General features: G+C 71.8%; 97 protein-coding genes. 47 read left to right on the plus strand and 50 right to left on the minus strand.

Annotated elements, in window-relative coordinates:
• The first annotated feature begins 141 nt into the window (after window positions 1-141).
• Window positions 142-1,089 carry an ATP-binding cassette domain-containing protein gene (locus ABT294_RS44720; protein ID WP_350812581.1) on the plus strand — a complete coding sequence of 316 codons (948 nt, stop codon included), beginning with the start codon at window positions 142-144 and terminating at the stop codon, window positions 1,087-1,089.
• The gene (locus ABT294_RS44725) at window positions 1,086-1,895 is read left to right on the plus strand and encodes an ABC transporter permease (RefSeq protein WP_350812582.1); all 810 of its coding nucleotides are present in this window, start codon (window positions 1,086-1,088) and stop codon (window positions 1,893-1,895) included. The genes ABT294_RS44720 and ABT294_RS44725 overlap by 4 nt, the downstream gene beginning before the upstream one ends.
• A gap of 32 nt (window positions 1,896-1,927) precedes the next feature.
• On the opposite strand, the gene ABT294_RS44730 is transcribed toward ABT294_RS44725, so the two are convergent.
• Complete coding sequence (locus ABT294_RS44730) at window positions 1,928-5,125, minus strand: AfsR/SARP family transcriptional regulator (protein WP_350812583.1); 3,198 nt, start codon at window positions 5,123-5,125, stop codon at window positions 1,928-1,930.
• Window positions 5,126-5,289: 164 nt separating this feature from the next.
• Window positions 5,290-6,621, minus strand: coding sequence for a serine hydrolase domain-containing protein (locus tag ABT294_RS44735; protein ID WP_350812585.1), 1,332 nt, complete (start codon window positions 6,619-6,621; stop codon window positions 5,290-5,292).
• 105 nt (window positions 6,622-6,726) lie between these two features.
• Here ABT294_RS44735 and recD2 point away from each other — a divergent pair, with 105 nt between their 5' ends.
• Complete coding sequence (gene recD2, locus ABT294_RS44740; RefSeq protein WP_350812586.1) at window positions 6,727-8,934, plus strand: SF1B family DNA helicase RecD2; 2,208 nt, start codon at window positions 6,727-6,729, stop codon at window positions 8,932-8,934.
• A gap of 214 nt (window positions 8,935-9,148) precedes the next feature.
• Window positions 9,149-10,333 carry a L,D-transpeptidase gene (locus ABT294_RS44745; RefSeq protein ID WP_350812587.1) on the plus strand — a complete coding sequence of 395 codons (1,185 nt, stop codon included), beginning with the start codon at window positions 9,149-9,151 and terminating at the stop codon, window positions 10,331-10,333.
• Here the strand turns inward: ABT294_RS44745 and ABT294_RS44750 are convergent.
• Window positions 10,330-10,830 carry a GNAT family N-acetyltransferase gene (locus ABT294_RS44750; RefSeq protein ID WP_350812588.1) on the minus strand — a complete coding sequence of 167 codons (501 nt, stop codon included), beginning with the start codon at window positions 10,828-10,830 and terminating at the stop codon, window positions 10,330-10,332. The genes ABT294_RS44745 and ABT294_RS44750 overlap by 4 nt on opposite strands.
• A gap of 95 nt (window positions 10,831-10,925) precedes the next feature.
• On the opposite strand from ABT294_RS44750, the gene ABT294_RS44755 reads away from it, so the two are divergent.
• Genes ABT294_RS44755 through ABT294_RS44770 form a run of 4 tightly spaced genes read left to right on the plus strand, consistent with a single transcriptional unit; the run spans window position 10,926 to window position 15,328 of the window.
• A complete protein-coding gene (locus ABT294_RS44755) occupies window positions 10,926-11,930 on the plus strand; it encodes a LacI family DNA-binding transcriptional regulator (RefSeq protein ID WP_350812589.1) in 1,005 nt (334 codons plus the stop codon).
• Window positions 11,927-13,429, plus strand: coding sequence for a sugar ABC transporter ATP-binding protein (locus tag ABT294_RS44760; RefSeq protein WP_350812590.1), 1,503 nt, complete (start codon window positions 11,927-11,929; stop codon window positions 13,427-13,429). The genes ABT294_RS44755 and ABT294_RS44760 overlap by 4 nt, the downstream gene beginning before the upstream one ends.
• A complete protein-coding gene (locus tag ABT294_RS44765) occupies window positions 13,419-14,387 on the plus strand; it encodes an ABC transporter permease (RefSeq protein ID WP_350812591.1) in 969 nt (322 codons plus the stop codon). Before ABT294_RS44760 ends, ABT294_RS44765 begins: the two co-directional genes overlap by 11 nt.
• Window positions 14,388-14,401: 14 nt before the next feature.
• Complete coding sequence (locus ABT294_RS44770) at window positions 14,402-15,328, plus strand: D-ribose ABC transporter substrate-binding protein (protein ID WP_350812592.1); 927 nt, start codon at window positions 14,402-14,404, stop codon at window positions 15,326-15,328.
• 64 nt (window positions 15,329-15,392) lie between these two features.
• Here ABT294_RS44770 and ABT294_RS44775 read toward each other — a convergent pair whose 3' ends face one another.
• Together ABT294_RS44775 and ABT294_RS44780 are read right to left on the minus strand one after the other, a co-directional pair.
• The gene (locus tag ABT294_RS44775) at window positions 15,393-16,367 is read right to left on the minus strand and encodes a radical SAM protein (RefSeq protein WP_350812593.1); all 975 of its coding nucleotides are present in this window, start codon (window positions 16,365-16,367) and stop codon (window positions 15,393-15,395) included.
• A gap of 49 nt (window positions 16,368-16,416) precedes the next feature.
• Window positions 16,417-16,560, minus strand: a complete 144-nt coding sequence (locus tag ABT294_RS44780; RefSeq protein ID WP_350812594.1) for a hypothetical protein — start codon at window positions 16,558-16,560, stop codon at window positions 16,417-16,419.
• Window positions 16,561-16,658: 98 nt separating this feature from the next.
• Between ABT294_RS44780 and ABT294_RS44785 the strand changes: the two genes are divergently transcribed.
• Window positions 16,659-17,213 carry a GNAT family N-acetyltransferase gene (locus tag ABT294_RS44785; RefSeq protein WP_350812595.1) on the plus strand — a complete coding sequence of 185 codons (555 nt, stop codon included), beginning with the start codon at window positions 16,659-16,661 and terminating at the stop codon, window positions 17,211-17,213.
• Window positions 17,210-17,512, plus strand: a complete 303-nt coding sequence (locus tag ABT294_RS44790) for a DUF952 domain-containing protein (protein ID WP_350812596.1) — start codon at window positions 17,210-17,212, stop codon at window positions 17,510-17,512. The genes ABT294_RS44785 and ABT294_RS44790 overlap by 4 nt, the downstream gene beginning before the upstream one ends.
• A gap of 278 nt (window positions 17,513-17,790) precedes the next feature.
• Here ABT294_RS44790 and ABT294_RS44795 read toward each other — a convergent pair whose 3' ends face one another.
• Entirely contained in the window at window positions 17,791-18,774 is a 984-nt protein-coding gene (locus tag ABT294_RS44795) for a helix-turn-helix domain-containing protein (RefSeq protein ID WP_350812597.1), read from the minus strand.
• Window positions 18,775-18,826: 52 nt separating this feature from the next.
• Here ABT294_RS44795 and ABT294_RS44800 point away from each other — a divergent pair, with 52 nt between their 5' ends.
• Window positions 18,827-19,219, plus strand: a complete 393-nt coding sequence (locus ABT294_RS44800) for a cupin domain-containing protein (protein WP_350812598.1) — start codon at window positions 18,827-18,829, stop codon at window positions 19,217-19,219.
• A gap of 150 nt (window positions 19,220-19,369) precedes the next feature.
• Here ABT294_RS44800 and clpX read toward each other — a convergent pair whose 3' ends face one another.
• Window positions 19,370-20,650 carry an ATP-dependent Clp protease ATP-binding subunit ClpX gene (gene clpX / locus ABT294_RS44805; protein ID WP_350812599.1) on the minus strand — a complete coding sequence of 427 codons (1,281 nt, stop codon included), beginning with the start codon at window positions 20,648-20,650 and terminating at the stop codon, window positions 19,370-19,372.
• A 65-nt stretch (window positions 20,651-20,715) separates the two neighbouring features.
• Entirely contained in the window at window positions 20,716-21,903 is a 1,188-nt protein-coding gene (locus ABT294_RS44810) for a cytochrome P450 family protein (protein WP_350812600.1), read from the minus strand.
• A gap of 100 nt (window positions 21,904-22,003) precedes the next feature.
• Between ABT294_RS44810 and ABT294_RS44815 the strand changes: the two genes are divergently transcribed.
• Window positions 22,004-23,089 (plus strand): TetR/AcrR family transcriptional regulator, encoded by a 1,086-nt coding sequence (locus ABT294_RS44815; RefSeq protein WP_350812601.1) that lies wholly within the window; start codon window positions 22,004-22,006, stop codon window positions 23,087-23,089.
• Between the two features lie 25 nt (window positions 23,090-23,114).
• On the opposite strand, the gene ABT294_RS44820 is transcribed toward ABT294_RS44815, so the two are convergent.
• Window positions 23,115-24,548, minus strand: coding sequence for a DHA2 family efflux MFS transporter permease subunit (locus tag ABT294_RS44820; protein ID WP_350812602.1), 1,434 nt, complete (start codon window positions 24,546-24,548; stop codon window positions 23,115-23,117).
• Between the two features lie 150 nt (window positions 24,549-24,698).
• Between ABT294_RS44820 and ABT294_RS44825 the strand changes: the two genes are divergently transcribed.
• Both ABT294_RS44825 and ABT294_RS44830 read left to right on the plus strand, forming a co-directional pair.
• Complete coding sequence (locus ABT294_RS44825) at window positions 24,699-25,112, plus strand: hypothetical protein (protein ID WP_350812603.1); 414 nt, start codon at window positions 24,699-24,701, stop codon at window positions 25,110-25,112.
• 57 nt (window positions 25,113-25,169) lie between these two features.
• Complete coding sequence (locus ABT294_RS44830) at window positions 25,170-25,949, plus strand: methylenetetrahydrofolate reductase (RefSeq protein WP_350812604.1); 780 nt, start codon at window positions 25,170-25,172, stop codon at window positions 25,947-25,949.
• A gap of 33 nt (window positions 25,950-25,982) precedes the next feature.
• On the opposite strand, the gene ABT294_RS44835 is transcribed toward ABT294_RS44830, so the two are convergent.
• The 5 genes from ABT294_RS44835 to ABT294_RS44855 form a co-directional block, all read right to left on the minus strand.
• Window positions 25,983-26,660 (minus strand): response regulator transcription factor, encoded by a 678-nt coding sequence (locus ABT294_RS44835; protein WP_350812605.1) that lies wholly within the window; start codon window positions 26,658-26,660, stop codon window positions 25,983-25,985.
• Window positions 26,648-27,841, minus strand: coding sequence for a sensor histidine kinase (locus ABT294_RS44840; protein ID WP_350812606.1), 1,194 nt, complete (start codon window positions 27,839-27,841; stop codon window positions 26,648-26,650). The genes ABT294_RS44835 and ABT294_RS44840 overlap by 13 nt, the downstream gene beginning before the upstream one ends.
• A 175-nt stretch (window positions 27,842-28,016) precedes the next feature.
• The gene (locus tag ABT294_RS44845; protein ID WP_350812607.1) at window positions 28,017-29,087 is read right to left on the minus strand and encodes an NAD(P)/FAD-dependent oxidoreductase; all 1,071 of its coding nucleotides are present in this window, start codon (window positions 29,085-29,087) and stop codon (window positions 28,017-28,019) included.
• Between the two features lie 198 nt (window positions 29,088-29,285).
• On the minus strand, window positions 29,286-29,534 hold the full coding sequence (locus ABT294_RS44850; RefSeq protein WP_350812608.1) for a hypothetical protein: 249 nt from the start codon (window positions 29,532-29,534) through the stop codon (window positions 29,286-29,288).
• Complete coding sequence (locus tag ABT294_RS44855) at window positions 29,531-29,872, minus strand: DUF6247 family protein (RefSeq protein WP_350812609.1); 342 nt, start codon at window positions 29,870-29,872, stop codon at window positions 29,531-29,533. The genes ABT294_RS44850 and ABT294_RS44855 overlap by 4 nt, the downstream gene beginning before the upstream one ends.
• A gap of 236 nt (window positions 29,873-30,108) precedes the next feature.
• Here ABT294_RS44855 and ABT294_RS44860 point away from each other — a divergent pair, with 236 nt between their 5' ends.
• Window positions 30,109-31,164 carry an AF_0692 family protein gene (locus ABT294_RS44860; protein WP_350812610.1) on the plus strand — a complete coding sequence of 352 codons (1,056 nt, stop codon included), beginning with the start codon at window positions 30,109-30,111 and terminating at the stop codon, window positions 31,162-31,164.
• A gap of 106 nt (window positions 31,165-31,270) precedes the next feature.
• Here ABT294_RS44860 and ABT294_RS44865 read toward each other — a convergent pair whose 3' ends face one another.
• Window positions 31,271-31,567, minus strand: coding sequence for a DUF6204 family protein (locus tag ABT294_RS44865; protein ID WP_350812611.1), 297 nt, complete (start codon window positions 31,565-31,567; stop codon window positions 31,271-31,273).
• Between the two features lie 2 nt (window positions 31,568-31,569).
• Entirely contained in the window at window positions 31,570-32,208 is a 639-nt protein-coding gene (locus tag ABT294_RS44870; protein ID WP_350812612.1) for a TetR/AcrR family transcriptional regulator, read from the minus strand.
• A gap of 74 nt (window positions 32,209-32,282) precedes the next feature.
• Here ABT294_RS44870 and ABT294_RS44875 point away from each other — a divergent pair, with 74 nt between their 5' ends.
• From ABT294_RS44875 to ABT294_RS44885, 3 genes are all read left to right on the plus strand, one after another.
• Window positions 32,283-33,062 (plus strand): ABC transporter ATP-binding protein, encoded by a 780-nt coding sequence (locus ABT294_RS44875; protein ID WP_350812613.1) that lies wholly within the window; start codon window positions 32,283-32,285, stop codon window positions 33,060-33,062.
• Between the two features lie 51 nt (window positions 33,063-33,113).
• Window positions 33,114-33,866 (plus strand): ABC transporter permease, encoded by a 753-nt coding sequence (locus ABT294_RS44880; RefSeq protein ID WP_350812614.1) that lies wholly within the window; start codon window positions 33,114-33,116, stop codon window positions 33,864-33,866.
• Between the two features lie 86 nt (window positions 33,867-33,952).
• The gene (locus tag ABT294_RS44885) at window positions 33,953-35,197 is read left to right on the plus strand and encodes an MFS transporter (RefSeq protein WP_350812615.1); all 1,245 of its coding nucleotides are present in this window, start codon (window positions 33,953-33,955) and stop codon (window positions 35,195-35,197) included.
• Window positions 35,198-35,252: 55 nt separating this feature from the next.
• Here the strand turns inward: ABT294_RS44885 and ABT294_RS44890 are convergent, their stop codons facing one another.
• A complete protein-coding gene (locus ABT294_RS44890) occupies window positions 35,253-35,828 on the minus strand; it encodes a TetR/AcrR family transcriptional regulator (RefSeq protein ID WP_350812616.1) in 576 nt (191 codons plus the stop codon).
• A gap of 106 nt (window positions 35,829-35,934) precedes the next feature.
• Between ABT294_RS44890 and ABT294_RS44895 the strand changes: the two genes are divergently transcribed.
• Window positions 35,935-36,855, plus strand: a complete 921-nt coding sequence (locus tag ABT294_RS44895; protein WP_350812676.1) for a zinc-binding dehydrogenase — start codon at window positions 35,935-35,937, stop codon at window positions 36,853-36,855.
• A gap of 401 nt (window positions 36,856-37,256) precedes the next feature.
• Complete coding sequence (locus ABT294_RS44900; protein ID WP_350812617.1) at window positions 37,257-38,486, plus strand: dipeptidase; 1,230 nt, start codon at window positions 37,257-37,259, stop codon at window positions 38,484-38,486.
• A gap of 197 nt (window positions 38,487-38,683) precedes the next feature.
• Here ABT294_RS44900 and ABT294_RS44905 read toward each other — a convergent pair whose 3' ends face one another.
• Complete coding sequence (locus tag ABT294_RS44905) at window positions 38,684-39,328, minus strand: LuxR C-terminal-related transcriptional regulator (RefSeq protein WP_350812618.1); 645 nt, start codon at window positions 39,326-39,328, stop codon at window positions 38,684-38,686.
• Window positions 39,329-39,339: 11 nt separating this feature from the next.
• Window positions 39,340-40,611, minus strand: a complete 1,272-nt coding sequence (locus tag ABT294_RS44910) for a sensor histidine kinase (protein ID WP_350812619.1) — start codon at window positions 40,609-40,611, stop codon at window positions 39,340-39,342.
• Window positions 40,612-41,170: 559 nt separating this feature from the next.
• Here ABT294_RS44910 and ABT294_RS44915 point away from each other — a divergent pair.
• Window positions 41,171-42,220: an alpha/beta fold hydrolase gene (locus tag ABT294_RS44915; RefSeq protein ID WP_350812620.1), complete on the plus strand. Its 1,050-nt coding sequence runs from the start codon at window positions 41,171-41,173 to the stop codon at window positions 42,218-42,220.
• Window positions 42,221-42,231: 11 nt separating this feature from the next.
• Here ABT294_RS44915 and ABT294_RS44920 read toward each other — a convergent pair whose 3' ends face one another.
• The 3 genes from ABT294_RS44920 to ABT294_RS44930 all read right to left on the minus strand — a co-directional run bounded on the left by ABT294_RS44920 (window position 42,232) and on the right by ABT294_RS44930 (window position 45,808).
• Window positions 42,232-43,371 (minus strand): sensor histidine kinase, encoded by a 1,140-nt coding sequence (locus tag ABT294_RS44920; RefSeq protein ID WP_350812621.1) that lies wholly within the window; start codon window positions 43,369-43,371, stop codon window positions 42,232-42,234.
• Between the two features lie 79 nt (window positions 43,372-43,450).
• Window positions 43,451-44,107: a response regulator gene (locus tag ABT294_RS44925; protein ID WP_350812622.1), complete on the minus strand. Its 657-nt coding sequence runs from the start codon at window positions 44,105-44,107 to the stop codon at window positions 43,451-43,453.
• Between the two features lie 75 nt (window positions 44,108-44,182).
• Complete coding sequence (locus ABT294_RS44930) at window positions 44,183-45,808, minus strand: carboxylesterase/lipase family protein (RefSeq protein WP_350812623.1); 1,626 nt, start codon at window positions 45,806-45,808, stop codon at window positions 44,183-44,185.
• Between the two features lie 434 nt (window positions 45,809-46,242).
• Between ABT294_RS44930 and ABT294_RS44935 the strand changes: the two genes are divergently transcribed.
• On the plus strand, window positions 46,243-46,533 hold the full coding sequence (locus ABT294_RS44935) for a hypothetical protein (RefSeq protein ID WP_350812624.1): 291 nt from the start codon (window positions 46,243-46,245) through the stop codon (window positions 46,531-46,533).
• The gene (locus ABT294_RS44940) at window positions 46,533-46,991 is read left to right on the plus strand and encodes a pyridoxamine 5'-phosphate oxidase family protein (protein ID WP_350812625.1); all 459 of its coding nucleotides are present in this window, start codon (window positions 46,533-46,535) and stop codon (window positions 46,989-46,991) included. Before ABT294_RS44935 ends, ABT294_RS44940 begins: the two co-directional genes overlap by 1 nt.
• A gap of 204 nt (window positions 46,992-47,195) precedes the next feature.
• Here ABT294_RS44940 and ABT294_RS44945 read toward each other — a convergent pair whose 3' ends face one another.
• From ABT294_RS44945 to ABT294_RS44965, 5 genes are all read right to left on the minus strand, one after another.
• Entirely contained in the window at window positions 47,196-47,513 is a 318-nt protein-coding gene (locus tag ABT294_RS44945) for a sulfurtransferase TusA family protein (RefSeq protein ID WP_350812626.1), read from the minus strand.
• A gap of 42 nt (window positions 47,514-47,555) precedes the next feature.
• Window positions 47,556-48,359 (minus strand): ABC transporter permease, encoded by an 804-nt coding sequence (locus ABT294_RS44950; protein ID WP_350812627.1) that lies wholly within the window; start codon window positions 48,357-48,359, stop codon window positions 47,556-47,558.
• A 2-nt stretch (window positions 48,360-48,361) separates the two neighbouring features.
• Entirely contained in the window at window positions 48,362-49,120 is a 759-nt protein-coding gene (locus tag ABT294_RS44955; protein ID WP_350812628.1) for an ABC transporter permease, read from the minus strand.
• Window positions 49,120-50,052 (minus strand): ABC transporter ATP-binding protein, encoded by a 933-nt coding sequence (locus tag ABT294_RS44960; RefSeq protein WP_350812630.1) that lies wholly within the window; start codon window positions 50,050-50,052, stop codon window positions 49,120-49,122. Before ABT294_RS44960 ends, ABT294_RS44955 begins: the two co-directional genes overlap by 1 nt.
• 334 nt (window positions 50,053-50,386) lie before the next feature.
• On the minus strand, window positions 50,387-50,737 hold the full coding sequence (locus tag ABT294_RS44965) for a helix-turn-helix domain-containing protein (RefSeq protein ID WP_350812631.1): 351 nt from the start codon (window positions 50,735-50,737) through the stop codon (window positions 50,387-50,389).
• A gap of 80 nt (window positions 50,738-50,817) precedes the next feature.
• On the opposite strand from ABT294_RS44965, the gene ABT294_RS44970 reads away from it, so the two are divergent.
• Window positions 50,818-51,198 (plus strand): nuclear transport factor 2 family protein, encoded by a 381-nt coding sequence (locus ABT294_RS44970; protein ID WP_350812632.1) that lies wholly within the window; start codon window positions 50,818-50,820, stop codon window positions 51,196-51,198.
• 543 nt (window positions 51,199-51,741) lie between these two features.
• Here ABT294_RS44970 and ABT294_RS44975 read toward each other — a convergent pair.
• Window positions 51,742-52,662, minus strand: coding sequence for a hypothetical protein (locus tag ABT294_RS44975; protein WP_350812633.1), 921 nt, complete (start codon window positions 52,660-52,662; stop codon window positions 51,742-51,744).
• A 721-nt stretch (window positions 52,663-53,383) separates the two neighbouring features.
• Here ABT294_RS44975 and ABT294_RS44980 point away from each other — a divergent pair.
• The 7 genes from ABT294_RS44980 to ABT294_RS45010 all read left to right on the plus strand — a co-directional run bounded on the left by ABT294_RS44980 (window position 53,384) and on the right by ABT294_RS45010 (window position 59,389).
• The gene (locus tag ABT294_RS44980; protein ID WP_350812634.1) at window positions 53,384-53,635 is read left to right on the plus strand and encodes a hypothetical protein; all 252 of its coding nucleotides are present in this window, start codon (window positions 53,384-53,386) and stop codon (window positions 53,633-53,635) included.
• Between the two features lie 49 nt (window positions 53,636-53,684).
• Complete coding sequence (locus ABT294_RS44985; RefSeq protein WP_350812635.1) at window positions 53,685-53,939, plus strand: hypothetical protein; 255 nt, start codon at window positions 53,685-53,687, stop codon at window positions 53,937-53,939.
• A 238-nt stretch (window positions 53,940-54,177) separates the two neighbouring features.
• A complete protein-coding gene (locus tag ABT294_RS44990; RefSeq protein ID WP_350812636.1) occupies window positions 54,178-54,495 on the plus strand; it encodes an SRPBCC family protein in 318 nt (105 codons plus the stop codon).
• On the plus strand, window positions 54,495-54,647 hold the full coding sequence (locus ABT294_RS44995; protein ID WP_350812637.1) for a hypothetical protein: 153 nt from the start codon (window positions 54,495-54,497) through the stop codon (window positions 54,645-54,647). The genes ABT294_RS44990 and ABT294_RS44995 overlap by 1 nt, the downstream gene beginning before the upstream one ends.
• Window positions 54,648-55,031: 384 nt before the next feature.
• Window positions 55,032-56,720 (plus strand): enoyl-CoA hydratase-related protein, encoded by a 1,689-nt coding sequence (locus ABT294_RS45000; protein WP_350812638.1) that lies wholly within the window; start codon window positions 55,032-55,034, stop codon window positions 56,718-56,720.
• A 33-nt stretch (window positions 56,721-56,753) separates the two neighbouring features.
• A complete protein-coding gene (locus tag ABT294_RS45005; RefSeq protein WP_350812639.1) occupies window positions 56,754-58,283 on the plus strand; it encodes a helix-turn-helix domain-containing protein in 1,530 nt (509 codons plus the stop codon).
• Between the two features lie 86 nt (window positions 58,284-58,369).
• Window positions 58,370-59,389 (plus strand): tyrosine-type recombinase/integrase, encoded by a 1,020-nt coding sequence (locus tag ABT294_RS45010; protein ID WP_350812640.1) that lies wholly within the window; start codon window positions 58,370-58,372, stop codon window positions 59,387-59,389.
• A 97-nt stretch (window positions 59,390-59,486) separates the two neighbouring features.
• On the opposite strand, the gene ABT294_RS45015 is transcribed toward ABT294_RS45010, so the two are convergent.
• Complete coding sequence (locus ABT294_RS45015; protein WP_350812641.1) at window positions 59,487-60,422, minus strand: aminoglycoside phosphotransferase family protein; 936 nt, start codon at window positions 60,420-60,422, stop codon at window positions 59,487-59,489.
• Between the two features lie 512 nt (window positions 60,423-60,934).
• On the opposite strand from ABT294_RS45015, the gene ABT294_RS45020 reads away from it, so the two are divergent.
• Window positions 60,935-62,548 carry a glycosyltransferase family 39 protein gene (locus tag ABT294_RS45020; protein ID WP_350812642.1) on the plus strand — a complete coding sequence of 538 codons (1,614 nt, stop codon included), beginning with the start codon at window positions 60,935-60,937 and terminating at the stop codon, window positions 62,546-62,548.
• A 194-nt stretch (window positions 62,549-62,742) separates the two neighbouring features.
• On the opposite strand, the gene ABT294_RS45025 is transcribed toward ABT294_RS45020, so the two are convergent.
• The gene (locus tag ABT294_RS45025) at window positions 62,743-62,997 is read right to left on the minus strand and encodes a helix-turn-helix domain-containing protein (protein WP_350812643.1); all 255 of its coding nucleotides are present in this window, start codon (window positions 62,995-62,997) and stop codon (window positions 62,743-62,745) included.
• Between the two features lie 45 nt (window positions 62,998-63,042).
• On the opposite strand from ABT294_RS45025, the gene ABT294_RS45030 reads away from it, so the two are divergent.
• Window positions 63,043-63,174, plus strand: a complete 132-nt coding sequence (locus tag ABT294_RS45030; protein WP_350812644.1) for a hypothetical protein — start codon at window positions 63,043-63,045, stop codon at window positions 63,172-63,174.
• Window positions 63,175-63,374: 200 nt separating this feature from the next.
• Window positions 63,375-64,361, plus strand: coding sequence for an alpha/beta fold hydrolase (locus ABT294_RS45035; RefSeq protein ID WP_350812645.1), 987 nt, complete (start codon window positions 63,375-63,377; stop codon window positions 64,359-64,361).
• A gap of 126 nt (window positions 64,362-64,487) precedes the next feature.
• Here the strand turns inward: ABT294_RS45035 and ABT294_RS45040 are convergent, their stop codons facing one another.
• A complete protein-coding gene (locus ABT294_RS45040) occupies window positions 64,488-65,000 on the minus strand; it encodes a hypothetical protein (RefSeq protein WP_350812646.1) in 513 nt (170 codons plus the stop codon).
• The gene (locus tag ABT294_RS45045) at window positions 64,997-65,779 is read right to left on the minus strand and encodes a MerR family transcriptional regulator (protein WP_350812647.1); all 783 of its coding nucleotides are present in this window, start codon (window positions 65,777-65,779) and stop codon (window positions 64,997-64,999) included. Before ABT294_RS45045 ends, ABT294_RS45040 begins: the two co-directional genes overlap by 4 nt.
• A gap of 156 nt (window positions 65,780-65,935) precedes the next feature.
• Between ABT294_RS45045 and ABT294_RS45050 the strand changes: the two genes are divergently transcribed.
• The 4 genes from ABT294_RS45050 (at window position 65,936) to ABT294_RS45065 (ending at window position 68,905) form a co-directional block, all read left to right on the plus strand.
• Window positions 65,936-66,352 (plus strand): YciI family protein, encoded by a 417-nt coding sequence (locus tag ABT294_RS45050; protein ID WP_350812648.1) that lies wholly within the window; start codon window positions 65,936-65,938, stop codon window positions 66,350-66,352.
• Window positions 66,353-67,675 carry an RNA polymerase sigma factor gene (locus ABT294_RS45055; RefSeq protein WP_350812649.1) on the plus strand — a complete coding sequence of 441 codons (1,323 nt, stop codon included), beginning with the start codon at window positions 66,353-66,355 and terminating at the stop codon, window positions 67,673-67,675.
• 142 nt (window positions 67,676-67,817) lie between these two features.
• Entirely contained in the window at window positions 67,818-68,123 is a 306-nt protein-coding gene (locus ABT294_RS45060; protein WP_350812650.1) for an ArsR/SmtB family transcription factor, read from the plus strand.
• A complete protein-coding gene (locus ABT294_RS45065; protein WP_350812651.1) occupies window positions 68,120-68,905 on the plus strand; it encodes an SRPBCC family protein in 786 nt (261 codons plus the stop codon). Before ABT294_RS45060 ends, ABT294_RS45065 begins: the two co-directional genes overlap by 4 nt.
• Before the next feature lie 56 nt (window positions 68,906-68,961).
• Here ABT294_RS45065 and ABT294_RS45070 read toward each other — a convergent pair whose 3' ends face one another.
• Both ABT294_RS45070 and ABT294_RS45075 read right to left on the minus strand, forming a co-directional pair.
• Window positions 68,962-69,990, minus strand: a complete 1,029-nt coding sequence (locus ABT294_RS45070; protein WP_350812652.1) for a DUF4037 domain-containing protein — start codon at window positions 69,988-69,990, stop codon at window positions 68,962-68,964.
• A 105-nt stretch (window positions 69,991-70,095) separates the two neighbouring features.
• On the minus strand, window positions 70,096-71,382 hold the full coding sequence (locus tag ABT294_RS45075; protein ID WP_350812653.1) for an alpha/beta hydrolase: 1,287 nt from the start codon (window positions 71,380-71,382) through the stop codon (window positions 70,096-70,098).
• Between the two features lie 71 nt (window positions 71,383-71,453).
• Between ABT294_RS45075 and ABT294_RS45080 the strand changes: the two genes are divergently transcribed.
• Window positions 71,454-72,014 carry a helix-turn-helix domain-containing protein gene (locus ABT294_RS45080; protein WP_350812654.1) on the plus strand — a complete coding sequence of 187 codons (561 nt, stop codon included), beginning with the start codon at window positions 71,454-71,456 and terminating at the stop codon, window positions 72,012-72,014.
• Between the two features lie 64 nt (window positions 72,015-72,078).
• On the opposite strand, the gene ABT294_RS45085 is transcribed toward ABT294_RS45080, so the two are convergent.
• The 3 genes from ABT294_RS45085 to ABT294_RS45095 form a co-directional block, all read right to left on the minus strand.
• A complete protein-coding gene (locus ABT294_RS45085; RefSeq protein ID WP_350812655.1) occupies window positions 72,079-72,858 on the minus strand; it encodes a GNAT family N-acetyltransferase in 780 nt (259 codons plus the stop codon).
• The gene (gene purB / locus ABT294_RS45090) at window positions 72,855-74,285 is read right to left on the minus strand and encodes an adenylosuccinate lyase (RefSeq protein WP_350812656.1); all 1,431 of its coding nucleotides are present in this window, start codon (window positions 74,283-74,285) and stop codon (window positions 72,855-72,857) included. The genes ABT294_RS45085 and purB overlap by 4 nt, the downstream gene beginning before the upstream one ends.
• A 127-nt stretch (window positions 74,286-74,412) precedes the next feature.
• Complete coding sequence (locus ABT294_RS45095) at window positions 74,413-77,679, minus strand: efflux RND transporter permease subunit (RefSeq protein ID WP_350812657.1); 3,267 nt, start codon at window positions 77,677-77,679, stop codon at window positions 74,413-74,415.
• A 99-nt stretch (window positions 77,680-77,778) separates the two neighbouring features.
• Between ABT294_RS45095 and ABT294_RS45100 the strand changes: the two genes are divergently transcribed.
• The gene (locus tag ABT294_RS45100; protein ID WP_350812658.1) at window positions 77,779-78,231 is read left to right on the plus strand and encodes a MarR family winged helix-turn-helix transcriptional regulator; all 453 of its coding nucleotides are present in this window, start codon (window positions 77,779-77,781) and stop codon (window positions 78,229-78,231) included.
• Between the two features lie 167 nt (window positions 78,232-78,398).
• On the opposite strand, the gene ABT294_RS45105 is transcribed toward ABT294_RS45100, so the two are convergent.
• The 5 genes from ABT294_RS45105 to ABT294_RS45125 form a co-directional block, all read right to left on the minus strand.
• On the minus strand, window positions 78,399-80,666 hold the full coding sequence (locus tag ABT294_RS45105) for a HelD family protein (protein ID WP_350812659.1): 2,268 nt from the start codon (window positions 80,664-80,666) through the stop codon (window positions 78,399-78,401).
• 488 nt (window positions 80,667-81,154) lie between these two features.
• Window positions 81,155-82,531, minus strand: coding sequence for an ABC transporter ATP-binding protein (locus ABT294_RS45110; protein ID WP_350812660.1), 1,377 nt, complete (start codon window positions 82,529-82,531; stop codon window positions 81,155-81,157).
• On the minus strand, window positions 82,528-83,319 hold the full coding sequence (locus ABT294_RS45115; RefSeq protein ID WP_350812677.1) for an ABC transporter permease: 792 nt from the start codon (window positions 83,317-83,319) through the stop codon (window positions 82,528-82,530). Before ABT294_RS45115 ends, ABT294_RS45110 begins: the two co-directional genes overlap by 4 nt.
• Window positions 83,319-84,266, minus strand: coding sequence for an ABC transporter permease (locus tag ABT294_RS45120; RefSeq protein ID WP_350812661.1), 948 nt, complete (start codon window positions 84,264-84,266; stop codon window positions 83,319-83,321). The genes ABT294_RS45115 and ABT294_RS45120 overlap by 1 nt, the downstream gene beginning before the upstream one ends.
• A complete protein-coding gene (locus tag ABT294_RS45125) occupies window positions 84,251-85,816 on the minus strand; it encodes an ABC transporter substrate-binding protein (protein ID WP_350812662.1) in 1,566 nt (521 codons plus the stop codon). Before ABT294_RS45125 ends, ABT294_RS45120 begins: the two co-directional genes overlap by 16 nt.
• 49 nt (window positions 85,817-85,865) lie before the next feature.
• Here ABT294_RS45125 and ABT294_RS45130 point away from each other — a divergent pair, with 49 nt between their 5' ends.
• From ABT294_RS45130 to ABT294_RS45150, 5 genes are all read left to right on the plus strand, one after another.
• Complete coding sequence (locus ABT294_RS45130; RefSeq protein ID WP_350812663.1) at window positions 85,866-87,188, plus strand: MATE family efflux transporter; 1,323 nt, start codon at window positions 85,866-85,868, stop codon at window positions 87,186-87,188.
• Between the two features lie 365 nt (window positions 87,189-87,553).
• On the plus strand, window positions 87,554-88,777 hold the full coding sequence (locus ABT294_RS45135; RefSeq protein ID WP_350812664.1) for a COG4705 family protein: 1,224 nt from the start codon (window positions 87,554-87,556) through the stop codon (window positions 88,775-88,777).
• A 59-nt stretch (window positions 88,778-88,836) separates the two neighbouring features.
• Window positions 88,837-89,268, plus strand: a complete 432-nt coding sequence (locus ABT294_RS45140) for a BlaI/MecI/CopY family transcriptional regulator (RefSeq protein WP_350812665.1) — start codon at window positions 88,837-88,839, stop codon at window positions 89,266-89,268.
• Between the two features lie 3 nt (window positions 89,269-89,271).
• On the plus strand, window positions 89,272-90,348 hold the full coding sequence (locus tag ABT294_RS45145; protein WP_350812666.1) for a M48 family metalloprotease: 1,077 nt from the start codon (window positions 89,272-89,274) through the stop codon (window positions 90,346-90,348).
• The gene (locus ABT294_RS45150; protein WP_350812667.1) at window positions 90,345-91,574 is read left to right on the plus strand and encodes an alpha/beta hydrolase family protein; all 1,230 of its coding nucleotides are present in this window, start codon (window positions 90,345-90,347) and stop codon (window positions 91,572-91,574) included. Before ABT294_RS45145 ends, ABT294_RS45150 begins: the two co-directional genes overlap by 4 nt.
• 31 nt (window positions 91,575-91,605) lie before the next feature.
• Here ABT294_RS45150 and ABT294_RS45155 read toward each other — a convergent pair whose 3' ends face one another.
• Together ABT294_RS45155 and ABT294_RS45160 are read right to left on the minus strand one after the other, a co-directional pair.
• Window positions 91,606-92,178 (minus strand): hypothetical protein, encoded by a 573-nt coding sequence (locus ABT294_RS45155; RefSeq protein WP_350812668.1) that lies wholly within the window; start codon window positions 92,176-92,178, stop codon window positions 91,606-91,608.
• A gap of 165 nt (window positions 92,179-92,343) precedes the next feature.
• Complete coding sequence (locus tag ABT294_RS45160) at window positions 92,344-92,691, minus strand: hypothetical protein (RefSeq protein ID WP_350812669.1); 348 nt, start codon at window positions 92,689-92,691, stop codon at window positions 92,344-92,346.
• 203 nt (window positions 92,692-92,894) lie between these two features.
• Here ABT294_RS45160 and ABT294_RS45165 point away from each other — a divergent pair, with 203 nt between their 5' ends.
• Window positions 92,895-94,703 carry a glycosyltransferase gene (locus ABT294_RS45165; RefSeq protein ID WP_350812670.1) on the plus strand — a complete coding sequence of 603 codons (1,809 nt, stop codon included), beginning with the start codon at window positions 92,895-92,897 and terminating at the stop codon, window positions 94,701-94,703.
• A gap of 4 nt (window positions 94,704-94,707) precedes the next feature.
• Here the strand turns inward: ABT294_RS45165 and ABT294_RS45170 are convergent, their stop codons facing one another.
• From ABT294_RS45170 to ABT294_RS45185, 4 genes are read right to left on the minus strand one after another with little or no spacing between them, the layout of a single operon-like run.
• Complete coding sequence (locus ABT294_RS45170; protein ID WP_350812671.1) at window positions 94,708-97,233, minus strand: FtsX-like permease family protein; 2,526 nt, start codon at window positions 97,231-97,233, stop codon at window positions 94,708-94,710.
• On the minus strand, window positions 97,227-97,904 hold the full coding sequence (locus tag ABT294_RS45175; RefSeq protein WP_350812672.1) for an ABC transporter ATP-binding protein: 678 nt from the start codon (window positions 97,902-97,904) through the stop codon (window positions 97,227-97,229). The genes ABT294_RS45170 and ABT294_RS45175 overlap by 7 nt, the downstream gene beginning before the upstream one ends.
• The gene (locus ABT294_RS45180) at window positions 97,901-98,593 is read right to left on the minus strand and encodes an ABC transporter ATP-binding protein (RefSeq protein WP_350812673.1); all 693 of its coding nucleotides are present in this window, start codon (window positions 98,591-98,593) and stop codon (window positions 97,901-97,903) included. Before ABT294_RS45180 ends, ABT294_RS45175 begins: the two co-directional genes overlap by 4 nt.
• Window positions 98,551-99,141, minus strand: a complete 591-nt coding sequence (locus ABT294_RS45185; protein WP_350812674.1) for a hypothetical protein — start codon at window positions 99,139-99,141, stop codon at window positions 98,551-98,553. The genes ABT294_RS45180 and ABT294_RS45185 overlap by 43 nt, the downstream gene beginning before the upstream one ends.
• Window positions 99,142-99,227: 86 nt before the next feature.
• On the opposite strand from ABT294_RS45185, the gene ABT294_RS45190 reads away from it, so the two are divergent.
• Window positions 99,228-100,517: a HAMP domain-containing sensor histidine kinase gene (locus ABT294_RS45190; protein ID WP_350812675.1), complete on the plus strand. Its 1,290-nt coding sequence runs from the start codon at window positions 99,228-99,230 to the stop codon at window positions 100,515-100,517.
• A gap of 15 nt (window positions 100,518-100,532) precedes the next feature.
• Here ABT294_RS45190 and ABT294_RS45195 read toward each other — a convergent pair whose 3' ends face one another.
• The gene (locus ABT294_RS45195) at window positions 100,533-101,210 is read right to left on the minus strand and encodes a response regulator transcription factor (protein WP_350812678.1); all 678 of its coding nucleotides are present in this window, start codon (window positions 101,208-101,210) and stop codon (window positions 100,533-100,535) included.
• A 949-nt stretch (window positions 101,211-102,159) separates the two neighbouring features.
• Window positions 102,160-102,255, minus strand: a 96-nt coding sequence (locus ABT294_RS50950; RefSeq protein ID WP_502912224.1) for an Lsr2 family DNA-binding protein, incomplete at its 5' end; no start/stop codon positions are given.

The raw sequence follows: 102,255 nt of genomic DNA on the forward strand, positions 1-102,255 counted from the left end.
GGCCGCGGGGCTGGCGGCGGGGCTGGCGGCGGGGCTGGCGGCGGGGCTGGCGGCGGGGCTGGCGGCGGGGCTGGCGGCGGGGCTGGCACGCTGACAGCGATCTGTGCGGGAACTGACAGCGGCCCGCCCGACGATGGGCCCATGAACGCATTCGAAGCAGAAGGGCTGGTCAAACGCTTCGGCACGACGACCGCCCTGGACGGCATCGACCTGTCGGCCGCGCAGGGCACGGTCCTCGGGGTGCTCGGCCCCAACGGCGCGGGCAAGACGACGGCGGTGCGCATCCTGGCCACGCTGCTGCGCGCCGACGAGGGCCGTGCCAGCGTGGGCGGCCTGGACGTGGCCCGCCACCCGTCGCAGGTGCGCCGCCTCATCGGCCTGACCGGCCAGTACGCCTCGGTGGACGAGGACCTGACAGGCACCGAGAACCTCGTCCTCATCGGACGGCTCCTGGACCTGCACGGCCGTGACGCCAGGGCCAGGGCGGCGCGGCTGCTGACGGACTTCGGCCTGGCCGAGGCCGCCGACCGTCGGGCGAGCACCTACTCCGGAGGCATGCGCCGCCGCCTGGACCTGGCCGCCAGCCTGGTCGGCCGCCCCGAGGTGATCTTCCTGGACGAGCCGACCACCGGCCTGGACCCGGCCAAGCGCGAGGACGTGTGGAACATCATCCGCGGCCTGGTCGCCGACGGCGTCACCGTCCTGCTGACCACCCAGTACCTGGAGGAGGCCGACGCGCTGGCCGACGAGATCTCCGTGATCGACCACGGCAGGGTCATCGCCCACGGCACTCCCGCCGAGCTGAAGCGGGTCGTCGGCGGCCAGACCGTGCTGGTGCGCCCGGCGGACGCGTCCCGCCTGGAGGAGGCGGCCGCCGTCATCGCCGCCGTGGCCGGACGTCCGGCCGAGTCGCCGGGACGCGGCGTGACCACGGTCCCGGTCGAGGGCGACGCCGCCTTCACCGAGATCGTGCGCAGGCTCGACGCGGCCGGCATCACGGTCACCGAGCTGTCGTTGCGCCTGCCCAGCCTGGACGAGGTCTTCTTCACCCTGACCGGCCACCACGCGGAACAGGAGGCGGCGGCATGACGCTGACCACGGAACGCACCTCCACTCCCGCCCGCCTGCACAAGCGCCCGTTCGGCCTGGTCAGGCACAGTCTCGCGCTGGCCGGACGCAGCGTCGTCAAGACCCTGCGCACCCCCGAGCAGCTCCTGGACGTGACGCTGCAGCCGGTCATCTTCGTCGTCATCTACGTGTTCCTGCTGGGCGGTGCCGTCTCCGGCAACACCCACGACTACCTGCAGTTCCTGCTGCCCGCGATCCTGGTGCAGACGGTGATGTTCGGCGGCATGGCCACCGGCGTCAACCTCAACACCGACATCAAGAAAGGCGTCTTCGATCGTTTCCGCAGCCTGCCCATCGCCCGCTCAGCGCCGCTGATCGGCTCGGTGCTGGGCGACCTGATCCGCTACCTGGTGGCGATCGTGGTGCTGCTGGGCTTCGGTTACGCGCTGGGGTTCCGCATCGGCACCGACCCGCTGTCGGCGCTGGGCGCCTGCCTGCTGACCGTGTACTTTGCGTTCTGCGTCAGCTGGGCGTTCGTGCTGCTCGGAGTGCTGATGCGGGAGCCGGGCGGGGTGCAGGGGACGGCCTTCCTGGTGCTCTTCCCGCTCACCTTCGGCACCAGCATGATCACGCCTAAGGGCACGCTGCCGGGCTGGCTGCAGGCGTGGCTGGACGTCAACCCGGTCAACCACGCCATGGACGCCTCGCGCGCGCTCATGCTCGGCGGCCCGGTCGGCAGCTCGGTGATCTGGACGCTGGCCTCCGGCCTGGTGTTCCTGGCCGTCTTCGCGCCCCTGGCGGTGCGCGCCTACCGGCGACGCACCTGACGGCCTGCCCGGCACGCGGGCCGGGCAGGCCGTCAGCGACGCGGGTGGCGTACCAGGGCCAGGGCCTGCTCCCGATCGGCGTCGCGGCCTTCGTCGTAGGCCTTGCCGTACTCGTCGGGCCCCAGCGTGGCCCGCAGCCGCTCGGCCAGGCGCGCGATGTCGGGGTTGAGCATGTCGGGGGCGCCGCGCAGCCCGTGGGCCATGCCCAGCAGGACGGCCGCACGGCGCGGGTCGCCGTCGGCGGCGGCCACGGCCGCGCTGGCCACCCCGATCCGGCCGACGACCGGCATGTCCATGGCCTTCAGCGCCAGCGCCACCGCGCGCGCGACCTGGGCCGCGGCGGTGGCGGGGTCGGCGAGCGCGACTGCGAGGTGCGCCCTGGCGACCAGCATCAGAGCGCGGAACTGCGGCGCGATGAACGAGGCGTCACCCATCAGCTCGTGGGCGTGCGCGTACTGGCGGGCCGCCTCGTCCAGGTCGCCTTCCAGGCGGGCCAGGTCGCCGAGCCCGAGCCGGGCGAAGGAGACGTTACGGGCGGCCATCTCGTGCTCGCCCGCCTCGACCATCCGCATCAGCTCGGCCCGCGCCTGCCGTACGTCGCCCTTGCACAGGTAGCACGTGGCCAGGCCGACGCGCTGGTGCCCCGCGTCGTCGCCGGGGTTCAGCTCCTGGATCAGCACGATCGCCCGGCGCAGCGCGCCGATCGCGCCGTCGAAGTCGCCGAACGCCGAGTGCGTCTCGGCCAGTGAGGTCAGCGCCATGCTGAGCGCCCAGCGCTCGCCCACCTGGGTGAGCTGCTCGACGGCGATGACCAGGTCGGCGCGGGAGGCCGCCATGTCGCCGTCGTTCTCCAGGATGGCGGCCCTGATCATGCGCAGCACCCCGCGCGCCCACGGGTCGGGGTGGTCCAGTCGCCCCTGGATGATGCGCAGGCCGTGCTCGGTGCTGTCGGTGAACAGCGCCAGCGAAGGTTCCAGCAGGGCCAGCACCGGACGGTCCGGATCGGTGACGGACGCGACGACGCGCATCTCCTCCAGGACGTCGTCCAGCCGGGCGAACCCGCCGGCGGTGGCGGTGTTGAGCAGGCACATGGCGGTGGCCACGGCCCTGGCGGCGAGGGGTGCGTCGCCGGGCACCCGCAGCGCCATGCGCAGCCATCCGACGGCCTCCATCCGTCTGCCGGTGCTCGTCCAGAACTGGCTGACCGCCGCGGCGAGCCTGACCGCGGTGTCGGCGTCTTCGGTGTCGACCGCGAAGTGCAGCGCGGCCAGCACGTTGTCCTCCTCGCTGGTCAGCTTCGCCATCCAGACCAGCTGCTCGCCCGTGCGCAGGAACGGCTCGGCCCGCTCGGCGAACCGCAGGAAGTAGGCGGCGTGCGCGGCCCGCACCGGCGCGGCGTGCCCGCGCTCCGACAGCCGCTCCAGCCCGTACTCCCGGATGGTCTCGAGCATCCGGTAGCGGCCCTGGCCGTCGCCGTGCAGCAACGACTTGTCGACGAGCGCGGCGAGCAGATCAAGCGTGCCGCCAGGAGGTGCGGCCCCGTGCCCGGTGGCCTCGGCGCTCTCCCCGAACGGGCCGCCTGCTCGTCCGGCGTCCAGGCTGCCCAGGTGCTCGGCGGCGGCGAGGTCGAAGGTGCCGGGGAAGACGGCCAGCCGTTCGGCGAGGCGGCGTTCCGGCTCGTCCAGGAGGTCCCAGCTCCAGGCGACCACCGCGCGCAGCGTCTGGTGGCGGGGCAGCGCGGTGCGGCTGCCCCCCGTCAGCAGGACGAACCGGTCGTCGAGGCGGGACGCGAGCTGCTCCAGCGTCAGCGCCCGCAGCCGGGCGGCGGCCAGCTCGATGGCCAGCGGCAGACCGTCCAGACGGCGGCACACCTCGCGCACGCCGGCCTCGTTCTCGCCGGTGAGCGCGAAGCCGGGCTGCACGGCGGTCACCCGGTCGGTGAACAGCTCGACGGCGGGGTCGGGCGGCAGCGGCGGCACCGGGCAGAGCGCCTCGCCCACCAGGGCCAGCGGCTCGCGGCTGGTGGCCAGGATCCGCAGCCGGGGGCATCTGCCGAGCAGCTCCTCAGCCAGGCGGGCGACCGGGTCGAGCAGGTGCTCGCAGTTGTCGAGGACGAGCAGCACCTGGCCGGTGCCGACGACGTCGACCAGCCGCCCGATGGTGTCGCGCGCGCCACCGAGCAGAGGCGCCTGCCCGAGCACGGACAGCACCGCCTGAGGGACGTCACGGGGATCGCTCACGGACGCCAGCTCGACCAGCCACACAGCCGGCCGCCCACCGCGCGAGGCGTCACCGTTCGGAGTGTCCTCGCGGGAGACGGAGACGCCTTCCTGGAGGAGGGCCGCGGCGACCGTGGTGGCCAGGCGCGTCTTGCCCGCGCCGCCCGGGCCCACCAGCGTGACGAGGCGGCCCTGACGGAGTTGGGCACGGATGCGGTCGATCTCGCCGGCCCGTCCGACGAAGCTGGTCAGCGGGGCGCGCAGGTTGGTGCGGGCGGGCCGGACGGGCTCCGGACGCAGCAGGGCCAGGTGGATGTCCCGGAGTTCGGGGCCGGGATCGGCGCCGAGCTCGTCGGCGAGCCTACGCCTGGCCTCCTCGTAGGCGGCCAGCGCCTCGGCGTCGCGCCCTGCCGCGTGCAGAGCCTTGATGCGGGTGGCGTGCAGTCGCTCCCGCAGCGGGTGGCGGGCGGTGAGCTCGCTGAGCCGCGCGATCAGCGACGCGAGCCCGCCGCGTGCGGTGGCGAGCTGGGTGATGGCGGCCAGTTCGGCTTCGGCGTGCTCTTCGACGGCCGTCAGGCGGGCTTCCTCCAGCCGGGCGGCGTAGCCGACGGCGAAGGGGGCGCCGGCCAGTTCGCCCAGGGCGGGGCCGCGCCACAGGCGAAGGGCCGCGTCCAGCAGGCGGGCCCGCTCAGCCGGGCTGCCGGCGCGGCGGGCCTGTGCGGTGAGACGGTCGAAGTCGTGGGCGTCGGTGGCGGCGTCGAGACGGTAGCCGCCGGGGGTCGAGGCGAGCGCCGAAGGGTCGGGCAGCAGGCGGCGCAGCCGGGAGACGAGCGACTGCAGGGCGTTGGCGGGGTCGCCGGGCTGGTCGTCCGGCCACAGCGCCTCAGAGAGCTGTTCGACGGTGACGGTCTGCCCGGCCGCCAGCGCCAGCCGTGCCAGCAGCCGGCGCAGCCGGGCTCCGCCGACGGCGGGTCCGTCCACCTCCAGCGGCCCCAGGATTCCGACGCGCACACGTCCATGCTGCCACCGATCGGCGGCTCGCCCTCCGCTGGAAGTCGTTCATCGGCTGCGGCAGGTCACCTCTACGACGACGTCCTGATCTCCGCGCGTTCTTCCAGCGCACCCGAACCCGTCCGCGCCGCACCCACCTCTGGGGGTGCGGCGCGGTGGCGCGTTCAGGCCTGCCACTCCTCGACGCCGCCGGGAACGGGGGCGGACGGATCGTAGGGGGTGCGGGTGAAGATGAACGTGTTGAGGTCGAGGTGGTCGGCCCCCACGCGCAGCGTCTCACCGGCGTAGTAGCCGTCGAGGCCGAGCCAGGTGCCGTCGTCCTGCGGAACGAACCGGGACGTGCGTCCCTTGCCGGACGCCGGGGTGAGCGACAGGCCGCGCTCGGGCAGCAGGCGCAGCACGTAGGGGGTCGGGCCCCAGTGCCACAGGCCGGTCAGGGCCAGCAGGTCGGGGTCGGCGGCGGCGGGCCGCCACTCGTCCGGCAGGCGGGGCTCGTGCTCGTCCAGGATGGCCAGCAGGTCGGTCAGCAGCCCGTCGGACAGGCCGGAGGTGGTGTTGGCCATGAACAGCACGCCGATCCGGTCGGCGGGGTCGGCCCAGACGGTGGCCAGGAAGCCGGGCATGGAGCCGGTGTGCCCGGCCAGGCGGCGGCCGGCGTGCCGGGCGAGTTGCAGGCCCAGCCCGTAGCCGCTGGTCCAGGCGTCGCCGTCGTTGACGGTGGCGGGTTCGCGCATCTCGGCGACGGTTTCGGGGGCCAGGACCCCGCCGGTGTCGCCGGCGATGAACGCGGCCCAGCGGGCCAGGTCGAGCGAGGTGGACCAGAGCTGCCCGGCGGGCGCCATGGCCTCGGCGTCGTGCTCGGGCTCCGGCAGCAGGACGTCGGCGAACGGGTGCACGGCGTACCCGGTGGCGTGGGGTGCGCGCGGGCGCTCGGTGGTGCCGGTCATGCCGAGCGGGCCGAGCACCTCCTCCTGGACGGCCCGCAGCCAGGGCACGCCGCGCAGCCGGGCGACGACCTCGCCGAGCAGCGCGAAGCCGGTGTTGGAGTAGTGGTAGCGGCGGCCCGGCCGGTGTTTGCGGTGGCCGGGCTCCAGCCGGGCGAGCAGGTCGGCGGTGGGCAGGCCGGGCGTGCGCTCCCACCAGTCGGTGGGCGGCTCGGCGCTGAGCCCGGCGGTGTGCGACAGCAACTGGGCCAGGGTGACGTCGCCGAACGGGGTGCCCGGCAGGTGCTTGGCGAGGGGGTCGAGCAGGTCGAGCCGTCCTTCGTCGCGCAGCCGCAGCACGACGGCGGCCACCAGGCTCTTGGTGATGGACCCGAGCCGGTACTGCGTCTCGGCCGTCGGCGGCAGGCCGCCGACGCGGCCGCGCCCGCCGAACCACGCCAGTTCGCCGTCGCGGACGATCGCGGCCGTCAGCGACGGCACCCTGCACTCGGCCTGTTCGACGGCCAGCCTGCGCAGCAGCGCCCGCGCCGTCGTCTCACCCACCTGGTTCATAGGCTCCAAGCGTAGCCGTCACGGTGGATCAGCTCGGGCCCGATCAGCTCGGGCCCGATCAGCTCGGCGGTGATCGCGGCTGCCGGTTGCGGCAGAATGCTGCCCATGGCTCAGGAGCGTCCCCCAGGCAGCGAGCTGGAGGCCGTCCTCGAGCGCATCACCTACGCCAACGAGGAGACCGGCTACACCATCGCGCGGGTGGCGACCGACCGGTCCGGCGCGGAGCTGCTGACCGTGGTGGGGCCGCTGCTGGGGGCGCAGGTCGGCGAGTCGCTGCGGCTGACCGGCCGCTGGACGTCGCATCCGCGCTACGGCAGGCAGTTCGAGGTGTGGTCGTACGCCACGGTGCTGCCGGCCACGGTGCAGGGCATCCGCCGTTACCTGGGCTCGGGCCTCATCAAGGGCATCGGCCCGAAGATGGCCGAGCGGATCGTCGACCACTTCGGCACCGGCACCCTGGAGGTGATCGAGCAGGAGCCGCAGCGCCTGGTCGAGGTGCCGGGGCTGGGTCCCAAGCGGACCAAGATGATCGCGGCCGCCTGGGAGGAACAGAAGATCATCAAAGAGGTGATGATCTTCTTGCAGGGGGTCGGGGTGTCCACCTCGATCGCGGTGCGCATCTTCAAGCAGTACGGCGAGAGCTCCGTCTCCGTCGTCAGGAGCCAGCCGTACAAGCTGGCCGACGACGTGTGGGGCATCGGCTTCAAGACCGCCGACACCATCGCCCAGGCCGTCGGCATCCCGCACGACAGCCCGGAACGCGTCAAGGCGGGGCTTCGCTACACGCTGTCGCAGGCGGCCGACGACGGCCACTGCTACCTGCCCGCCCCCAACCTGGTCGGCGACGCCGTCAAGATCCTCGACGTGCCGGCCGAGCTGGTCGCCACCTGCCTGGAGGAGCTGGTCGGCGAGGAGGGGGTGGTGCGCGAGGAGATCCCCGCGGGCGAGAACGTCGTGCCCGCCGTCTACCTGCCGCCCTTCCACCGCGCCGAGCTGTCGCTGGCCTCCGGCCTGATGTCGCTGCTGCGCTCGGGGCACGACCGGTTGAAGGCGTTCGCCGACGTCGACTGGGAGCGGGCCGAGAGCTGGCTGCACGGCCAGACGGGCGCCGAGCTGGCCGCCGAGCAGCGCCAGGCGGTCCGGCTGGCGCTGACGGAGAAAGTGGCCGTGCTGACCGGCGGCCCCGGCTGCGGCAAGAGCTTCACCGTCCGCTCCATCGTGCTGCTGGCCCGCGCCAAGCGCGCCCGGGTGATCCTGGCCGCCCCGACCGGCCGGGCCGCCAAGCGGCTGGCCGAGCTGACTGGGCACGAGGCCACCACCGTGCACCGGCTGCTGCAGCTGCGTCCCGGCGGGGAGGCCACCTTCGACCGCGACAACCCGCTCGACGCCGATCTGGTGGTGGTCGACGAGGCGTCCATGCTGGACCTGCTGCTGGCCAACAAGCTGGTCAAGGCCGTCGCGCCGGGCACGCACCTGCTGTTCGTGGGCGACGTCGACCAGCTGCCCTCGGTGGGGGCGGGCGAGGTGCTCAAGGACCTGCTCGGCGCGGCCGACGTGCCCCGGGTGCGGCTGACCCAGATCTTCCGCCAGGCCCAGGAGTCGGGGGTGGTCGTCAACGCGCACCGCGTCAACACCGGCCGCCACCCGGTCCTGGAGGGGATGACGGACTTCTTCCTGTTCCCGTGCGAGGAGCCGGAGGAGATCGCCGCGCTGACCGTGGACGTCGTGGCCCGGCGCATCCGCCGCAAGTTCGGCCTCGACCCGCGCCGCGACGTGCAGGTGCTGGCTCCGATGCACCGCGGCGCGGCGGGCGCGGGGGCGATGAACATCGCGCTGCAGGAGGCGCTGACGCCGGGCAGGGAGGACCTTCCCGAGCGCCGCTACGGCGGGCGGGTCTTCCGCGTCGGCGACAAGGTCACCCAGCTGCGCAACAACTACGACAAGGGCGCGGCCGGGGTGTTCAACGGCACGGTGGGCATCGTGGTCGACATCCGTCCGGACGAGCACAAGCTCACCGTGCTGACCGACGAGGACGAGCACGTCGACTACGCCTTCGACGAGCTGGACGAGCTGGCCCACGCCTACGCGGTGTCCATCCACCGCTCGCAGGGCAGCGAGTACCCGGCCGTGGTCGTCCCGCTGGCCACCAGCGCCTGGATGATGTTGCAGCGCAACCTGCTCTACACCGCGATCACCCGCGCCAAGAAACTGGTGGTGATCGTCGGCTCGCGGCGGGCGCTGGCGCAGGCCGTGCGCACCAAGGGCGCCGGGCGCCGCCACACCAGCCTCACCCACCGCCTGTCACAGCGCTGAGACCGATACCCGCTTTTCCGCGCCGCGGCTCCCGTTAACGCCGCCGTTCCGGCGACGGGCCGTCTGACCGGTCTTCGTTACCCCTGGTTGACCTGGGGCTGGATGCAGCAAGTGATCGAAATGTGACCGAACTCTCCCAAATGATTCTGCGTCTTACATGCAGGAGCATTAAGGTTTTTAAGGGCAGATTGCTGTAATGGGGGAGAGGACCGAGTTGAACGTTGCGCCCCGTTGGAAGAAGCCTGTTGCGGGACTGGCGCTGCTGACCGCGGCCACCCTGACGGCTTCGTGCTCGGGCGGTGGGAAGCCGGGCACTGGCGACGCGGCCGCTCCGGAGGCGTCCACGTCGCAGACGCCGCAGGCGCCGACGATCAAGATAACGCCCGCACAGGGCAGTGCGAAGGTCAGCCCGGAGAAGAAGATCGTGGTGACGGCCGCCGGCGGCACGCTGGACGAGGTCGTCGTCGAGGGTGGCGGGAGCCAGGTCCAGGGCAAGTACAACGCGGACAAGACCAGGTGGGTCTCCAAGGGCCCGCTCAAGCCGTCCAGCAGCTACAACGTCTCGGCCAAGTCGGGGCCGACCAGCGCCGCGGCCACCTTCAAGACGCAGACGCCCGAGCGGGAGCTGAAGGTCGCCGACGTCACGCCGAGCGCCAAGGGGGAGACGGTCGGCGTGGGGGCGCCGATCATCGTCACCTTCAACCAGCCGGTCTCCGACAAGGCGTCGGTGGAGCAGGCGCTGGAGGTCGAGTCGGAGAAGCCCGTGGACGGCGCCTGGCGGTGGATCAACGACACGGTCGTCATCTACCGAACCGCCAAGTACTGGCCGGCCCACCAGAAGGTCACCTTCAACGCCCGCCTGACCGGCGTCAAGGGCGGCAAGGGCCTGTACGGGGTCGAGGACTACGACACCACCCTGAAGATCGGCGCCAGGGTGATCAGCAAGGTGGACGCCAAGAAGCACATGATGTACGTCTACCGCGACAACAAGCGCGTGCAGACGATGCGCATCAGCGCCGGGATGGCCACCACCCGCGAGTACACCACCACCTCGGGCGTGCACCTGACGATGGAGCGCGGCAACCCGGTGCGGATGATCTCGCCGGGCCGCAAGAAGGGCGACCCGGGTTACTACGACGTGATGATCAACCACGCCGTGCGGATCTCCAACTCCGGCGAGTACGTCCACGCCAAGGACAACGTCTGGGCGCAGGGCGTGCGCAATGTCAGCCACGGCTGCATCAACTCCCGCCCCGACCAGGCCAAGTGGTTCTACGACAACTTCCAGCGCGGTGACGTCGTCGACATCGTCGGCACCACCCGCGAGCTGGAGTGGAACAACGGCTGGGGCTTCTGGCAGCTGCCGTTCTCCCAGTGGAAGAAGGGCAGCGCGCTCTAGCCCAGCCGCTTGTGCAGGAGCATCCCGGGCCAGGAGCCGACGGTGAACGGCTCGGCCCGGGTGAATCCGCGGCTCTCGTAGTAGGCGATCAGGCGGCCGTCGTGGCCGGCGTAGCAGTCGACGCGCAGCAGGCCCACCCCACGGGCCACGGCCTCCTGCTCGGCCCAGGCCAGCAGCGCCGCGCCCACGCCGCGCCCGGCGTGGCGGCGGTCGGTGACCAGCGCCTGGACGTACAGCTCCGGCTCGGTGGCGGGCTTGACATAGTGGTTCGCCGCGCCGACGACCACGCAGCCGGCGGGCAGGCCGTCGATCTCGGCGATGCGCATGCCGTCGCCCTCGGCCCAGCCGGTGACCTGCGCGACGCGCTTGGCGTCGCCGCTGAACGGCTCGCTGCCCCACTGCCCGTTGCGCCCCTGCGACACCAGCCAGGCCACGGCGCCGTCGAGCATGTCCAGCACGGCGGCCACGTCCCGGCCGTCCCCCTCGCGGAGCTTCATGTCCGGAAGTCTATGGCTTGAGACACTTGTGACCATGTAATCGATTACATATGCTGCCGATGTAATCGATTACATGATCGGGAGCGGAGGAGCCGATGGCGCGCATCAAGGACGTGGCCGCGCACGCGGGAGTGTCCGTCGCCACGGTCTCACGCGTCCTGAACGACCATCCGTCGGTCACCGACGACACCCGCCGCCGCGTGCACGACGCGATGACGGCGCTCAACTACGTGCCCAACGCGGTGGCCCGCTCGCTGCGCACCACCGCCACCCGCACCCTCGGCCTGATCATCGGCGACATCCTCAACCCCTTCTTCACCGAGCTGGCCAGAAGCGTGGAGGACGAGGCCCGCCGCGAGGGCTTCACCGTCGTCATGGGCAACGCCGACGAGCGCGCCGACGAGCAGGACCACTACGTGCGCACCCTGCTCGAACAGCGCGTCGACGGGCTGCTCATCTGCCCGACCGCCGAGCTGACCCCGCTGGTGCAGCAGCTGGCCGAGGCGGGCGCGCCGCTGGTCTTCCTCGACCGCACCATCGACGGCCTGGACGTGCCGTGCGTGCGCTCCGACGGCTCGGCCGCCATCACCGAGCTCGTCAAGCACCTGCACGACCAGGGCCACCGGCACCTCGCGCTCGCCTCCGGGCCGTCGACGCTGTCGACCGGACGCGAACGCACCCGCGCCTTCACCGACGCCCTGAGCGCGGCCGGCCTGAGCGCGCCCCCCGAGTACGTCCGGTACGGCGACTTCCGCGAAGGCAGCGGCCGGAGCATCACCGCCGAGCTGCTCGACCTGCCCACGCCCCCCGACGCCATCTTCTTCGGCGACAACCTGATGACGCTCGGCGGCCTGGAGGAGATCCGCGCCAGGAAGCTGCGCATCCCCCGTGACGTGGCTGTCGCCTCCTTCGACGACGTCACGTGGTTCCGGCACATCGAGCCGCCCATCACCGCCATCGCCCAGCCGACCGCCGAGATGGGGCGGCGCGCCGTGCAGCTGCTGCTTCGCCGCGTCCGCCACCAGCCGGCCCCATCAACCGTCCTACCTGCGCATCTGGTGATTCGCCAATCGTGCCAGCGGAAAGGGATCATGAGGTGACCCAGGAGATTCTCAGAGCGGAGGGCCTGCGCAAGAGCTTCCCCGGCGTGCAGGCCCTCGACGGGGTCGACCTGACACTGCGGCCCGGCGAGGTGCACGTCCTGCTCGGCGAGAACGGCGCCGGCAAGAGCACGCTGATCAAGATGCTGTCCGGCGCCTACCACCCCGACGAGGGCCGCGTCCTCATCGACGGGCAGCCGGTCGACATCCGCGACGCCGGCACCGCCCAGCGGCTCGGCATCGCCACCATCTACCAGGAGTTCAACCTCGTCCCGCAGCTCACCGTCGCCGAGAACCTGGCGCTGGGGCGGCCGCCGCGCAGGTTCGGCTTCGTCGACACCCGCGCCATGCGCCGCCAGGCCGCCGAGCTGCTGGCCCGCGTCGGCGTCGACGTCGACCCCGCCGCCCCCATCGCCAGCCTCGGCATCGCCCGCATGCAGATGGTCGAGATCGCCAAGGCGCTCGCGCTCAACGCCCGCATCCTGATCATGGACGAGCCCACCGCGGTGCTGACCACCGGCGAGGTCGACAAGCTCTTCGCCATCGTGCGCCAGCTGCGCGACGCCGGCGTGGCCGTCGTGTTCATCACCCACCACCTGGAGGAGATCGCCGAGATCGGCGACCGGGTCACGGTCCTGCGCGACGGCCGCTCGGTCGCCGAGGTCGCCGCCGACACTCCCCAGAACGAGCTCGTCCGCCTGATGGTCGGCCGCCCCATCGACCAGCACTTCCCCCGCCGGCCCGCCGAGGTGGGCGAGGCGCTGCTGACCGTGCGCAGGCTCAGCCGCAGGGGCGCCTTCGACGACGTCTCCTTCGAGGTGCGCGCCGGCGAGGTCGTCGGCGTGGCCGGGCTCGTCGGCGCCGGGCGCACCGAGGTGGCCAGAGCCGTCTTCGGGGCCGACCGCTACGACTCCGGCCAGGTCAGCGTCCGGGGCGAACCCCTCGCCCGCGCGGACGTCCACGCCGCCATGCGCGCCGGGCTCGGGCTCGTCCCGGAGGACCGCAAGGGGCAGGGGCTGGTGCTCGGCGACGACGTCGCCGCCAACCTCGGCCTGGTCACCCTGCGCCAGGCGACCCGGGCCGGCTTCGTCGACCTGCGCGCCCAGCGCCGCGAAGCCGCCAAGGTCGCCGAACAGCTCGCCATCCGCATGACCGGCCTGGACCAGGAGGTCCGCACCCTGTCAGGTGGCAACCAGCAGAAGGTCGTCATCGGCAAGTGGCTCGTCGCCGACGCCGGCGTCCTCATCCTCGACGAGCCGACGCGCGGCATCGACGTCGGCGCCAAGGTCGAGATCTACCAGCTCATCAACGCGCTGACCGACTCGGGCCGCGCGGTCCTCATGATCTCCAGTGACCTGCCGGAAATCCTCGGCATGAGCGACCGGATCCTGGTCATGGCCCGCGGGCGGCTCGTCGGTGAGCTGCCCGCCGCCGAGGCCACCCAGGACGCGGTCATGGCGCTGGCGGTCACCGACGTGGAGGCAAGTCGTGTCCAGTAACACCACCGCACTCGTCCGGCGCGCACCGGCCGCCGCCTGGCTGGCCGAGAACGGTGCCCTGGTCGCCCTCGTCGCGCTGGTCGTGGCGCTGTCGCTGCTGTCGGCGGACTTCCTCAGCCTGACCAACCTGCTCAACGTCGGCGTGCAGGCCGCCGTTACGGCCATCCTCGCCTTCGGCGCCACGTTCGTCATCGTCACCGGCGGCATCGACCTGTCGGTCGGCTCGGTGGCCGCCCTGTCGGCGATCACCCTGGCCTGGACCGCCACCCACGCCGGCCTGCCCTGGCCGCTGGCCACCGTCGTCTCCCTGGCGGTCGGCGTGGCCTGCGGGCTGGTCAACGCCGCCCTCGTCGCCTACGGCAAGCTGCCGCCGTTCATCGCCACCCTGGCCATGCTCGGCGTCGCCCGCGGCCTGGCGCTGGTCATCTCCCAGGGCAGCCCCATCGCGATGCCCGAGGCCGTCTCCCACCTCGGCGACACCCTCGGCGGCTACCTGCCGATCCCCGTCATCGTCATGATCGTCATGGGCGTGGTCGCGGCCGTCATCCTCAACCGCACCTACCCCGGACGCGCCATGTACGCCATCGGCGGCAACGAGGAGGCCGCCCGCCTGTCCGGTATCAAGGTCAACCGGCAGAAGCTCGTCACCTACGCGCTGTCGGGGGCGTTCGCCGCGGTGGCCGGTATCGTGCTGGCAAGCCGCCTGGCCTCCGCCCAGCCGCAGGCCGCGGCCGGCTACGAACTCGACGCGATCGCCGCCGTCGTCATCGGCGGCGCCAGCCTGTCGGGCGGCAAGGGCCGCGCACTGGGCACCTTCGTCGGCGCGCTCATCCTGGCCGTGCTGCGCAACGGCCTGAACCTGCTGTCGGTATCGGCGTTCTGGCAGCAGGTCGTGATCGGCGTCGTGATCGCCCTGGCGGTCCTCGTCGACACCCTGCGCCGCAGGGGAACGAACTAGAAAGGGACAACACCATGCGGATTTCCGCAATCGTCATAGCGGGTGCCGCTCTCACGCTCGGCCTGGCCGCCTGCGGCTCCGACGGCGGCGCCTCCGGCGACGTCAAGATCGGCATGTCGGTGTCGACGCTGAACAACCCGTACTTCGTCCAGCTGCGCGACGGCGCGCAGGCCGAGGCGAGCAGGCTCGGCGTCCAGCTCACCGTCACCGACGCCCAGAACGACGCCTCCCAGCAGGTGAACCAGGTCCAGAACTTCACCAGCCAGGCGATGAAGGCGATCATCATCAACCCGGTCGACTCCGACGCCGCCGCGCCCGCGGTCAAGGCGGCCGACCGCTCCAGCATCCCGGTCGTCGCCGCCGACCGCGGCATCAACGGCGCCGAGGTGACCCAGACCGTCGCCTCCGACAACGTCTCGGGCGGCAAGCAGGCCGCCCAGGAGCTGGCCAAGCAGCTCGGCGGGAAGGGCGTGGTGGTGGTGCTGCAGGGCACCCCGGGCACCTCGGCCTCCCGCGACCGCGGCCAGGGCTTCGCCGACGGCATCAAGGCCTACCCCGGCATCCAGGTCGTGGCCAAGCAGCCGGCCGACTTCGACCGCGCCAAGGGCCTGGACGTGATGACCAACCTGCTGCAGTCGCACCCGAACATCACCGGCGTGTTCGCCGAGAACGACGAGATGGCGCTCGGCGCGATCAAGGCGCTCGGCGGCAAGGCGGGCAGCCAGGTCAAGGTCGTCGGCTTCGACGGCACGCCCGACGGGCTCAAGGCCGTCGAGGCGGGCACGATGGCCGCGACCGTCGCCCAGCAGCCCAGGCTCCTGGGCCAGCAGGCGCTCGACGCCGCGGTCAGGGCCGCCAAGGGGGAGGGCGTCGACAAGACGGTGGCGGTTCCGGTGAAGGTCGCCACCAAGGAGAACGCCGCGCAGTTCCAGACGTCCTGACGTTCGCAACCCGCGGCACCGGGCCTGGGGGCGCGCCACCGCCAGGCCCGGCCGCACGAGCGGGTCAGACGAGCGCCAGCTGGGGGTAGCGGGGCTCGTGCGGCGTGGGGGCCGGAGGTCCGGCGTGCAGGCCGTAGCTCTGGCACAGCTGGGCGATCTGCCCGGTGATGCGCCGCTCGTATCCTTCGGCGGGCAGACCCGCGCGGTCGTACAGCTCCTCGTAGCGCTCCACCAGGTGCGGGTGCGCCTGCGCCAGCCACTCCAGGTACCACGCGCGCGTGGCGGGCGGCAGGCGCAGCACGACCGGCTCCACCGCGCCGGCCCCGGTCGCGGCGATCCTGCGGACGGTCGCCGCGAGCTGGTCGGCGGCGTCGCTGAGCAGCGGCAGCACCGGCGCCATCAGCACCCGGCAGTCGACCCCGGCCTCCACCAGCGCGGCGACCAACTCCAGCCGGGCCTGCGCGCCGACCGCGCCCGGCTCGACGGCCCGGCGGATGCGCTCGTCGACGAACGCGATCGACACCGCCACCTGCGCTCCCGCCTGCGCCAGCAGCGCGGCGTCACGCAGCACGAGCGGGCTCTTGGTGTAGACGGTGAACGGCACGGCGGACTCGCCGAGCGCGGCGATCAGGCCCGGCATCAGGTGGTAGGTCTGCTCCGCGGGCTGGTAGCAGTCGCCGGACACGCCGACGGCGAGCGGCTCGCCGCTCCAGCGGGCAAGCTCGGCGCGCAGCCGCTCGACCGCGTTCGGCCTGACCACGATGCGGGTGTCGAAGTCGCGCCCGGCGTCGAGGCCGAACTTGCGGTGGCCGGCGCGGGCGCCGCAACCGCGGCAGGCGTTGGCGCAGCCCCGGTAGGGGGAGATCGCCCAGCGCTGGGCGATGCCCGCCACCTGCGGCACCCGTTCGATCATCGTGCGGGCCTGCGCCTCGTAGAACCCGCCGCGCAGCACCGCCCGCCGCTCGATCAGCGGACGTTCGTCTGCGGCGTCGACAAGCGGAAGCGCGTCCCAACCCACGCGGTCCAGTGGAACACGCATTCGACTGCCTTTTCAAGCGATTCCGCCGACACCACGCCCCCGGAGGGGGTCACAAGGCGCGCAGGCCCCCCATGGTGATGCCGACGCCGCGCCGAGCCGCCTTCAGGTACTTCGGTCTCCACCAGGCCGAGCTCACGCACAACCCGTCCCCCGGAGCGAGCACCAACGCGAAGCCGCCGCCGGCTCCGGCCATTCGGCCAGGGTGCACAGCCTCCCGGTCGCCAGGGCCTGGCCGAAGGTATCGGCGAAAAACGCCTCGCGTCCGGAATGACGGTTCTCTACACTGCGTGCGTGCTCAAGCCCCACTTTCCGATCGCCACCGACCGGCTGGTCCTGCGCCCCTTCACCCCCGAGGACCTGCCCGCGCTGCACGCCTACGAGTCGCTGCCCGAGGTCGCCCGCTACCTGTACTGGGAGGCCCGCGACCTCGAGACGGTACGCACCTTCCTCGACAAGAAGATCACCAGGGTCGCGCTGCTCGACGAGGGTGACGCCATCGACGTGGCCATCACCCTGCGCGACAGCGGCGAGCTGATCGGGAACTGCCTCCTCATCTGGACCAGCAAGGAGCACCGTCAGGGTGAGATCGGCTACGTCCTGAACCCCGCCCACCACGGCCACGGCTACGCCCCCGAAGCCGCCCGCGAGATGCTCCGCCTCGGCTTCGAGGGGCTCGCCCTGCACCGCGTCGTCGGCCGGCTCGACGCCCGCAACGGCGCCTCCGCCCGCGTCCTGGAGAAGCTCGGCATGCGCCGCGAGGCGCACCTCGTCGACAGCGAGCGGGTCAAGGGCGAATGGGCCTCCGAGGTCGTCTACGCCATGCTCGAGTCCGAGTGGACCCCGTGAGCATCCTGCATCTGGCCGTGGCCGCCGACTGGGCCGCCGCCCAGCCGACGGGGGAGTACCGGGTCTCCACCCTCGGCCACACCGTCGACCAGGTCGGCTTCATCCACTGCAGCCGCGACGCCGACCAGTTGCACACCGTGCACGCCGACTTCTACTGCCACGTCACCGAGCCGCTCGTCGTCCTGCGCATCGACCCCGCCGGCCTGGACGTGCGCGTCGAGGGCGGCTTCCCCCACCTGTACGGGCCGCTGCCGCTCACCTCGGTCATCGCGGTCACCCCGTACGGGGAGTTCCGCTAGCACGGGGTCCCGGGACGCCTGTCGACGGTGACCCCGCCGACCAGCCGCGACGAACTCACCGGAACACGCGCTGGCCGGCGCGCGTCACCTGAACGCCGCTCTCTTCCACGCGCCCTACCCCTTCAACGGGGAGGATTTCGCGCACTTCCTGGAGCGGGCGCCGGGAGCGATTTTGTCCTCTGATGCGTAAGTCCTGATGTAAGACCGTGCCTTGATGGCGATCTTTCATTGCGTGATCTCGCGGCGGGGGTGGGCTTCCGGCCTGTCGCCCGTGCCGGTCAGACCGGCCGGGCGGTTAGCGGCGCCGGTCCGAACCGGCGACGGTAGGCGGAGGGGGTCAGGCCGGTACGCCGCAGCATCTGGGTCCGCAGGTTGGAGGCGGTGCCGAGCCCGCTGGCCCGGGCCACCGCGTCGAGCCGGACCTCTCCACGCTCGATCAGCCGGCAGGCGTGCGCGACCCGCTCGGCGGTCAGCCACGCCAGCGGTGTGGTGCCGAGCTCGGCGCGGAAGCGGCGGTGCAGCGTCGCCGGGCTGGCCGCTGTGCGTGCCGCCAGGTCGGCCACGGTCAGCGGCTCGTGCAGCCGCTCCTGGGCCCAGGCGAGCACGGGTGACAGGGACGCGTCGGGGATCGCGGGTATCGGCCGTTCGATGAACTGGCGCTGGCCGCCGTCCCGGTGCGCGGCGAAGACCAGGCGGCGGCTGACGGCGTTCGCCACCTCGGCGCCGTGGTCGAGGCGGATCAGGTGCAGTCCGAGGTCGAGCGCCGCCGCGCTGCCCGCGGCGGTGAGCACGTCACCGTCGTCCACGAACAGCACGTCGGGTTCGAGGCGGACCGCCGGGTGGCGGGCGGCGAACAGTTCCGCCCACCGCCAGTGCGTGGTGGCGCGGCGGCCGTCCAGCACTCCGGCGGCGGCCAGGGTGAACGTGCCGGTGCAGAAGCTGACCAGCCGGGCGCCGCGCCCGGCGGCCCGCCGTACGGCCTCGAGCACCTCCGGGGCCGGTTCGACCTCGGGATCGGGCCGGTTGGGCACGATCACCGTGTCGGCGTCGTCGACGGCGTCGAGCCCGGCGATGCCCGCCATCGTGAAGATGCCGCGGTGCATCCGCACGCCTGACGTGGGGGAGCACAGCGTGAAGTCGTACCACGGCCGGCCCAGCTCGGGGCGGCGCAGCCCGAACAGCTCGGTGGCGACTCCCAGCTCGAACAGGTTGGACCCCTCGTCGACGATCGCGACGACCCGGTGCGAGGATTCACGCGACATATGCAATTCCTAGCACTCGCGGTGCCCGGCCGCGAACGGCGACCATGGCAGGGTGAACGAGAACCCGATCGACATCGACTCCGCGCTGGCCACCTTCTCCGAGCTGTGGAGCCCCCGGATCCTGGCCCGCGTCAACGACTACGACGTCCGCGTCGCCAAGGTCGCCGGCGAGCATGTCTGGCACGCCCACGACCACACCGACGAGTTCTTCCTGGTCCTGTCCGGCGAGCTGACCATCGCCCTGCGGGAGGCCGCCGGGGAACGGGTGGTCACCCTGCCCGCCGGCTCGGTTCATGTCGTCCCGCGCGGCGTCGAGCACAAACCGTCGTCCGCCGCCGGGGCCTCGATCCTCATGTTCGAGCCGACCGGCACCCTGAGCGTGGGCGACCGCCACGACGAGGTCCCGGGCCACGTCGACGCCACCACCGGGCACGCCCTCACCTGAGCGCCGTCCGCGAGGCGGCGCTCCATCAGGGCCGTGAACGGATCGCGAGCCGGGCAGGGGAATCGCAGCCGAGCAGGTTCGCGACCGGTCGGCACGTTCGCCGCCGGCGACGTGGTGATGTCGGCTCCGGCGGCGATTCCCCTGCCCGCGTCAGGCGGACCTGTCGCGGCGCTGCCGCGCGCGGCCGGGCAGCTCGCGCGGCACCAGCGTCGGGTTGACGTTGTCGAGCACGCTGGCGCGGTCGACCACCACGCGGGCCACGTCGTCGCGGCTGGGAACCTCGTACATCACGTTGAGCAGGACCTCCTCGACGATGGCGCGGGCCGCTCGGGCGCCGGTGCGGCGCAGCAGCGCCAGTTCGGCGATCGCGTCGATCGCGTCGTCGGTGAACTCCAGCCCGACGCCGTCGAGCTCGAAGAGCCTCTGGTACTGCCTGACGAGCGCGTTGCGCGGCTCGGTGAGGATGCGCGTCAGCGCCCGGCGGTCCAGCGGCCGCAGGCTCGCCACCACCGGCAGGCGGCCGACGAACTCCGGGATCAGCCCGAACTTCAGCAGGTCCTCCGGCATGGCGTGGGCCAGGACGTCCTCCTCGTCCTGGCCGGTGCCGATGGTGGCGCCGAAACCGGCGCCCCTGTGGCCGATGCGCTGCTCGACGATCTGCTCCAGGCCGGCGAACGCCCCGCCGACGACGAACAGCACGTTGGTGGTGTCGATCTGGATGAACTCCTGCTGCGGGTGCTTGCGGCCGCCCTGCGGCGCCACGCTGGCGGTCGTGCCCTCCAGGATCTTCAGCAGCGCCTGCTGGACCCCCTCGCCGGAGACGTCGCGGGTGATCGACGGGTTCTCACCCTTTCGGGCGATCTTGTCGATCTCGTCGATGTAGACGATGCCGCTCTCGGCCTTGGCGACGTCGTAGTCGGCCGCCTGGATCAGCTTGAGCAGGATGTTCTCGACGTCCTCGCCGACGTAGCCGGCCTCGGTGAGGGTGGTGGCGTCGGCGATGGCGAACGGGACGTCGAGCATCCGGGCCAGGGTCTGGGCCAGGTAGGTCTTGCCGGAGCCTGTCGGGCCGATCAGCAGGATGTTGGACGTGCCGAGCTCGACCGCCTCCTCCTGCGCCGGGTGCCGCGCCCTGCCGTACCGGACGCGCTTGTAGTGGTTGTAGACCGCCACCGACAGCGCCTTCTTGGCGCGTTCCTGCCCGACGACGTACTGCTCGAGGAACTCATGCATCTGGCGCGGCCTGGGCAGCTCCCGCTTCTCCTCCGCGGCGGATGCGCCGCGTTCCTCCTCGATGAGCTCGTTGCACAGGCCGACGCACTCGTCGCAGATGCAGATGCGGCCGGGTCCGGCGATGAGCTTGTTGACCTGCGCCTGGCTCTTGCCGCAGAACGTGCACGTCAGCTGGTTCGCGCCACCGGTGCGTGCCACTCGGAAACGTCTCCTTCAAGGGTTGCTCGGGCCGCTCGGCGGCGCGATGGGGTCGGGTCCGGCTGTCAGAGGGTGACGGGCAGCGCGGCCAGGCGCCAGGTGCCCGGGTCGGGGATGCGTGCCGCATCCCCGGAGGCGGGCTTCAGGGCGGGGAAGCGGCTCAGCAGCGCCGTGAGCGCCACCTCGGTCTGCACGCGGGCCAGCGAGGCGCCGGGGCAGAAGTGCGGCCCGTGCGCGAAGCCGAGGTGCCCCGCCGGCCCCGGAGCGCGGCCGACGTCGAGCCGGTCGGGGTCGGCGAACACGCGCGGGTCGCGGTTGGCCGAGCCGATCGCGGCCGTGACGGCCTCACCCTTGGGGATCGGCACGCCGCCGATCTCGACGTCCTCGCGCGGGTAGCGGGGGATGGTCAGCAGTTGCGGCCCGCACCAGCGCATCAGCTCCTCCACGGCGCGCGGCATCAGGCCCGGCCGCTCGCGCAGGACGGCGAGCTGCCCGGGGTGGGCGAGCAGGGTCTGCACGGCGTTGGCGACGAGGTTCGTCGGCGTCTGCCCGGCCAGGACGAGGTTCCAGACGAGGGTGACCATCTCGGTGTCGCTGAGCCGGTCGCCGTCTTCCGCCTGGACGCGGATGAGGCCGGAGAGCAGGTCGTCGCCGGGCTCGTCCGTGCGGCGCGCGACGGCCGCCCTGGCGCCGGCCACGATGCCCGGGATGGCGTCGGCGAGGGCCTGGCCGTGGCCCGCCGCGACGGCCGCGCCGTACTCGCGCCAGCGGGGCCGGTCGGAGGCGGGGATGCCGACCAGCTCGCAGATCACCTCGATGGGCAGCGGCCGGGCGAAGTGCGCCAGCAGGTCAACCGCGCCGTCCTCGACATGGCCGGGCAGCTCGTCGAGCAGGGCGTCCACGATCGGCTCGATCCGCGGCCGGAACTCGGCGGCACGCCGCGCGGTGAAGGCGGGCGAGACCAGCCTGCGCAGCCGCATGTGCTCGGGCCCCTCCATCTCCTGCATGGTGCGCATGTAGGCCTGGCAGTCGTCGGGGACGTCGGGCCGCATCATGAAGCTGGCCGCGTTGAGCTCGAAGCGCGGGTCGCTCAGCATCGCCCGCGCGTCCTCGTGGCGCGTCACGGCCCACATCGAGAAGCCGGGGGCCCGCAGCCGCGCCAGCGGCGCCTGCTCACGGGCGCGCCCGTAGACGGCGAAGGGGTCGTGCAGCAGCTCGGGGCTGGTCAGGTCGATCTCGGGGACGGTGTCCATCGCGCCTCTCCCACTTCAAATGTTGAAACCAGATGCTCTAATCATGTGAATGGCGACGGTATCTTGTATCGGGACCGACGGCAACGCGGCGAGGAGGACGATGGCCCGGCTCACCAGGGCGCAGACCCAGGAGCGCAACCGCGCCAAGGTGCTGGCCGCGGCCAGGGACGAGTTCACCACGCGAGGCTTTCGCGACGCCAGGATCGACGACATCGCCGACCGCGCCGAACTCACCCGCGGCGCGGTCTACTCCAACTTCCCCGGCAAACGCGCCCTGTACTTCGCCGTCCTGGCCCAGGACGCCGAGCGCGCCGCCGACCCGCCGCACCCGGAGCCGGGCCGCACCGCCCGCCAGGCGCTCGGCGCGTTCGCCCGCGCCTGGGTCGCCCGGCTGCCCCTGGCCACCGACCAGCAGTACGGCCCGGCCCGGCTCGGCGTGGACCTGATGCCGGAGGTCCTCGCCGACGAACGCACCCGGCGGCCCTTCGCGCAGCTGACCAAGCTCCAGGCGATCCTGCTCGGCCTGGCCCTTGAGCGGCTGAGCCCCGGCGGCCGCCTGGTACGGGTCGCCGAGACCGCGCTGACGACCCTGCACGGCGCGAGCCGGCTGGCCGCCGCCGCGCCCGGCTTCCTCGAACCCTTCAACGTCGTCAGGGCCTGCGAGCAGCTGGCCGAACTCGACCTCGGCGACGTGTGGCAGCCCGCGCACCTGCCGCACGTCCCCCGGGCGCGACCCGCCGCCGAGCCGTGGTCGCCGCCGCCCGCGCTCGACGCCGTCCGCGGCGAGCCCGCGCGGCTCATCGGCGACGGCGTGGTCGCGATCCTCGGGCTGCACCGGCTGGGCGCCGTGGAGGAAGCGGTGCGCGCCTCGCCCCCCGGCGCCGCCGTCACCGCCGTCCTGGTCACCAGCGCGCCCGACGAGCTGGCGCCGCTGACCCGGCTGCTGCTCGCCGAACTGCGCGCCTTCCTGCGCCAGGCCTTCCCGCCGGCGGCCTTCCCGCAGCTGCAGGTGGTCTGCGACGAGCCGGGCGTGCTCGCCGCCGCGGCCGGCGTTCCAGCCGTCAGCGACGAGACCGAGACCGCCGTCCGCGTCGAAGGCCGGCGGATCGTCGCCCGCGCCGACGGCTACGGCGCCTGCCACGCGGCCGCGTCCAGCCAGAGCGCGCCGGTCAGACGCCAGGCGTAGGCGGTGATCACGATGGTCTTCTGCATCAGGACGCCTCCCCGGACATGACGGGTTCGTGGTGGACGGCCGGCGCCTGGTGGCGTCCTGGCAGCAACGGGACGGCGGCGAGAACGACCGCGATCACGGCGACGACGAGCCAGAAGACGCCGTGGAAGCCGGCGATCGGATCGCCGGAGGTCTGCAGGACGAGGGTGACCAGGGCGACGCCGAGCGCCGCGCCGAGCTGGTTGAGCATGTAGAGCACGGAGCTGCCCTGCGCCACCATGGGGGGCGGCAGCGTGCGGTAGAGCGACCCCATCGTCGGTGCGCTGAAACAGCCCATGCCCAGGCCGATGGTCAACGCCGCCAGCGCGGGCCACTGCTCGGGGGTTTCGGCTCCGATCCAGGTGAAGGCCAGTGCGCTGAGCCCGGCCAGGACCGCGCCGCCGACGGCCAGGCCGCGGGCGCCGAGCCGGTCCGACAGCCGTCCCGCCACGGGCATGGCGATCGCGCCGCCCAGGCCCGCCGGCGCCATCAGCAGGCCGGCGGCGAGCACGCCGTGCCCGTGCGCCTGCTGGTAGTACAGCGGCAGCGCGAACAGGGTCGCGAAGTTGGCCAGGCCGCCCAGCCCCATGATGGTGACGCTCGCGGTGAACCCTCGGCCGGCGAACAGCCGCACATCGATCAGCGGCGGCGTGCGCCGGGAACCGAGCGCGCGGACGGCGTAGCCGATGAGCAGCACGACGCCTCCGGCCAGCGGAACAAGCGCCTGAAAGGCGGTGAACGTCCCTTGCTCGGCTGTCTGTGACAGGGCCAGGATCAGCGCGGCGAAACCGGGCGCGAGCAGGGCCAGCCCCAGGACGTCCAGCCGTGCCCGCGGCTCGCGCCCGGCTGGGGGGCCGGCGGGCACCACGCGCAGGGCGGACAGGTAGGCGATCAGGCCGACGGGCACGCTGAGCAGGAACATCCAGCGCCACGACAGGCCGTTGAGGACGGCTCCGCCCGCGATCGGCCCCAGCACCGGCCCCAGGGACAGCACCACGCCCATCAGTCCCATGACGCGTCCGGCGCGCTCCGGCCCGGCGGCGCGGGCCAGCAGGATCAGCACGAGCGGGTCGAGGATTCCGGCGCCGGCGCCCTGCAGGGTGCGGAAGGCGATCAGGCTGCCGACGTTCCAGGCCAGCCCGGCGGCGAGGGAGCCCGCGACGAACAGCGCCAGGCCGGCCAGCCACAGCCGCCTGCCGCCGAATCTGTCGACCGCCCAGGTGGTGAAGGGGATGGTGGCGGTGACGGCCAGCAGGAAGCCGGTGGAGGCCCAGCCGACCGTGCTGAGCGAGGTGTCGAACGCCGCGGCCAGGGTGTCGGTGGCGACGGCGGCCATCGTGCTGTTGAGGATGCCCAGCAGCCCGCCGAGCAGGACCACGCCGATCATCCCGAGCAGTCGGGGATCCAGCCGGTCGTCCGGCTTCATTGAACTCATGGGTTCAACATAACGTACTGGTTTATATAGTTGAACTCGTCGGTAAAGTACTCCGGTTTGTTACCAAGCAAGCGCTACGATCGTGCGATGCGATGGTCGGTGTCAGCCGCCAGGTGGAGGTCGAAGCCATCGGGCCGGAACTGGCCGTGGATGGCCGGCCAGATAGCCGGGGCGGGGATCGCGGGCTCGTTCATCGGTCCCTGCATCTACGTCGTCCTCGTCTTCATCCTCGGACTGGGCCCGATCGTCCTGGTCTTCGCCGCACCCGCCGGGATCGCCGTCCTGTACGCGGTGGCGCGCGTGACAGCGCGCGGTTCGCCGATGACGGCGACCCACGGTGGCAGTGTGCTGTGGGCGGCCGCGGTCCTGGTTCTCGGCGTGATCGGCTGGGCCGCCGGGGCGTCGGCCCTGTCCAAACTGGGGTGGGCGGTGGGTTCGTCCCTGGTGTCGTCGCTGCTCAGCGCGGTTCCGTTCGCGCTGGCGGCGGCGCTGTGCGCGGGAGGGTGGACGTCGATCGTCTCCATCGTCCTGACCATCGCGCTGATCCTTACGGGCTGCTCCTGAAGGGTCGTGCGGGGGCGACTCCAGGATGGCTCGATCGCGTGCCGGTAGGGTCACGGCATGCCTGATCACCGTTTCGAGCTGGTCTGCGAGATCGAGCCGCCCACCCGTCCCGACCTGACGCGGGTACGCCACCAGATCGGCGTGCTGAGCCCGGTGGCCGACTCCTTCCTCATCCCCGACAACCACATCGGGCGGGCGACCGTGTCGAGCGTGGCGGTCGCGCACGAGGTGCAGGCGATGGGCGCCCGCGGCATCGCGTGCCTGAACTCGCGCGACCGCAACCTGCTCGGGCTGCGCAGGGACCTGCTGACGGCCGCCGCCTACGGGGTGGAACGGTTCCTGTTCGTCTACGGCGACAAACCCACCGCGGGCGGACGCACCAGCGAGCTGACGGTGCGAAGCATGATCGAAGAAGCGCGCGGCACGGCCGGTGACCCGGCCTTCGCCGGCAGCCCGTCCTTCCAGGTCGGGGTCACGTCCGGGCTGCGTCCGGTGCCCGCCTGGAAGCGCGCGGCGGACTTCGTGTTCGTCCAGGTCAGCTACTCGATGGAGGCGCTGCTTCGCTGGCGCGAGAGCGTCAGCCTGGACGTCCCCGTCTACGCCGGGGTGATGGTGCTGGCCAGCGCGGGCATGGCCCGCAATCTGGCGGCCGCCATCCCCGACATCGACATCCCCGATCACCTGGTCGAACGGGTGGAGCGTGAGCGCGACGCCGGGGTGGAGGCGGCGTGCGAGCAGGTCCTGGCCATCCGCGACAGCGGCGCCTTCGACGGCGTGCACCTGGTGCCGGTCAGCCGGTACCGGCAGGTCGCGGCCCGTCTCGAACACGCCTGGTGAACCGTTGCGGCCCGGGGCGGACCGGCCGGCCTGTCAGTCCGGCTGGGCGTCGTGGACGACGAGGGCCAGCTGGACGCGGTTGTCGAGCGACGCCTTGGTGAGGATGCGCGAGATGTAACCCTTGACCGTCCCGACGCTCATGTGCAGCTCCGCGGCGATGACCGCGTTGGCCTTGCCCTGGCCGACCGCCAGGGCGACCTCGCGCTCGCGCTCGCTGAGCCGGGCGAGCACCCGCCGGGCGTCGGCGCGGCGGCGGTCGTCCTCCTCGGGAAGCAGGTGAGCGATCAGCCGCCGGGTGACGCTGGGCGACAGGATGGGCTCCCCGGCCACGACCCGGCGGACGGCGTCCACGATGCCCTCCGGCGGGGTGTCCTTGAGGAGGAAGCCGCTCGCTCCGGCGCGCAGCGCCCGGAAGACATGGTCGTCGGCGTCGAAGGTGGTCAGAATGATGACCTCGGGCGGATCGGGACGCAGGCGGAGCCGGCGGGTGGCCTCGATGCCGTCCAGACCGGACATGCGGATGTCCATGAGCACCACGTCGGGGCCGTGGGCGTCGATCGCCGCCGGGACGTCGCCACCGTCGGCCACCCCGGCGACCACCTGGAGGTCGGCCGCGCCCTTGAGCATCAGCGTCAGGCCCGCGCGCACGAGGGCGTCGTCGTCGGCGATCAGCACGCGGATCGGCATGCGCGGCTCGCTCACGAGGGCCATGGTAGCCACACGGCCAGCAGGAAGTCCTCGCCGGCCGCGCCGCCGTGCTCCAGCCGCCCGCCCGCCAGCGCGGCCCGCTCGGCCAGCCCGACCAGCCCCGCCCCTGCCGCTTGCGCGCCTGCTTCCGGCCCGCCCATCCCTGACAGGTCCGTGCCGGGTGCGAACGTGGCGGGAAGCGGGTTGCGGACCTCGATCGTCAGGCCGGCGCCGGACGTCCCGGACAGCCCCACGGTGACCGGGCTGCCCGGGGCGTGCTTGCGCGCGTTCGTCAGGCCCTCCTGGACGATGCGGAAGGCGGCGCGGGCGGTGGCGTCCGGCAGGGCGGAGAGCCGCACGCCGTGATCGTCCAGTTCGACGCGCATCCCGGCCCGCCGGCACTCCCGCACGAGAGATGTCAGATCGCCGCCGTGCAGCACCGGCGCCTCGCGGAGCACCGAGATGACGGCGCGCAGCTCCTGCAAGGCCAGGTGCGCGCTCGACCTGATCACCTGTGCGGCCTCGGCGACCTCGGCCGGGTCGGCCCGCGCGTTGAACTCCAGCGCGCCGGCGTGCAGCGCCAGCAGCGACAGCCGGTGCGCGAGCACGTCGTGCATCTCGCGGGCGATGGCCAGCCGCTCGGCATGGCGGGCCTGCTCGGCGCGCTGCCGCTGGTCGGCCTCGGCGCGGCGGGCGCGCTCGGCCAGCGTCAGCACCAGGTGACGGCGGGTGCGCGCCAGCATGCCCCAACCGGTCAGCGCCCCGCCGAACAGCACCCCGACCAGCGCCCAGACCGGATACGGGGCCAGGCCGGGAGGCCGCCAGGCGAACCTGGCCAGCGTCGCGGCCACGTCCGCCGCGCCCACGGCGATCGCCACGGCCGGCCGCCGGTAAAGGGCCGTGATCAGCGTGGCGATCCCGGCCGCCACCGAGGCCGACGCGGCGGGCACCGACAGCACGATGATCGCCAAGGCCGCGGTGGCCGGCCACCTGCGGCACAGCCACAGCGCCGCGCACGCCAGAGCGCCACCGACCACGTCGGCGACCAGGTACCAGCCCGGCGGCGGGACGCTCGCGGTGAGATCGCCCCCGACGACGGCGACCGCTGCCACGAGCGCGCAGGTGAAACCGCCCGCCGCCACCATCCGGTCCCGCCGCGACCGCATCGGCCCGGGACGCAGGTCCTCCGCGCTGGCCAGGAACATAGCCGCAGAGCGTACCCGGCCGGCGCGTCACCCGGCAGCAACCCTGGTCGCCACCGCGACCGACCAAAGTTGCCACGCCTCCGGAATCCAGACCCTGGCGTGCCTGGAGTCCGGGGCGTCCCAGGACCGGGGCGTCCCAGGACCGGGGCCGCGCAGACCGGTGGGCTGGGGCAGGTCACACTCCGGGCCGGCGATCGTCGAGGACCCGGTTGCCGTCCTCGTGCTCCATGGCGGCGGAGGACGGGGCGCGACGGCCGGCCACGGCTTGCCGGGTCTCCTCGGCGACCAGGTCGGCGTTGATCGCCGCCGCCGCGCGCATACCGGCGTTGGCGGACCCGATGACGGTCTCCGCGGGGTTGGCGACGTTGCCCGCCGCCCACACGCCGGGCACCGCCGTGGCACCGGCCGCGTCGGTGGGAACGTAGGTGCCGATCACGTGTCCGTTCATCTCGAACTCGCTCGCCGCCAGCCCCAGACCGGACAGGGCGGCAGTGCGCGCAGTGACCTGCGGGGCCGCCACCAGGGCGCGGACGGGGACGGTGCGCCCGCCGGCGAGGACGACGCCGGTCAACCGGTCCCCGTCCACCCGAAGGGCTCGGACCGCACCGTCGACCACCGCGACCTCGCGGGCGGCCAGCTGCTCGCGGGCGTCCTCGCCCGGCTCCGGCCCGGTGTGGAGGAACAGGGTCACGTCCACGCTCCACTGCCGCCACAGCAGCGCCTGCTCCACGCCCGCCGGCCCGGTGGCCAGCACACCGATCGCCTGGTCGCGTACCTCCCAGCCGTGGCAGTACGGGCAGTGCAGCACCTCGCGCCCCCACCGTTCGGCCAGCCCGGCGATCCCGGGCAGCTCGTCGGCCAGCCCGGTGGCCACCAGCAGACGCCGGCCGCGCGCCGAACGGCCGCCCTCGAGGTCTACCCGGAAGTCGCCGTCAGCCAGGCGCCGAGCCGCCACCACGGCGCCTTCGACGAGGTGACCGCCGTACCCGGCCATCTCGCGGCGGCCCATGGCGAGCAGCTCTCCAGGGGGTCTGCCCTCGCCGCCCAGGTAGTTGTGCACTCCTGCCGCCGGGGCGTTGCGCGGCTGCCCGGAGTCGACGACCAGCGCCGAGCGCCGCGCACGCCCCAGGGTGAGCGCCGCGCTCAGCCCCGCGGCGCCTCCTCCGATCACCACGACGTCATACCGCTGCTCCCCGTCGTCGGACGTGCCGGCCGAACTGAATCGCCGTTGCTGCTGCTCGGTCATGCCGTATGCCTCACTGTTCGGGTACTCGCTTCCGGCGGGCAGCATCGGCCGGGACGAGACGGTTCGGCAAGATTCCTTGCCGAACCAGCAAATGATCTGACCCCTGCGGGTTTGCGGCCGAAAGCGCGAGAAGGGCCTCCCCGGCGATGACGACCGACACCATGGGGACGTCAGGCCTCGTGGGCGTCGAACTGACGGTCAACCCGCCCAGACGATCTCGTAGACCGCCACGGTACGGCGAGGCCGGTCGACGTAGAAGGCGGCGAGGCCGTAGTCGCCGAACATCACCTCGCGGTAGTTCAGATCGTCCCGCTGTCCGGTGCCGGAGTTCTTCCAGGGGTCCTCGCCCACCTTGGCCAAGGCCTCGACGAGCGTGAGGAAGGCCGCTTCGGGAAGTCCGGGGATCTGGGCCGATCCGCTCGCGTGGAAGATCACGCGATAGTTCACCCGGCCTGGCCTCCGGCGCGCCGGGTCATGGCGTCGGCGAGTGTCATGCCGGGAAGGGGCGTGGCGACGTCCTCGGCCGGGGCCCACGGGCCGCCGGCACCGGTACGGGCCTCTTCGGCGCGCCGGTCGTGACCTGGGCGGGAGTACATCACCGCGCGCAGGTGCCAGCGCTTCAAGACCTGCTGAAGCTCGCGGTAGCGCCACGTTTCGTGCGCGGCCGCGACCATCGCGGCGCGGTAGTCGTTCATGAACTGCTCGTGGTGACGCTCGGGCAGGCGGCCCAGGATGTCGTCGGGGTCGTACCCGACGCCGTGCGGCTCGGCGGGCTGAGCTGACACGGGGGGCCTCCTGTCTGATCGCCTGGCGTGTGCGGTTTCAGCGTACTGCCACCGGGGGCGGTCGGCAGGGTCCGCGCCTTCACCGTCTCCACCGGGGGCGGTCGGCGGGGTCCGCGCCGCCGCCACCGAGGAGACTGCCGGCGCCAACCGTCGTCGCGGTCGAAGGTGACGGAGGTTGTCACGGACTGGTCTTCCGGCAGCAGCGGCGGATCGCGTCCCCGCGCGACCGTGGGCCCATGACGACAACCGACTCCAAGGCGCGCGGCCGGTGGGCCGCGTTGCTGCTCGCGGTGATCACTCCGGTCGTCGCCGAGCTGACGCTGGGCAACCCGCCGCTCAGCCAGGTCTGGCTGATGCTGGTGTGGGTGCCGATCTACGGCGCGGGCACCGTGCTGATCCGCGAGCTGGTACGCCGACGTGGCCGGGGCTGGCCGGCGATCCTGCTGCTCGGTGCCGCCTACGGCATCGTCGAGGAGGGCCTGGTGCTGCAGGCGCTCAGCAGCCCGACCCTGTACGGCGCGGCGGGCTGGGCGCCCAGGATTCTCGGCCTGAACAGCGCCTACACCGAGCTCAACATCCCCTATCACGCGGTTTTCAGCGTGACGTTGCCGATCCTGCTGGCCGATCTGCTCTTCCCGGGGCTGCGGCAGCGGCCCTACCTGGGCAGAACCGGGCTGGTGGTCGCCGGCGCGGTGTTCGGGCTGGGCGGGGTGCTGGTGCGGTCGAGTGTGACGGCGTTCATCGACCCCGGTTACCAGGCGCCGCCCGCGGTGGTGGCGGGCTGCTCGGTGGCCGTCGCGCTGCTCGCGGTGACGGCGCTGGCGCTGACGCCGCGGCTGCGTCCAGCGACGCCGGAACAGGCTGCGCGGGAGCAGGCCGCGCGGGAACGGCTCGCATCGGGACGAGCCGCGCCTCGCCTGTGGATCGTGGGCGCCCTCGGCGGCGTGGCCGGTTTCGGCTATCTCGCGCTGCTGTTCCCGTTCGGCGGGTCCACCCAGTCCGCCTTCACGCACGGCGGCTGGGTGGCCGTGCCGATGCTGGCCGCGGCGGCGCTCGCGGCGGCCGCGTTCTGGCTGGTACGCCGCTGGACGTCCGCGGACGGGTGGAGCGACCGGCACAGCCTCGCCCTGGCCGCGGGCGCCCTGCTGGCGCACACCGCGTTCGGGCTGGTCGCCAACGCCGAGACCGTCGCCGACCGGGCCGGCCTGGCCGCCCTCGGCGTGGTCATGGCCGCTGCGCTGGCACTGCTCGGCCGCCGACTCCGCCCAGCCGGCCACGCACACAGGCTCTGACAGCCGTCGGCTCCGCCTGGCCGGGCACGCGCGCGAGCTCTGACGGCCGCCGGCCCGGTGGAGCTTCGGGAAGGCGTCCCGCGATACGGGCCAGGCGTGGAGCGGCTCACCGGCGCCGGCCCTTCTGGCGGATCTTGATCTGCCGCATGTCCGTGACCGCGACCCGCAGGAGGTGGTAGGCGTGGCCGTGCGCCTCCAGCGCCGCGACGGCCTTACGGGTGGCCTCGGGCTCGCCGTCGTCGGGGCCGGCGGGCGCCTGGCAGCGGAAGGTGAACGCCGAGAAGCTCCCGTCGTGGGTGAAGGTTCCCTCCTCGGTGAACGCGGCACCGCCGGCGACCTGGACGGCGGCGCGCCCGGCGTCGTCCAATCCGTCGAACTTGCCCCAGATCATCACTCGGAACACGGTCAGTCCTTTCGTATGGCGTAGGTGAGCATGCGCTCGCCGAGCATGTCCTCGACGGCGTCGAGCAGTTCCAGCACGGCCTCGGCGATCGCGTCGGAGCGCTGGCCCGCCGAGGTGCGCCGGCCGATCTCCTGCAGCACCAGGGAGTGCAGCGAGCCGAGTTGCCAGGCCACCACGCGGGGCAGCGGGTCGCCCGGCGCGGCGCCGGTCTCCTCGGCGAGCGTGGCGGCGAGCGCGTCGGTCATCTGGTAGCTGAGCTCTTCCAGCCGGGCGGTCAGCGTGGGGGCGGCCCGCATCATCTCCAGGAAGCGGCCGAACCCTTCGGTCAGCCCGAGCCTGCGGTCGCGGCGGCGCGCCTCCTCGCGCAGGTGCTCCAGCACCGCCCGCGCGGCGGGCATACCGGGCGGGCGGGCGCGCACGATGTCGGCGAGCCGCTGAGGGGAGGCCTCGTCCGGCGGCAGGACGAGGTCCTCCTTGGCTTCGAAGTAGTTGTAGAGCGTGTTGACCGACACCTCCGCCGCCGCGGCGACCTCGGCGATGGTGACGTGGTCGAAGCCGCGCTCCACGAACAGGCCGGTGGCCACCTCGGAGATGCGCTGGCGCGTCTGCCGCTTCTTGCGTTCCCGCAGCCCCTCTGTCATGGCCAGAAGTCTAACCGCACTGCAAACATTAAGTCGATTGCAAGTTTGCTATGGACTGTGTTTTTATCGTCGCCATGTCCACACCCGTCATCCACGCCCAGGGCCTGACCCGGACGTTCCACCTCAAAACCGGCCCCGTGCACGCCGTCCGCGGGATCGACCTGACCGTCGAGCGCGGCGAGATCCTCGGCTTCCTCGGCCCCAACGGGGCGGGCAAGACCACCACCCTGCGCATGCTCACCACCCTGCTGCCGCCCAGCGGCGGGCAGGTCGAGATCGCCGGGCACGACCTGCTGCGCGACCCCATGGGCGTGCGCCGCCGGATCGGCTACGTGGCCCAGTCGGGCGGCCTGGACCCGGCCTGCGACGTCCGCGAAGAGCTGATCACCCAGGGCCGTCTGCACCGCCTGCCGAAGGGCGCGGCACGCGAGCGCGCCGAGGAGCTCGCCCGCGACCTCACCCTGCTCGACCTCATGGACCGCCCCACCGCCGCCCTGTCCGGCGGCCAGCGCCGCCGCCTGGAGATCGCGCTCGGCCTGGTCAACCACCCCGAAGTGGTCTTCCTGGACGAGCCCACCACCGGGCTCGACCCCGGCAGCCGCGCCGAACTGTGGGACCTGATCCGCCGCATCCGCGCCGAACGCGGCACCACGATCTTCCTCACCACCCACTACCTGGACGAGGCCGACGCGCTCGCCGACCGCATCGTGGTCGTCGACGCCGGGACGATCGTCGCCGAAGGCTCACCCAGCGACCTCAAGACCCGCTTCACCGGCGACCCCGCCGCCAGCCTCCAGGACGCCTTCCTGTCCATCACCGGCCGCACCACGGCCGACGACCCCATCGCCATCTGACCCGCCGACCACCCCGCCGACCACCCCCCGCCGACCACTCAAGGCAGAGCCATGACCCTTCTCACCGACACCGGCGTCATCTTCGGCCGCTACCTGCGTGCCACGATCCGCTCCACGACCAACCTGCTGTTCGGCATGCTCCAGCCGCTGCTCTTCCTGGCGCTGTTCGGCCCGCTGCTGACCAGGCTCGACCTCGGCGTCAGCGGCTCGTCCTGGCAGAACCTGGTGCCAGGCGTGCTCGTCCAGCTCGCCCTGCTCGGCGGCTCCTTCGTGGGGCTCGGCCTGCTGATGGACCGCAACCTCGGCGTGATCGACCGCATGCGGGTCACGCCGGTCAGCCCGCTGGCGCTGCTGCTGGGCCGCGTCCTGCGCGACGTCGTCCAGCTCGTCGTGCAGTCGGTCCTGCTCGTCCTGCTGGGCCTGGCCTTCGGGCTGCGCGCCCCGCTGCCCGGCGTGCTGATCGGGCTGACGTTCATCGCCGTGCTCGCCGCGGCCCTGTCGGCGCTGTCGTACGGGCTGGCCATGAACGTCTCGACGCCGCCGGAGTTCGCCGCCATCGCCAACACGGCCGGCATGCCGCTCATGCTGCTGTCGGGCCTGCTGCTGCCGATGAGCCTCGCCCCCGGCTGGCTGGACGCCGCCTCCCGCGTCGTCCCGTTCCGCTACACCGTCGACGCCGTACGCCAGGTGTTCCTCGGCCACTACGCCAACGGCACCGTCGCCGCCGGGGCCGCCGTCACCCTGGCGCTGGCGCTGGTCTGCCTGCTGGGCGGCGCCCGCCTCTTCCACCGGCCGCGCGCCTGACCCGCCCGCCGGCTGGCACCCGGCGTGGATTCGGCTCCGGCCGAATCTGTCGCGCGCTCCCGTCGCCCGGCCGCACCGTGGTCGGCATGACCACGCTCTCTCGCGGCGCGAGCGCCCTGTTCGGCGGGCTTCCCACCGTCTTCTGGCTGCTGTTCTGCGGCCAGCTCGTCAACAGGTTCGGCGGCGTGGTGCTGCCCTTCCTCGTCTTCTACCTCGGCGGACGCGGCTACGCCCCCACCGAGATCGCCACCGTGATGGCGGTCTACGGCCTGAGCGGGCTCGCCGGGCAGGCCCTGGGCGGCTACCTCGCCGACCGGTTCGGCCGCCGGATCACGCTGGTCGGCGGGCTGCTGTCCACGGCGGCCTGCCTGACGATGATCGGGCTGGCGGGCAACCTGGCCTGGCTCGTCGCGTCCGCGGCCGCGCTCGGGCTGGCCGGCGACGTGTACCGGCCCGCCGCCTCCGCGCTGGTGGCCGAGATGACCCCGGCCGAGCAGCGGCCCAAGGCGTTCGGGCTCATGCACTGGGCGTTCAACGTCGGCGCCGCCCTGTCGGGCGCGGTCGCCGGGCTGCTGCTGGCCCACGGCTACTGGATCCTGGTCGTCCTGGACGCCGCCACCAGCGTGACCTTCGCCGTCATCGTGGCCGTCGGGGTGCCACGCGACCGCCCGAGCCCCAGGCGGCGCCGCGAGCGGATCGGCTACGCCGGCGCGGTGCGCGACCGCCTGCTGCTCGGCGTGGTGGCGCTGATCGCGCTCGGCTTGACCCTTTACACCCAGGTCCGGATCGGCCTGCCGCTCGAGCTGACCGCCGACGGCCTGCCGCCGTCGCTGTTCGGGCTGCTCATCACGCTCAACGCGGCCCTCGTCGTGATCTTCCAGCCGATCGCGGTGGCGTGGCTGTCGCGCTTTCGCCGCCTTCCCGTCCTCGGCCTGTCGATGGCGCTGCTGGGCGCGGGCCTGGCGCTGAGCGGCCCGGCCACCGAGCCCTGGCAGTACGTCGTGACCGTGGCGCTGTGGTCGGCGGGCGAGATCGGCATGGCCGCCTTCGAGGTCACCGTCATCGCCGACATCACCCCGGACGGCTCACACGGCACCTACCAGGCCATGTTCGGGTGGGCTGATGCGATCTCCAGGTTCGGCGGGCCGATCGCCGGGGCCGCGCTCTTCGGGGTCTCGGCCCTGTGGGCGGCCTGCGCGGCGGGCGGGGTGCTGTGCGCCGTGCTCGCCTTCGCGCTGCTGCCCGCCTTCACCCGGCGCACCACGTCTCCATCGCCGCCCCCGGCTACCGTGGTCGCCGCGACCGAGGAGGCCGTCCACCGCTCCTCCTGACCGGCCAGGGCCCGCCCGCCGACCTGGCGGGGGCGGCCACCTCCGGTTCCCGCGATCAGTCGCCTCCGAGCAGCGCCGTGGCCATCTGCTGGACGGAACGGGTGAAGCGGCGGGGATCGCCGGGCGATGTCAGGTGGCGTATCAGGTCGCCGTCGAAGACGGCGAGCACGGCGTGGGCCAGGAAGCCGGCGTCGAGGTCGGGGCGACCGTCGGCGAACAGGTCGCTGAGATGGCGGTGCCAGAACCGGTAGCTGGGGTCCGCGTACTTGTCCTCGGCGCAGGCCTGCTCGTGCGCGGCCAGCAGGACGGCGTTGCGTTCGGCGATCGCGCCGAGCCCGTCGAGGAAGGCGAGCAGCCGCTGCCGGGCGGGCGCTCCGGGCCCGAGGGGCGGGGGGCCGTGCGTGACGGCGTCACGCAGTTCGCGGGACCTGTCCTCCAGCAGCGCCTGCAGCAGTCCGGCGCGGCTGCCGAAGCGGCGGAACACGGTGCCCTTCCCGACCCCGGCCAGGGCGGCGACGCGGTCGAGTGACACGTGCTCGCCGCCGCCTTCGTCCAGGAGCCGCTCGGTCGCGCGCAGCACCGCCCGGCGGTTGCGGACGGCGTCGGCGCGTTCGGTGCGCTGTTCGGCCATCGTGAGCACCCTTTCTGCGGACTGTCGGTCCGGATATGTTACCGTGCATCAACCGGACCGGCAGTCCGGATTTTTCGTCCCTCCAGCAGAGGAGTTCTCCGTGGACATGCGCGCGCTCGTCGTCGATCCCGGCGCCCCCGGCTCGCTGCGTCTCGGCACCGCCCCCGAACCCCGGCCGGCCCCGCACCAGCTCGTACTGGACGTCCGGCACATCTCGCTCAACCGCGGCGAGGTGGCCTTCGCCGGCCGGCGACCGCCCGGGACCGTGCACGGCTACGACGCCGCCGGCGTCGTCGTGCGTGCCGCCCAGGACGGCACCGGCCCAGCCGTGGGCACCACAGTCGCGGCGTTCGGCGCCGGCGCGTGGGCACAGCGGATGGCCGTCGACACCGGCGCGGTGGCCGAAGTCCCCGGCAAGGTCGACCTGGCCGACGCCGCCGCGCTGCCGATGGCCGGCATCACCGCGCTGCGCACGCTGCGCTCCCGCTCCATCCTCGGCCGGCGGGTGCTGATCACCGGCGCGGCCGGGGGAGTCGGACGTTACGCGGTCCAGCTGGCGGCCCTGGGCGGCGCCCACGTCATCGCCTCGGTGGGGTCGGCGGCCCGCGCCGACGGCCTGACCGAGCTGGGCGCCCACGAGGTGGTCATCGGCCTGGAGGGCGTCGATCAGCCGGTCGACCTCATCCTCGACAACGTCGGCGGACCGCAGCTGGCCGCCGCCTGGCAGCTGCTGGCACCCGGCGGGGGAGTGCAGAACATCGGCTGGGCCTCCGACGAGCCGGCGGTCTTCGAGCCGTACTCGCTGTTCTTCGTCGGCCCGGCCAAGACGATGAGCACCTTCGGCGACGTCCACGAGGTCGGGCCCGACCTCGCCACCCTGCTCACGTTCACCGCGGACGGCAGGCTCTCACCGGAGGTCGACTGGCGCGGCTCCTGGGAGCGCGTCACCGAGGCCGCCCAGGCGCTGCTCGAGCGACGCATCGCGGGCAAGGCGGTCCTGGACGTGGAACCGGCGAAGGCCGCCTGACCCGCCCCCGGGCAGGCACGGCGCCCGGCACGACCAGAAGCTCTGCACGCTGTTCGACATCCGGTCCTCCTGGGACGGATGGAGGGGACCGGTGGAGGCGTGCGCCGCCACCCGGTATCCGAGCCGGTGCGCCTCCTCGACCAGCGCGGCCACCTCCCTTTCCGTCAGCTGCCCGTCCGCACATCAAGGGCGCTCCACCGCCCGGTTCGCCGGGCCTGACACGCTCACCTGCCCCGCGCTGCCGGGACGCGCCTGATCGCGTCCCGGCAGCCTCACCCGGGCCGTTCCGGATCAGCACGAGGAGTCCCGCCCGCGTGAGTCTGCGCATCTCCAAGCGTTGCCACGGAAGTTCGTCCAGGCCCACAATCGCCGCCCCTGTCACGTGTGGTTGGCTCATCGGCATGGAAAGAACCGCCGACACCGCTTTGCCCGAGTCGCCGCACCGCGCTGCCGCCATCACCCGGTTGCTCCGCGAGCACCCCTTGATCGACGGGCACAACGACCTGCCCTGGACGGCCCGCACCCTCGTCGACTACGACTTCGATCGGCTCGACATCAGCGGGGACACCTCCGGGCACACCCACACCGACCTGCCCCGGCTGGCGGCCGGGCTGGTCGGCGGGCAGTTCTGGTCGGTGTTCGTCCCCTCCTCCCTGCCTGCGGGGCACGCGGTCACGGCCACCTTGGAGCAGATCGACTGCGTGCTCGCCATGGTTCGCCGCTACTCCGACCACCTGGCCCTGGCGACCACCGCCGAGGAGGTGGAACGCATCTTCGCCTCCGGGCGGATCGCCTCGTTGATGGGCGCCGAGGGCGGCCATTCGATCGACTGCTCGATGGGGGCGCTGCGCATGCTGTACGCCCTGGGCGTGCGCTACATGACCTTGACCCACAACGACAACACCCCCTGGGCGGACTCCGCCACCGACGAGCCGGTCAACCATGGCCTGTCCGCGTTCGGCGAGGAAGTCGTCAGGGAGATGAACCGGCTCGGCATGCTGGTCGACCTGTCGCACGTCTCGGCCGACACCATGCGCGACGCCCTGCGGGTCACCCAGGCGCCGGTGATCTTCTCGCACTCCTCGGCGCGCGCGATCTGTTCCGCGCCGCGCAATGTCCCCGACGACGTCCTGCAGACCCTGGCGGCCAACGGCGGGGTGTGCATGGCCATCTTCGCGCCCGACTTCGTCTCCCAGGACTACTGGGAGTGGCGTCTGGCCGCCGTCGACGCCGCTCGCTCGATCGGCGTCGAGACCGCTGACTTCGACGCACTCCATGAGTTCCTGGCCAGCTGGGCGACGACGCACCCGAGGCCCGTCGTCACCATCGAGCATGTGGTGACCCACCTGGAGCACATGCGCGACGTGTCCGGCATCGACCATCTGGGAATCGGCGGCGACTACGACGGGTGCGACATGCTGACCCGCGGGCTGGAAGACGTGAGCGGCTATCCGCGGCTGTTCGCCGCCCTGGCTGAGCGCGGCTGGTCCGAGGCGGACCTGGCCAAGCTGGCCGGCCGGAACGTGCTGCGAGTGCTGCGCGACGCCGAGGCCACCGCCAGGGACCTGCGGCAACAGCGTGGGCCCAGCCTCGCGCGCATCGACGCCCCGTCCCGGCCGCCCGGCAAGTAGACGGACTGGAGGCGCCGGCAGGCCGGTCGGCGAGCTTGAGGTCAACGCCTCTACGCCGCGTCGCCGGGCGTCCCGATCGGCCTGGTCACGGGGAACGACCTGCTCGGCGCGGCCGCGGAGAAGGCGTTGTCGTACTGGGTGAACGACTGACTCGGCCCGCGGGGGATCGTCAGGCCGACGGGCGCCTGCAGACCGCTTCAGCCCTGCAGGTAGCGCAGGACGGCGAGGACCCGGCGATGGTCGTGCTCCGACGGAGACAGGCCGAGTTTGGTGAAGATCTGGGTCACGTGCTTCTCCACCGAGCCGTACGACAGGAACAGCGCGCCTGCGATGGCGTTGTTGGAACGCCCCTCCGCCATCATGGCCAGCACCTCGCGTTCCCTCGGGGTGAGCGCGCCCAGGGCCTCCGTGCGGTGGCTGGCGCCCATGATCTGGGTGACGACCTCCGGGTCCAGGACGGTCTGCCCGGCCGCGATCCGCTCGAGCGCGGTCAGGAAATCCTTGACGTCGGCGACACGCTCCTTCAGCAGGTATCCCACCCCGTGGGCGCCCCCGGCGAGCAACTGGGCGGCGTAACTCGTCTCGATGCACTGAGAGAACATCAACACGCCCGTACCCGGATGGTCACGGCGGATCCGGATCGCGGCCCGCAGGCCCTCGTCGGTGTGAGAAGGCGGCATGCGCACGTCGACCACGGCGATGTCAGGACCGTGCTCCGCCACGGCCGCCCGCAGCGCGTCGCCGTCGCCCACGGCGGCGACCACCTCCTGGCCGCGGGAGGCGAGCAGCATGCACAGGCCCTCCCGGAGCACCACGGCGTCCTCGGCGATCACGATGCGCATGCGCGGTCCGTTCACAGGTGCAGGGGAAGTTCGACAGTGATCACCGTAGGCCCTCCTGCCGGGCTGCGGATGCCGATCGTGCCGTCCAACGTCCCGACCCGGGCGGCCAGCCCGCGCAGGCCGGATCCGGTGTCCATCGCCGCGCCGCCGCCGCCGTCGTCTCCGACGAGCAGCGTCAGCAGGCCGCCTGTCGCCCGGACGTCGACCGCGGCATGTCGGGCGCCGCTGTGCTTGGCCACGTTGGCGAGCAGTTCCGCCGTGCAGAAGTAGGCGATGGCCTCGACGGCCGGAGCCGGCCGCTCGGGCAGATCGGCTTGCAGCCGGACCGGGATCGGGCTCCGTGCGGCGAGCGTGGCCAGGGCGGTCTCCAGCCCTTTGTCGAGCGCGGCAGGGTGGATGCCGTGGATCAGGTCACGCAGTTCGGCCACCGTCTCCTTGGCGCTGCGGTGAGCGCCGTCGACGAGCGCACGGGCACGCTCCAGCCGGTCAGGATCGCCGGCGTGCTCGAGTTCCTCCTGCGCCATGCCCAGGCTCAGGGCCAGCGTCACCAGCCGTGCCGCGGTCCCGTCGTGCAGGTCCCGCTCGATCTGGCGGAGTCTGGCGACCGCGTCGTCCATGGCCGACGCCCGCGCCTGCTCCAGCCGGCGGATCCGCGTGTCGCCCGGACCCGGCCCGAGCAGGGCCCGGGCGATCACGCGTTCAGGGGCCAGGACGAGGCGGACGCCCCACGGAGCCAGGAGCAGCAGCGCCAGTCCTGCCGCGCTCATCAGCAGCGCACCCGGCCAGTTGCCGGGAGACAGGTCGGCCCAGGCGAAGGACTGCCACCACAGGGGGCAGCCGAGCAGGAGCAGGCCACCTCCCCACAACCCGGCGGCGACGGCGACGGCGGCGACGGCCGCCGGGAGCCGGATCAGCCCATGCAGGACGGCGCGCCATCCCGTCACGTCGCCGAGCGCCGCGCCGAGCCAGTTCAGCCAGCCCGGCGCGGAGCGGAACGGGGCAGGATCGGGCACCCGCACCCCGGCCAGCACCCGCGCCAGCCACCGGTTGGCCGCGCCCAGCCCTCTGCCCGCCCGCACGCTCAGGGCCAGCATCGGCACTCCGACGAGATTCGCCGTCATGAGGACGCTCACCCACACGAGAACGACATGGGCCAGGCCGATTCCGGCCATCAACGGCATCATCAGCGCATAGGCGAGCTCGCGCCGCGCCCGTGCCCGCGCAGGAGCGGCGATCAGCGCGCGCCACGGGCCGAAGCCGTCGTCCTCTGCCTGCCTGCTCACGTTCCTCCTCGCCCGATGACATCGATCACGACCGTACGCCGTACAACCTGACGGACGGCCCGTGGGGGACATCCCGAAGCCGGAACGGAGGATGTCCCGGTGGTGGCCCGCCATCCGGCGTCGGCACAGTGATCATCATGATGGAGACCAAACAGCGGCACCGGCGTGCCAGGACCACGTGGCTGGTCATCGGTGTGACGGCGGCGACACTCACGGGAACGGCCCCGGCGGCGTCCGCCACCCGGGACGTGCAGCCGACCTGGCGGGACTGCGCAGGCCAGGGCGCACTCGCAGGCATGCGGTGCGCCGAGATCGAGGTGCCCGTCGACTGGGCCGAACCGGACGGCACGAAGATCAAACTGGACCTGGCCCGGCTACCGGCCACCGAACCTGCGCGCCGCATCGGCAGCGTCCTGGGCATCCCCGGCGGTCCCGGCGCCGACGGGATCGAGGACCTGAAGCGCGCCGCGGCGACCTCACCGACCTGGGCCGCAGGTTCGACATCGTCGCCTACAAACCCCGCACCAGGGTATGGCTCGATCAGGTGCCGCCCTCCTGCATGCAACCGGCGACGTCACTGTCCGACCCCCGCAACCGCAAGGAGTACACGACGCAGGCCACGGCGATGACCAAAGCCTTCGAAGCGTGCCAGAAAGCGGACAGAACCGGTCTGTTCGCCCACATGGATTCCCTGTCGGTCGCCAAGGACATGGAAGCGGTCCGCCAGGCCCTGGGCGAGGAGCGGCTGAGCTTCATGGCCAACTCCTACGGAGGAGTGGCCGCCGGCGCCTATGCCCGCCTGTTCCCGCACCGCATCCGCGCCATGTACCTCGACGGGGTGATCAATCAGGTCCTCGGATGGCCCGACCAGCAACTGCGGACCTATCCCGCCCGGGAACGAGGGTTCACCACGTTCACCACCTGGTGCGCGGCCACCCCTGCCTGCGCCCTGCACGGACAGGACGCCGCGGCGGAATGGCGCAAGCTCACCCAGGATGCCGACCGCCACCCGATCCCGGTCACGTCCTCCCAGTTCGGCAAGGGCAAGCTCACCGGATGGCACCTGAGGGCGATCGGCTTCATGAACGACCCGGGGCCGGACAACTCAGGCTGGCTGGCCTTCGCCGAGGCGGTCGCCAAGGCCAGGCGCGGGGACGGTTCCGGATTCGCCGACTTCGTCCTCGGCAACACCCGAACGTGGGCCCTGCCCGGGGTCATGGCGATGAGCTGCGGGGACGAGCGGGGCTACACCGGCTACGCCCAGCTGCGGAAGGCCCGTCGTCAGTCGATGAAGATCTCGCCGAACTTCGGCGGAGGAGCCGGGATGGACGCGCTGGCATGCGCGGGCTGGCCGCTGAAGGTCGCCAACCCGTCCCGCCCGCTACCGGCCCGCGGCCTGCCGCCAGTCCTGGGCATCGGCAGTACATGGGGTGACTACGCATGGACCGAGAGCTTCACCGAGATGATCCCAGGATCGGTGGCCGTCGCCTACGAAGGGCCCGGCCACGCCCTGTACCTGACGAAGAAGAAGTGCCCGATCCGACACGCCACCGCGTATCTGACCGACCTGACCCTGCCCAAGCCGGGCACCACCTGCCCCGCCGAATGACCCTCGGTGTTCTATGGGGCGGGGGCGGGGATGCTCGCGGTGACCGTGAAGCCTCCCTCACCGTCGTCTCCCGCGCTGAAGGTGCCGCCGAGCAGGGTCACCCGGCGGTTGAGCCCGGTCAGACCCATCCCTGAGCCGGCGCCGGTCAGCGTGGGGTCGCCACTGCGCCGGGGCGGCGCGTTACGCACCTCGACGTCGGCCCGGTCGCCGGGATAGACGACGGTGACGGTAACCGGCGCCCCGGGGGCGTGCTTGCGGGCGTTGGTCAGCGACTCCTGCACCACCCGGTAGAGGGCGCGGGCCACGACTGCGGGCACCGTACCGGGATCGCCCTCGACGTTCAGGGCCGCGTGGTCGGCCGCCGCCAGCGCGGCCAGGTCACCGCCGGTGTCGTCGTCGGAACGCCCGGCGGGCACAGGCCGGGCCCCTGTGGTGACGACACGCATGAGGTCGCGCAACTCGGTGAGAGCGCGCGTGCCGACCCGCCGGATCTGCTCCGCCGCCTCGCGCGCGCCGTCGTCACCCGTGGTGACACGCAGCGCGTCAGCGTGCAGGACGATCTCGGTCACGTGGTGAGTGACGATGTCGTGCAGCTCCGCGGCCAGGCGCTGCCGCTCGGCGGTCTCGGCCCGCTCGGCGAGCAGCCGGCGCTCGGAGTCGGCCAGCTCGGCCCGCTTGCGCAGCTCGCGCACCAGCTCATACCGGGCCCTCAGATAGAGGGCGATCAGCGCGGGCAGGGCGGTGGCCGACAGCGCCGTGGAGAGCTTGCCCCACGAGGGCGACCAGACCGGGATCGCCGGCAGCGCCAGGACCGCGGCGAAGGCGAACGCCTGCCGCCAGGGCAGCAGGGCGACCAGGAACGACACCACGAGCGAGGCCGCCCCAGGCGTCACCATCGGGTCGATCCGCGGTAAGACCAGACTGGCGCCGACAGCGAGCACCGTCGTGACCGCGATGGCCAGCCCTCCCACCATCCGAGGGAAGCGGACCACCGCCGGCAAGGACGCGTCAAGCAGGAGGTTCAGGGCCAGCTCGACGGGAAAGCCGGCGCCGCCGGCGTACACCCCCGCAGCGTGCAGCACGATCTGAAGGACGGCGAGCAGCGCGGCCGCGCCGACGGCGGCCATGAACATCATCCTTCGATCGCTCACGAGGAGCTCCGGCCGGGACAAACGTGACGGTATACGCACAGCGGGCACCTTCAGCAGGCCTGACGTCGCGGGGTCGTGGTCAGCCGGGCCCGTCAAGGAGCCCGGCCTGGTGGGCGAGCAGCGCGGCCTGCGTGCGGTGGGTGAGGTCGAGCTTGACCAGAAGACGGGAGACATAACTGCGGACGGTCGTCTCCGACAGGAACAACCGCCCCGCGATCTCGGGATTGGTGAGCCCCTCGCCCAGACAGGCCAGCACCTCCCGTTCCCGCTCGGCCAGCTTGCCCACCAGCGCCCGCGCGCTGTCGCGCCGCTCATCGCCCCTGGACGACCGCGTGATCAGCCTCCGCGCCGCGCCCGGCGACATCACAACGTTGCCGTCCGCCGCCACCTTGACCAGGTTGAGCAGGTCCTCGGCCGGGGTGCTCTTCACCAGGAAGCCCCCCGCCCCGGCCTCCAGAGCGCGCAGCACGTACTCGTCGGACTCGAACGTCGTCAACGCGACGACCGCGGGCGGCGCGGCCAGCGCCGCGATCTCCCTCGTCGCGGTGATCCCGTCCACGCCCGGCATCCGCAGGTCCATCAGCACCACGTCGGGCTGGTTACGCAGGACCTCCTCGACCGCTTCCGCCCCGTCGCGCGCCTCGCCGACCACCTCCACCTCCGCGCTGGAGCCGAGGATCGTCTTCAGATGCCGGCGCACCATCGGGTCGTCGTCGGCCAGCAGAACCCTGATCACGTCTGCACAGTCTGCCATCCGTCATCGCCCGCCGTGGCGCCCAGCCCGTGCCCGGGCCGGGCGCCATCGCGGTGATCAGCCGGCGAGCCCGCGCCAGAAGGCGCATCGGTGCTCACCGCTGAGGTCGACCGGACCGATGCCGCCCTGGCTTGCGGGCTTCAGGCTGAGGACGGTCTGACCGGACGGCGTGAACGCGGGCCAGGCGGGTGCGCCGGCGGCCTGGGGCTTGCCGGTGTGGGCGAAGGACGTCCAGTAGCCGATCATCTGCTCCGCCAGGCGCCACTGCTCGGGCGTGAGCCCGTCCCATGGTTTGCCGTCCAGGTCGAACAGGTAGGGCAGGTCGCTGGCGTGCTGGGCGCCCAGCGGGAAGTCGGAGGGGTGGCCGGAGATGTTCGGGGCCTTGGCGTCGGCGAACTCGTAGGCGTACACCGTGGTGCGGGCGGCCATCGCCTCATCGCCCTCCAAGGTCGGGCAGGACCATCCGCGGTCACTGCTCACCGTCGCCCAGGCCAGGCCGGGGGAGGAGAAGTCGCTCAGCGGATATTCCTTCAGCACCTTGTCGGCATGCTCGCCGAACGCGTTCTTCATCAACGTCGGGTAGTTCTCGGCGGTCACCGGGATCCCGGCCTGCGCGGTGCCGGCGACGAATCCGGTGCTCTCGCTCTTGGTGGCGCCGGAGATCACCGGCACGCGCAGGAATTTGCCCGTGCGTACCGCTCGCGCCGGGTCGAGCGGCAGCAGCGGCGTGCCGTGGGCGAGGTTGAGGCCGAAACTCTTGCTCACCTTCATCAGCTCGGCGACCGGCTTGGCCCGCAGGCACTCCAGCTCCTTGCCCGCCGCGCAGCCGAGCTGCTTGGCCGCGGCCAAGCTGAAGTCCTGGCTGGTCTTCAGCGAAGGGTACGGCGTCATCGACGGCATGTCCGGAACCGGGACGTAGGTGCCGGCCGGCCAGTCGAGCAGGCACGACCCCGACTGCACGACGGCCTTGTCGATCAGGCCGCGCGCGGCCGGAGAAGTCAGCAGCGCGCAGGTGCTGATCCCTCCGGCGGACTGACCGACCAGGGTCACGTTGTCCTTGTCGCCGCCGAAGGCCGCGGCGTTGCGCTGCACCCACTTCAGGGCTTCGAGCTGGTCGGCCAGCCCGAACGTGCCCGAGCCCGGCAGCCCCGGAAGCGCGAGGTAACCGAGCGCCCCGAGCCGATAGTTGGGCGTCACCACCACCACGTCGCCCTGGTCGGCCATCCGCCGGGCGTTGTACATGCTGCCGGAGCCGGTGAGGAAGCCGCCCCCGTGCAACCACACCATCACCGGCAGCCGCTTGCGCGACGACTTGGCCGGCGCGGTGACATCGAGGAACAGGCAGTCCTCCCCACCGAGCTGCTTACCCTCCTCCACCTGCAGGCACGGCCCGCCGGGCTTGGTGGCGTCGGCCACCCCCCGCCACGGTGCGACCCGCACCGGTTCCTTCCACCGCAGCCTTCCCACCGGCGGCTGCGCGAAGCGGATCCCCGAGTACGTCCTGACCGTGCCGTCATCCGAGCCCTGGATCCGACCCGAATCCAGCTTCACGACCGACGGCCGCGGCTTCGGTGCTGCTTGTGGCTGCGCGGCGGCCTGCGCGACGCACAGGGTCATGGTGAGACAGCCGCCGGCGGCCAGAGCGAGCAGCCGCCGAATCGACGATGATCTTCTATCAAGCATGCGACCAGCTTCGTACCGGCCCCGCACCCGCCGTGAGATGTGAATGTTGCAGGCTTCCGACAGGTTGTTGCACAGCCGCATGGCCGAAAGGCGAGGCGGAACTACTTCTCAGGTACAGGGGTGCCGTCACAGCCGCGGTCAATGCGGCCCGTGTCGAAGTACGACACGAGCTTGGTGGCGCAGCCCGGCACGCGCAGAACGGAGCCGTGCACGTCGTCGCCGACGGTGAAGACCCATGCCGCTGACAGCGGCGTGCATCTGCCTGGTCCACTCAAACAGGGAGACCGCTTCGTAGCGGTGCCCGGACAGCACCAGCGACCCACCGGTGCGGCGCACCTTCGTCTCCTGCACCGGCAGCGGCCAGCCGGCTCACTGGGCGGTGTCGCCCCCTTCCCGCATCTCCTTGAACGCCTGGGCGACCTGCGGCCAGTCCGGTGCCGCTGGGCCCCGCCCCCGGGCCACCACGGCCGCTCACCTCCTGGTTCCTGGCCGCCGAGTTCACCACCGGCACCGTGACCACGCACCGGCCAGACCAGACGTTCTCCGGCCCGGCGGTCGCGCTCACCGACGGCGGCTACCCGTCCTGGACCTCTGACGAACCGCTCAGCAAGAACGTCTCAGCGCGCCCGCGTAGGACGACCAGGCCGGCGCAGTGGAAGGATCTGTGGGACGCCGGCTCGACCGGCCCGCACCACACACTCGAACGCCAAGGACAGGCCCTGTGATGACACCGCCGCCACGTACCGCGCACCAGCGCAAGATCGACGCCCTCGACCGGCTCGCACACGACGTCGACGCCTGGGTGGCCACAGCCGGCCCGGACGGCGGCGCGCCCTACCTGGTGCCCCTGTCCTTCCTGTGGGACGGCGCCACACTGCTGATCTCCACCCCGGCCGCCAGCCCCACCAGCCGCAACCTCCAGGCCACCGGCAAGATCCGGCTCGGCATCGGCCCTACCCGCGACCTGCTCCTCATCGAGGGAACCGTCCAGGCGTTCGAAGCCGGCGAGATCTCCGACGAGACCGGCGACGCCTTCGCCACCAAAACCGGCTTCGACCCGCGCCGGCTCAGCAGCCCCTACCTGTACTTCCGCATCCACCCCCAACGCCTGCAGGCCTGGCGCGAAGCCAACGAGCTCGAAGGCCGCGACCTCATGCGCGACGGCCGCTGGACCGTCCCCTGACGCGACGAAAGGCCCTCACCGGCGGCCGCCCGGCAACGGAGGAAGGGCGGCGGTGCAGCAACCCGAACTTCGTCGCTTACCCACCAACCACGAGTTCCGCCTGCGCGGCGAGGTACAACAAACCGCTGAAAGCGCTACACGCCGCCGACCTGCTCGGCATGAGCGGCCAGATCGACCCTCACCACCCCCTGAACCGGGCCGACGTCAGCCGTGAGCCGACCGCCAAGGGGAGTCATGCTGGGTGGCACGGGCCGTGGCGCTGATCCGCACAGCGTAGACGGGCGTGCCCCCGCCGGGCACCGGCCCCAGATAGTCGTGCCCGGTCAGATGACACCAAGCGGGCAGATCGATCGGCGCCGCCGGATCCCCGGCGATCAGATGGACGACGCTGCCAGGAGCCAACCCGTCAGCCAGGCGGCGCAACTCGATCAGCAACTGGACGCAACGGCGCTCACCGCCGTCCAGCACCACCGGCCCGCCGGCAAACTCGCCGGGCAGGCCGTCATCCCTCTCATCACCCACGCCGATCACCCAACCGACAGCCCATCCAGCACCCCGGCAACCCTACGAGCACAGCACCCGCTGAATACGGCCCGCCGCGAACCACAAACCAGCCACCGCCATCACCACCAGATACCCCGCATGACCCACCAACCCCCACCCGGGCTGCCCCAACGCCAGCCCGCGCACCAACTCCACCGCGTGAAACAACGGCGTCGCCACCACCACCGCCTCCAACGCCGCCGGATAGGCACCCACGGGGGAGAAGGTCCCAGAGAACAGGAACAGCGAGAACTGCGCCGCCGTCATCAGATCGAAATCCTGCCAGCCGCGCAACAACGTCGACGCCGCCATCCCCACCGCGCCGAACGCCACCCCCACCAGCATCGTCGCCGGGAACGCCGCCAACGCCCACACCGGCTCAGCCAGCCCCAGCACCACCATCACCACCAAGAACAACGCCGTGTACACAGAACTGCGCACCATCGCCCAGCTCAGCTCACCCAACGCCACCTCGATCGGCCTCACCGGAGTCGCCAAGATCGCCTCGAACGTCTTGGCATAACGCATCTTGAAGAAGAAGTTGAACGTCGTCTCCGCCAGCGCGCCATTCATCGCCGAAGCCGCCAGCATCGCCGGAGCCACGAACACCGCGTACGACACCACCCGCCCATCACCCAACGGGATCCGGCCCACCAGCGCACCCACCCCGACCCCGATCGACAGCAGGTACAGCAACGGCTCGAAAAACCCCGACACCAGCACCAGCCAGTACGCCGCGCCCGACCGCAACGCGCCCACATTGCGGCCGACCACCGCACCCACCCGACCCACCGACACCCGCCGGGCCAACGCCAACGTCACCATCACTAATCCTGAAGTCGCCTGCGAAACGCGTAACCCGCCCACCACACACCCAGCGCGGCGAACACCAGCAGATAACCGGCGTGCGCCCACACCGGCCACGGGGGAGAGGCGCCCGCCGTCGCCGCCCGGCACAGCTCCACCCCATGCCACAACGGCGACACGTACGCCAACGGCCGCACCAGCCCCGGCAACTGCTCCACCGGGAAGAACACCCCCGCGAACAACGTCGAAGGGATCATCACGAACCGGAACAGCAACGCGAAGTAACTGTCATGATCGATCGTCGCCGAGAACGCCGTCACCGGCGCGGCCACCGCCACCGCCAGCAACGCCGCCACCAACGGAGTCAGCACCGCCCACGGCGACGCCAACGCCCCGAACACCCCCACCACCGCCAAGAACACCACGACCGCGATCTCGACCCGGAACACGATGTACAGCAGCCAACCGCCGATCATGTCCCACACCGACACCCGCGTGGCGTACATCGCGTGCGCACCCCGGTTCCAGCGGAACTCACCGAACACCGAGTACGTGCACTCACCCACCGCCATCTGAAACGCCGTCGAAGCCAGCACCCCCGGCACGATCCACACCACGTACGGCACACCCTGCACCTGGCCGACGTAACCGCCCACCCCCAGGCCGATGCTCGCCAGGAACAACACCGGCAGCACGAACGACGAGAACAACGACGCCCGCCACAACCGCTTGTACAACGTCAGGTGCCGCTCCAGCACCGCCACCGCCGGATGCGCCATCAGTCGACCAACGTCCGGCCGGTCAGGTGCAGGAACACATCCTCCAACGACGACCTGCGCACCAGCACACTCGACGGCGTCAGCTCACGCCGATGCACCTCCGACACCGCCGCGTCACCGTCCTTGGCATACAACAAGATCCGATCAGGCAGCACGTCCACCCGATCCCCGACCCCCTCCAGCGACGGCACGAACCCCTCCAGCGCCTCCGCCCCGAAACGCAACTCCACCACCTCCGGCGACGCATACGCCTCGATCAGCGCCCGCGGCGACCCCTCCGCCACGATCCGGCCGCCGTCCATCACCACCAGCCGATCGCACAACTGCTCGGCCTCATCCATGTAATGCGTGGTCAGCACCAGCGTCACACCCCGCTGCTTCAACCGGAACAACCGCTCCCACAGCAGATGACGCGCCTGCGGATCCAGCCCCGTCGTCGGCTCGTCCAGCAACACCAGATCCGGATCGTTCACCATCGCCCGCGCGATCGTCAGCCGCCGCTTCATCCCACCCGACAACGGCTCCACCCGGCTCGAGGCCTTGTCACGAAGCTGCGCGAAATCCAGCAGCTCCTCGGCCCGCTCCCGCGCCTGCCCCCGCGACAACCCGAAATACCGCGCGTACGTCGTCAAATTCTCCCGCACCGACAGATCCGGATCCAGATTGTCCAGCTGCGGGCACACCCCCAGCCGAGCCCTGATCCGCGGCCCCTCCCGCACCGGATCCAGCCCCAGAATGCGCAACTCACCAGCCGACGGCATCGACACACAGCCGATCATCCGCATCGTCGACGACTTACCCGCCCCGTTCGGCCCCAGAAAACCGAACGCCTCACCAGGCGCCACATCCAGATCGATGCCGTCGACGGCCGTGAAATCACCGAAGCGCTTGACCAGCCCACGCGCACGGATCAAAGAAAGCTCACCAGACACGAGGCCAGACCATAACCAACCCCACCGACACTTTCGACAGGTTATCCACGCCCCATCGACCTCTTCCCCCTCGTGAACGAGGGGCCTCCCCACGGTCGCCCGTGAGGGTTCCTGCTTCACCCCCGATCGCCCGGCGAGGAGATGCTCTCCTGTTGAGGTCCTGCATCAGCTCCACAGGCGTTTCACCTCTCCGCGTTGCGGACGGGCCAGGTCCTCCACAGCGATCACCTGGATCTCCCGAACAAGCCGTGTTCTGACCCGGTGCAGATGGTCACGCCTGCCGTCGGTGATGCGGGCGTGGATGTTCGCTACGCGGAGTTCGGCCTCGGCCCGGTTAGCCGAGTCTTTCTCCTAGCGGGCCAAAGCTCGCTGGGCTCTGGCGAGCCTGCGCTGGTCGGTCCGCTCGTGGCAGGAGTTGGCGACCTTCTCGCCAGCGCGGTGACGCCCACCGCGTTCTCGGCCGGTTGGATGGCGTCCTCGCAGACTTCGCCAGGGTGAGCCGGCCGCTCCGGTAGGTGAAGGCCGATCGGATGCATTCGGCCGACAGGCGCGACTTCTTGCGGGACTTGAACCCCGCGCCCTGTTGTAGACCAGGCGGACGCAGCCGGGGAAGCTCCTCAGCCTGCTCGGAGGTTGGATAGAAACGGTACTTGAACGCCCGCTTGACCAACTGCGCCACGCGCACAAAGCAAACTTTCGTACACAAGTTCGAACCAACCCGTGCGGCACCGTGCCGCGTTTCCTCCCAGGCCTGAAGGAGTTTCGATGAACGCCATGGACACCCGCGCAGCCGCCCAACGCTTCGCCGACACCTGGCAACACGGCTGGACCCACCACGACGTCGACGCCATCATCGCCCTCTACAGCGACGACGCCGTCCACACCTCCATGCCCTTCCGAGCCCCGCACACCGGCAAACAAGCCATCGCCGACTACATCCGATGGTCCTTCACCGGCGAAAGCGACCCCCACGTCACCTTCGCCACCCCCATCGTCGACGCAGACCAGGCCGCCATCGAATTCCGCGTCCACAGCCTCGACAACGCGACCCCCACCACCCTCGCCGGCTGCGTCATCGCCCGCTTCAACGCCGACGGACTCGCCACCCACACCCGCGACTACTGGCACACCAGCCAGAACGGCTGACACCGCATCGCGCCCCACGCACGCGACGCGGCCCAACTCAACGCGAAGCCCGCACCCCGGAAACAACCGGACGAACAACAGGCATCGGACCGGACACAGGCCCAGACACCGGGGGAGCCACCGGCACAGCCGGGCGCGCGACCTGCTGCGTCTGCTCAGCAGCACGCCGCTCCGCGCACCCACCCTCACAGTAACCGTTCGTCACGATCAACCGAGCCCGCAACGTCGTGTACGCATCCCGCCCCGAGGCGGGCACAACCCCCTGACACACCGGGCATAAAACCGACTGGTTCCCCACGTGCTGCTCCTCTCGGCGCGATAGCAGAGCCTCAGCCTAAACGCACCACCCCGCCAAGGACAGCGAATCAACAGGATGTCAAACCCGCCGTAAGACGACCACCCTCCGTGAACACCCCTCCCACCAGCCCCAACGCCCCACACGCGTGCGCCATCTCACACCCGCCCACGGGACCGCACCCCACCCGCCCCGGACCGGCACCGGGGGAGAGGCGGCACGGCCCCACCGGCCGCAACAAGCCCCGATCAGCCTCGCGACGGCTCCCGGACCCCCTCCTTCCGCCACACCTTGAACAACCGGCGAGCCGAACCCCCCACAGGACCGACCGCCTCATACAGCACCGCACGCGAGACCGGCCTCGCCTCCGACACCGCCGCCACCGCCTCATCCGCCGACGTGATGGTGCGCGAACACACCTCCAGCAGATAGTCCGGAATCCGCAGCCGCGGATCCGTGCACCCCACCAGCGGAACACCCACCGCCGCCACCACCGGGAAAACCGTCCCCGGAATCCCGATCGCCACCTCCGCCCTGGCCGACGCCTGAACCGACGGCACCGAACTGATCTCGTACCGCTCCCACAACGAACGATCCTCACGCGGATGCAAACCGACCACGATCCGCTTGCCCGCCGCCGCCAACCGCTCCGCCGCCGCCAGCAGCAACTCCGTGCCCGGAGCCGAACCACCACTCGCGCCCGACTTCGTCACACTCGTCAACACCAGCACCGTCCCCGCCTCCGGCGCATGCCTGGGCAGATCATCCGTCTGCGGCGTCCCCACCACCGCGATCGGACGGCGCGTCCCCAGATAGTCGTCGAACACCTCCGCCTCCGCCGGCGACGACGCCGTCACCGCCCTCAGCCGATCGCGGAACTCCCGCGCACGCGGCGCCTCCACGGGAAGCTGATACGCCAGCGAACTCGCGACCAACGGCAGATCACGCAACCGCGCCGCACAGTCGGCGGGCCAGTCACCCGCACCGGTCACGATGAGCAGGTCGGCCTCGGGGACGTCGTCCAGAGTGGCGACCGCGACCGGATCACCCGGCGCGACACCCGACCGGTCCGGCACCAGCTGCACGACCTCCCAGCCCAGGCGCTGCGCCTCCGGGAGCAACGGCTTGGCGTGATACGTCCCCCACGGCTCGTTCGTCGCGATCAGCACGCGGGTGCGCGCCTTCCCGCCCAGCCGCTCCGCCGCCTGGGCGGCGGTGCCTCCCAGGACCGCGAGACCGGCCCCGGACAGCGCACCGGCCAGCAGGAGGGAGCGACGGGAGAGGCGGTGGTCGGACCGCGCGACAACTGACATGTCCTGAAATTTCATGGGACGGGAATCTAGGGGCTGCCCGCGACCTACCTGTGAACACGACCCGTCGCCCCAGGAAACACCGGCACGCGCCAGACGACCCCTGCACGGGTTTGACCAGCGATGACGGGGGAGAGGCGGCCACTTTTGTCAACATGCGCGCACACCCGGCGCGCTCACCACGGCCTCCTGCGCCTGGCGGAGCCCCACAAGATCAGCGAGCTCTCGCACCTGGACCATTGCGTGGGCCACAAAGACGCAGCCGCGACCGGCTCGAACGCGGTACCCGCCGGTCGCGGCCTCCAACCTGGCCTGATCGACCATGCCCACGCGGTGAAGGCGCCGATTCATCCGCGACCGGCGACGGCCAGGAGGGGAACTTCCGCCGAACGCGCCACGCCCACGCCCATAGCGGTGGCGGGCCGGCTGCGCGCAGGTGCGCCGGGGGACCGAAGCGCCCTGGCGCGCCGCCCCGATCCGGTCTACTTGACATAATGTTCATTATCGAGCAAACGGATACGGCCGAATCCAGGCGCACAACGTTCACCCGGACACGTCGCAGCCGACCTACGATCTGCCCATGAACGTCGGAATCATCGAGTTACTCATCATCGCCGGATTCCTCCTCGGGATCGCCGCGGTCATCGCCGTCATCGTTTTCGTGGCCGTCAAAGTGGCGCGCCGCGCCGCGCCGAACGCGCCGCGAGGCGACCTGGCCGCACGCGTCCGCCAGCTCAAGGCGTCCGGACGCACCGAACAGGCCATCCACCTGGTATGCGGCGAAACCGGAATGGACCAGATGGCGGCCACCCGGTTCGTCGAGAGCATCTGAGACCGTCGGCGGCCCTGAACCGCGCGCCCGCGCGGCGTACGATCGGTTCATGCGCAGCCTGGCGATCTCCACCCCGGGCCTCATCGTGCTCACCGTCGTCATCACCGCGGCGATCATCTGGCTGATCCTCCTCGCGGTACGCCTGACCAAACACCCCCGCAACCGCCCCGCCCCCAGCTCCGACCTGGTCGACCAGGCCCGCGAGCTGAAGGCGCACGGCCAGATCCAGGAAGCCGTCTTCCTGGTGCGCGGCGAGACCGGCATGAGCCACCGCGCCGCCACCCGCTTCGTGAGCCGCCTCTGACGACAAGATGCGCGATACCGGACAGAATGAGGCTTCTGTCCGGTATCGCATCGGTCGTCCCAGGTGAGGCCCGTGAACGGGCTGTCGCGCCCTCACGGAATCCGGCCTGCCGGCGCAACCGGATCGGCGCCCCGTCGAGCCGCGCGCGCCCCACACCGAGATCCGCCCGCGCGCGCCCTTCGTCTGCGCCGGGGAATCCCGGCGATCCCCCGGCAGGTCACCGTCCTAGGCTGGGCGCATGCCGCGTTTCGAGGTCGTCACGCATGTCTTCGCGCCGCCTGAACGGGTGTTCGACGTTTCGCTGGACGTGGGCGTCCACACCTCCTCGATGGCGAGATCGTCCGAGAAGGCGGTCGGCGGGGTGACCGCAGGAGGGCTGAAGCTCGACGAGAGCGTCACCTGGCAGGCGCGGCACTTCGGCGTCCGCTGGCGGATGACGTCCACGATCAGCGCCTACGACCGGCCGGGGCACTTCGTCGACGAACAGGTGGCGGGCCCTTCAGGCGCTGGCACCACGCCCACTTCTTCCAGTCCGACGGCGACGGCGGCACGGTGATGAGCGACGTGATCGAGTTCGCCGCGCCTTGCGGCCCTCTCGGGATCGTCGCCGAACTCCTGGTGCTGCGCCGCTACATGCCCGCGTTGATCCGGGTGCGGAACCAGTACGTCAAGCGGGTCGCCGAAACCGCCCCCTCAGCCGAGCGGTGAACCGGTCGTCCGCTCCCCCGCTCTGCGCGGGGTGGTGCGGTGGCGTGACCTGCTGGCCACAGGCTGTGAGCCGGCGGGGGTTTCGGTCGGGTTGCAGGTGAAGGGTTCTCCCCCGCTCCCCCGTCCTTCGCATTTCGGGTAAAGCGGGCAATTTGGGCTGGTCATGGCGGATTTTGTGCCGAACTGTCAACGCAGCGTGCACGTTCATGTCAGCATCAGATGGCATGGACGGGTCATATGGGACGGTCGATAACGCGTGGGAGACTAGGGACACGCCGTGCTCCGGCGTGCCCGGCTGACCACCGCCCGTGACCCTGGCCCCGGCACAGCGGGCCGGTCCCCCTTGTCTCCCCTCGACGAACGATTGCCCGGAGGACGTTTCCGTTGCGTATCTTGCTGCTCTGCTCCTCGTTCAACGGCCTGACCCAGCGCGCCTGGCTGGAGCTGCGCCGCGCCGGTCACGACGTCACGGTCGAGCTGGCCGTCTCGGAGCAGGTGATGCTGGAGGCGGCCCAGCTCGCCAAGCCCGATCTGGTGATCTGCCCGTTCCTGAAGGACAAGGTGCCGGCGGCGCTGTGGCAGAACCAGCGCACGGTCATCATCCACCCGGGTCCGCCGGGCGACCGTGGCCCGTCCTCGCTGGACTGGGCGATCACGGACGCGGAGCCGGAGTGGGGGGTGACGGCGCTGCAGGCGGTCGAGGAGATGGACGCGGGCCCCATCTGGGCGTATCGGACGTTCCCGCTGCCGCCGGAGCCGCCGCGCAAGTCGTCGCTGTACAACGGGCCGGTCGCCGACGCGGCGGTGGAGCTGGTGCTGGAGGTGGCCGCCAAGGCCACCGACCCGGCGTTCACGCCGGCGCCTTTGGACTATCGCCGGCCGGAGGTGCGGGGGCGGCTGCGTCCGGCGATGCGGCACGCCGACCGGAAGTTCGCCTGGTCGGATGCGACGGATGTGATCCTGCGGCGGGTGCGGGCGGCCGACGGGGCGCCGGGCGGGCGGACGGTGCTGGGCGAGGTGCCGGTGCGGGTGTTCGACGTCTACCGGGGTCCGGCGCTGTCGGGGACGCCGGGAACGCTGGCGGCGCGGCGTGAGGGTGCGGTGCTGGTGCACACGGGCGACGGGACGGTGTGGGTGGGGCATCTGCGCCGGGACGAGCCGGACGCGATCAAGCTTCCCGCGGCGGCGGTGCTGGGTGACGAGCTGCTGGAGGGGGTGGCGGAGCGGTCCGGCTACAGCGAGATCACCTATGACCGCAGCGACGGCGTGGGCGTGGTGAGCTTCGACTTCTACAACGGCGCGATGTCGACCGACCAGTGCCGCCGGCTGGCCTCGGCGTTGCGTTACGCGGTGGCGCAGGACACCAAGGTGCTGGTGGTGCGTGGTGGCGAGGTGTTCTCCAACGGCATTCACCTGAATGTGATCCAGGCGGCGCGTCATCCGGAACTGGAGGCGTGGATGAACATCAACGCCATCAACCAGGTGTGCCGTGAGGTGATCGGCTGCACCGACCAGCTGGTGGTGACGTCGGTCGGCGGGAACGCGGGCGCGGGCGGGGTGATGATGGGGCTGGGCGCCGACCGGGTGCTGATGCGTGAGGGTGTGGTGTTGAACCCGCACTACCGCACGATGGGGTTGTTCGGGTCGGAGTTCTGGACGTATGTGCTGCCGCGCAGGGTGGGGGCGTCCGTGGCCAGGCAGCTGACGCAGGCGGCGTTGCCGGTGGGTGCCGCGCAGGCGCTGGAGATGGGGCTGGCCGACGGGGTGCTGCCGGGGGCGCGGCTGGAGTTCGAGCGGTCGGTGTTGGAGTACGCTGAGCGGCTGGCGGTCTCGTCCGACTACGGTGCTTTGCTGGCGGCCAAGCGGGAGCGGCGTGAGGCTGATGAGCGGCGCAAGCCTCTGGACGCCTACCGGGTGGAGGAGCTGGCGGAGATGAGCCGCGACATGTTCGACGACCGTAGCGGTTTCAGGGCGGCGCGGGAGGCGTTCGTGTTGAAGCGGAAGGCGGTTGCGACGCCGGAGCATCTGGCGGCGCATCGGGAGCTGTCCGGCGCGTCCGCCTGGGGCCAGTGACGGCGAATCTCATATGTGAGATATGTTGTCGCTGTGACGGATGATTATCTTGTGCGGATCGGCCGGCTGATCCGCGACGCCCGCCAGCATCGCGGGTGGACTCAGCTGCAGCTGGCCGATGCTCTGGCTACGAGCCAGAGCGCTGTGAACCGCATCGAGCGGGGCAATCAGAACATCAGTCTTGAGATGATCGCCCGGATCGGTGAGGCGCTCGACAGCGAGATCGTCTCGCTCGGTTATGCCGGGCCGATGCATCTGCGGGTGGTCGGCGGGCGTCGCCTGTCGGGCAGCATCGAGGTGAAGACGTCCAAGAACGCGTGTGTGGCCCTGCTGTGCGCGTCGTTGCTGAACTCGGGCCGGACGATCCTGCGCAAGGTGGCGCGGATCGAGGAGGTGTACCGGATCCTGGAGGTGCTGGCCTCGATCGGGGTGCGGGCCCGGTGGATCAACGAGGGCAGCGACCTGGAGATCGTCCCTCCGGCCCGGCTGGAGCTGGAGGCGATGGACACCGAGGCGGCGCGCCGCACCAGGAGCGTGATCATGTTCCTGGGTCCGCTGATGCACCGCACCGAGCAGTTCCGCATCCCGTACGCGGGCGGCTGTGATCTGGGCACGCGGACGGTTCAGCCGCACATGTCGGCGCTGAAGCACTTCGGTCTGGACATCACGGCGACGGGCGGTTTCTACCACGCGCGGGTGGATCGCGGGGCGTCGCCGTCGCGGGCCATCGTGCTGACCGAGCGGGGCGACACGGTGACGGAGAACGCGCTGCTGGCGGCCGCGCGGCACGACGGGGTGACGGTGATCCGCAACGCCTCGTCCAACTACATGGTCCAGGACCTGTGCTTCTTCCTGGAGGAGCTCGGGGTGCAGGTGGAGGGTGTGGGCACCACCACGCTGACCGTGCACGGGGTGGCCTCCATCGAGCGGGACGTCGACTACTCGCCGTCGGAGGACCCGGTCGAGGCGATGAGCCTGCTGGCGGCGGCCGTGGTGACCTCTTCGGAGCTGACGATCTGCCGGGTGCCGGTGGAGTTCCTGGAGATCGAGCTGGCGGTGCTGGAGGAGATGGGCCTCGACCATGACAGGGGGGCGGAGTATCGGGCGGCCAACGGGCGGACCAGGCTGGTGGATCTGACGGTGCGGCCGTCGAAGCTGGTCTCCCCCATCGACAAGATCCATCCGATGCCGTTCCCGGGGCTGAACATCGACAACGTGCCGTTCTTCGCGGCGATCGCGGCTGCGGCGCAGGGGTCGACGCTGATTCACGACTGGGTGTACGACAACCGGGCGATCTATCTGACGGAGCTGACGCGGCTGGGGGCGTCGGTGAAACTGCTGGATCCGCACCGGGTGCTGGTGGAGGGTCCGACGCGGTGGCGTTCGGCGGAGATGATGTGCCCGCCGGCGTTGCGTCCGGCGGTGGTGGTGCTGCTGGCGATGATGGCGGCGGAGGGCACGTCGGTGCTGCGGAACGTGTACGTGATCAACCGCGGTTATGAGGATCTGGCGGAGCGGTTGAACGCGCTGGGGGCGCGGATCGAGACCTTCCGCGACATCTGACCCTGCCCCGGGGGTTCGTGGGGTGCGGGTTTTGTCGGTGCGGGCCGCTACGGTCTCCTCGTTGGATCTTCCAGGGAGGGGTGACGGTGCGGCCTGCGGAGCTCGAGCGGGTGTCGGTGGCGGAGGCGGCTGACCGGTATGTGGAGTTGGTGCGCGCCAAGACGCTGACCGGGGCGCTGTCGCAGGCCACCGCCGAGGTGTACGCGCGTGATGTGGCGACATTGGTGGAGCTGGCCGGCGAGCAGACCGTCCTCGACGACCTGACCGGCGAGGATGTCGACGGGCTGCTGCTGGCCTTCGCCCGCAGGCCCGACGGGCGGCGCAGCGACGGCGGGCGGCGGCAGAGCCCGTCGTCGCAGGCGCGTTTCCGCCGGTCGATCTCGGCGCTGTTCAAGCATGCGACGCTGGCGGGCTGGGTGCAGGTCAACCCGATGACGCTGGCGACGGTGACGGCCAGGGAGCGCGGCGGGCTGCGTCCTGAGCGGCGGGCGCTGACGCGTGAGCAGGCGCAGGGGCTCATCGGCGCGGCTCGTTCGCTCGGTCAGGCCCCGGCTGAGCCGGGCAGGCGGCGTGACCAGCAGACGGGCCTGCGTGACGCGGTGATCGTGTTGCTGCTGTCGACGATGGGGCCGCGGGTGTCGGAGCTGGTGCGGGCCAACGTCGAGGATTTCTACACCAACGACGGCGTCCGCTACTGGCGGATCTTCGGCAAGGGCGGCCGTACCCGTGACGTGCCGCTCCCCCGTGATGTGGCCGAGGTGCTGGACGACTACCTGGAGCGGGGGCGCGCCGCGAGCGCGGACAAGGCGTTGCTGCTGTCGTGGCGGGGGCGGCGGTTGGCGCGTGGCGACGTCCAGGCTGTGATCGATCGCGTGCTGGCCAGGGTGGAGTCGGGGCAGCGCCGTTCGGTGACCCCTCACGGGTTGCGGCACACGACGGCCACGCATCTGCTGGCCGACGCCGTCGACATGGACGCGGTGCGCCGGGTGCTGGGTCACAGCGACCTGTCGACGCTGGGCCGCTACCGTGACGAGTTGCCGGGTGAGCTGGAGGTGGCGATGCGCGCGCATCCGCTGCTGCGTGAGCCCAGGCAACCTCCCCAGTGAGCGGCTCCGTTTCGAGCGTGCGTTGCGCCCTGCCGCCTCGCGGGCTCGGGAGGGTCTTGCCGGTGGGCGCCAGGTCCGGCGGCGGGATGCGTGTGGTCTAGCCGATGAGGGCCTGGGTGATCTGTCGGGTGGTCTGGGTGGCGACCCGGGGGTTGACGGCGGCGTAGGAGGTGTAGGCGTTCAGGCCGGTGGCCAGGGCCCAGCCGCGGCCCCGGGTCCAGGTGGCGTCGTCCACGCCGAGCGCGGCGCGGAAGATGGCCCGGCTCCTGGGGGTCATCAGGGTGAAGGCGATGATGAGGTCGCGGGCCGGGTCGCCGATGCCGAGTTCGCCGAAGTCGATGACGGCGCTGAGGCGTCCGCCGACGGTGAGCAGGTTGCCGGTGTGGAGGTCGCCGTGGGACCAGAGCGGGGGGTGGTCCCACGCGGGGGCGTTCAGCGCCGCGTCCCACAGCTCGGTCATGGCCGCCGTGTTGAACGCGGTGCCGGACGTGGTGCCGGACGCGCCGTTGGGGCCGGTGTCGAGGTGTGCGATGGCGGCCCGCGTCGCGTCGTCCCGGTCGGTCAGCGGGCGGGCGGTGAGGTCCTCGCGGGCGTCCTCGGGCGGGATGTCGCCGGGCGTGAACCGCTGAAGGGCGGTCAGGAACTCCGCCAGTTCGACGGCGGTCTCGGCCGAGTCGGCCAGCGCCTCGACGGTCGCCACCTCGCCGTCCAGCCAGCGGGAGACGGCCCACGGCCACGGATAGCCGAAGCCGGGCTCGCCCACCCCTACCGGTACGGGGATGGCCAGTGGCAGGTGCGGGGCGAGCCGGGGCAGCCACCGGGCCTCCTTTCTGGCCTGCCCGATGGCCCCGGTGTGGTTGGGCAGGCGCACGGACAGTTCCTCGCCCAGCCGGTAGATCACATGGTCCGAGCCGGCCGGGTCGAGCCGTCGCAGGGGCAGCTCGGCCCACTGCGGGAACTGTGTGTCGACCAGGCGTCTGGCCAGGGCGGCGTCGATCGCGGGGCGGGTGTCCGTGGGAGTCTCGGTTGCCAAGAGCGGGCTCCTGCGGCCGGCCCGCTGCGGGTGGCGGGCGGTCGGGCCATCACAGCGCGTCGCGCGCCCGCCTGTCGATCGGATTTCCCGGCCGGCCGCTCGTCCGTGGCGGGGTTTCCGGGGCCTCTGCGGGCTGGGCAATTCCTTGAGCTGGAGCTCTGGTGCGGTCCCCTGTTCCGGTGTCGGGGTACGGCACCGGGCAAGCATCGTCGCGGCATTCTTCACCTGCTGCAGAGTGAGGCCGTGCTGCGTGCGGCCGCTGCCGTCCCCGAGCGACCCGAGCGGCCTGGCGGCCTGGTCTGATCCTTGGGATCAGCGACCGGCGGTCAGCCCGCTCGGCCCCGCCTGGGGCCGATTCAGGCAAATGACCAGGGACGCGGCGACTACTTCGGTATTGTCCTACTTCTATTGATCATGACGGCGAGCCCGCCGTATCGGGGTGTCAACTGGCGACTGGTCGTTGAGTGCGGCTTCGGGCTCCGCTGATTCGGGGGACAAGATTGAGAACGCGCATGCCCGACGCTTCCGCGCTGGTCATCGTGGGCCCGGCCGTGATCGCCGCCGCCCTGGGGCTGTGGCGGATCGACGGCCCCTCCTACTGGGCCGACGAAGGGGTGTCGGTGGCGATCGCCAGCCGTCCGCTGGCCGACCTGCCCACCATATTGGCCCACATGGACCTGGCGCACGGCCTCTACTACGTGCTGCTCCATTTCGTCTCCACGGTGGCGGGCACGAGTGAGTTCGCGATGCGTCTTCCCTCCGTGCTCGCCACCGCCGCGGCGACGGCCGTCCTGGCCGCGCTCGGCCGTCGGCTGGTCTCCCCCGCGACGGGCCTGTTCGCCGGGCTGATCTACGCGCTCCTGCCCGTCGTCAGCCGGTACGCCCAGGAGGCCCGGCAGTACGCGCTGGTCACCGCGCTGGTGATCGGTGTCACCTATCTCCTCGTGGTGACGATCGACGCAGGCCGGGATCGACGGTACCGGTGGCGGCCGTGGGCGGCCTACACGATCATGCTGGCGGTCGCCGGGTGGCTGCACCTGTACGCGCTGTTCATCCTGCCCGTCCACGCGGTCATCCTGCTGTGGGGGAAGGCGCCGGCTGCCGGGTGGCGGCACTGGATCGTCTCGGCCGGAGTCGCGGGCATGCTGGTGGCGCCGCTGGCCCTGGCGGCCCGCACCCAGTTCGCGCTGGTGTCCTGGATTCCCCGGCCGGATCTCGGCACCGTCCGGCACCTGGGATGGCTCGTCTTCGGGGGAAATCCCGTGGCGATCGTCACCGTCCTCGCGCTCGCCGTCGTGGGGATGTCCTGGCGTCGGCACAGCGACGGCCCGCAGGCGCGGACGATCCGCAGCGGCATGACCGGGCCTTCGACGGCGGGCATCGTGCCGGATTCGCGGCGGTCGGGGGTGGCGACGCTCGACGTCGCCGCCCCCGACGTCGCGGTGACGCCGCGTGCGCCGGCCCGGCTGACCGTGCGGACGGTGGCGCTGCCGTGGCTGCTGGTTCCCGGCGGCCTCATGGTCGTCATCTCGCTGATCGGTCCGCCCATCTTCTACCCGCGTTATGTGCTGCACAGTGTCGCGGCCCTGGCCCTGGCGGCCGGCGCCGGCATCGCGTACGCCGTCTCCTGGGCGGCTCCCCGGTTGCCCGCCGCCCGGCTGGTGATCCCCGCGGCGGCGCTGGCCGTGCTTGCCGCGTTCACCGGGCCGGCCCAGGTGGCCATCCGGCAGCCGCTCAGCAGGCCGGACAACCTCCGAGCCCTGGCTCACACGCTGCGGGACAACGCCCGCCCCGATGACGCCGTGCTCTACGTCCCCGCCGGAAATTGGATGTCCACGCTGTCCTACCCCGACTCCGTCGCCCGGCTCGACACCCGGAGTCTGAACGCCGACGGGTTCTTCGGCGAACTGTTACCCGAACAACTGCATCGGGCCGCCGGGCGGCTGGCTCGCATCTGGGTGGTGGAGGGCGAGACGAGCTACGGCAATGGCGTGCGGATGCGCGACGATCCCAGATTCCGGCGGAGCGCCCACTGGTCATTCGGCACCAGGCAACTGTCCCTGTACGAACGCGTGCCGCTGAACGGGAACGGCCGCTCTATGACATCGAACGGAATCCGGCGTTGACGGCCCGCGAAAAAGCGGACGAGGATTTCGAATCTCTCTGATCCCTGTTTCACAGGCGGGGGCCATGCGAAATGGCGCTCGGACGTCCGGCTGTCCAGGGGGTCTCGTTTCGTAGGTCGTCGCAAAACTCCAGGACTTTGCGTTGTCGCAGATCAGCGGCGTATCCGTGGATTGCTACCGGGACGCCGGGCCGTCTACGTGGGGACGGCTGGGCTGAGGCGCAGGGCGAGCTGGTCGAGGGAGACGCCGAGGACGTCGGCCAGGGCGGCGATGGTGAAGAAGGCGGGCGTGGCGATGCGGCCGGTCTCGATCTTGCGGAGCGTTTCCGCGGACATGCCGGCGGCGGCGGCGACCTCGGTGATGCTGCGCTCGCCTCGGGCCTGGCGGAGCATCAGGCCGAGCTCCTCGCCGCGGAGCCGCTCTTCGGGGGTCAGCGGTGGTCGCACCATGCCGAAATTCTATACCCAAATAGAAATACGGTATAGTTATCGTCCATGGTGGGGATCAAGACACCGGCCGAACTCGACGCCATGCGCGAAACAGGCCGGATCGTGGCACGACCCCTGCAGACAACCGTCAAACACGCCGCCGTAGTCGTCCGGCTCGACATCCTCACCACCGAGTAGACCTCCGCCCTGCCCGAACACCGTCACCACCGCACGGCCCGGGCCACGGCGCTGAGCACAGGATCCCGACCGCCACCCCTTCCGCGCCCATGGGAGCCGACCAGTCATCCCAGGGCGGTTTGCCAGAGCGGCAAAAGGATTCGCCGCGGCCTCACCATCCGCCGCATCATCAACGCCAGATCGAACGCTCTGGAGGATTGATGTCGCACCCCGCCCCGGACACGGACACCACACACCGTCTGGTCGTCTCCACCACCGGCCGCATCCACCTGGTGGAGCAGGGCTCCGGACCGCTGGTGCTGCTGGTGCACGGATTCCCCGAGTCCTGGTACTCCTGGCGCCACCAACTGCCCGCACTGGCCGCCGCCGGGTACCGGGCCGCCGCCCTCGACGTCCGCGGCTACGGCCGCTCCTCCAAGCCCCAGGACGTGGCCGCCTACCGGATGCTCGACCTCGTCGAGGACAACATCGCCGTGGTGCACGCCCTGGGCGAGCAGAGCGCGGTGATCGTGGGCCACGACTGGGGCGCCACCATCGCCGCCAACTCCGCGCTCCTCAGGCCCGACGTCTTCCGCGCGGTCGGCCTGCTGAGCGTTCCCTACGCCCCGCGTGGCGGCCCGCGCCCCAGCGAGATCTTCGCGCGAATGGGCGGGCCGCAGGAGTTCTACGTCAGCTACTTCCAGGAGCCTGGCCGGGCCGAGGCCGAGATCGAACCGGACGTGCGCGGCTGGCTCGCCGGCTTCTACGCCGCCCTGTCCGCCGACACCATGCCACCCGCCGACGCCCCGGACCCGCACTTCGTCTCCCCCGGCGGGACGCTGCGCGACCGGTTCCCCTCCGGCCGGCTGCCCGCCTGGCTCAGCGAGGACGACCTCGACATCTACGCCGCCGAGTTCGAACGGACCGGTATGAGCGGCGCGCTCAACCGCTACCGGAACATGGACCGGGACTGGGAGGACCTCGCCCGCTTCGACGGCGCCCCCATCACCCAGCCGTCCCTGTTCATCGGCGGCGCGCTGGACGCCTCCACCACCTGGATGGCCGACGCCATCCAGGCCTACCCCGCCACCCTGCCCGGCCTGGTCTCCTCCCACGTTCTCGACGGCTGCGGCCACTGGATCCAGCAGGAGCGCCACCAGGAGGTCAACGAGATCCTGACCAGCTGGCTCGCCCGCCTGCCCGCCTGAACACGCCCCCCAGGCAACACCGCCCGCCTACTGGCGCCGGGCGCGAGCGGACCGGCGGCCCCAGGGCGGCATCCGTGCAGGTCGCGCCGGCCGCCCCGGGCCGCCGGTGCGCCCGGCCGTACGCGCCTACGCCCTCCTGACCGGCTGGCGCAGCAGCGTGCGCGGCGACGGATCGTCCAGCGGCGTCAGATACACCTCATGGTGCGGACCGTTGCGCACCAGGCCCTCAGCGGCCATGAACTTCTCCATCACCTCCAACGACAGATGCTCCTCGCTGAACGGGCCCGCGTGCAGCAACTCCACGCACCACCCCTCGGTCTGCGTCACCACGCGAACCCGGTCCACCGCCGCCCCCGACGGGCGGGCAGCCTCCCGCGCCCGCTCCAACTCCCCCGCCTGCGGCACCCCGGCCAGCGGCAGCAGCAGATGCCAGCGCCACTCCTCGCGCGGCACCTGAAGCGGCGGACGCTCGTCCTCCACCCACCACAGACCCTCCAGCGGCCCCGCAGGGCCGCCCATCTGCGACACGACGGTGTACAAGGCGCGCATCGCCCCCAGATGCTCGGCCCCGCCCGGCTCACCGAGACCGGTGACGTTCAGACAGGTCACCGACGGCACCGTAATCAGTTCAGGAGTCATGACTGTTCCTCCAAAGGAATCATCAGATGAGTGACAAGCTGGTCAGGCGAGACAACGGCCGGATCCGACACGTACACCTCACGAATCGGGCCACCCAGCGGGTGATGCCGCTCGGCACACCAGGCCAGCACGGCGTGCGCGGTCAACGAGATCTGGTCGTAAGGCCCCACATGCGTCGCGCAGGCGAACGTCCCACCAGGCAGAACCTCCACCTCCGCGCCCCCGCCCGGGCACAGGACGCCTGGTTCGAGCACCACGGCGACCGCGATGTCGAACACGTCCCCCATATCGACGGGGAACAGCCCGATCAACTGCCTGCCGCCGACCTCGGCCATCAGCCGCGCCACGGCCGCCGAGGTCGCCCGCCCCACGTCATCCGGGCCCGCCGCCCGCCCACGCAGCACCGCCACGCGCCGCGCCGGCTCGGTGACGACGCGCACCTGCGCCGACGGCAGCCCCTCGGCCATCACCCGCTCCAGCGACGCCAGCGTCCGCTTCCTGCGCGTCAGCTCGGCCTCCAGCGAGGCACGCACCTCCCCCAGCGCGCCCGCCGTCCCCGACAGCACCTGACCGATCACCGCCAGCGGCACATCGAGCGAGCGCAACAACCCGATCGACAACGCCGCACGTGCCTGCGAGGCACGGTAATAGCGATAGCCCGTCTCGCCGTCAACGAAAGCGGGAGCCAGCAGGCCCAGCTCGTCGTAGTGCCGCAACTGCTTGACACTCAGACGGCTGAGCCGGGCGAACTGCCCGATCGGCAGCAGATCCTCGTCCACACCTCAAGCATGGGCTCTCCCACGAGGGGAGAGTCCAGCCGCGAACCCCTACGATGACCGCGAAGACCCGCGAGCCGATGTCCGGAACGCGTCCGCGGCCCCGACGTCTCTGATGACAGGCGCCCCCCACAGGAGCCCGCACAAAGGAGAGACACCATGAAGTACATGATCCTGACCTACGGGTCGCAGCAGGACTACGACGGCATGGCCGGCCAGGCCACCGGCAAACCCGCCTGGTCCGCCGAGGACTTCGCCGCGATGGGCGCCTTCATGGACTCCTTCAACAAGGACCTGGAAGAATCCGGCGAACTCGTCGAAACCCGAGCGCTGGCCGCCCCCGTCCACACCAGGAGAATCGGCTCCAAGGACGGCGTCCCCGTCGTTACCGACGGCCCCTACGCCGAAACCCAGGAAGTCCTGGCCGGCTACTGGATCGTCGAATGCGACAGCTTCGACCGCGCCACCGAGATCGCCGCCCGGCTCGGCGACTGCCCCGCCCCGCCCCACGTCACCACCACCGCCTACGCCGACATCAGGCCGATCGCCGAATCCCAGGCCGAACTCGAACTCTGAATGCCCGACACCGGCACCGACACCGACACCGAGGACCTGCTGCGCCGCCTCGCGCCGCAGGTCCTCGGCGCGGTCGTACGCCGCTACGGCAACTTCGACACCGCCGAAGACGCCACCCAGGAGGCACTCCTCGCCGCCGCCACCCAATGGCCCAAGGACGGCACCCCCGGCAACCCCCTGGCCTGGCTCATCACCGTCGCCTCACGCAGACTCACCGACCTGCTGCGCAGCGAACAGGCCCGCAGACGCCGCGAAGACACCGTCGCCAGCCGGACCCTGCCCGACCAGCGGCCGGCCCCCGCCGCCGACCAACCGGCAGCCGCCTCCGACGACACCCTCATCCTGCTGTTCATGTGCTGCCACCCCGCCCTGTCACCCGCCTCCCAGATCGCCCTCACCCTGCGCGCCGTCGGCGGCCTGACCACCGCGGAGATCGCCCGCGCCTTCCTCACCCCGGAAGCCACCATGACCCGGCGCATCACCCGCGCCAAACAACGCGTCAAAGACAGCGGCCTCCCCTTCGCCATGCCCACCGGCCCCCAACGCGCGCAGCGCCTCGACGCCGTCCTGCACGCCCTCTACCTGATCTTCAACGAGGGCTACGCCAGCACCTCAGGACCCAGCCTGCACCGCGCCGAACTGTCCACCGAAGCGATCCGCCTGGCCCGCGTCGTCCACCGGCTGCTGCCCGACGACGGCGAGACAACCGGGCTGCTCGCCCTCATGCTCCTCACCGACGCCCGCCGGCCCGCCCGCACCGGACCCGACGGCGAACTCATCCCCATGGCCGAACAGGACCGCACCCTCTGGAACACCGGCCACATCACCGAAGGCGTCAACCTCGTCACCCACGCCCTCTCCCACGGACCACCCGGCCCCTACCAGCTCCAAGCCGCGATCGCCGCACTCCACGACGAAGCACCCGACGCGGGCGCCACCGACTGGCCGCAGATCACCGCCCTGTACGAACTGCTCATGCGCCTGACCGACAACCCCATGGTCAAGCTCAACCACGCCGTCGCCGTCGCCATGACCCACGGCCCGCACGCCGGACTCACCCTGCTCGCACACCTCGACACCGACCAGCGCATCGCCACCGACCACCGCCTGCACGCCGTCCGCGCCCACCTGCTGGAAATGACCGGCGATCACGCCGCGGCCCGCGACTCCTACCAAGCGGCCGCCCGGCGCACCACCAACCTCCCCCAGCAGCGCTACCTGCACACCCGAGCCGCCCGCCTGACGTCACATCAGGCCGCAAGGCGCAACCATGAGCCGCCCGGCGTGCCAGGTGTCCAAACCGGCCGCGACGACCTAGAGTGACCCGTCGGCCCGCCCCAGGGGAGACGCGATGGACACCGGCACACCTGTCGCACCCGGACGGTTTCGCCGAGGCCCTGTGCGAGGTCCTCCACCACTGAACATGCGCTTGCAGGCATATAACCGATAGCGTATGTTCGGCCGTATGCGCTTCGACGTGCTCGCAGAGCCCGCACGACGGCAGATCCTCGACCTGCTGCTCGAACGCCCGCGCCTGGTCGGCGAACTCACCGACCGGCTCGGCCTCACCCAGCCCGGCACCTCCAAGCACCTGCGCGTCCTGCGCGAGGCCGGGCTGGTGACCGTCCGCAAGGACGCCCAGCGCCGCTGGTACGAACTGCGCCCGCAACCACTCGCCGAGATCGACGCCTGGCTCACCCCCTACCGGCGGCTGTGGGCAGACAGCCTCGACTCACTGGAACGCCACCTCGACACCATGGAGGACGAATGAACGAGAAACTCACCATCACCCCCGACGGCCGCACCACCCTGCACATGGAACGCCGCCTGCCCCACCCGCCCGCCAAGGTGTGGCGGGCCATCACCGAACCCGAGCACCTGGCCCGCTGGTTCCCCGCCGAGATGCGCATCGACGGCGACAAGGTCACCTACGGCTTCGGCCCCGACGGCGTGGTCACCCGCAACGACCCGCCCCGCGTCCTCGCCCACACCTGGGGCCAGGACGAACTGCGCTGGGAACTGCGCCCCGACGGCGACGGCACCGTCCTGATCTTCACCCACACCTTCGCCGACCGCTACGGCGCCGCCAGCTTCGCCGCCGGCTGGCACACCTGCATCGCCGGGCTCGGCGCCCTGCTCGCCGGCAGGCAGACCCGCACCCCGGCCGACACCGCGCACCTGCACGAGCACTACGTCGCGATCCTCGGCCTGACCTCCGGCGCCGTCAAGGACGGCGTCGTCCGGCTCGAACGCCAGCTCACCCGGCCCGCCGAAGACGTCTGGCGGGCCCTCGACGGCGACCAGGCCACCGTCGGCGCGCCACCGCCCGCCCCGTTCACCGTCCCGGGCCCGCCGGCCGGCCCGGTCACGCGCGCGGAAGCGGCCAAGCTCCTGGAGTACGGGACGCAGGACGGCACCGTGCACTGGGAGCTGACCGCAGGCACCGGCCACGGCGCCCGCCTGGTCATCACCCAGACCGGCGACCCGAGCACCCTGCCCGCCTGGCGCGCCCGCATCGAGGACCTGGCGGCGACCCTGGTCTCCTCGGAGTAGGGGTTGGAGGTGGTAAAAGGCGGGAGCTTACCCACCCACCGCCTTTACAAAGTAAATCACAATCGGAGGGCGGCGGCCGTCACGGCGCGGGCGCGGCGCGGGGACGTCAGCAGGTCGACCGAGTCCGACAGCTGGTCCACGCAGCCGGCCACCGGCAACTCCCTCACCACCGGGTCCGTCACCGGCGCCATCAGCGCGTCGGCGAACCGGTCGCCGCCGATCACCCGGAAGGGCCGGTCGTGGAAGGGCCGCACCCGCTCGTCCTGCCGCTCGGCCAGCGCCACCCGGTTCTGCAACGCCGCCACCCGCTCGTAGGCCGCCACCAGGCCCTCCTCCCGCTCCCGCCACGACCTGGCCGCCAGCGCCCGCGCCAGCCCCTGGCCCAGCTCCGTCGAACCCGGCATCCGCACCAGCGCGCTGCCCAGCCACTTGGCGTACGGGGGGTAGCGCCGGCGCAGCAGCAACGCCAGCCGCATCACCTCCCGTGCCAGCCGCGCCCCCACCACCGCCGAACCCAGCTCGTCGCCCACCTCGCCGCACCGCCCCGGGAACGGCTCCTCCTGGGCGATGCGGCGCCACTGGCAGGCCAGGACGTAACGCCACACGTCCTGCGGATACCAGCGCAGCGCCGCCCTCGCCGTCTCAAGGCCGCCCAGCCCGTCGTGGAACACCTCGCCACGCGTCACCTCGGCCAGCGCCTGCCACGGCACCGACAGCCAGTCCAGCAGCGACATCTGCCGGCGCGGGTCGAACCCGAGCCGCGCCACCAGCCACTCCCCCAGCTCGGCCACCACCACACCGGGACGCACCTCGCCGTGGTAGTCGAACACGGTCGCCAAACCCCGGAAGCGTCCGGGCAGCCCGGCGGCCACCTTCGCCTCCACCTCGGCCACCGCCCCCGGCTCCACGAACACCAGAACCCGCGGACCCCAGTCATGATCGGCCGAGCGGTCGGTGTCGAACTCCAGAACCTCCGAGCCCGGCCCGATCAGCGCGGCACTGTGCGGCACCCCGGACACCAGCGGGGACACCACCTCGGCGTAGAAGGCACGGGACAGATCAATACCAGGTACAAAATCGGACATCACACCGCCCACTGTGCCTGAGCCCCCCACGAACCTCACCCGGTTTTCCGGCCCTCGCCACAGACGAGCCCGCGGCACATGGCTCGTTCTCCAGCGGTCACGTGGTCAGCGCGTGAAGCCGGAGACGAGCCGGGTGATGCGCCCCTGGCGGGGGGCCAGCCAGTCGGCGATGTCGGCGACCACGGCCGGATCGACGTGCTGGGGCGAGTCGTAGTCCGCGGGCGTGGACGGGCCCGAGCCGGGAAAGAACAGGTGGTCGTCGGCGTCGTAGACGCGGATGGTGACGTCCGGCCGGTCGGCGAGACCCGCGCGCCACCGCGAGAGATCGTCGGCGACGGTCACCTGGTAGTCGCGGCCGCCCTGCAGGATGAGCATCGGCTTGTCCAGCGCCGCCGCGGCCGCCACGGGGTCGTAGCCGCGCAGATCCAGCCAGTACGCACCCGAATAGCCGAACAACAGTTCCGCGGCGGGCGTGCCGGGCGACAGGTCGGGGCTTTCGACCATCGCCGCCTGCCGCGTGATCATCTCGACGGCGGCCTGCGCGCCCGGGTCCAGCGAGGCGAGGTGGCGGACGACACGGACGGCGGCCTGGTGCATCGGCTGGGCGTCACCCGCCAGGAGCACCAGACCGGCCACCGACGGTTCGGCGGCGGCGACCCTCGGGGCGACCTTGCCGCCCATGCTGTGGCCGGCGACGTACACCCGCGCGGCATCGACGTCCGGATGGCGCTGGAGCAGGCGGACGGCGGCGACCGCGTGCGGGACGTACTCGTCCGACATCGTGAAGTCCTGCGCCAGCCGGTCGGCGTGGGCGTGGGTCACCTTGTCGAAGCGCAGCACCGCCACGCCCCGGCCGGCCAGCCCCCAGGCCAGGTCCTTGAGCGGCTTGTTGGGGCCGGCGGTCTCGTCGCGGTCGAACGGTCCGCCGCCGCTGAGCAACACCACGCCGGGACGCGGGCCGTGCCCGTGCGGCAGGCTCAACGTCCCGGGCACGGCCAGGTCGCCGGAGCCCACGGTGACGTCGTGCTCGTCGAACCTCTTGCGGCGGGCGTACGACGGCGGCGTCCAGGACGCGGTGCGCGCGGGCGCGAGCCGCAGGCCCTGCAGCAGGCCCGCCTCGTCGACCGACATGACCACCGTGAGCCCGTCGCGCTCGCACGTCACCGGGACGCTCACCCGGACCAGCCCCGTCTTGACCGGCTCGCTGACCGGCGTCCCGACCGCGGAGATCGGCCCGATCCTGGAGGTGCGGCCCTCCCATTCGACTCGCAGCGTCTCAGCGGACACCACCGCGCGCAGCGGCGGGGCGAACAACTCCTCGATGTCCGCGAAGCGTCCGTTCCGCGCCATCTCGACGACCGCCGTGGCGAGCGCCGCCGGGTCCCTTGTCATCCCGAGCGTCATCCCGAGCCCAACCTTTCTCATTTTTTGCGAACAGTAGCACAGCATGAGAAAGTTGGGTGGTGGACACCTTGAAGCTGCTGGAGCTGCTGGCACATCCGGTGCGGCTGCGGATCGTGCACGCGATGCGCGGAGGGCGCGCGCTCACCACCGCTCAGCTGTGCGCCCGGATCCCCGACGCCTCGAAGGCCATGCTCTACCGGCACGTCGACCTGCTCGCGGCCAGCGGAATCCTGGAGGTGGCCGACGAGAGGCGGGTACGTGGCGCGGTGGAACGCCGATACCGGCTACGCCTCGACCGGGTCGTCGTCGACGCCGACGCGGTCGCGTCCCTGTCGCCCGAGGACCACCAGCGCGTGTTCGCCACGTCCATGGCCGTCCTGGTCGCCGAGTTCAACGCCTACCTCGCCCGCGACAACGCCGACCCGGTGGCGGACCTCGTCGGCTACCGGCAGCACGCCGTCTGGCTCAACCGTGGCGAGCTGGAGGAGATGATCGGCGAGCTGCGCCGCGTGATCCTGCCCCGCCTGGCCAACCAGCCGGGGCAGGACCGCGCACAGTACCTGCTCAGCCCGATCTTCTTCCCGATCGAACAACCCCCCGCCGACCCCGGCACCGGGTGAGCGCACGGACGACCGCTTCCCGCCGTGGTCAGGGCCCAGCTCTCGGACGGACTCCCGGGGGCGGCTAGGTCGTAACGTGGCAGGCCAGGACGCGGCGGCGGCTGTAGCCGATCCGCTCATACACGGCGATCGCCGCGGAGTTGTCGTCGTCCACCATCAGCGCCGCCCGGCCGTGCGCGGCCACCAGCTCGCGCGACACCCACCGGCATACCCGCCCGGCCAGGCCCCGGCCCCGGAACGCGGCCGCGGTGGCCACCCCGGCCAGCAGCCCCACCGACGGGGCGCTCCACGCGTCGGCCGCCACCGCCGCCAGGCCGCCGCCGATCCGCAGCCCGGCCCAGCGGCTCACGCCCGCCGCGCCCGGCACCGCGTAGGAGTCGGGGGCGCCGGCCGCCAGCAACGCCGCGACCTCGGCGTCCGCGTCGCCGCCCAGCCAGCCGACAACGCCGCCACCCGTCTCGTCAACCGCCACGCCGGCGGGGGCGGCGGCGGGCACGTCGGCGGGGGCGGGCAGGACGCCGAGACTCATCCACGAGAACCCGCCGGCGACCTCGACGCCGTCAAACTCGGCCGCCACCTCGGCCATCAGGCCCGCCTCACCGAACGGGCGAAACGTCGGGCCGACCTCCGCCAGGGCATGCCGCACCAGCTCGACCGCGCAGGACGTACCGCCCCAGACCCCCAGCCGGTCACGGCGGGACGCGCCGGGCCCCGCCGCCACCACCGCGTCGCCCAGCGCCCACGCCCGCGCGCCGCCCGACAGCCGCTGCGCCGCCCACACGAGCAGGTCGTCGTCGCCGCCCGCGGCCCGCACCTCATCCAGCGTTAACAGCTCTCTGATCACAGAATCGCGCCCGGGCGGTAGGCGGCCGCCTCCGGGTGCGCCGCGACGACCTCGCCCACCTGCTGCGAGACCGCCTCCACCTGATCGGCCGCCGCGCCGGTGAACGACACCCGATCCGCCAGCAGCGCCTCCAGCCGGTCGCGATCCAGCGGGAACCGCTCGTCGGCCGCCAGCCGGTCCAGCAGCTCGTTGGACGCGCCACGCGAACGCATCGCCAGCGCCGCGCCCACCGCGTGCTCCTTGATCAGCTCGTGCGCCTGCTCGCGGCCCATCCCCTCCCGGACCGAGGCCATCAGCATCTTCGTCGTCGCCAGGAACGGCAGGTAGCGGTCCAGCTCGGCCGAGATCACCGCCGGGAACGCGCCGAACTCGTCCAGCACCGTCAGCATGGTCTCCACCAGCCCGTCGAAGGCGAAGAACGCGTCCGGCAGCGCCACCCGGCGCACCACCGAGCACGACACGTCGCCCTCGTTCCACTGGTCGCCCGCCAGCTCGCCCACCATCGAGGCGTAACCCCGCAGCACCACTGTCAGGCCGTTGACCCGCTCGCACGAGCGGGTGTTCATCTTGTGCGGCATCGCCGACGAGCCGACCTGCCCCTCCTTGAACCCCTCGGTCACCAGCTCGTGCCCGGCCATCAGCCGGATCGTCTTGGCCAGCGACGACGGCGAGGCCGCCAGCTGCACCAGCGCGGTGACCACCTCGAAGTCGAGCGAGCGCGGATACACCTGCCCCACGCTGGTGAAGCGGCGCGAGAACCCCAGATGGCCGGCCACCCGGCCCTCCAGCTCGTCGAGCTTGCCGCGGTCGCCGCCCAGCAGGTCCAGCATGTCCTGGGCGGTGCCGACCGGGCCCTTGACGCCGCGCAGCGGGTAACGGGCGATCAGCTCCTCCAGCCGCCGGTAGGCCACCAGCAGCTCATCGGCCGCCGAGGCGAACCGCTTGCCCAGCGTCGTCGCCTGCGCGGCCACGTTGTGCGAGCGGCCCGCCACCACCGTGGCCTCGTGCTCCTCGGCCAAGGTCGCCAGCCTGGCCAGCAACGCCACCACCCGGTCACGCACCAGCAGCAGGCTGTCGCGCACCTGCAGCTGCTCCACGTTCTCCGTCAGGTCACGCGAGGTCATCCCCTTGTGCACCTGCTCGTGCCCGGCCAGCGCGTTGAACTCCTCGATGCGCGCCTTCACGTCGTGGCGCGTCACCCGCTCACGCGCCGCGATGGAGGCCAGATCGACCTGCTCGACCACCTTCTCGTAGGCGCCGATCGCGCCCTCGGGCACCGCGACGCCCAGCTCGGCCTGTGCTCGCAGCACCGCCAGCCACAACCGCCGCTCGGCGATCACCTTGTGCTCGGGGGACCACAGCCGGGCCAGCTCGGGCGAGGCGTAGCGGGCGGCCAGGACGTCAGGGATATGCGGCTTGGAAGTCACGTCGGACAAGTCTATTCACCCTGGTCCACCTGCCCGCAGACCGGGCGGGCCGGGGCGCGTGTCCTCGGCCCGCCGGCGGGCGGAACGCGGAAGCCCCGGCGGGCGGCCGGGGCTTCCTTCCCTCATCTCACGCCGGATGACCGGCCAGATCCGCTCGTCCCTCAGCGTCGGCATCCGGACGGACGCCCTCGCCGCCATCGGGGCGGTTGCGGCGCAAACGCTGACCCGTCCTCGCCACGAAGACGTAGAGGGTCGGGACGAGCACCAGCGTCAGCAGCGTCGAGGAGATCAGCCCGCCGATCACCACGATCGCCAGCGGCTGCGAGATGAACCCGCCCGAACCGGTCACTCCGAGCGCCATCGGCGTCAACGCGCAGATCGTGGCCACCGCGGTCATCAGGATCGGCCGCAGCCTGCGCCTGCCGCCCTCGATCACCGCCTCCACCACGTCCATGCCCTGGTCCCGGTACTGGTTGATCAGGTCGATGAGCACGATCGCGTTCGTCACCACGATGCCGATCAGCATCAGCATGCCGATCAGCGCCGGGACGCCCATCGCCGTGTCCGTCGCCACCAGCAGGCCGACCGCGCCCGTCGCCGCGAACGGGATCGACACCAGCAGGATCAGCGGCTGCACGAAGCTGCGGAACGTCGCCACCATGATCATGAAGACGATCGCGATCGCCGCCAGCATCGCCAGGCCCAGGTCGGAGAACGCCTGCGCCTGGTCGGCCGAGGCGCCGCCGATCTTGTACGAGGCGCCCGCCGACAGGGTCACCCCGTTCAGCTTCGTGGTCAGGGTCTGGGTGACACTGCCCAGGTCGCTGCCGGTCGCCTTGGCCGACACCGTGGCCGAACGGTCGCCGTCGATGCGGGTCACCTGCGTCGGGCCGGCCACCTGCTCCACGTCGGCCACCGACGACAGCTTCACCGTCCCCGTCGCCGTCGCCAGCTTCAGCTTCTCGATCGCCGCCACGTCGCCAGGCGCGTCGCCGCCGCGCAGCACCACGTCGCTGGCCCGGCCGTCCAGCGTGATCTGGCCCAGCGACGCGCCGCGGAACGCCTGCGCCACCGCCTGCCCGACCTGCGCCTCCGACAGGCCCTTGGCCGCCGCCTTCTCCCGGTCGACCCGCACCTCGATCCGCGGCGCGCTCGCCTCCAGGTTGGACGACAGGTCCCGCAGCCCCGGCACCTCGCCCATCGCGGCCTTGACCGCGTCGGCCGCGATCTTCAGCGACTCGTTGTCGGGCGCGCGCACGATCACGTCGATCGTGTCGGAGGAGAACCCGCCGCCCCCGCCACCGCCGACCGTGACCTCGCCGACCCCCGACAGGGTGGCCAGCTTGTCACGCAGCGCCTGCTCCAGCCGCGGCGTCTCGACGCCGTCCTTGACGGTGACCGAGTAGGACGCGCGGTCCGTGCTGCCGCCGACACCGCCCTGCATCGCGTTGCCGCCGCCCACGTTCACCTGGTACGACTCCACGCCGTCCAGGCCCGACAGCGCGTCCTCGACCTTCTTGGCCGCCTTGTCGGTGGTGGCCAGGTCGGTGCCGACCGGCATCTTCTGGGTCATCGAGATCGTGTTCTGCCCGGTGGAGTCCAGGAAGTTGGTCTGCAGCCGGCCCGCCAGCCCCATCGTGCCGACGAACACCGCCAGCCCGATCAGCACCGTCACCAGCTTGAACCGGGTCGCGAAACGCAGCACCGGCAGGTAGGCGCGCTGCAACGGGCTGCGCAGCTCCTTGGCCTCGGCCGCCTCACGCTGCGCCCGCGCCTGCTCGGGCGTCAGACTCGGCGCCTTGAGGAACCAGTACGCCAGGACCGGCACCACCGTCAGCGACACCACCAGCGAGGCCAGCAACGCCACCGACACCGTGATCGCGAACGGGCTGAACAGCTCGCCCACCATGCCGCCGACCACCGCGATCGGCGCGAACACCGCCACCGTCGTCAGCGTGGACGCCGTCACCGCGCCCGACACCTCGCGCACCGCCGACAGGATCGCCGTCCGCTTGGCCTCGCCGTAGCCGAGATGGCGTTTGATGTTCTCCAGGACCACGATCGAGTCGTCCACCACCCGGCCCACCGCGATCGTCAGCGCGCCCAGCGTGAGCATGTTGAGTGAGTAGTCGCCCGCCCACAGCACGATCAGCGCGATCACCAGCGACAGCGGGATCGACACCGCCGTCACCAGCGTCGAGCGCACCGACAGCAGGAACACCAGGATCACCAGCACCGCGAACGCCAGGCCGAGCAGGCCCTCCGTGGTGAGGCTCTCGATCGACTTCTCCACATACGGCGCCTGGTCGAAGACGACCTCCACCGCCGTGTCGGAGGAGTCGCCCAGCTGCTTGGTCAGCTCGGGCAGCTTCTCGCGCACCTGGTGGGAGATCGTCACCGCGTTGCCGTCGGGCGTCATCGTGATCGACACGCCCAGGCTGGACTTGCCGTCGGTACGGGTGATCGTCGTCGGGTCGGCCAGGCCGCGCTCGATCGTGGCGACGTCCCCCAGCTTGACCGGCTTGAGCGGCTTGGGCTTCACCACCGCCTGCGGCACGCCCGGCTGCCCGGACTGCGGCCGCTGCCCGGTCTGGGGGCGGCCCTGTGGCTGAGCCGTCTGGGGCTGTGCGGTCTGGGGTGGGGCCTGCGGCTGGGTGGGGGTGAGGTAGAGGCTCTTCAGCTTGGCGACCGAGTCGACCCGCTGGCCCACCTGCACCGTCAGCGACCTGCTGTCAGAGGTCAGGGTGCCCGCCGGGATCGGCGTTCCGTTCGCCTTCAGCACGTCGGGGATCTGCGTCGGCGACACCCCCGCCTTGGCCATCTTCTTCTCGTCCGGCGTGATCGTGACGACCTCGTCACGGGTGCCCGTGACCGTCGCCTCCCGCACGCCCTTGACGCCCTGCAATTCCGGCAGCATGATGCGGCGCAGCTTGTCGGCCATCGCCCGCTCGTCGCCGCCGTCGCCCACCGCCAGCACCAGTACCGGGATGTCGTCGGTGTTGCCCGCCACCACCTGCGGGTCGACGTTGGCGGGCAGCTGCGCCTGGATCCGGCTCACCGCCTGCTGCATCTTGCTGACCGACGACTCGATGTCGGTGCCGTACTCGAAGGCCACCTGGATCTGCGCCAGGCCCTCCTTCGAGGTCGAGGTCATCTGCTCCATGCCGGCAAGGCCCTGGAAGGAGTCCTCGAGCGGTTTGGTGACCTGGTCCTCCACGATCTCCGGCGACGCACCGGGGTACGGCGCGATCACGAAGGCGCCCGGGAACGCCAGCGACGGCAACAACTGCTGTTTCAACTGCGGGATCGTGAACGCGCCGAACGCGCTGAGCACGACCGCGACCAGGATCACAAGGCTGCGGTTGGCAAGGCTCAACCGGGCGAAAGCGGTCATGGAGGTCCCTTTCAAGAGTTCGGCCCAGACTAACACTTCGCCTTGCACGAATATTTAACTCACCTTGGCATTCCTGATAACCTTCTCAGGAAGCGAGAGGTGAGTGTGGACGACGAACGCGACGACCTGATCCAACGGATCACCGAAACCCAGCGTGACCTCGGCCGGGCCTTCGCCAGGCACCCCTCGCCCCTGTTCACCTCCAACCTGACCATGCGGCAACTCAAGGTCGTCATGCTGCTGTCACTCAACGGCTCGGCCTCCGGCCAGGACCTCGCCCAGGACCTCGGCGTCGGCCTCGGCACGGTCACCGGCATCGTCGACAGGCTCGTCACCGCCGGCCTCGTCAGTCGGCACGAGGACCCGCACGACCGGCGCGTGCGCCGCGTGGAACTCACCGGCGCCGGCGCCAAGCTGGTCGAGGAGATCCAGGACGCCGGCCTGCAGCAGTACCGCCGCATCGTCGCGCACCTCGACACCGAGACGCTGCGCGCGCTGGAACTCGTCACCCGCCGCATCCGCGCCGTCGCCGACGAGCTGTTCAACCCCTGACCCGGGCGAGTCGGACGACCTGCTTCCCCCGCCGCCCACCGGCCTCCAGGGCCCGGTGGGCGGGTGGACCGTCACCCGCTCCCCTGGAGCTGCGCCAGGTCGTTGAGGGGTTGCGGGTTGGTGAGGCGGGGAACTGCCGGAGCCCCCCGCCTTTACAAAGTAGATTTCTAAGCTAGGCGCGACAGCATCGCCGGCAGGTCGCCCTCGTGGACGACCGTCAGCCGCCGGGTCGCCCGCGTCACCGCCACGTACAGGTCCTGGACCCCCCTCGGCGACTGGCCCAGGATGGCCGACGGATCGACCACCACGACCGCGTCGAACTCCAGCCCCTTGGCCTGGGTGACCGTCAGCACCACCACCGGCGCCTCCAGGTCCGACTCGGGGAAGAGCGCGGCGATCTCCCCGTGCCGGGCGTCCGGGGTGAGAATCCCCAGGCGGCCCTCGCCGATCTCGGCCAGCTCCGCCTCTGCCAGCGCCGGCAGCTCCCCGGCCCCCAGCCGCAGCGCGCGCGGCTGCGCCTCGCCCTCGCGGACCGACTCCGGCGGCTGCTGGCCCGGGTCCAGGGCGTGCAGGACGTCCGCCGCCACCCGCATGATCTCCGCCGGGGTCCGGTAGTTCACCAGCAGCCGCTCCTCCCGCCAGCGGCCCTGCAGGTGCGGATCGAGCACCTCGCCCCACGAGCGGGCACCCGCGGCCGAACCCGTCTGGGCCAGGTCGCCGACCACCGTCAGCGACTTGGCCGGGACCCTGCGCATCACCATCCGCCACGCCATCGGCGACAGCTCCTGCGCCTCGTCCACGATCACGTGGCCGTAGGCCCAGGTGCGGTCGGCCGCCGCGCGGTCGGCCGTGCTCAGCTCCGCGCCGGCGTCGGCGTTGCGCTCGGCCAGCAGGTTCGCCTCGGTGAAGATGCCCTCCTCCAGCAGCCCGGTCGTCTCCAGGACCTCGCGGGCGTACAGCTCCTGCTCCTCCCAGTCGGCCTCCAGGTCACGGCTGTCCCTGCGCGAGGACGAGTCGTCCTCGCCGAGCAGCTCCGCGGCCTCGTCCAGCAGCGGCACGTCGTCCACCGTGAACTCCGCCTCCAGCGGGCGCACCACGTCCTGCCATTCCAGGCCGGACGGCGAGACCGACCACAGCGTGTCCGGCGAGGCCAGCAACTCGGAGATCAGCCGCTGCGGCGTCAGCTCCGGCCACAGATCGTCGACCGCCTGGCGGACCTCCGGCTGCGACCACAGCCGCTCCGACGCCAGGGCCAGGTCCACCTCGTCCAGGTCGCGGTCGAGGTCGAGCGAGTCGGCCAGCTCGGGGTCGTCCAGGGCCACCTCCTTCAGGTGCAGCGCCTCCTCCACCGCGCGGGCCTCGGCCAGCGCCAGCTCCTTCAGCAGTTCGGTGACGTACAGCTTGCGCGCCATGTTGTGCGGCAGCCGGACCGCGCGGGCCCGGTCGCGCAGCCGCACGCACACCTCGTGCGGCACCCGCAGCCGCAGTCCGTCGTAGTCGACCAGCAGGTCACCGGCGGGCACCCGCTGACGCTCGCGCACCGCCCCCGCCACCACCGTGGCCATCAGCGGGTCGCCCTTGACCACCGCCGCCGCCGGCGCGTCGGCCAGCGTGGCGCGCACGCCGGGGAACAGCTCGCCGACCGTCGCCATCACCACCTGCGTCTCCCCCAGCGCGGGCAGCACCTGGCCGATGTAGCGCAGGAACATCGTGTTCGGGCCCACCACCAGCACGCCGCGCCGCTCCAGCGCGTCGCGGTGGGTGTAGAGGAGGTAGGCGGCGCGGTGCAGCGCCGCGACCGTCTTGCCGGTGCCCGGCCCGCCCTGCACGACCAGGGCCCCCTGCAGGCCGGCGCGGATCACCCGGTCCTGCTCGGTCTGGATCGTGGCCACCACGTCGCCCATCCGGCCGGTGCGGCCCCTGCGCAGCGCGGCCAGCAGCGCCGCCTCCCCCACCAGGGTGCGGCGGTCGCCCTCGCTCATCCGCTCGAGGTCGAAGACCTCGTCGTCCAGGCCGACCACCGCGCGGTCGCGCAGGTGCAGGTGGCGGCGGCGCAGCAGCCCGCCGGGGTCGCTCGCGGTGGCCACGTAGAACGGACGGGCGGCCGGGGCGCGCCAGTCGATCAGGACCGACTCGTGCTCCTCGTCACGCAGCCCGATCCGGCCGACGTAGGTGGTCTCGCCCGTGGTGTCGTCGATCCGGCCGAAGCACAGGCCGCGCTCGACCCCGTTGAGCTGCGCCAGCCGCCGTGCCTGCTCGGCCGCGGCGACCTCGCGCTCGACCATCGCCTGGCGCGAGCCGGGGCCCCGCCCGTACGCGTCGCGCAGCGCCGACTGCGCCCGCTCCCTGGCAGCGTCGAGCCTGCCGTAGAGCATGGAGATCGTGCCCTGCTCGATGTCAAGGGCTTCAGCGAACGCATCTTGACGATTAACCATTCCGTGCTATACTCCTAACAGGAGGTCTGTCGAGGCTTCATCGAAAGGCGCCCAAGTAAGCGAGCATAGCCTTCCCCTCGCCCTCCCGGCAAGCCGTACATGAGCGGATTTCCGCGGCCGTCCGCCGCGACGCGGTCCGGCGGCTTCGCGAGATCAATCAACCGCCACCCGGTTCCGCCATGCCGGCGCCCGGCACGCGTGCGGGTCCGTGCGATGAGCCCCAAAGAGGGGCGCGGCCGGAATACGCCGGAAACGGGCCGCGCAGGTAACGACGCACCATCTGACCTGGGGTTTCGACCTCGCGTCAGGGGAGAACTACTCTTCGTCCATCTCAACACTCAGCCGTTCCCGTGGCAGATCCCGCAGACTCAAAGGATGAGCGCGGAAGGTAGCCAGTATGCCTTCGTCATCCAGACGAGGGACGACCTCGACCGATCGTGGTCATAGCCCAGAGCCGGAAGTCCTCTCGCCCTCGGACAAAGTCCCGGCTAGACCGTTACCGCGCTGTCGGCGTACTCCTGGACGAGTCGCAGATCGTGCGAGGCGAAGATCACGGCTGTGCCCTGTGCTTCCCGCAGGCCGGTCAGGAGGTTCATGACCGCGCGGGCGGTGCCGTCGTCCAGGGCCGAAGTGACCTCGTCGCAGATCAGTACGTCGGGTTCGGCGGCCAGGGCTCGTGCGATGGAGACCCGTTGGCGCTGGCCGCCTGACAGCTCGTGCGGATATCGGCCGGCGTGGTCGGGGCTCAGTCCGACCTGTTCCAGCAGTTCGCCCACGCGCTCCGGTGCCGTGGCGCGTGGGCGTCGGCGGTGCAGCCGCACCGGCCGCAGCAGGGCGGCCCCTACGGTGGCCGAGGGGTTCAGCGCTCCCATCGGGTTCTGGGGCACGAACTGCACCCGGCGGCGCAGCTCCCGCCCTCGGCGTCGCACGTCGGGGTGCAGGGCGAGGCCGTCCAGCGTGAGGGAGCCGCCCGAGCGCGGGTGCAGGCCGACCAGGGTGCGCAGCAGCGTGGTCTTGCCCGACCCCGAGGGGCCGACGACGCCGACCGCGGCCCCCGAGGGCGCGTGCAGGTCGACGCCGCGCAGCACGTGCAGGCGCGCGGGCCCCACATGCGCGGCCAGCCCCTCGGCACGCAGGCCCGTCTCCTGCTCAGGTGTCCCGGAGCGGCGCGGCGGCCGGAGGGCGGACGGCTGAGAGGGCACGCCACCGGGCAGCTCCAGGACGTCGTCGGCCACCTGGGCGACCAGCTCCCGGTCGTGACAGGACATCACCACCGCGATTGCCCGCTCCCTGGCCAGACGCCGCAGCAGCGCGCCGATCTCCGCGCGCGCGGAAGGGTCGAGCCCCGCGGTGGGTTCGTCCAGGAGCAGCAGGTCGGGCTTGCGGGCGAGCGCCCTGGCCAGAGCGACCCTGCGCTGCTGGCCGCCTGAGAGCTCGACGGTCCTGCGTCTGGGCAACCCGGGGACGCCGGCCAGGCCGACCTCACCGAGCAGGCCGGCGATGTCGTCACGGGTCAGGCCGGTGCCGGTCTCGGCGACGACCGCGGCCACGCGCATCCTGGGGTTGAGCGCCGAGCCCGGGTCCTGCCCGACGAAGGCCAGGCGTCTTCGCCGCAGTTCGCGTAGCGCGTCCGGGCCGCAGGCGAACACGTCCACGCCGAGCACCCGTACGTCTCCCGCGTGGCGGGCGGTACGCGGGGGCAGGTCTCCGAGCAGCGCGCGCAGCAGGGTGGTCTTGCCCGAGCCCGAGGCGCCCACCAGGGCCAGGACGCGTCCGGGCAGTGCGGCCAGGTCGACGCCCGACAGCAACTCGGGCCCGCCGGGGGCGGCCACGGTCAGGCCGGTCGCCACGGCATACGGGGTCACAGGACCGCCACCTCCGATGTACGTACCTTGGGGGCCAGCGCCCCGGCGGCCAGGTTGACGCTCATCGCCAGCGCGGCGATCGCGATGCCGGGCGCCAGCACGGCCCACGGGTTGAGGACGAGCCCGGCGCTGTTCTCGCGGATCATCAACGCCCAGTCGGCGGCCGGCGGCTGGGGGCCGATCTGGAGGAAGGCGGCAGTGGAGATCACGTAGACGCCTTCCACGAAGCGCAGCCCGAACAGGGCGAGGACGGTGGAACGCAGGTTCGGCAGCACCTCGCGGACGATGAGATGCCAGGTGCGTTCGCCGCCGGCGATGGCCGCCTCGACGTAGCCGGTGGCCACGACGGGCGCCGCGGCGGCGGTCATGAACCGGACGGCGAAGGGGACGCCAAGCGCGACGGCGGCGGTCACGAGGGCGAACGGGCCGCCGCCCGGCCACGCCTGGGTGACCAGCAGGATGCCCAGGACGGCGGGCAGCAGCATGAACACGTCCGTGGCTCGCTCGACGAACCGGCCGAAGGCGGGACGCAACGCTCCGGCCACGCCCAGGAGCGCCGCGACGGCGGTGACGAGCAGCGCGACGACGACGGAGGACAGGACCAGGTCGCGCCCCCCGTACAGCAGCCTGCTCAGGACGTCGCGGCCGAGCTGGTCTCCGCCGAGCAACGCGCCGTCGGCTCCGGCGGGCCCGAAGGGGATGGTGACCGGCTGGTCCATCGGCAGGGGGGCCAGGAGCGGTCCGCCCAACGCCAGCAGCAGCAGGACCAGCGCGGGCAGCAGGCGCATCACCGGCGGCCTCCTGCGGCCCAGGAGCGGATCAGGTCGGCGACCAGCAGCACACACGTGATCGCGAGCCCGGTCAGCGCCACCACGCCGGCGATGATCGGGGTGTCGCGGTCTGCCACGGCTCCCGAGAGGAGCGCGCCGACCCCGGGATAGTTGAAGATCGTCTCTACCGCGACCGCGCCGCCCAGCAGCATCCCGGTGGAGGTCGCCGCGCCCACGGCGATGGCGGGCAGCGCGCCGGGCAGCAGGTGGTGGGTGAGGACGCGCCGGGGCCGCAGACCGTCGAGGACGGCGGCGACCACGTGCGGTGCTCGCGCCTCGTCGGCGATCGCGCCGCGCACGATCCGCGCGTTCCACCCGATCTGCGGGATGGCCAGCGCCAGCACCGGCAGCACCAGCATCGTCCATGAGGCAGGGGAACCGTCCGCCCCGGCCAGCGTCGCCGCCGGAAGCAGGCCCGTCCACAGCGCGAACACCAGCACCAGCGCCACCGCGATCACGAACTCGGGCAGGGCCAGCACGGCCATGGCCGAGGCCGAGATCACCCGGTCGGTCACCGATCCCGGGTGCAGCGCGGCCCAGCAGCCGACGGCGAGGGCGGTGGCGACGGTGACGGCCAGAGCGACACCACCCAGCAGAAGCGTGTTGGGCAGCGGCCCCGCCAGCAGGTTCCAGACCTTCTCCCCGCGGGCGGAGACGCCGAGGTCCCCGGTGGGCAGCCCGGCCATCCAGCGCAGGAACCGCACGAACACCGGCTGGTCGAGGCCGAGCAGGGTGCGTCGCCGAGCGACGTCGGCGGCGCTCTCCCCGCGTTCGGCGGTCGCGTCGGCGGCGTCGCCCGGCAGTGCCTCCACGACGGCGAAGACCAGCGCGAGCAGGACCGCGAGCAGGCCGGCCCGGCGGGCGAGAAGCCAGCCGAGCCGCAGCGCCGTCAGTGAGCCAGCCATACCCGCTCAAGCTGAACGCGTCCGTAACCGGGAAGCTTCGGCAGGTCGCGGACGGCCGCTCCGGCCAGGTCGATGCCGTCGGCCATGCCCCACAGCACGTAGCCGGAGCGCTCGTGCTCGATCTCCTGCAGCGTGCGCAGCGCCTTGGCCCTGGCGGCTTCGTCCAGGGTGCCCACGGCCTGCTTGTACGCCTGGTCGAACGCGGCGTCGCTCCAGCCCGACTCGTTCTGGCCCGCACCGGTGAGCAGGAGCTTGCTGGCGAAGAACAGCACCGAGTCGTTGGTGCCCCAGTAGGTGGTGTACAGGTCGCCCTTGAGCCAGGTCTTGTCCCAGAACGCGCCGGAGTCCTGCTTGACGACTTCGACCTGTACGCCCGCCTCACGCAGCTGGGTGGCGAACAGCGCGGCCGACTCGGCGAGGCCGGCGATGTCGTCGGTGGTGTGCAGCGGGTAGGTCTTGGACAGGTCGAAACCGGCCTCCTGCAGCAGCTGCTTGGCCCGGGCCAGATCACGCGTGCGCTGCGGCAGGTCCTTGGCGTAGACGGGGTCGCCGGTGCCGAGCACGTCGTTGGCGACCTTGCCGTACCCGCTGAGCACCTGCTTGACCATCGCCTCACGGTCCACGGCCAGCCGGAGTGCCTCGCGGACCCGGGGGTCGGCGTACGGGCTGCCCTTGGAGGTGCGCATGACGATCGGCATCGCCATGTCGTCGGGTCGGCGGAGCACCTGCACGCCGGGGCGGCCGGCGGCGACACGGGCGGCGACGGCGCCCACATTGGAGGCGACGTCGATCTGCCCGGCCAGCAGCGCGTTGGCCATGGCCTGCGGGCTTTCGAAGATCTTCACCTCGATCGCGTCGAGGTGCGGCTTGCCCGCGTACCAGCTGTCGTTGCGCACCAGACGAGCGTTGCCGTCGCGGTACCAGTCGAGCTTGAACGGGCCGGTGCCCGGCGCGCCGGCCACCTCCTTGGTGTCCTTCTTCATGACGAACGTCGTCAGCCGCATCATCAGCGGCAGGTCGGCGTTGGGGTAGTCGGAGGTGAGCACGACCGCGTCCCCGTCCGCCTTGATGTTCGCGGACGTGACGCCCGGCAGCCGGGCCGGACCGGCGGGGGTGTCACGCAGGCGGCGCAGCGACCAGGCGACGTCCTCGGCGGTCACCGGCGTGCCGTCGTGGAAGGTCGCGCCAGGCGCGAGCGTGAACCGCCAGGTCTTGACGTCCTTGTCCGCCTTCCACTCGCTGGCCAGGCGGGGCGCGGTGTTGGCGGTGGCCCCCGGGATGGTCAGCGTGTCGTAGATCAGACTGATGATCAGGTAGTCGCTCTCGTTGGCCTGCGTGCCGTGGGGATCGCGGGTGATCGCGCTCGCCTTGCCCAGCGCGCCGATGCGCAGGGTGCCGCCACTGGTGGGTTGCGCCTGAGCCGGCTGGGTGGCGGGGGCGGAGCCGGGCTTCGACCCGTTGCCACAGGCCGCGACCAGCGCCGCTAGGCTCGCTCCTCCTGCGGTCATGAGAAGCTGTCGCCTACTCAGGTCCACTTCATCCTCATTCATGGCGATATTCTGGGTTAGGTTTGCCTATCCTAAAGGGAGAGAAAACGGCGTGACAACGTCCCCCCTGCGCCACGACGTACGCGAACTGGCCGGACTCGCCGTTCCCCTCGCCCTCACCCAGCTCGCCCAGGTGGCGCTGACCACCACCGACACCCTCATGCTCGGCCTGCTCGGCGTGGAGGCGCTGGCGGCAGGCGGGCTGGCGATGGTCATCTTCAACCAGCTGCGCACCATGGGCGTCGGACTGGTGACCGCCGTCGGCAACCAGGTCGCCGCCGCGCAGGCGCGCGAAGAGGACGTCGGCGACCTGGTCCGCGCCGCGATGGCGCTGGCGACGATCGCGGGTCTCGTCGGTGGCGCGGCCATGGTGCTGATCGGCGAGGCCGTCGCCCTGCTGGGGCAGGAGCCGGCGGTGATCGAGCGGATGCGGCCGATGCTGTGGGCGCTGGCGCCCGGCCTGCTGCCCTGCCTGTGGTTCCAGGCGCTTCGGCAGTTCACCGTCGGCATGCGCCGCCCGCAGGCGCTCTTGCGCATCACCCTGGCCTCGATCGTGGTCAACGCCGCACTCAACGCCGCGCTCGTCCAACCGCTCGGGCTGGCCGGGATCGGTGCCGCGACCAGCGCCGTCTACCTGGCGACCTTCGTCGCGTTGTACGTCTCCGCCCGGCGCGACCCGGAGCTGGCCCCGGCGCTCAACCTTCGCGTCTGGCGGGCCCGTCCCGAGACAGTGCGCCGGCTCACCGGGCTCGGCCTGCCGATCGCGGCCACCTACGGCTCCGAGGCCGGGTTCTTCTCCGTCGTCGCCCTGCTCATCGGCACCTCCGGCACCGCCGCCCTGGCCGCGCACACCGCCGTCAACCAGCTCGTCTACATCGTCTTCCAGGTCTCCGTGGGCCTGTCGCACGCCGCCTCCATCGGCGTGAGCAGGCAGATCGCCCTGGGGCAGGCCGGTCAGGCCCGGCGCATCGCGCGAGCCGCCCTCGCCTGCGGAGCCGCCGTCATGGCCGTCGTCGCGGTGTTGTACCTCGCCGTGCCCGGCCTCGTCCTGCGCCCGTTCCTCGGCGAGGAGGGCGGAACGGCGCTCGCCATCGCCACCAGCCTGCTCATGGTGGCCGCCATCATGCAGTTCGTCGACTGCGCCCAGAACATCGGCGTGGGCCTGCTGCGTGGCCTCGACGACACCAGGAGCGGCTTCCGCCTGACCCTGGTCGGCTACTGGCTTGTGGGCCTTCCTCTCGCGGCCCTGCTGGCGGGACCGGCCGGACTGGGCGCGGTGGGCACCTGGCTGGGCCTGCTCAGCGGCCTCACCGCCACAGCCGGCCTGCTCCTGCGCCGCTTCTCCCGCAGACTGGCCGCACTACCAGCGCAGTAGCCGCAGGCGCGGCTGCCCGCACGACGTGGCCGGGCAAGCGTCTCCTCCCGCATGCACCCCTGCTGCCTCCGGCGCAGCCAGCGCTCAGCGGCGCCGCCTCCACATTCGCGGCATCGGCAATGGGCGAGCTGAGGACGACAGATGATCCCGCATCCCGCCTCTGTCGGCTGAGGACGTGCGGGCCGCACCGGTGCCGGGTTCGCCACGACGCCGCGCTGCTGCTCGCCTGGTTCCGTTGAGGGCTTCCCGACGAGCTTGATGGGGACATTTAACCGCTCGCTACTATTCGTGTGAGTAGTATCTAGTCTGGCTGGTGCTCTTGGGGGTGCCAGTGACCTTGTCCTTTTCCTGTCTGGAGCGTGCGCATGGTGTCCACCTCTGCCCCACTTCGACGACGGCAGATCGCCAACAAGGTGCCCCTGGTCACAGCGACCTTCTGGGTCATCAAGATCCTCTCGACGACGGTAGGTGAGACGTTCGCGGACTATCTCACGGTCAATGTCGGGCTCGGCCCAGTGTTGACCGATGGTCTGGTGTTCGTCGTCCTGGCCGCGGCCCTGGTCCTGCAGGCGTCCTCTCCCCGCTACACCCCGTGGATCTACTGGCTGTCCGTGGTCCTGGTGAGCATCTCGGGAACCCAGATCACCGACTTCCTCACTGACACGCTCGGGATCAGCCTGTACGTCAGCACGACGCTGTTCGCGGTGCTTCTGGCCGTGGTCTTCACCGTCTGGTACCGGCAAGAGATGACGCTGTCGATCACCGCGATCAACACGCCCCGTCGGGAGGCGTTCTACTGGGCAGCCATCCTGACCACGTTCGCGCTCGGCACCGCGGCAGGCGACCTGGCCACCGAGGCGCTGAGCCTCGGCTTCCGCAACGGCACGCTGCTGTTCGGCGGCGCCTTCCTCGTCACGCTGGTGCTGTGGCGGGTCGACGCCTGGCAGGTGCCGGCGTTCTGGGCCGCCTACATCCTGACCCGCCCGCTGGGCGCCGCGGTCGGTGACCTGCTGACCCAGGACCACTCGCTCGGTGGTCTCGGTCTGGGCGCGACCAGGACCAGCATGCTGTTCTTCGCCGTCATCATCGCGCTGGTCGCCCGCGAGCAGGTGGCCGCGACCAGGGCCCGCCGCACGGGCTCGCACACCGAGGGCAAGTCGGGCAGGGCGAGCTTGGGCCGGCCTGCGGACCTGGTGTGGGCGGCCGCCGGCATCGCGGTCGTCGTCGGCATCGGCAGCTGGATGTCAGCAGGCTCCGCAGGCCAACCCGCCGCTTCCCCTGCGGCGGTGAAGCAGGCATCGAGTCCCAAGCTCGGGAACCTGTCGTCCTTCGCCGTCATCATCGACGACGTCAACGCGCTCACCGCCAAGGGCGACCTGGCCGGGGCGAAAGCTCGGATCAAGGACCTCGAGGTGGCCTGGGACGCCGCCGAGGCAGGTCTCAAGCCCCGCTCGCCGAGCGACTGGCACGCCCTGGACGGCGCGATCGACGGGGCACTGACCGCGCTGCGGGCCGACTCTCCGGCTCAGGCGCGATGCGGCGCGGCGATGAAGACCCTCGAGAAGACCCTGAAGCACCTGCAGGCCTGAGCCCGCACCTCGACGGCGCAAGCTACGATTGAGGTCTGTAGTAGATGCCGGGGGTGGGAATGAGCGATTCGGCGAGACGGTCGGGCAGGCGATCCCCGGGCGTCCTGGAGCAAGAGATCCTGGACTGCCTGACCGAGGCCGGTCGACCGCTGACCCCCGCCGAGGTGCGAACCCAGCTCGGTGGCGAACTCGCCTACACCACCGTCATGACCACCCTCGCCCGGCTGCACAAGCGAGGGCTGGCCGAGCGCGAGCCCGCTGGCCGGGCCTACGCCTACCGAGTGGCCTCCGACGCCGAGGCGGCGCAGTCGATCGCCGTGGCCACGCAGATGAGCCGCCTGCTCGGGAAGGGCCGCGACCGTGCCGGTGTCCTGGCTCACTTCGTCGCTGACCTCGATCCCGAGGACGAGCAGCTGCTCACCGAGTTGCTGCACGGCCTCGAAGGGGATCGCCAGGGGCGGGAGAATATCCGCCGGACAACGGGCGAGTGAGCGGTGGCGTGGCTGGTGTGGTCACCGCTGGTGGCCAATCTCGTGCTCGTCCTCCTCGGTCCGTGGATCACGCGCACCCTGCCGCCCGGCATGGCCGTCCGGCTGGTCCCGATCGCGATGGTCGTCGTGGCTTCAGGCACGGGGACGGTACTGACCACGCTGGGGTTCCTGTCATTCGCGCAGGTACCTGAGGTGGCGCGGCTCGGCAGCTGGTCCGCGGGCCGGCTCGGGGCCGAACAGCCGTGGCCGGTGGCGGCCGAGGCGATGGCTGGGATATGCGCCGCGCTGCTGCTCGCCGCAGGTTTGCATACGACCGCGGGGGTGGTTCGCGAGCTGGTCAGAGTCGCGGGTACCGCCCGGCGGCTGATACCGGGTCCCGACGGGGTGGTCATCGTGCCCGGTGCCGTGCCGGACGCTTACACGCTTCCAGCTCTGCCCGGAACTCCCGCACGTGTTGTCGTGACGACCGCCATGCTGCGCGCTCTAGACGATCAGGAAAGCCGTGTGCTGTTCGCCCACGAGGCAGCTCACGTCTCCGGCCGGCACCACCTCTACGTCCAGGTGGCGCACCTCGCCTCCGCGACCAACCCTTTCCTGCGCCCCACCGCCCGCGCGGTGCGGTTCGCGATCGAGCGAGCCGCAGATGAAGCCGCGGCGCGCCGGCTCGGCAACCGCCGGCTGGTCGCCCGCGCGCTGGCCCGTGCGGCGCTCGCCAAGGCGGGCGCGCTGCACGCCGAGGACTCCGGTCAAGGGTCCACCGGCACCTCCTCCGTCAGGCTGTCGGCCGCCGGCGGGCAGGTCGCCCAGCGTGCGGCTGCCCTGCTGGCACCGGCGCCGCGCCCGCGCCGCACCGTCGCCGTCGGCCTGCTGGCGCTGACCGCCATCACGCTCCTGGGCTCCTCAGTGGCAGTGGACCAACTCGACGATCGGCTCGACCAAGCCGAGGTGCCCGCGCCCGTCCTGTCCTCCTCCCCATACGGGAGTTCTCAGACGATCGCATTCGTCCCGTCAGATGCCTGCGGTTCATGCGGGAAGAAACGCTACAAGCTGGCGGTGGATGTTGACCACCGCGGCTGGTGACGCTAGCTTCCGCCGAGGTATGGGCCTTTTCGCTGGCGAGCCGCACGCTGCTGGTCGTCGAGCACATGCTGGGGATCGCCGCGGTGGTCCTCGCGCCGCTGCTCATAGCTCAACCCACGTCCGCGCGGGCGGCCGAGCCCCGGCCACCCGTCCAGCTCACCCTGTCGGCTCCCACCGGGCCCTACCCGCTCGGCACCGTCTCCCTGCACCTGGTCGACCGCACCCGGCCCGACCCCCTCGCCGACGGCCACCCCCGAGAGCTCATGGTCACCCTGACCTACCCCGCCCGGAGCATCGCCGGGCATCCGGTCGCGCGCTGGATCGAGCCGAAGGCCGGGCTGGAGTACCTGCGGGAGGAGGGGCTGCCCGCGGGAGCCGTTCTGCTGCCTGTCACGCATGACCATGAAGGCGCGCCCGCCGACCGCCGGCTCGGCCGGTTGCCCGTCGTGCTGTACTCGCCGGGCAACGACGCGCCCCGCTCGATCAACACCATGGTGGTCGAGGAACTGGCCAGCCGCGGGTACGTGGTAGGCACGATCGGCCACACCTTCGACGGCGTGATCCAGTTCCCCGGCGGCCGAGTCGTGACCCCGGCCCCCGACGGTCCGGCGACCGGCCCGCTGATCGCCGAGCAGCGCGTCGCCGATACCCGCTTCGTCCTGGACCGGCTGGCGGAGGTCAACCGCGGCGGCAATCCTGATGCCGAGCATCGCCGCCTGCCCGCAGGGCTGCGCGGCCTGCTCGACCTCGACAGGGTGGGCATGTTCGGCCACTCCGCCGGCGGTGCCACGGTCGCCTCCGCCATGGTCGAGGACCCGCGGATCAAGGCCGGCCTCAGCCTGGACGGACCTGTCGCCGGCCCGGTCATCACCGCGGGACTCGATCGCCCGTACATGCTGATGGAGGCCACCAAGGCCCGGCCGGAGAACGTCCCTGATCTGGCCACGTTCTGGTCGCACCTGAGAGGCTGGAAGCTCGCGGTGCGCGCCGACGGTGCTGAACACGCCTCCTACACCGACCTCGACGTGATCATCGCCCAGGCCGCGCCGGCGCTGGGCTTGAGCGCTTCGCAGGTCGCCGAGCAGATCGGTACGCTCGCGCCCGCACGGGCCGTGGCCATTCAGCGCGCCTACCCGCTCGCCTTCTTCGACCGCCACCTGCGGCGGAAGGGACATCTGCTGGACCGGCCTTCCCGACGCTTCCCGGAGGTGACCTTCCGCCCGTGACCCGTGGAGCCGTGGCGGGACAATCGGTTGCTCAGCCTTCGGCCAAGGGCGCGTCCCGGTAGGCGCGCCACAGGGCGAGGTCGTAGCCCGGGCCCAGGACCGCGCCGAGCAGCAGCGGAGCTCCCAGCACAGCCAGAGTGCCGGTCAGCAGCGTGGTGGTGGTGATGGGAGCGGCCGAGACGGCGATGCTGCTGGTCAGGCTGGCGGCGGCCGTGCGGTGCGGGGAGGGAACGACCGCGGCCGTCAAGGCCTGCCGCGCCGGTACGTCGATCTTGGAGACCGTCTGGCGGAGCAGCAGCAGGACGACGGCGGAGGCGAGGTCCGGGGCGAACGGGATACAGGCCAGCAGCAGGTTGGCCGCGGTGTGCGGCAGGAGCATGGTGGCCAGCAGTCCGCGCCGGCGCGCCAGCAGCGGCGCGGTGAGCTGGGCCAGGGCCGGTAGCAGGTTGGCGGAGAAGAACACCAGGCCCGGTTGCGTGACGGTCGCGCCGTAGCGATGGGCGAACCACCAGGCCAGTACGGCCTGGACGGCCAGCCCGCCGGACAGGGCGTCCAGGGCGGACAGGCCGGCGGGAAATCTGCCCCTGAGCTGTGCATGTGGCATGCGGCATGATGTCGCGGGCGCTACCGCGGGCACAGCGCGAAAACGCGCAAAGAATTTCTGCGGCTGCCCTATCGTGGCGCGGCTGCCGCGAGGTGGTGGCGCCGGGGGCTCACGGCTGAGCCGGGCACCCGAGCGCGGTGAGTCTCGGGGTGCCCGGCGCTTGGCTCAGCCGTCCTCGGGCTCGGAGGCGTCGCCCTTGCCCTCCTGCTCGTTCTGGTCGCCCGCCTGGCTCTGCTTGTCCTGGGCCTCGGAGCCGGCCTCTTGACCCTTGTCGTCGTTGCCGTCTTCTGCCTCGGCCTTCTGGCCCTGCTCGTCTTCCTTGGTGCCCTCGTTCGGCTCCGTGCTCTCGGCGGGCGTGGCGGTCTCGTTCTCGGGGGCCTGCTCCGTGGGGGCGGCGGAGGACGGGACGGGGGCGGGGGTCTGGGCGGTGGAGGAGGCGTATGCGGCAACTCCGCCGCCCGCGACGAGGACGGCTACGGTGGCGAGTCCGGGGATGAGCATGGACTTACGCATTGAAATATCTCCGATGCATTGACGTCGTACTGACCCCGTCAGTCTGCGGAAACGCGGGATAGCGGCAGGTTCGGCCAGCCATAACGCGAGGTTAATCCTGGTCCGAAACGCGGATCCAGACGTGGCCACTCCTGAGCAAAGGTAAACGCCGCGCTAACCCAGTACTGAGCGGGTGCTGTAACGACCTTCCCTACCGTGCGTTCATGAGATCAACGACAGTCCCGATGCCGGTCTCCGCCGCGTTTCTGAGCCTGGGGGTGGTCGTCGGCTTCGCCGCGCGCACGCCTGCGTGGACCGCGGCGGACACGAGCGTGAGCCAGGCGGTGCAGTCGCTGCGCGGCCCCTGGCTGACCGCCGTGGCGCAGGTCCTGAACGTGGGCTTCGGCACCATCGTGGGTACGGTCCTGGCTGCCCTCCTCGTCGTCGGCGTCGCCGTATCAGGACGGACGCGCGCCGCCGGAGGCACGCTGCTGGTGATCGCCGCGGGGTGGGGAGTGGGTGCGCTGGTCAAGGTCATCGTCGCCCGTCCCCGGCCGCCGGCGGTCCACGCACTGGTGCGGGAGCTCGGCCCCGACAGCTTTCCCAGCGGTCACGTGTGCCTGACCCTGTCGATCGTGGTCGCCGTGGCGCTGCTGGCCAGGAAGACCCGGCTTTACTGGCCGGTCGTAGCGGCGGGCGGCATGCTCGTGGCCGGTCAGATGGTCGCAAGGGTCTATCTCGGGGCGCACTATCCCACCGACACCCTGGGTTCGGTCATCTTGACCCCGGCCGCCATCCACCTCGTCACCAACGCGCGAAGGCTCGGATTGTTCCTCCTGCACGCGGACAACCGCCGCAGGGCGCGCCGGGCCGGCCCGCCCAGCATCCGGCAGGTGAAGATCCTGCTACTGCACGCGCACGGCATGGGCGGCACCATCAGGACCACCTTCAACCTCGCCAGCACGCTGGCGGCCCATCACGACGTGGAGATCGTCAGCGTCACCAAGACCAAGGACAAGCCCTTCTTCGAGGTGCCGCCCGGCGTCCGCGTCACCTTCCTCGACGACCGCACGGACCGCCGGCCCCGCGGCGCCCTGCTCACGCGCCTGCTCCGCAGCAGGCTCATCCCGCGGGAGGAAGCCGCGTACGACCGGTTCGACCTGCGTACCGACCTCGCGCTCGCGCGATTCCTGCGCGGGTTGCGCACCGGGGTGCTGATCAGCACGCGTCCCGGACTCAACCTGGCCACCGCCCTGCTGGCCCCGCCCGGCGTGATCACGATCGGGCAGGAGCACGTCGGCTTCGGCTCGCACAAGCCCCCCGTCCGGGAAATGATCGCCCGCAGGTACGGCAGGCTCGACGCACTCGTCACCCTGACCGAGGCCGACCTGAGCGCCTACCACGCGGCGCTGGGTCCCCGGGCGCCGCGTCACGTGCTGCGCATCCCCAACGCCACGCCGCCCCTCACCGGCGGGCCCTCTCACCTGAACGCCAAGACCGTCATCGCGATCGGCCGCCTGACCAAGGTCAAGGGCTTCGACCTACTGCTGCGCGCCTGGCAACTGGTCAGCGCCGCACACCCCGGCTGGACGCTGCGGATCGTCGGCTCAGGGCCAGAGCGCGCCCGCCTTCTCAAGCTGGTCGGCGAGCTCGGGCTGGCCTGCTCGGTCGAGCTTCCCGGCCCCTCCCGCGACGTCGGCGCCGAGCTCGACGACGCCTCGATCTTCGTGCTCAGCTCCCGCCGCGAGGGGTTCCCGATGACCATCCTGGAGTCGCTGAGCAAGGGCGTGCCCGTGGTCGCCTTCGACTGCCCGCACGGCCCCGGCGAGATCATCACTCACGGCCACGACGGGCTCCTTGCCCCCCGGCGGGACGTCGCCGCTCTGGCCGCGGCGGTCGGTCTCCTCATCGACGACGAGACCGAGCGCCACATGATGGGCGCGGCCGCACTGAGCACCTCCAAGCGGTACGACCCTGAGGCCATCGGACGGCGCTGGACCGAGCTGCTGGCCGAACTGGAAACGGGCCGCTGACCGATCACAGGTCGCGCAGCACCGTCAACGGCGGACGGCGGGCGGCCCGTACCGTCGCCGCCCCGGCCGTCAGCAGCGCCGCGGCACCGAGGACCGCCAGCAGGGCCAGGTACGCCCACGGCACGGCGAGCGCGTCGGGAGGCGGGTCGAACACGCCGCTGAGCACGGCCACCAGCATCCGCGACAGCGCCCACCCGCACAGCGCCCCCAGCACGGCCGCGGCCACGCCGACCAGCCCCACCTCGGCCCACACGAACGAGCCCAGCTGCCGCGGGGTCGCCCCCAGCACCCTGGCCAGCGCGTACGTGCGGCGCCGTTCGGCGAAGCCGAGCGCCAGCAGCAGACCTGTGGCCAGCGCCGCCAGTGCCAGCGCATAGCCCAGCTCGATGGCGGTCAGGCCGGCCAGGTCCACGGCGGTGAGGCTGCTGCCGACGACCTGGCGCGTGGTCTCCACGTCGGTGACCTTCGCCGTCGCCCCCAGCCTGTCGCGCAGCTCGGCGGCCACCTTGCTCGGCCGGGTCCCGTCGGTGGTGATCAGGTATGTGGTGTCGGCGGGCATGCGGCCGGCCAGGTACGAGGCGTTGGCGACGAGGAAGCTGTCGCGGGGCGCGGTCGGGAACTCGGTGATGATGCCCGCGTAGTGGAAGGGCACAGTCCTGCCGTCCTCGGTTCGCAGCCGGACCTGGTCGCCGAGGTGGAGCTGGAAGTCGTTCACGGTCTCCTGGCTGACCAGCAGCGCGTCCGGCTGGCGGGTGAGCCGGTCGAGGATCTCGCGGGCGGTGCCGCCGGAGACGTAGGTGTCGTGCAGGCGGGTGGTGGCGGGGCGGATGCCGTACAGGTCCTGCAGGTCGGAGCCGACGTAGGCGAAGCGGTGCTGCAGCGGCTCCACCCCGGCCACGCCGGGCACGGCCGCGAGCTGCCCCTGCGTGGCGGTGGTCTGGGAGACGGTGACGTCGGCGCCGTTGGTCAGCTCGGCGTCCACCTGCGCCTGCTGGCGGTAGGTGGTGTCGAAGACGGAGGTCGAGACGGCGAACGCGACGGCCAGGGCGGCCAGGGTGGCGGCGCGGGCCAGCGGCGCGCGCTGGCGGGTCAGCATGGCGGACACGGTGTTCGCCAGGCCGCCGGCCAGTGGCCGCACCGCCCAGGTGATCGGCAAGGTCCTGGTCAGGCGCCAGATGAGCAGGCCCGCTCCCGTCCACAGCAGCGCGGGCCCGGCGAAGGCCCAGTAATCGACCGACAGCTGGGGCAGGCCCTCGGGGACCAGGACGAGCTGGTAGCCGTTCCTGCTGGTGATCCAGAAGACCACGGCGGCTCCGGCCAGCAGCCACAGGTCCAGCCCGTACCGCATCCAGGCGGGCGAGCGGCGCGGCCCGCCGACGGGCCGGCGGGCGGCCGCCACGGTAGTGGCGTGCAGCGCGGGCAGCAGCACGGTGACGGCCGCTACCAGCAGCCCCAGGACTGCCGCCCACCACGACACGTTCGCCGACCCGAACAGCGCCCGTCCGGCCAGGGCGGCCAGTCCCAGGCCGGCCAGCACTCCGGTCACGCCCACCAGCACGGTCTCGGCCAGCGCGAGCCGCACCAGCGTGCCCCTGGAGGCGCCTCTGGTGCGCAGCAGCGCCTGCTCGGCCGTCCGCCGCGGCGCGCCGGCCCGCGTGACGAGGCCGGCGAGCAGGGCAGCGAGCACGACCGCCGGGGCGCCCAGGAACAGGAAGAGCACCTGCGCGTACAGGGCGTCCTCGCGGGCGGCGTCCAGGGCCGCGCCGAGGTTGTCACCGACCAGCCCGCTGCCGGCCATCCGCTCCTCCAGGTTGCGCGCCTGCCCGGTGACCGCGGTGTAAGCCGCCGCCGGGTCGGGCGGCAGCCGGTGGTCGACGCGGACGTGGTACTGGGTGCGTACCCGGTCGCGCGGGATGCCGTCGAACAGCCGGTGCCAGTCGGCCTCCGGCAGCAGCAGCACGTTGTCGGGGGGCGCTTGCGGCTGCGCGCCCGCCGGCGCGCCTACCCGCTGGAACAGCGAGTCTGCCGCGGGCAGCTCCACCACCCCGGTGACCGTCACCATCGCGTCCGGCAGCCCCGGGCGGCGCACGCTGACGCTGGCGCCGGGCTGGGCATGCAGGTTGGCGGCCGTCTGCTGGGCCACCAGCGGCCCGCTCGCGTTCCCCGCGAGCAGGCGCAGCTCGCCGGGGAAAGTGGCGGCGTAGTCAGCGGGCAGGCCAAGGACCTGGCCCGCGCCCGTGGTCAGCGTCTGGCCGGACTGGCGCGAGTCGAACCCATCGATCCTGGCGAAGCTCACCTGTCTGGACGTACCGGGCATGGGGACGGACACGGTCTGGCCGGGCTGCTGCTCCACCTGCCAGTCGACCGGCACCCGCTGCACTGAGCGGGCCGTCATGGTGGCCTTGGCGGTGGCCAGGAACGCGCCCAGCGCGGCCGGAAGCGCCACGGCGAGCGCGATGCCCGCCGCGGCCGCCGCCAGCCGGGCCGCGCGGCGTGCGAGCAGGCCGCGGAGCCAGATGAGGATCAGCATGTGAGGGCTCCGTCGCTCATGGTCCAGGTCGCGGGCAGCCGCGCCGCCACCAGCGAGTCATGGGTGGCGACCACGAGGGCCGCCTCCAGCCGGGTGGCGACGCCGGTGAGCAGGTCCACCACGCGGCAGGCCAGGTCCGAGTCGAGCTGTGCCGTGGGCTCGTCCGCAATGATCAGGCGGGGCTCGGCGGCCAGCACGCGGGCGACCGCGACGCGCTGCGCCTGCCCGCCCGACAGCTGTTCGGGCAGGAACCCCGCAAGGTCGGCCAGGCCGATCGTGGCCAGCGCGATCAGCGCCCGCTCCTTGGCCTCGGCGTCCCCGACACCCGCGACGATCAGCGGCAGCGCGACGTTCTCCGCGACGTTGAGCGGGGGCAGCAGGCTCGGCCCCTGGAAGACCACGCCGACCCGGCCGCGAGGGCGGTCGTCGAGGGCGGGCCAGGCGATCCGCCCTGCCGTGGGCCGGTCGAGCCCCGCGAGCAGGTGGAGCAGGGTCGTCTTGCCCGACCCTGACGGGCCGGTGACGGCGACCTGCTGTCCTGGCCGCAGCTCACAGGTGATGCTGTGCACGGCGACCAGGGCGTTGGCCCCCTTGCCATATGACCGTGCCAAGCCCTGGCAGGTGACCAGCGCGGTCACATCAGCCGCCTGGTCTTTCAGCTCCGTGGTCATGTCGCTCGCCCGTCCCTCAACTCCACGACGCGGTCGGCCATGCGCCGTACAGCCGGGCTGTGCGAGGCGATCACCACGGCGGTGCGCTCGCCGGCCTGTTCGCGGATCAGCCGCAGCACAGGCCCCTCCGTGTGCTGGTCGAGCTCGCCGGTGGGCTCGTCGGCCAGCAGCAGCGCTGGACGGTTGGCCAGCGCCACGGCCAGCCCCGCGCGGGCCGACTCTCCGCCGGACAGCTGGCTCGGCCAGGCCCCCGCCCTGGCTGAGAGCCCCAGGTCGGCCAGCAGTTCGTCGCGCAGGCGCCGCTCGCGCCGTCCGGCCAGCCGCTGGGCCAGATCGACGTTGGCCGCCACCGTCAGGTGCTCGATCAGGTTGCCGCTCTGGAACAGCACGCCCACCAGCCGGGCGCGCAGCGCGGCCCGCTCGGCTTCCGGACGGTGGCTGATGCGGTGGCCGTCCACTCTGACGATGCCGCCGTCCGGGTCGTCCAACCCGCCCAGGCAGGACAGCAACGTGGATTTGCCCGAGCCCGACGGGCCGCTCACCAGCACGACCTCGCCAGCGGCGGCGTCAAGACTGACCCCGCGTAGCGCCTTGGTCTCCTCATCGCCCGACCGGTAGAACCGGTAGAGCTCCTCGGCCTGCAGGATCACGACGCCGTCCAGCGGAAGGAGTCGGAGACCGTGCGCCACGGGTCGACGTTGTCGGCGCCGACGGGGCCGGACAGGGTCAGGATCGCCTCGTGCCCGCCGTGGTAGAAGGTGTAGCGCTCGACCTCGTCCTTGACGACCTTGCCGGTGACCGGGTCGGGGCTGCTGTCGGCGCGGTAGACGATCCGCACCGCCTCGCCGCCTTTCCTGGTCACCGTGCCGACCGTGCGGATTTCGCCGCTGTGAACCTGGCTCCTGACCGACGCCTCGGTCGGCGGCGAGGCGGCGGGCGCGGTCTCGATGCGGATGCTGTTCAGTTTGTCGGTGAAGCCGGCCCCGGTGGTCAGGTCCGTGCGTGCCCATCCCTCGGGCACCTTCACCTCGTACGGTTGCCCTGGGTGCCGGTAGGTCACGAACACCGTGTCGTCCGGGATGTCGCCTGCCGGATTCGACTCCGTGGGCTGCGGAGCCGGGGTGTCGCTGCTCGCTGGTGCCTGTTTCTGGGTCTGGGGCTGGGCGGGCGTCGCTGCCGCGCAGCCTGCCATCAGCCCTGCCATGGCCAGGGCGATGACGCTCTGCCGTACCTTCATACCGGTCACGCTATGAGCGCGCCGGAAAGCGCCCGCTGAGCAACGGGTTAGCGCGGCGTTTACCTGACTTCTGCCAATCTGGAGGCGTGACAGCACAGGGCGTGCCGCTGCGGCGGCGGGTGCTGGTGGTGATCTTGAGCGTGACCGTCCTGGCCGTCGCGCTGTTCCTGGTGCCGCTGGCGGTCGCGGTGAAACTGCTTTACCACGACCAGACGGTGGCCGCGCTGCAACGCGACGCCGCCTGGGTCGCCGCCACGGTCCCCGACGAGCCGAGGGTGCCGTTGAAACTGCCGACCGGCCTGTCAGGCAAGCCGGCAGTCGGTGGCTACAGCGTGGCCGGCGCCCGGGTGTTCGGCAGCGGTCCCGCCCACTCCGGCCTGGCCGCCTCCAGCAAGGACGGCCGCGTGCACGACACGATGGAAGGCGGGTTCCTGGCCGTGTCCGCACCCGTCCCCTCCGACGAGGGACCCGCGCTCGTCATCCGCGTCGCGACGCCGAACTCCGAAGTCGAGGAGCGCATCCACAAGGCGTGGCTGCTCATGGGCGGGCTCGCACTGGTCGTGATCGCAGTGGCCGCGGGCGCGGCCGTGCGCCAGTCGGCCCGGCTCGCCGCCCCACTAGAGCGGCTGACCGCCGCGGCGCAGGCGCTCGGCGGCGGCGACTTCAGCGTCCGCACCTCCCCCTCCGGGCTCCGCGAGGCCGACCAGGCCGGGCAGGCGCTGGAGTCTACGGCGCGCCGCCTCGGTGACGTGCTCGCCCGCGAGCGGGCCTTCAGCGCCGATGTCTCCCACCAGCTGCGCACCGGGCTGACCGGCCTGCTGCTCGGCCTGGAATCGGTGCTGTCCCGCCCCGGCACGGATCTGGCCCCGGCGGTCCGAGCCGCGCTGGCCAGAGGCGAGCGGCTGCAGGAGGTCATCGACGATCTCGTACGGCTCAGCCGCGACGCCCGCGTACCGAGCGAGCGGCTCGACGTGGACGCGCTGATGGAGGAGGTCCGGCAGGAGTGGCACGGCCCGCTGGCCGAGCAGGGCCGCCGCCTGACCATCACCGTGGAGCCCGGGCTGCCGCCGGTGACGGCCCAGCCCGCCGCCGTCCGGCAGATCCTGCGCGTCCTGCTCGACAACGCCCTGCGCCACGGCAAGGGTGAGGTCATGGTCACCGTCGCCGACGTGGGCCCAGGGACGGCCGTCGAGGTGAGCGATCACGGGCCGGGCCTGGCCGAAGGGGCGGACCCGTTCGTCAGGGCCAGCGGCCACAGCCATGGCATCGGGCTGGCCTTGGCCCGCTCGCTGGCCGAGGCGGAGGGTGGCAGGCTGGTGCTCAGCCGGGCCAGGCCGCCGCTGTTCAGCCTGCTGCTGCCAGGCGACGACATCTGACCGGACGGTCGCGCGTCAGGGCTCGTAGCGGTAGCCGCGCCCGCGCACCGTGACGATCCGCTCCATCCCTTCGCCTAGCTCGGCCAGCTTGCGGCGCAGCGCGAACACGTGCACGTCCAGCGTCTTGGTAGGGCCGAACCAGTTTTCGTCCCACACCTCGTCCATGAGCTGCTCGCGCGTCACCACCTCGCCCGCCCGGCTGACCAGGGCCGTCAGCAGGTCGAACTCCTTGGGCCGCAACGCCAGCTCCGTCTGCCCGACGTAGGCGCGCCGGGCCGCGACATCGAGCCGCAACCGCCCGGCGGTCAACATGCGCTCCCCCTGCCCCGGGCCGCGCCGCCGCAGGTGGGCGCGGATCCTGGCCATGAGCTCGGTCAGCCGGAACGGCTTGGTCAGGTAGTCGTCGGCACCCGCGTCGAGCGCCACCACGACCTCGAACTCCTGGGTGCGAGCCGTGAGCACGACAATCACCGTGTCCGGCACCTTTGACCGCAGCCGCCGGCACAGGGCCACCCCGTCCACATCTGGCAACCCCAGATCCAACAGGACGAGATCCGGCTGGTGCTGATCGGCCGCCCGCAGCGCCTCGGCCCCGTCCGCGGCCGACTCGGCCTTGTAGCCCTGGGCCGCCAGTGCCTCGACCAGCTCGGACCTGATGACCAGGTCATCCTCCACCACCAGCACACAGGTCATGGGCCCGATGGTACGGGCTGCGTCATCCAGGGAGGTCGAGCTGCCAGGAGACGCCTTGACCCGCCGCGGCGCTGTCCCTTGGCGGCAGCGGTGCTCGTCTCGGCCATGGCTGCCTGCTTGGCGGCTGCCAACGTGTGACTTGGATCGCTTGACGGCGTTATCTATTTTGGGATCGCCATCTGTCGTGGTCGGCGTGGAGTAAGCGCCACTCACCGTTCGAATGTGCCAGTACTGCGGCCCTCCGCCAGCCTCTGCAGGGTGGCGGAAGGTCAGGTCGGTGTTGCCGGGATAGCCCGCGTCCACCTCAGCAGCGATCGCGCTCAGCTTGCTCCGGTAGTGCTCCGTCAGGGCCTTGGCCTCGGCAGGGATGCCGGCCTGCTCGCAAAAGGCCGCCACATGTGACTCACACTCCTCCCACGACATCAGCTGAGCGTGCAGGTTGGCATAGGAGTCCGAGCCGAGCACCGCGATGTCGCCACTGCGCAGTTCGGCCGCCAGGTAGGAGAACACGCACACTTCCAGGTGGCGGCGCACCAGCAACCCGGGACGCTCGGCGTCCCGCAGGATCTTCCGCCACGCCTGTGAGGCGAACGCCTCCACCTCGATCGACAGCGCGCGCTCACGCACCGTTCCGTCCGGGCCGCTCTCCTCGACCGTCACGGTCTCCGCCAGGTACGCGGCGCGGGAGTTGCGGTGAGCGCGCAGGAACTCCACCGCGTCCAGCACGCTGCGCTCGGCACTGGTCGCCTCTAACTCGATCGAGTCCACCAGCGTGAACAGCGCTGAGCAGACAGCGCCCCTACCTTAGCGATCAATCCCTCTCACCACCACGCGGCCCGTTTCTGGCGTATTCCGGCCGCACCCCCTGAGCCGGCCCGGCTCACCGCCCTTGCTTGCGGCCGACCAGCGCAAAAGGCTCGACGCTCGGGTCGATGAGATGGGCCCCAAACTAGGGCTTGTCCCGTGGATCTTCGGCCTTCTCTACGACGGTGGAGGCGATTTGGCCCCGGTCGCTCAGGGGCAGGCCGTGAGCCTTGGCCCACTG

Origin of the sequence: Nonomuraea sp. NPDC000554, assembly GCF_040300065.1 — a bacterium.
In the GTDB taxonomy this organism is placed as follows: domain Bacteria; phylum Actinomycetota; class Actinomycetes; order Streptosporangiales; family Streptosporangiaceae; genus Nonomuraea.

Coding starts and splice junctions, on each gene's coding strand:
- ABT294_RS44905 (WP_350812618.1), bottom strand. CDS start 39,328: ATGCGCATCGTGATCGCCGAGGACGCCGTGGTGCTCCGGGAGGGCCTG.
- ABT294_RS44810 (WP_350812600.1), bottom strand. CDS start 21,903: ATGGACACCGTCCCCGAGATCGACCTGACCAGCCCCGAGCTGCTGCAC.
- ABT294_RS44880 (WP_350812614.1), top strand. CDS start 33,114: ATGACCCTTCTCACCGACACCGGCGTCATCTTCGGCCGCTACCTGCGT.
- ABT294_RS44755 (WP_350812589.1), top strand. CDS start 10,926: ATGGCGCGCATCAAGGACGTGGCCGCGCACGCGGGAGTGTCCGTCGCC.
- recD2 (WP_350812586.1), top strand. CDS start 6,727: ATGGCTCAGGAGCGTCCCCCAGGCAGCGAGCTGGAGGCCGTCCTCGAG.
- ABT294_RS44990 (WP_350812636.1), top strand. CDS start 54,178: ATGCCGCGTTTCGAGGTCGTCACGCATGTCTTCGCGCCGCCTGAACGG.
- ABT294_RS44970 (WP_350812632.1), top strand. CDS start 50,818: ATGAACGCCATGGACACCCGCGCAGCCGCCCAACGCTTCGCCGACACC.
- ABT294_RS44900 (WP_350812617.1), top strand. CDS start 37,257: ATGGAAAGAACCGCCGACACCGCTTTGCCCGAGTCGCCGCACCGCGCT.
- ABT294_RS45115 (WP_350812677.1), bottom strand. CDS start 83,319: ATGCGCCTGCTGCCCGCGCTGGTCCTGCTGCTGCTGGCGTTGGGCGGA.
- ABT294_RS45120 (WP_350812661.1), bottom strand. CDS start 84,266: ATGGCTGGCTCACTGACGGCGCTGCGGCTCGGCTGGCTTCTCGCCCGC.
- ABT294_RS44825 (WP_350812603.1), top strand. CDS start 24,699: ATGGCCGGCCAGATAGCCGGGGCGGGGATCGCGGGCTCGTTCATCGGT.
- ABT294_RS44995 (WP_350812637.1), top strand. CDS start 54,495: ATGAGCGACGTGATCGAGTTCGCCGCGCCTTGCGGCCCTCTCGGGATC.
- ABT294_RS44780 (WP_350812594.1), bottom strand. CDS start 16,560: ATGGCCGGAGCCGGCGGCGGCTTCGCGTTGGTGCTCGCTCCGGGGGAC.
- ABT294_RS44870 (WP_350812612.1), bottom strand. CDS start 32,208: ATGACAGAGGGGCTGCGGGAACGCAAGAAGCGGCAGACGCGCCAGCGC.
- ABT294_RS44980 (WP_350812634.1), top strand. CDS start 53,384: ATGAACGTCGGAATCATCGAGTTACTCATCATCGCCGGATTCCTCCTC.
- ABT294_RS44860 (WP_350812610.1), top strand. CDS start 30,109: ATGACGACAACCGACTCCAAGGCGCGCGGCCGGTGGGCCGCGTTGCTG.
- ABT294_RS44875 (WP_350812613.1), top strand. CDS start 32,283: ATGTCCACACCCGTCATCCACGCCCAGGGCCTGACCCGGACGTTCCAC.
- ABT294_RS44930 (WP_350812623.1), bottom strand. CDS start 45,808: ATGCTTGATAGAAGATCATCGTCGATTCGGCGGCTGCTCGCTCTGGCC.
- ABT294_RS44835 (WP_350812605.1), bottom strand. CDS start 26,660: ATGGCCCTCGTGAGCGAGCCGCGCATGCCGATCCGCGTGCTGATCGCC.
- ABT294_RS45025 (WP_350812643.1), bottom strand. CDS start 62,997: ATGGTGCGACCACCGCTGACCCCCGAAGAGCGGCTCCGCGGCGAGGAG.
- ABT294_RS44845 (WP_350812607.1), bottom strand. CDS start 29,087: ATGACCGAGCAGCAGCAACGGCGATTCAGTTCGGCCGGCACGTCCGAC.
- ABT294_RS44885 (WP_350812615.1), top strand. CDS start 33,953: ATGACCACGCTCTCTCGCGGCGCGAGCGCCCTGTTCGGCGGGCTTCCC.
- ABT294_RS45075 (WP_350812653.1), bottom strand. CDS start 71,382: ATGACAAGGGACCCGGCGGCGCTCGCCACGGCGGTCGTCGAGATGGCG.
- ABT294_RS45030 (WP_350812644.1), top strand. CDS start 63,043: ATGGTGGGGATCAAGACACCGGCCGAACTCGACGCCATGCGCGAAACA.
- ABT294_RS44940 (WP_350812625.1), top strand. CDS start 46,533: ATGACACCGCCGCCACGTACCGCGCACCAGCGCAAGATCGACGCCCTC.
- ABT294_RS44725 (WP_350812582.1), top strand. CDS start 1,086: ATGACGCTGACCACGGAACGCACCTCCACTCCCGCCCGCCTGCACAAG.
- ABT294_RS45160 (WP_350812669.1), bottom strand. CDS start 92,691: ATGCGTAAGTCCATGCTCATCCCCGGACTCGCCACCGTAGCCGTCCTC.
- ABT294_RS45020 (WP_350812642.1), top strand. CDS start 60,935: ATGCCCGACGCTTCCGCGCTGGTCATCGTGGGCCCGGCCGTGATCGCC.
- ABT294_RS45040 (WP_350812646.1), bottom strand. CDS start 65,000: ATGACTCCTGAACTGATTACGGTGCCGTCGGTGACCTGTCTGAACGTC.
- ABT294_RS45125 (WP_350812662.1), bottom strand. CDS start 85,816: ATGAATGAGGATGAAGTGGACCTGAGTAGGCGACAGCTTCTCATGACC.
- ABT294_RS45185 (WP_350812674.1), bottom strand. CDS start 99,141: ATGAAGGTACGGCAGAGCGTCATCGCCCTGGCCATGGCAGGGCTGATG.
- ABT294_RS45065 (WP_350812651.1), top strand. CDS start 68,120: ATGAACGAGAAACTCACCATCACCCCCGACGGCCGCACCACCCTGCAC.
- ABT294_RS45035 (WP_350812645.1), top strand. CDS start 63,375: ATGTCGCACCCCGCCCCGGACACGGACACCACACACCGTCTGGTCGTC.
- ABT294_RS45165 (WP_350812670.1), top strand. CDS start 92,895: ATGAGATCAACGACAGTCCCGATGCCGGTCTCCGCCGCGTTTCTGAGC.
- ABT294_RS44820 (WP_350812602.1), bottom strand. CDS start 24,548: ATGAGTTCAATGAAGCCGGACGACCGGCTGGATCCCCGACTGCTCGGG.
- ABT294_RS44890 (WP_350812616.1), bottom strand. CDS start 35,828: ATGGCCGAACAGCGCACCGAACGCGCCGACGCCGTCCGCAACCGCCGG.
- ABT294_RS45155 (WP_350812668.1), bottom strand. CDS start 92,178: ATGCCACATGCACAGCTCAGGGGCAGATTTCCCGCCGGCCTGTCCGCC.
- ABT294_RS45055 (WP_350812649.1), top strand. CDS start 66,353: ATGCCCGACACCGGCACCGACACCGACACCGAGGACCTGCTGCGCCGC.
- ABT294_RS45140 (WP_350812665.1), top strand. CDS start 88,837: ATGAGCGATTCGGCGAGACGGTCGGGCAGGCGATCCCCGGGCGTCCTG.
- ABT294_RS45070 (WP_350812652.1), bottom strand. CDS start 69,990: ATGTCCGATTTTGTACCTGGTATTGATCTGTCCCGTGCCTTCTACGCC.
- ABT294_RS44840 (WP_350812606.1), bottom strand. CDS start 27,841: ATGTTCCTGGCCAGCGCGGAGGACCTGCGTCCCGGGCCGATGCGGTCG.
- ABT294_RS44830 (WP_350812604.1), top strand. CDS start 25,170: ATGCCTGATCACCGTTTCGAGCTGGTCTGCGAGATCGAGCCGCCCACC.
- ABT294_RS44795 (WP_350812597.1), bottom strand. CDS start 18,774: ATGTCGCGTGAATCCTCGCACCGGGTCGTCGCGATCGTCGACGAGGGG.
- ABT294_RS44815 (WP_350812601.1), top strand. CDS start 22,004: ATGGCCCGGCTCACCAGGGCGCAGACCCAGGAGCGCAACCGCGCCAAG.
- ABT294_RS45175 (WP_350812672.1), bottom strand. CDS start 97,904: ATGACCACGGAGCTGAAAGACCAGGCGGCTGATGTGACCGCGCTGGTC.
- ABT294_RS45095 (WP_350812657.1), bottom strand. CDS start 77,679: ATGACCGCTTTCGCCCGGTTGAGCCTTGCCAACCGCAGCCTTGTGATC.
- ABT294_RS45050 (WP_350812648.1), top strand. CDS start 65,936: ATGAAGTACATGATCCTGACCTACGGGTCGCAGCAGGACTACGACGGC.
- ABT294_RS44750 (WP_350812588.1), bottom strand. CDS start 10,830: ATGAAGCTCCGCGAGGGGGACGGCCGGGACGTGGCCGCCGTGCTGGAC.
- ABT294_RS44770 (WP_350812592.1), top strand. CDS start 14,402: ATGCGGATTTCCGCAATCGTCATAGCGGGTGCCGCTCTCACGCTCGGC.
- ABT294_RS44735 (WP_350812585.1), bottom strand. CDS start 6,621: ATGAACCAGGTGGGTGAGACGACGGCGCGGGCGCTGCTGCGCAGGCTG.
- ABT294_RS44895 (WP_350812676.1), top strand. CDS start 35,935: ATGCGCGCGCTCGTCGTCGATCCCGGCGCCCCCGGCTCGCTGCGTCTC.
- ABT294_RS44775 (WP_350812593.1), bottom strand. CDS start 16,367: ATGCGTGTTCCACTGGACCGCGTGGGTTGGGACGCGCTTCCGCTTGTC.
- ABT294_RS44720 (WP_350812581.1), top strand. CDS start 142: ATGAACGCATTCGAAGCAGAAGGGCTGGTCAAACGCTTCGGCACGACG.
- ABT294_RS45105 (WP_350812659.1), bottom strand. CDS start 80,666: ATGGTTAATCGTCAAGATGCGTTCGCTGAAGCCCTTGACATCGAGCAG.
- ABT294_RS45135 (WP_350812664.1), top strand. CDS start 87,554: ATGGTGTCCACCTCTGCCCCACTTCGACGACGGCAGATCGCCAACAAG.
- ABT294_RS44955 (WP_350812628.1), bottom strand. CDS start 49,120: ATGGCGCATCCGGCGGTGGCGGTGCTGGAGCGGCACCTGACGTTGTAC.
- ABT294_RS44985 (WP_350812635.1), top strand. CDS start 53,685: ATGCGCAGCCTGGCGATCTCCACCCCGGGCCTCATCGTGCTCACCGTC.
- ABT294_RS45195 (WP_350812678.1), bottom strand. CDS start 101,210: ATGACCTGTGTGCTGGTGGTGGAGGATGACCTGGTCATCAGGTCCGAG.
- ABT294_RS45170 (WP_350812671.1), bottom strand. CDS start 97,233: ATGCTGATCCTCATCTGGCTCCGCGGCCTGCTCGCACGCCGCGCGGCC.
- ABT294_RS44950 (WP_350812627.1), bottom strand. CDS start 48,359: ATGGTGACGTTGGCGTTGGCCCGGCGGGTGTCGGTGGGTCGGGTGGGT.
- ABT294_RS44915 (WP_350812620.1), top strand. CDS start 41,171: ATGCAACCGGCGACGTCACTGTCCGACCCCCGCAACCGCAAGGAGTAC.
- ABT294_RS45060 (WP_350812650.1), top strand. CDS start 67,818: ATGCGCTTCGACGTGCTCGCAGAGCCCGCACGACGGCAGATCCTCGAC.